This is a genomic window from Arthrobacter ginsengisoli, from assembly GCF_031456935.1.
GTDB lineage: Bacteria > Actinomycetota > Actinomycetes > Actinomycetales > Micrococcaceae > Arthrobacter > Arthrobacter ginsengisoli.
Genome location: NZ_JAVDVQ010000004.1, coordinates 55,761 through 169,840 on the forward strand (window position 1 = coordinate 55,761; position 114,080 = coordinate 169,840).

A 114,080-nucleotide genomic window follows, 5' to 3' on the forward strand; every position below is an offset into this window, starting at 1 on the left:
GCATCGGTTTGTTGTGACTGCCGCACCACTTGATCAGCTCGATGCAGACCCCGGCGCCGGCGGGATTTCCGGGACCCGGCGAGATGAGCACGCCGTCGCGCGCTTCCGCGAGCTCGATCGCCTCGGCCAGGGTGACGTCGTCGTTGCGGACCACCGTGGTCTCGGCGCCGAGTTCCTGGAGGTAACCCACCAGGGTGTACACAAAGCTGTCGTAGTTGTCGACGACGAGGATCTTGGTTGTGCTCATGCCTTGTTGTACCAATCGTTGAATCAGTGAGTGCGGGACACCCCTGCGGCCTGACGTACCGCTAGAATTGGCTCCGAATAAGAACTCAAACGTGACCAGGAGCGCGTTGACCGCCGGTGTATTCCTCCTTGCAGGATATCAAGCCAGGGTCCCGCTTCTGTTCCAGCCGCCTAGGAGGACCCGTGCCCGAGTCAAAGCGCCGCAAAAGGACCACCCCCGCCACGACGCAGACGTCCACCGCGCACGCGAACAAGCCGAACCCGGTCTGGTTCAAGCCGGTGATGTTCGGCCTGATGATCATCGGCCTCCTATGGATCATCACTTTTTACATCAGTGAGGGCGCTCTTCCCGTCGCCGCCTGGGGGTCCGGGAACATCGTGGCAGGTTTTGGCATCGCCATTATCGGATTCCTGATGACAACCCGCTGGCGCTCCTGAGCCACCTTGCGAGCTACAAGAAGGCCGGTCACCCCGTGGGGACCGGTCTTTCGCGTTTAACGCCGGAGCCGCCGGCGGGCCGATAATGCTGGAAGGAAGAAAAGGGCAAGCGAAGGAGTCCCATGGTCCCGGCAGGAACCGGATCGGTGATCGGCGACGACGGACTGGCCCGGCCCCCGTGGGCGGCCGTGGATCCAATGCTGCGCGCCTACTATGACACCGAGTGGGGACTGCCGGTACGGGACGAGCAGGGCCTGTATGAGCGCATCAGCCTCGAGGCTTTCCAGGCGGGGCTGTCGTGGGCCACCATTCTCCGGAAAAGGCCAGCGTTCCGCACTGCCTTCCACGACTTCCATCCTGAGACGGTCGCCGCATTCACCGAGGCGGATGTCGAGCGATTGCTCCTCGACACCGGCATCGTCCGCAACCGGCTCAAGATCCGGGCGGCCATCACCAATGCCCGGGCCACAATTGCCCTGAGGGACGACGGTGGACTGGTCGACTTCGTGTGGGGCTTTCGGCCGGAATCAACGCCGGAGCCGACCACCCACGAGGAGGTCCCCACCACCTCGGCAGAGTCGGTCGCCCTGTCCAAGGCGCTGCGGAAGCGCGGATTCGCTTTTGTCGGGCCGACCACGATGTACGCCTTGATGGAAGCCATCGGCATCGTGGACACCCACCTGGTTGATAGCCACCGCCGAGGCACTTCGGGCATCTGGACCCGCTGAACCTTCCCAGCTGTGCACAACCCGGGTCAAAGTTATCCACACTGTTGATAACTCCTTCGCGGCATAACCCCCATGCACAGTATTGGCCGGGCGCTGGGGCTGGCAGGGGGCCAGTCCGTTCTACAACAACCACCCGGAGCGACAGCGCTCCAAGTTATTAACAGTGTGGATTGCCTGTGGATAAGTTCCCCGGCACGGCCCCGGTCAGAGGCAAGGACGCCCCGGTGCGCGTTTTCCTGGTCATCCGGGGGCCGCCGGGGCGTCCGGACAGGTTATCCACTTAATAACACGCCAGTACCCACAAGTTATCCACAGTTGGGGATAACTCTGTTGGCCGGAGGGACTTGGGGTTCTTCTGGAGCCCGGGGCGGCAGTTTTTCCTCAGATCACTTCGAACGACAAGTTATTAACACTGTGAATAACCCTGTTGAAATCAGGGTTGATCGCGGACTCTGCCTCCTGGTAGCCGCCCCTGCTGAACCGCATCTGGCACCTTCCTGCACTCCAAAGCCACCAGGAAGCCTGCAGCTCGCAGGGTTGTCCACTTAACCACAGGGCAGCCCACAGGGTTTATCCACAATTGTGGAGATCCGGAAGGCCTCAGCGTCAAAATCGCCAGCACTGGCGCTCAGATCCGGGTCGGCATGATGAACTACAGCCATGTAAGTTACCAACAGTGTGGATAACCCCTGTGGAAAACATTCCGCGCGAACATGGGGGCCATCCCGGGACTGACGGCGGCAGCGGAGGTGGCCCAGCCGAAGGGGCACGCCTTTCGGGACCAGCTGTGGAAAAGCGCGGAAACCTGTGGAAAACGTTCCACCGCCGCGGAAGGCACGCCGGTACCCGCAGGGGGCCGCACGGACGTGGTTGCTCGAGGCCGAGCGCCGGCGTCGGCGACGCGGGGGAGGTGCAAGGGCAGGGAAGCGGGGCGCGGGAGGTGCCTGGGGCCGGCAGGGCTTAGGCGCTGGCCGCTTTGAGAGCGGTGGCTGCGATCAGCAGGGCGAGCACCAACACGAGGCCGCCGGCTTGCAGCAGGCCCTGCCGCGGGCCGCGGGGGGTGTACGCGATGACGGCGGCGCAGAGCCCGCCGGTGATCAGGCCGCCGAGGTGGGCCTGCCAGGCGATCAGGGGGACCATAAACCCGACCGCAACGTTGATGGCTATCAGGACCCAAAGCTGCCTGGTGTCGCCCCCGCGGTGCCGCTGGACCACAAGCATCGCCCCGAACAGGCCGAAGATTGCGCCTGACGCACCCACGACGCCGCTCAGCGGCTGGCCGGGAATGTAGCCGGGGGTAAGCAGAAGGTAGCCGACGGAACCGCCAAGGGCGGAGAGCAGGTAAACGGCCAGGAAACGGATGCGGCCCAGCAGGGGTTCCAGCACCTGACCGAAGATCCACAGCGTGTACATGTTCAGCACGATGTGGAGGATAAAGCCCTGTGAATGAAGGAAGGCAGAGGTCAGCATCCGCCACGGTTCGAAGACCCCATACTCCGGGGTGGCGTACACGGTGGCGAACGCCAGGTTACGGTAGATCCCGTCATTGGGGATCAGCCACTGCAGCACGTAAAGCACTGCGCAGACGGCGATGATCCCGTAGGTGACCACGGGTTTGCCGGTGGTCATGGCGCCGCCGTAGACCGTCTTGACGTCCGGCGTCGTGCGTTTGGTTTCGTTGACACAGTCAACGCATTGGAATCCGACGGCGGCCGCCCGCTGGCAGTCGGGGCACGCAGGGCGCCCGCATCGCTGGCAGCGCACATAGGCGGGCCGGTCCGGGTGCCGCGGGCACACCGGGATCTGCGCGGACGGCTCTGCCGCCGGAATTCCATAGCTCATGCGCGGGGCTTAGAGCTTTTCTACATCAATGCTGTTGATGGTGACGTCCTCGACCGGGCGGTCGCCCATCCCGGTGCGGACACCCTCGATGGCGTCAACAACCTTCTTGGAGTCCTCATCCGCCACCTCGCCGAAGATGCTGTGCTTGCCCTGCAGCCAGCCGGTGGGAATGGTGGTGATGAAGAACTGCGAGCCGTTGGTGCCGCGGCCCATCTGGATGCCGGCGTTCGCCATGGCCAGCTTGTACGGCTCATTGAAGGTCAGTTCCGGGTGGATTTCATCATCGAACTTGTAGCCGGGTCCGCCGACGCCGCGGCCCAGCGGGTCGCCGGCCTGGATCATGAAGTCCTTGATGATCCGGTGGAAGATGGTGCCGTCGTACAGCGGCGTTCCGGTCTTGTCCTCGCCGGACTCCGGGTGCGTCCAGGCCTTCTCTCCGGTGGCCAGCCCGACAAAGTTCTCGACCGTCTTGGGGGCGTGGTTGCCGAAGAGGTTGACGACAATGTCGCCCATGCTCGTGTGGATGGTTGCTTTTGCAGTTGCGATGGCAGTCATACGCCCTATTCTTCCATGACGGCCATCTACATACCGGGTCGGTCCGCGAGTTCCGCGCTGGGTGAAATCCGCCCGAATTCGGCCTGGAGAATAGCCGGTGAGGTCTGGGACACGTAGGCTAACAGCAGAACCGCCACATTAATCGGGAGGTAGTTGTGAAGAAATCGGATCGTATTGCCCGCGAGCTGGAGCAGTCAGTCAGCACCGGAGTAGGGAACGCCAAGGAATGGGCCACCCCGCGGGTTGAAGCAGCAGTCAACTGGGCCGTTCCGCGCCTGCAGCAGGGCCTGGATACCGCTTCTCCCAAGATCCAGGAAGGCCTCAAATCGGCGGCCTACAACCTCGCCGACGGTGTTGCGACGGTGACACCGCGCCTCCAGGACGGGCTGGCACAGCTCGCACCGAAGATCAGCGATGCCGCAGAGGGAGCCACTCCGCGCCTGCACGGTGCGGTCGACAAAGCGGCGCCGGTCATCGCAAACGCCCGCGACCGGGTCGTCGTCGAATATCTGCCGAAGCTTTCGGACCAGATCGGCCATGCCTCCGACGCCGTGCACCGCACACTCCAGAACGCGCCGGCCCATGTGGACGCAGTTGCCCAGAGGCTCGGCGAGGCGGGGATCATCCACTCCGTCCAGGAACAGACCAAGACCGCCGGAACGCACGTCAAGGCTGCTGGGAAAAAGGCTGGCAAGGCCGTCAGCCGCGAACTGGGCAAGCCGGGGAAGCCCAAGCACCGCGGATGGCTGGTCTTCGGCATCATCGCCGCGGCCGTGGCCGCCGGTGTCGCCGCCTGGAAGGCTTCCCAGCCGGTCGAGGATCCTTGGAAAACGCCGTCTCCGGTGACGCCGGCCCCCGTACCGGCCACGACCATCAACGAGGTCAAGGATTCCGTCCAGGACGCCGCCGCCACGGCCGGCGCAGCGACCGTGGCGGCCGCGGACACCGCAGCGGAGACTTCGGCTGATGTTGCAGAGTCCGCCGATGACACGGCGGACACCGCCAAGCACGCGGCAACGGACGCCGTCGAGGACATCCAAGAGGCAGCTGGCAAGGTTGCCACCGACGCGAAGACCGCCGTCCGGAACATCGCGGCCAGCCGCAACAACGGCACCGACAAGGGCACCGGCGCCTAAGACAGCTTAGGGGCCCGCGGGCAGCAGGGAGGGATTCCGCCAGAGAGGCGGGGTCCCTCCCTTCTTTGGCCGCTCGATGTTTACCTGTTCGTAGCCGGGGCTCTGCCCACGGCCGGGCAGTAACAAACACCGTTGGTGCTAAATTTGTGGGGATGTCACCCGAAAAATCCGCTGAGGATGCCTTACACGATGCTGTTCAGTCACCGGCTGTGTCCATTGTCATCCCCGCCTTTAACGAGGAAAGCGTCATCCGGCAGTGCCTCATTGCGGCCGTGTACCAGTCCGTCCCTGCCCACGAGATTATCGTCGTGGACAACATGTCAAAGGACCGCACCGCCGACATCGTCCGGCAGATGCAGATGGAATATCCGGAGAGCCCCATCATCCTGCTCAGCCAGGACTGGATCCAAGGCCTGATCCCCACACGCAACTTCGGCCTTGACCAAGCCACGGGTGACATCCTCGGCCGGATCGACGCCGATTCCGTGCTGGAGCCCGACTGGGTCGAACAGGTGCAGAAGGCCTTCCGCGACAAGGCCGTGCACGCCGCGACCGGCCCCGTGGTCTATTACGACATGCCGATGCGGCGCTTCGGCCTGAAGGCCGACGACAAAATGCGCCAGCTGATGCTCAAGCTTGCCAAACACCAGTACCACTTTCTCTTTGGCTCTAACATGGCCCTCCGCCGCTCAGCGTGGGAACTCATCCGGACCGAAGCGTGCCGGGACGAGAAGGACGAGATGCACGAGGACATCGATTTGTCCCTGCACCTGGCCGAGCACGAGCTCCGGATCCAGTACTGGCCGCAGATGGTCTCCGGAATGTCAGCTCGCCGGCTGGAAGACTCACCCCGCGACTACCGCTACTACGTCACGCGCTTTGACCGCACGTATAAAGCGCACAACGTCAAAAAAATGGCGCTCAAGGCCCCCATGGTGGTCTTCTTCTCGGTGTACTTCCCGGCCAAGCTGCTCCGCGCGATCCACACGGTCAACACCGCCCAGCCCGCCCGCCGCGGCGGCCAGTAGCGGCAGCGGCGCCCGCCGCCGCCGTCGTCGTCAGTCAGTCCCCAGCTCGGCCAGCGGGGCCGCGCGGCGCCGCACGCCGCGGGAGCCGCGCTGCCCCAGCACGACGACGGCGAGGCCCACCAGGATCAGCGCCAGGCCGGCGTAGGTGCCGGCAGGCAGGGTCTCGGACAGGAACGCCGCAGCGAGCAGCGCGGCTCCGGGGATCTCCAGCAGGATGATCATGGAAACGAGCAGCGGACTCATTGTGGCGAGCAGGTGGTTGAAGGCGGTGTGCCCGATCAGCTGGGCGCATACAGTAACCGCCAGGATGCCCAGCCAACCAGCGGCTTCGAACCCGGCCAGCGGCTGCCGGGAGAACAGCGCCAGCAGCGCGACGATGGCCGCGCACATCCCGTAGCAGAGCGTGGTGTAGACGCCCGTCCCCATGGTCTGGCGCGCCTTGCCGCCGGCCAGCGTGTAGACGCCCGCAAGGGCACCGCCAGCGACCGCCAGGAGGTCGCCCAGCAGCGCCTCCGGCGAGCTGCCCATGTCGAAGCCGGTGATCACGATGACACCGCCGAAGGCAATACCCAGGCCGACCAGGACCGGCCAGCGGTGTCTGACGCCCCGGAAGAGCTGGAAAATGGCGATCCAGCCGGACTGCAGACAGACCAGTGCAGTGGCCGCCGCGACCGACGTCAACTGCAGTGAGGTGATGAAGCAGGCGAAGTGCAGCGCCAGCGCCACGGCAGCTGCCAGTGACCAGCGAAAATCCCTGCCGCTGACCCGGCCGAACTCGCCGGGGTTCCGGATCAGCACGGGCCCCGCCATAACCACCGAACCGATGGCGTTGCGCCAAAAGGCGATTGCCAGGGCACTGACCGTGGTGGCCCCAAGAGTAGCGGCGATGAGGGGTCCGGACGAGGCCACGCCGAGGACGCCCAGGGCGGCAATGAAGAAGTTCACGATCCCACAGTAGTGGGGGCGGAATGGGACAGCTGACGCATCCACATCCTTGACCGTGCCAGCCGGCGGTGCCAGTCTTAAATCCGGTCTCATCATCATCCACAAAGGAGACCGTCATGGCTTCAACCATCCGCAAAAGCCTGAATAATCCGGAGGAAACCCGCCCCGTCAAAGACGGTATGGGCCAGGTGGAGCTCGTTAATCTCGACGCCGGTGCCGTGTCGCGGGTGACATTCCTGCCCGGCTGGAAGTGGTCGCAGCACGTCAAGCCGATCGCCCGGACGGACAGTTGCATGATCGCCCACAAGGGCTACACCATTTCGGGTCACCTCAAGGTCGTGATGGACGACGGCGAGGAGAACGAGTACGGCCCGGGTGACTTCGGCATCATCCCGCCGGGGCACGATGCCTGGGTTGTCGGAGATGAGCCCTATGTCTACATCGATTGGCAGGGCATGGACGACTACGCGAAGCCCAAGGACTGATGCCGGCAGCCCGGTACCTGAGTCGGACCGGCCTGAACGTTCCAGGGGAATGCAAAAGGCCCCGGACCGCGTCTCCGCGTTCCGGGGCCTTTCCTATGGTGGAGGCACGGGGACTCGAACCCCGAACCCCCTGCTTGCAAAGCAGGTGCGCTACCAATTGCGCCATGCCCCCATAAGAAGCAACCCGACAATCATACCCTAGTTCGATGAGCTGTCTTCCAGCTCCCGATCCGGGAATCCGGGCTAGTCAACCGTGTCGGTTGATTCGCTCCAGACCGTTTTCCGGGCCTCGGATTCCTGCACTTTCTTGTAGAGCAGGACGCCTGCGATCGTGGCTGCAACAACCAGCAACTTCTTCACATGCACCCCGTTCCTGTCCGGAGATAAACAAATACCAACCGAACTTCCACTTGAATCTGTACAGATTCCGTGGGCGTACCAGGACTTGAACCTGGGACCTCTTCGTTATCAGCGAAGCGCTCTAACCGCCTGAGCTATACGCCCCGATGCCTCATCGGGCCGAGATATGACTGTACAGCACATCCCGGCCCGATCTCAAATCGAGGCATTTCCACGGTAAAAATCCGGGAAACTACGGGTTTTTAGTCGTCCGTGAGGGTGACACCGATGCCGCCAACGAGGGTGGCCGAGATGTTGTAGAGCACCGCTGAGAGCATGGACAGCGCTGTCAGCAGTACCACATTGATGACGGCGATGATGGTGGCGAACGATGTCACCTGTCCAAGTGAGGCAACCTTCTTCAATTCGAAGCCCCCGCCTTCTGAGCCGGCCAAGGTTCCCAGCAGGCCATCGACCTGATCGAATATCCCGGTCAGGTCCAGGACCGTCCACAGCACGATCGCGGCCACAACGGTCACGATACCCAGGGCCACGGAGAGCAGGAAGGCCATCTTCAGCACGGACCAGGGCTCAACCTTGCTCACCAGCAGTCGGGCCCGGCGGACCTTGGCCTTGGGTGCCGGCTTGATCAGCCCGGGTGTGCCCTGGCCTGGTGCCACCGGGCGGCCCTGCGCGGGACGCTGGCCGGGTGCCGGCGGCCGCTGGGCCGTGGCATTTACGCTGCCGGGTACGCCGGGGCGCTGCTCGGGGCGGGACGGCGCGCTTACCCGCGGTGCGGCGGCAGGCTGCCGTACTCCGCCGGGAACGCCGCTGTTCGGCTTGGGATATGAGTCGGAATTACTCACTCGTTACCTCCGGTGTTGTCTTCGTCCAGCTCGGCATTGCCTGATGACTCATCTGACTCCGGGGCCGGTGCTGATTCTTCCGCTGCGGACCCCTCATGTGATCCGGTATCTTCAGCCAACGTTACGTCATCCGGCACCGATGACTGGCTTTCGGCAGCATCGCCTGTGTCTTCGCCTGCATCTTCGCCTGCGTCCGCGTCGTCGGCTTCGAGTCCGCGTTCACTGTTCCGCGCCACCTCGATGATGCGGTCGTTCTTGTCCGGCTTGGCAAAAATAACCCCCATGGTGTCCCGTCCCTTGGCCGGCACTCCGCTCACGGAGGAGCGGACCACCTTGCCGCCCTCCATCACCACGAGGACCTCATCCTCTTCCTGGACGATCAGGGCGCCCACGAGGTGGCCGCGCTCCTCCTGGTATTTGCCAACCTTGATGCCCAGTCCGCCACGGCCCTGGAGCCGGTATTCCTCCACGGCGGTCCGCTTGGCGTAGCCGCCCTCGGTGACGACAAAGACGAAGGAACCGTCCGTGACGACGTCGGCCGTCAGCAGCTCGTCGTCCTCGCGGAACTTCATTCCGGTGACACCGGACGTTGCCCGGCCCATCGGCCGCAGGGCCTCATCCGTGGCGGTGAAGCGGATCGACTGTCCCATCCGGGAAACGAGCATCAGGTCATCTGTCTCGGAGACCAGCTGGGCGGAGACCAACTCGTCACCGTCGCGCAGGTTGATCGCGATGACTCCCGCGGAGCGGTTGGTGTCGTAGTCCTCAAGTCGGGTCTTCTTCACGAGGCCGCGCTTGGTGGCCAGGACCAGATACGGCGACTGCTGATAATCCCGCAGGTCCAGCACTTGGGCGATGTGCTCGTCCGGCTGGAACGCGAGCAGGTTCGCCACGTGCTGTCCCTTAGCGTCGCGTCCGGCTTCCACGAGTTCGTACGCCTTCGCCCGGTACACCCGGCCAAGGTTCGTGAAGAACAACAGCCAGTGGTGGGTCGTGGTCACGAAGAAGTGCTCGACGACGTCGTCGCCGCGCAGCTGGGCACCCTTGATTCCCTTGCCGCCGCGCTGCTGCGAGCGGTAGTTGTCGCTGCGGGTGCGCTTGACGTACCCGCCGCGGGTAATCGTGACAACCATTTCCTCTTCGGGAATCAGGTCCTCCATGGACATGTCGCCGTCGAAACCCAACAGGACCTTGGTGCGGCGGTCATCGCCGTGCTTGGCCACAATCTCGGCCAGCTCGGTGCTGATAATCTCCCGCTGGCGTGATTCGGAGGCCAGGATCGCGTTGAACTCGGTGATCATGGCTTCGAGTTCGGAGTGGCGGTCCTGGATCTTCTGGCGTTCCAGGGCCGCAAGCCGGCGCAGCTGCATGTCCAGGATGGCGCGGGCCTGGAGTTCATCGATGTCCAGGAGCTGCATCAGGCCGTCACGGGCGGCCTCGGTGGTGTTCGATGCCCGGATGAGTGCGATGACTTCGTCCAGGGCGTCGAGCGCCTTGAGGAGGGCGCGCAGGATGTGTGCTTCTTCCTCGGCCTTGCGGAGGCGGTAACGGGTCCGGCGTGCGATGACGTCGAGCTGGTGCGTGACCCAGTGGCGGATGAACGCGTCGAGGCTCAGTGTGCGGGGCACACCGTCAACGATCGCCAGCATGTTGGCTGCGAAGTTGTCCTGCAGCTGGGTGTGCTTGTAGAGGTTGTTGAGCACGACCTTGGCAACGGCGTCGCGCTTGAGCACGATCACGAGGCGCTGCCCGGTGCGTCCCGAGGTTTCGTCGCGCAGGTCGGCGATGCCCGAGATCTTGCCGTCCTTCACGAGCTCGGCAATCTTAATCGCCAGGTTGTCCGGGTTGGCCTGGTACGGCAGTTCGGTGACCACAAGGCAGGTGCGGCCCTGGAGTTCCTCTACGTTGACGACGGCGCGCATGGTGATCGAGCCGCGTCCGGTCCGGTAGGCGTCCTCGATTCCCTTGTGGCCCAGGATGGTGGCGCCGGTCGGGAAGTCGGGTCCCTTGATGCGTACGATCAGCTCTTCGAGCAGTTCCTCGCGGCTGGCGGTCGGATTGGCCAGGTACCACTGGACGCCGTCGGCAACTTCACGGAGGTTGTGCGGCGGGATGTTGGTGGCCATGCCGACGGCGATGCCCGAGGAGCCGTTGACCAGGAGGTTCGGGAAACGGGCCGGCAGGATGGTGGGTTCCTGGTTCTTGCCGTCATAGTTGTCCTGGAAATCGACGGTTTCCTCGTCGATGTCGCGGACCATTTCCATGGCCAGCGGGGCCATTTTCGTTTCGGTGTACCGCGGTGCTGCTGCGCCGTCGTTGCCGGGAGAGCCGAAGTTTCCTTGGCCCAGCGCCAGCGGGTAGCGCATGGTCCAGTCCTGAATCAGGCGGACCAGGGCATCGTAGATCGCCGTGTCGCCGTGCGGGTGGTACTGGCCCATGACCTCGCCGACCACACGGGCGCACTTGTTGAAGGACCGCTCCGGACGGTAGCCGCCGTCGAACATCGCATACAGCACGCGGCGGTGGACGGGCTTGAGGCCGTCGCGGACGTCCGGAAGGGCGCGGCCCACTATCACGGCCATCGCATAGTCGAGGTAGGACCGCTGCATTTCCGTCTGCAGGTCCACCTGTTCAACGCGGTCGGTCAGCACATCCGTGTCCAGGACCATGCCCTCGACGACGGGCTCGGCATCGGCCGGTCCGGCCGGAACTTCTGGTGTTTCGTCACTCATAGTCTATATTTTCCGTTTCAGGTATATATCGGTCCAGGAATATTCAGGGACTCTAGGAGACCGCTAGATATCGAGGAACCGAACGTCCTTGGCGTTCTGCTGGATGAAGTTTCGGCGGGATTCGACGTCTTCGCCCATGAGGGTGGAGAAGGTCTGGTCAGCGGCCAGGGCGTCGTCCATGGTGACTTGCAGGAGGGTGCGGTGATCGGGGTCCATGGTGGTGTCCCACAGCTCGGTGTAGTCCATTTCGCCGAGGCCCTTGTAGCGCTGGATGCCGTTGTCCTTGGGGATGCGGCGGCCGGCGGCCTGGCCGGACAGCAGCCGCGCATCCCGCTCCCGGTCGCTGTAGACATAGTCGTGCGGGGCGTTGGACCACTTGATCCGGTAGAGCGGCGGCTGCGCAAGATAGACGTAGCCGTTCTCGATCAGCGGGCGCATGTAGCGAAACAGCAGGGTCATCAGCAGTGTGGTGATGTGCTGGCCATCCACGTCGGCATCGGCCATCAGGACGATCTTGTGATAGCGCAGTTTGCTCAGGTCGAAATCCTCGCCGATTCCGGTGCCGAACGCAGTGATCATGGACTGGACCTCGGCGTTGCCCAGGGCTTTGTCCAGCCGGGCCCGTTCCACGTTCAGGATCTTGCCGCGCAGCGGCAGGATGGCCTGGGTCTCCGGATTGCGGCCGCGCTTGGCGGAACCGCCGGCGGAGTCGCCCTCCACGATGTAGACCTCGCACTTCTCGGGGTTTTTCGACGAGCAGTCGGAGAGCTTGCCGGGCATGCCGAAGGATTCCAGCGGGCTCTTGCGGCGCGCGTTGTCGCGGGCCTTACGCGCTGCCATCCGGGCCTGGGCCGCGGAGATGGCCTTTCGGATGACGTCGCGGGCGGGGCCGGGGTTGCGCTCCAGCCAGTCACCGAGTCCATCCGTGACGACGCGCTGCACAAATCCCTTGACCTCGGAGTTGCCGAGCTTGGTCTTGGTCTGGCCTTCGAACTGAGGTTCGGCGAGTTTGACCGAGATAACGGCGGTCAGGCCTTCGCGGATATCATCACCGGTGAGGTTGTCGTCCTTTTCCTTGATGATGCTCTTCTCCCGCGCATAGCGGTTGATGAGTGAGGTCATCGCGGCGCGGAATCCCTCTTCGTGGGTGCCGCCCTCGTGGGTGTTGATGGTATTGGCGTAGGTGTGGACGCTCTCGGAGTACGCGTTGGTCCACTGCATCGCCATTTCCAGGGCGATGTGCCGTTCGGTGTCCTCGGTTTCGAAGGCGATGACGTCCTCGTGGACCACGTCGACCTTCTTGCCGGAGTTCAGATGCTTCACGTAGTCCAGCAGGCCGTCGTTGTACTGGTACACCACGGTGTGGAACTCTGCCGGGACTTCACCTTCGGTCGGGACGACGTCGAGATCCAGGTCCCCGTCCTCGGAGGGTTCCTCCGCGGCGCGGCGCTCATCGGTCAGCGTGATGCGCAGCCCCTTGTTCAGGAAGGCCATCTGCTGGAAGCGGGCGCGGAGCGTTTCGAAGTCGAAATACGTGGACTCAAAGATGCTGGCGTCCGGATAGAACGTCTGGGTGGTGCCCGTTTCGGTAGTCTCTTCACCCTTGACCAGGCCGCCCTGCGGCTTGCCGCCGTCAGCGAAAGACATCTTCCAGACGTGCCCCTGCCGGCGGACCTCGGTGTTGACCCGGCTCGACAGCGCGTTGACCACGGAGATGCCCACGCCGTGCAGACCGCCGGACACGGCGTAGCCGCCGCCGCCGAATTTGCCACCCGCGTGGAGGATGGTCATCACGACCTCCACGGTGGGCTTGTGCTCCGTCGGGTGCATGTCTACCGGGATGCCGCGGCCATCGTCGACCACCTTGACCCCGCCGTCGGCCTGCAGAACGATTTCGATGTGCGTGCAGTATCCGGCCAGTGCCTCGTCGACCGAGTTGTCCACGACTTCATAGACGAGGTGGTGCAAACCACGCGGTCCGGTGGAGCCGATGTACATGCCGGGACGTTTCCGGACCGCCTCCAGGCCTTCGAGCACCGTGATGTCGCTGGCGCCGTAGCCGTGGGCGATTGCGGTTCCCGACGGGGTGTCAGCCGCTTCGCCCGTTGCTGGTTCCACTGCCGGGATCTCTGCATTGTCGTTAGCCACAGGCGCTTTCGACTCCTCTTTTTCATTGAAGGGCCGGCGGTCGCCCTTTCCCGGAGGAAACGGCTACCGCCAGCGGGCACGTCACTGATCACACCGGATGTGCCGCTGGCCTGAGGATCCGTCTACCGCACGCGGATGTCGCGTCGGAAACGGACTCAGTCAACGTTTCACCGGCGCCCAGTTATCTATCACGATTCTAGCGTGTTATAGAGGCGAAACCCGCATTCCAGGGGCCCAAACGGCAAGGAAAGTGCCACTGGGAGGCCGCCGGCTCCGCCTGCAAGGCCCTGGGGGTACGGGGCTGGGGTGCCTATACGGCTCCCGGGCGGCTAAGCGTCCTACACGCCGTTTGCGGATTATTCAAGAGTTTTGCAAGGAGTGCTTCAGATCCGCTGGCCCGGGGCATGCGAACTATCCGTAGGTGTCGCGCGGGCCGCGGCCGTTGACGGTGCGGCCGCCCTTCCGCCAACTCGGCGCCGCAGGTCCCAGCACCTGGATTTTCGTCACGACGCCGTCGCCGAGTTCGGTGCGGAATTTCTCCAGCAGGCTGATGCTGAGCAGCCGCAGTTGCGTGGCCCAGGCGGTGGAATCACAGCGGACGTGGAGGGTGGTGTCGGTGAAGCTTTCCGGGGTGCAGTGGGCGGAAATCTCCGGGCCGACGAGTGTTGCCCACTCCGCCATCACCGAGCCGACTGCCACGGGAGAGCTCCAGCCGCGCTCCGCGACGAGCCGGCCCACCACCTTGCCGAGCCCCATCGGGTCACGGCCGGTGCCGTGGAATTGTCCGAAACCACGGGTGGAACTGGCACTGCGGCCTGTTTTCTGCGGGGTGCTGCCGGGCCGCGGCGGGGCCTTGCGCCGTATTTCACCACGCGACGCGGCCGCCTCGCGCATCCTGTTCAGGGCCGACTGGGCAGCGTCGATGTCATCCGGATCGCGGCCGGGTTGCAGGCCGCCGTCAGTATCCTTATTCATCGATCTGCCCGCTCATCGATTCCTCCCGGGATTACCTTCACCCGCCGCCCGTCCAGTTCCGCGGGGATATCGTCCTCGACGGCGGCGGTCACGAGCACCTGCTCGGCGCCGGATACTATTGCCGCCAGTTTACGCCGCCGCTGGACGTCCAGTTCGGCAAAAACGTCGTCCAGAATCAGGATGGGGGCGGATCCGCCGGTGCGGGCATCGTCGAGCATGACATAGTACGAGGCCAGCCGGAGGGACAAGCACATGGACCAGGTTTCGCCGTGCGAGGCATAGCCTTTGGCGGGGGCGCTCCCCAGACCGAGTTCGAGTTCGTCGCGGTGCGGGCCGACGAGGGAGATCCCGCGTTCGAGTTCCCTGCGCCGTGACGATGCGAACGCCTGGACGTAGCGATCGGTCAGTTCGTCGACTGACAGGAGGCACAGGTCCTCGGCCGGCCCCGTGGTTTTCGCGCCGTGGGCTCCGAACGGGCCGGCAGCGGAAGCCGGTGCAGCGCCGTCGTCCTCCACAGCGACCTGCAGCGTGGACCGGTAGACGGCCTCCGCGCCCTTGGACCCGTCAGTGAGCTGCGCATAGGCGTTCCTGAGGTGCGGCCGCAGCCGTTCCACCAGTTCAAGCCGGGCATGCAGCAATTCCGCACCCGCCCGGGCCATGTGCTGGTCCCAGACATCCAGGGTGGCCTCATGGCCGCTGCTGAATTTGCCGGCGCGCGCGGATTTCAGCAGGGCATTACGTTGCTTCAGTACCCGGTCGTAGTCGCTGCGGGTGGCAGCGTGCCGCGGGATTAGGCTCACCAGGAGCTCATCCAGAAAGCGGCGGCGGCTGGACGGATCACCTTTGACCAGGGCCAGGTCCTCGGGGGCGAACAGAACTGTCTGGCAGATACCCAGAATGTCCCGGGCCCGGAGCGGATTGCTGCGGTTGATCCGGGCGCGGTTGGCACGGGAGCTGTTGATTTCGAGTTCCAGCACGGTGGACTGCTCACCGCGGACCAGTTTGGCGCGGATCATGGCCCGTTCGCTGCCGAACCGCAGCAGCGGCGCGTCCGAACTGACCCGGTGGGAGCTGAGTGTTGCCAAGTAGCCGATGGCTTCCATCAGGTTCGTTTTGCCGATGCCGTTGGCTCCGACCAGCACCGTGACACCGGGCTCAAAACTCAGGTCCACCTGGGCGTAGCTGCGGAAATCTGTGAGCGAAAGTTGTTCGAGGTACACGCCGGGTTCAGGATTTCAGGGCAGGACTATTTGGCCGGGCGGGTCGCATGTCCGCCGAACTGGTGGCGCAGCGCGGAAACCATCTTCATCGCCGGCGAGTTGTCCTCGCGGGAGGAGAACCGGGCAAAAAGGGCTGCTGTGATGGCCGGGGCCGGCACAGCGTTGGCGATGGCTTCTTCCACCGTCCAGCGGCCTTCACCGGAATCCTCGACATAGTCGTCGATCGATGCCAGGCCGGGGTCCTCGTCGAGGGCTTTGACCATGAGGTCCAGCAGCCAGGACCGCACGACGGTTCCCTTCTGCCAGGCGCGGAAAGTGCCGGGAAGGTCGGTCACGATTTCCTTGGCGGCGAGCAGTTCGTAGCCTTCGGCATAGGCCTGCATCAGCCCGTACTCGATGCCGTTGTGGACCATCTTGGCGTAGTGGCCGGCGCCGACCCCGCCGACGTGGACAAAGCTGTCGGCCCGTTCGCCCTCGGGGCGGAGCACATCAAAGACCGGCATCGCACGGTCAATATCCGCGGCGTCCCCGCCGGCCATCAGGCCATAGCCGTTCTGCAGGCCCCAGACCCCGCCGGACACACCGCAGTCGGCGAAACGGATGTCCTTTTCAGCCAGCGCGGCACCGTGTTTCTGGTCCTCGGTGTAACGGGAGTTCCCGCCGTCGATCACGAGGTCACCGGCATCGAGTTTGTTGCCGAGTTCGGTGATGACGGCGTCGGTGATGTCGCCGGAGGGGACCATCACCCAGATCAGGCGCGGCGCGGGTACAGCGGTGAGGAGTTCGTCCACACTCGCGACGTCGGTGACGTCCGGGTTGCGGTCAAAACCGGTTACTTCGATTCCACCCTTGCGCAGCCGTTCGCGCATGTTGAAACCCATTTTTCCAAGGCCGATCAGTCCGATGTGCACGGTATGAACTCTCTTCTGCGATGGGGGTGGTCCAACTGTTGAAGGCACCCGTTCGGTGGCCGGTTGCTGCGGTCCGCGGGTCCAAACGGTAGCAGCGGTGGCTAGTTGGGCAGCCGGACCGGCATGACCAGGTAACGGTAATCGCCCTGGTCCTCACCGTCTGCGTCGTTCTGGGCCGTGATCATGGCCGGCTTGGGCGCACTGGTGAACGAGAAACGCACAAACTTGGACTCGATAACGCTCAAACCCTCGATCAGGTAGTGCGGGTTGAACGCCACGGTGATGTCCTCGCCGGTGAGCTGGGCTTCGAGCTCTTCCGATGCCTGGGCATCTTCGCCGGTTCCGGCGTCGAGGTGCAGCTGGCCCTGGGTGAAGGCGAGCCGGACAGGCGTGTTGCGTTCGGCCACGAGCGAGACGCGGCGCACTGCTTCGACGAGTTCGGAGGTCTGCACCGTTGCGTGGATCGGCGTGGACTCCGGAAAGAGTGAGCGGATCTTGGGGTAGTCGCCATCCACCAGCAGCGACGTCGTGGTGCGCCCACCGCTTTCGAATCCGATGAGGCGGCTGTCGTCGTCGGCGAGGGCAAGGTTGATGTCGCCGCTGCCGCCAAGGGTCTTGGCAACTTCGTTGAGCGTTTTGGCCTTGACCAGTGCGCTGGTGGAAATGCCCGGTGTGACCGGCTTCCACGGGACTTCACGCATGGCCAGGCGGTAGCGGTCGGTGGCGAGCAGCGTGATCAGGTCATCCTCGATCTCCATCCGCACGCCGGTGAGGATCGGGAGGGTGTCATCTTTGCTCGCCGCGATGATCACCTGGGAGACGGCCTGGGCGAACGCATCGCCCGGGACGGTGCCGCTGATCGGGGGCAGCGCGGGCAGCGGCGGGTACTCGGCTTCCGGCATCGTGGCCAGGTGGAAACTGCTGCGGCGGCAGCTCAGGGTGACTTTGTGGCCGTCGGTTTCAATCTCCACGGGAGCGGAGGGCAGGCTGCGGCAGATGTCAGCCAGCAGCCGGCCCGAGACCAGAATCGTGCCTTCGGTGGTGATGTCGGCAGGGATTTCGAGGCGGGCAGAGGTCTCGTAGTCGAAGCTCGAGAGACTGACGGTACCGGCTTCAGCCTTGAGGAGCAGTCCGGAAAGTACGGGTACTGGCGGCCGCGGAGACAACGACCGGGCGGTCCAGGTGACGGCTTCTGCCAGGACGTCCCGTTCGACTCTGAACTTCACGGAAGGGTGCCGCCTTTCATTGCTGCTGTCATCACTGCTGGCCGGGCCACCGGCCCGGCAGGGAATCACAAAAGATGTCCAGACGGACACACTGCAGACAGCTTAGCCGCAAGAGGTGTGATTCTCCCATCCCCGGCTTACATCCATGTGGTTTGGGCCGGCCGGCCCGGTGCCGTTTTCGGCCAGGGTCCGGAACGGTCCTGGGCGGGGTGCGGGCCCCGGAACGAAGTTGTTATTTGAGGGAATTTCATTTTCTAGGGATTAGTAGTGTTAATAACTGCTGTGGATACTGTGGATAACTCGATTTGGCGGCGGGATTCCGCGGTTAAGCCCTGTTCATGGACTGTGGGTGGAGCAGGTTTTAAACAGGGTGTGGATGGGGATAACATTTTTGGCCGCAGCGCTGATCCACAGGCGCCTTAAGGGTTTTAAGCCCATTAACCGCTGTTGTCCCCTTAACTATCCACAGGTTTGTCCACAGGCGCCTGTTAATAAGGTAGGAGTGCGCGGCCGGCCGGCTCAGGAATTGCGCTGTTGCTGCTTGATCCGGTTGGTCAGCTCGGTCACCTGGTTGTAGATCACTCGACGCTCGGCCATCAGCTCACGGATCTTGCGGTCCGCGTGGATGACGGTGGTGTGGTCGCGGCCGCCGAGCTCCTGCCCGATTTTGGGGAGGGACATGTCCGTGAGTTCGCGGCACAGGTACATGGCAATCTGACGGGCGGTCACCAGGGTCCTGGTCCGTGACTTGCTGCAGAGCTCTTCCATGCTGAGCTTGAAGTAGTCGGCGGTCTGGGTGAGGATCTGCGCGGAGGTGATTTCCTGGGCTCCGTCATCGGTGATGAGGTCTTTGAGCACCATCTCGGCCAGAGCAACGTCGACCGGCTGGCGGTTGAGGCTGGCAAAGGCCGTAACCCGGATCAGGGCCCCTTCGAGTTCCCGGATGTTGCTGGAGATCTTCGAGGCGATGTATTCCAGGGCATCATCCGGGGCGGAGAGACCCTCGCTGAGGGCCTTCTTCCGGAGGATAGCGATCCGGGTTTCGAGTTCGGGCGGCTGGATGTCCGTCAGCAGGCCCCATTCGAACCGCGACTTCATCCGGTCCTCAAATCCGGCGAGCAGCTTGGGCGGCTGATCGGAGGTGATGACCACCTGCTTGTTGTTGTTGTGCAGGGCGTTGAATGTGTGGAAGAACTCCTCCAGCGTCCGGTCCTTGCCGGCCAGGAACTGGATGTCATCGATCAGCAGGACGTCCACGTTGCGGTAGGTCGTCTTGAAGCTGGTGCCTTCGTCATCGCGGATGGAGTTGATGAAGTCGTTGGTGAATTCCTCGGAGTTCACGTAACGGACCCGGATCCCGCTGTAGAGCCGGCGGGCGTAGTGGCCGATTGCGTGGAGCAGATGGGTCTTGCCGAGTCCGGAGTCGCCGTAGATGAAGAGCGGGTTGTAGGCCTTGGCCGGCGCTTCAGCCACCGCGACGGCTGCGGCGTGGGCGAAGCGGTTGGAGGAACCGATCACGAAGGTGTCGAAGACATACTTCGGATTGAGGCGGCCAAATTCGTGGGAGGTGCTTGGCAGCATCGGCTGCGGTTTCAGCTCCACCGAAGGATCAGCCACGAGGGACAGTTCGACGGCGGGTTCCGGCTCCGTGTGCAGCGGCACCAGATCGGTGTCGACGTCGATCGCGCAACGGATTTCGTCGGAGAAGACGTTCCGCAGGGCGTCGTCGAGGGCTTCCTTCACCTGCGTCTGCAGCACTTCGCGGGTGAGCTCATTCGGCACGGCCACCAGAAGGGTAGAGCCGATGAGTCCCTGCGCCTGGGCGAGGATGACGAAGCCGCGCTGCCGGGGTGTGACACGGTGGTCGTTCTCCAGCAGGCTCACGACCCGCCGCCAGGAACTTCCGACAGTGTTGGCTTGGTTGGCTTCGTCTACTGTCATCAATCAGTTCCTCAAACTTGCTTGTATTCATTACGGCAGCCGCACGGGTGGGTCCAGCCAGCTGGACGCGGGTTAATCCACAGGGTTATGCACAGTCCGTGGATAAGGGGCTACTGAGCCACTGTAGGGGATGAAAACGCCAGAAGATAGCTGGGTTCTCTCCTGTGGATAATTACACCGTTGTGGTTCACAACCAGGGTTTGTGAACCGCTTCATCCACAGGCTGTGGCGGCAGTTAGCCACAGCTGGGGAAAGCTTGCGAAGCGACCCCCGGTTTGACTCGGGAGGCCGGCAAGCCCTAACGTTGTGAAGTCCCATGTGTACGCTTTGCGCCTCATTTGAATCTCTCCCGACGTTCCGCGTCGTGCGAGTCGAGGGAAGCGGCACATACAAAACTTAGCGTCGACCAGTTCTTCCCCTTGATCGGGTGGGCGCACCTTTGATCCCACTGGAGTAACTAACGTGAGCAAGCGGACTTTTCAGCCGAATAACCGCCGTCGAGCCAAGAAGCACGGCTTCCGCCTTCGTATGCGTACCCGTGCCGGCCGTGCCATCCTGGCAGCCCGTCGTGGCAAGGGTCGCACCGAGCTGTCGGCCTAAATAACTGACTCGTCGGTCCACATCCCTGTGCGAGTGTAAAGGTGCTGGCCACCCGCAACCGTCTGAGGACATCAACCGATTTTTCAACAACCGTACGTTCCGGTGTCCGCAATGGACGCCGGAACGTAGTGTTATATACGGCAGCCCTCGCTGCCGATGAACCAAGCCGGATCGGATTCATCGTTTCCAAGAGTGTCGGGAACGCTGTGGTTAGGAACCTCGTTAAGAGGAGACTGAGAGAACTCGGCGCCATGTCGTTGCAGCACTACGGCAGCGGGTTCGCGATTGTGGTTCGGGCCCTGCCCGCTGCGGCGGGTGCCAGCTGGGACCAGTTGTGCTCTGATTACGGTGCCGCTTTGGAAAGCAACATGAAACGACTGGGCAGCCGCCTTCCAAAGGCTGCTTCTTCAGTTTCTGACGAGACAACACAGGAAGGGACCCCGCGTGCATAACTCAACTGCCGCCGTCGTCCCGCCTGCAAAATCCGCAGCAGTATGGCTGGGCCGGGCAGTCTGGAACTTGCCCCGCAATATCCTCATCCTGTTGCTTCTGGCGTACCGCAAGGTGATCTCACCGCTGTACGGCCAGGTATGCCGTTTTTTCCCCAGCTGCTCGGCCTATGCCCTTGAGGCGATCACCGTCCACGGTGCGGTGAAAGGGAGCTGGCTGGCGGCCAAGCGCCTGGTGCGCTGCCATCCCTGGAATGCCGGCGGTGTGGACCATGTCCCCGCCGGCAACTGCGAGTGGCCCGCGGACCGCACCCCCACAATTGTTGTGCTGAATAATCCGGACAAGTACCTGGCCGCTCAGACTGATGGAGAAGGCCGCTCCGCGGCCTGACGAATAGGGATATCGTATGGACTTCTTTGAAACAATCATGTTTCCGTTCAAGTGGCTTGTGTCCGCCATCATGGTGGTCTTCCACGATGGACTGAGCTCCATCGGCATGCCCGCCGCCAATGGCTGGACGTGGACGCTGTCCATCATCGGGCTGGTGTTGGTGATCCGTGCCGCCCTGATTCCCGTCTTCGTCAAGCAGATCAAGGCCCAGCGAGGCATGCAGCTGCTGCAGCCGGATCTGAAGAAGCTGCAGGACAAGTACAAGGGCAAGACCGACCAGCTGTCCCGCCAGGCCATGGCCCAGGAACAGATGGCCATGTACAAGAAACACGGCACCAATCCGTTCTCGGCCTGCCTGCCCATGCTGATCCAGATGCCGTTCTTCTTTGCCCTCTTCACGGTCCTGTCCGGCATCACGACGGCGGCCGCGAGCGGCAAGGGCATCGGGGCGATGAGCCACGAACAGGTCGTACAGTTCGACGAGTCGAGCATCTTTGGCGCCCCGCTTTCCGCTACCCTCCTGCATGGTACGCCCGAGGGCGGCAACGTCGTCGCGGTGTGGATCCTTTCGATTGTGATGATCCTGGCCATGACGGCCTCGCAGTTCATCACTCAGAAGCAGATCATGGCCAAGAACATGTCTGAAGAGGCGATGGCCAGCCCGTTCATGAAGCAGCAGAAGATGATGCTCTACATCCTGCCGATCGTCTTCGGCGTGGGCGGCATCAACTTCCCCATCGGCGTCCTGATCTACTGGACCACCACCAACCTCTGGACGATGGGGCAGCAGTTCTTCGTGATCCGCCGCATGCCGACACCGGGATCCCCCGCCGCCAAGGCCCTGGCCGAGCGCCGTGCCGCCAAGGGCATGCCGGCCCTGCCCCTGACGGGCGCCAAGAAAGCCGATGCCGAGGCAGCCGAAGCTGCGGCGGCTGCAGCCCTGGTGGCCAAGAGCCAGCGCGTCCAGCCACAACGTAAGAACAGGAAGAGGAAGTAATGTCCGCCGAGAGCACCGAACACGCTATTTCCGCTGAAGCCATCGAAGAGCAGGACGAGGCGCTGAGTGCAGTCCAGGACGCCGGGCAGGACACTGACTCGGGTACCGAGGGCTCAGAGGACCAGGGCACCTCCGCCAGCCGCCTCGAGGAAGAGGGGGACGTCGCGGCGGACTACCTTGAAGAACTGCTGGACATCGCCGACATTGACGGCGACATCGACATTGAAGTCCGAAACGGCCGCACCTACATCTCGATTGTCGCTGAGGAAGAGTCGGCCGGACTCGAAAACCTGGTGGGCAAGGACGGCGAAGTCCTCGAGGCGCTTCAGGAACTGACCCGCCTCGCGGTGCTGTCCGCAACGGAAAACCGCTCCCGCCTGGTCCTGGACATCAACGGCTACCGCTCCGAGCGTGCCGGCGAACTGCAGAAACTGGCCGAGGACGCCGTCGGGTCTGTCAAAGAGTCCGGTGAAGCCGTGGCGCTGGCGCCCATGAGCGCCTACGAGCGGAAGATTGTGCACGACGCCGTTGCTGACCTTGGTCTCGTCAGCGAGTCCGAAGGCGAAGGCGCAGACCGCCACATCGTCGTTTCCGCAGACTGAAGCCCGCGGATAGCTTGATGGTTGAGATAACCGCTGCCGAATTGCAGGCAGCACAGACGATCTTTGGGGACCGCCTGGACCTGGCGAAACGCTATGTGGAGCACCTGGCCACGTCCGGGACGGAGCGGGGTCTGATTGGCCCCCGTGAAATTCCCCGGTTGTGGAGCCGGCACGTGCTGAATTGCGCTGTGATCGAGAGCCAGATCGCCGAGGGAAGCCATGTGGCCGACGTCGGCAGCGGCGCCGGTCTCCCGGGCCTTTGCCTGGCGATTGCCCGGCCCGATCTGGAATTGACCCTGATCGAACCGCTCGAACGCCGCGTCATTTGGCTGCAGGAAGTTGTTGATGACCTCGGTCTCGACAACGTCACGATCATGCGCACGCGGGCGGAGCTTGCCGTTGGCATGGTGGACGCCGACGTCGTCACGGCGCGCGCCGTGTCCGCACTGTCGAACCTCGCCGGACTGACCATTCCGCTGTTGGCGGGTAAGGGCGAGGTTGTGGCGATCAAGGGTCGCAGCGCCGGCGAGGAAATCGAAAAGGCGGCCAAGGTGATCCGGAAGCTGGGCGGTACCCAGACGTCCGTTGTCGTCGTGGGCGAGGACCTGCTTGAAGAACCCACAACTGTTGTCCGAATCGTTGTGAATAAGCCTCAAAAGTTTGCCTAGCATCAGCCCGGTGCCACTGGAGGCCACGGGTAAGAGGTTAGGCTAGTAACCGGCAGCAAGAGCCGAACGAGAGTGAGTGTGTCACAGTGACCAGTAGCGAAGCCTCCACACAACGGATCCCCCCGTTTGTGTCCCTGGGGTCCGCACGGGCCTTTGTTGCGCCCGCACTCGCTTATGATTACTCGGCGAAACACCCGGGTTTGGTTGCAAAAACCACCGGCATGATGAGCGTTTCACGTGAAACATCGGTCGCCGGCCTACCGAATGTCCTGGACTCGATAGATGATTCCAGCCCCATCGCCCGTGAACTCGCCCATGAGAACAGGCGTCGGGAACGCCTCCTGGGTCGTGAGCTTCCGAAGCCGGAGAAGACGCGAATCTTCACCGTCTCGAACCAAAAGGGCGGCGTCGGCAAGACGACGACCACGGTCAACATCGCGGCCGCCCTGGCCGCCGCAGGCCTGAACGTGCTGGTCATCGACATTGATCCGCAGGGGAATGCCTCGACTGCCCTGGGAATTGAACACCACGCCGACGTTGACAGCATTTACGACGTGCTTATCAACGACATCCCTTTGCAGGACGTTGTGGCGCCGTGCCCGGATATCGCCAAGCTGATCTGTGCGCCCGCAACCATCCACCTCGCCGGCGCCGAGATCGAGCTGGTGAGCCTGGTTGCCCGCGAGCAGCGCCTCCGCCGTGCGATTGATGTGTACTCCAAGCAGCGGGCGAAGAACGGTGAGGAGCGGCTGGACTATATCTTCATCGATTGCCCGCCGAGCCTTGGACTGCTGACGGTCAATGCATTCTGTGCGGCCAACGAGGTGCTCATACCGATTCAGTGCGAGTACTACGCGCTGGAGGGACTGAGCCAGCTGCTGAAAAACATCGAAATGATCCAGAAGCACCTGAATGCCGATCTGGTCGTCTCGACCATCCTTTTGACCATGTATGACGGCCGCACCAACCTTGCGGCGCAGGTGGCGGCCGAGGTGCGCGAACATTTCCCGGAGCAGGTCCTCGGCGCTGTGGTTCCCCGCTCGGTGCGAATTTCGGAAGCCCCCAGCTACCAGCAGACCGTGATGACCTACGATCCCTCATCCAGCGGGGCCCTGTCCTATCTGGAAGCCGCTGCCGAAATCGCGGAACGTTAGAATCTTTTCAAGAATTGCACTAGCTAGAGTCCGGTGATGCGCGGCTCTTCCAATGGAGGGATTTATCCATGAGCGATAAGCGACGCGGCCTGGGCCGTGGACTTGGAGCACTCATTCCAAGTTCCGCTGCAGCTTCCGGCAACGGGTCAGCGCCGTCCCGTCCCGTGGATCTTTTCTTTCCTGAATCCCGAAAGCGGACACCCGCCGCTGAGACAGCGGCAACGGAAGAGACCGTCACGGCTCCCGGCAAGGAAGTGACCGCCGCGCCGCAGGCGACGACCGCTCCCGCGACGAAAAAGGCACCGGCACGGAAGTCTGTCGCCGCCAAGGAAACGGGTCCGGCTGTAGCACCGAATCCGGCCCCGACGGACCCGGATCAGACGGAGCCCGACCAGGGTGACGACGAAGCTTTTCACGATGCGGACGTGAACGGAGTGGAGCTCGTGGAGGTGCCGGGTGTCCGTTTCGCGGAAATTCCGGTCACTGATATCCACCCCAACCGCAAACAGCCGCGGTCGGTCTTCGACGAGGACGACATGGCGGAGCTGGTTCACTCGGTGCGCGAAATCGGCGTCCTCCAGCCAATTGTTGTCCGCACTTCTACTGAAGAAGGTGGAGAACCGTACGAACTCGTCATGGGCGAGCGTCGGTGGCGGGCAGTGCAGGCCGCAGGCCTGCAAACCATCCCTGCGATAGTCCGTGACACCACCGATGATGACCTCCTCCGCGATGCCCTGCTGGAGAACCTGCACCGGAGTCAGCTGAACCCGCTCGAAGAGGCGGCCGCCTACCAGCAATTGCTCGAGGACTTCGGCACCACGCACGAACAGCTCGCCGACCGGATCGGGCGTTCACGTCCCCAGGTGTCCAACACGCTCCGACTGCTCAAACTTCCGCCGCTGGTACAGCGCCGCGTCGCCGCCAGCGTCATCTCTGCAGGCCACGCCCGCGCACTGCTGGCACTCCCCGATGCCGCCGCCATGGAACGCATGGCTCAGAAAATAGTCGCAGAGGGCATGTCCGTTCGTGCCACTGAAGAGGCCGTAACGCTGTATCAGAATCCGACTTCCACGCCCAAAAACAACATTCCACGTCCCGGCGCACGACACGAGCGCCTGGATTATCTTGCATCCTCACTCTCCGACCGGCTTGATACCAACGTCAAGATATCCCTCGGGGCACGCAAAGGACGAGTCAGCATCGAATTCGCAAGCGTGGAAGACCTCAACCGGATAATGGATGTGCTCACGCCAGGAGCGCCCGGCTAGCGAGCCAGCGTCGCTGTCGGGCCGTGGTGGGAGAGAGTTGTTCCCGCCTAACGTTCTGTCTGGTGGTTAGCGGCCGCGCCCAGGCGGATTATGGACGTGCCCGTCTCGGTCGACGCCGGTTGGCCTTGGTGCTGTAGATCCGCCCGAGCCGATCCGCGAACTGCGTGACCTGACCCGAGTCTCCTCCCGGGCCATGCTCGAAGCCCTCATCCTCGCCGGACTTGCCAAGGGAACCCTGCGCTTCAGAATGCCGAGGTCGTCGGCACGCTCACCGGCTGGTTGAGGGGCCACTATGCGCCTATGGCCGCGCTGCATCTGGCCCGGATCGACACCGCCCAGCCCGGCATCTTCGACGCCGACGTGTTGATCGAAGAAACCGGGGCGGACATGTCCCGCACCTAATCCCCGGCCGGCAACCTGCTCGCAGAGAGTGAAATGCTACACACATCCGGGCGTCGACCACTTCATCCCCCTGGATCCAGCCAAAGCGACAGAGCAGCGCTATCGGGAATTTCAACAGCCTCGGCTTGACGTCACCATCGCCCGACCACCGCAGCCTGACCGCGATTACTTTCGTGTTGGTCAAGATCGCTGTCATTGGGGTCTGTTTCACGTGAAACGGACCCCTCCTTTGGCGAAGCCGCGCATCGGCCGGGACCCGTAGTTCATTTCCTGTGGGGCACCCGCTCAGTTTGGGGCACGGGTGTGGCGGCAAGGGTTCGGTATGAATATGGCCAGGAGAATACGGGATCTGTGATTGAGCAGCTCCTCCTGATCCGGCTCCATTGGGAACGTGCTTTGGCTGCTTCACGCCAACAGCCGCCTGAAACCTGCTGCCTTCGTGGCCTGGCCCGACAGCCTTTACCAAGATCGGACGGACTTCTTCTTGCCCGTCCCACCAATCTGGTCATGTAGGGCATGTCCCGTCGCCTCGTACCGGATTGGGATCCGTTCCCTTCCTGCCGGGGTGGGAAGGCTGTCCCAAGGCTGGGAGTCCGGGCTTCGTAGTGCTGAGGCGGGGTGTTTCACGTAGAAGCGTCCATCTCTGCCCCGGCGTCAACTGACCTTGCGACCCTGGATGAATAATTCCAAGGGATGTCAGTGGTCGTAGGCGCCCAGTGAGCGGCGGACGGTCTGTCCTGTCTCGTCGTTGTGCCAGATGGCAGCGGTCATGGCCAGCAGGCGCTGGATGATCCGGGCCGTGACGCCCGCAGGGGTGCGTCCGCCGTGGTGTTCGAGGTCCAGCTGGCCCTTGAGGGTGTCGTTGATCGATTCGATGATCTGCCGCAGGGGCTTGAAGAACCGGGATCCTGCCCGCGGTTTTTCTCCCTTGCGGGCCGGGCGGAGCATATCGATCCCGACCTGGTCGACGGTTTCTTCGAAGCCGGCACCGTAGTAGTTCTTGTCGCCGATGAGGATCTGGCGGTGCCCGTCGGCGCGGACTCTGGCCATGGCCGGGGTGCCGGCGAGGATGTCCAGAAAGGTCTGGCGTTCGTCGGCCTTGGCCCCGGGCAGGGCATACCCGACCGGGAGCCCGTGCAGGGTGCAGACCAGATGAAGGCGCAGGCCCCGGAAGTATCGGCTGTGAGGCGCAGTAGCCGTATTCGGCCCATCCTGCCTTCTCGGAGCGGCGGAAGGCTTCCTTGTACCGGGCGCATTCAACCGGACTCGAATCGACCACCCAGACATCGTCACAGCAGATTTCGTTCCGCTCCGTCAGCACCCTGATGAGCCAGTTCATGGCCGGGAAGAGCCGGCGCAGGCGCTTGTTGTACCCGGCCTGGCCCGGCAGATACGGGGAACATCCTGCCCAGATTCTTCCGGGCATGGCGCAGCCAGCGGGCTTCGCTGGTAAAGCCGAGCAACGCCTGCATGACCGCGGGGTCATCACTTCGACGTCCGTGATCCGCGGACTGATGCCGATCCGGGGCCGGGCCGGGACCCGTTCCGGATGCGCCTTCAGCAGGGCACGACATACCGCCCGGACCCCTTGGAATTTCATCTAGTCCATCAGAGCGACTCCGTGTCCACTGCGAAATTCCGTTCTGACCCTCGCAAGGAGAAGCTGCTCCGTCCAGACCGCGGGGGCGTCTGGTGGCATGGGCGTTCGAGTTTCTGCGGTTGGTTCCGCCGACCACCGGGGCATTCGAGCGAGCTCCTGGGTTTCATCGGGGCCCGGTTTCACGTGAAACATTCCGGGGCGGCCGGGGCACAACGGACGCGGTGCACTATGACCGTCAACTGCAGTGCCCGCCGGCCGGAGTTGCCCTGGTTACCGGTGGCCTGACTGCGGGCAGCGGAGCGCTCCGTCTATAGCCTCATCTTGCCTACATGGTACCGATTCACCTACTCCGACCCAGCGATCCCGCAGAAGCGCCCGGAAGGGCCCTGACGCCAACGGGCATCCATCGGGCCCTACCGGCAGCCAAGCGCGCGGCGGTCATTCTCTTAGGCCACGAGCGGCAGTCAGACGGGATTTAGGCCCGCCCTTCAGTGACTGAATCGACCCGCCAATACGGAGGCAATTGTCAGTCGGATTTCCTTTGTCCCGCTGCGCTACTCCGCTCCCCCTGACGTTGGCCAGGTCGACGCCGTGCGGTGCCTCTGAGTCTTCCTAGTCCAGTTCACCGATGTCCAGGCCGGCGATAGGGAGGGCCACCACGGGTCGGTGGTGATGTGGGCGGACTTAGCTGCGGCTGCGCTAGCCGTCCAACCATGGTGCGTATTACCGGATGCCGTTCTTGACGCATCAGACGACGTCCAAGTCGCTACCGACCCCTGGATCCGTCCCGGGACTGTTCGTGGGCAAAAGTTCTCAACCAGGCACGGCAGTGCAGTCCCCCGTGAAGATGGGCCCGACACTATTAATGAGAACTTTCTCCCCGGGCCGGTGTCCGGACCAGGCCATATGGTCTCCCGCCCCGGCATGCTTGGTCACCCAACCACGACGACGTCCAAGCCAGTGGTCATCGGAACGCTCCGGATTGACGGACGAACGGGGTTGGCCACGGATGGCCAAGCACGCACCTGATGACGATGCTCGTCGGAGATGGTTGCCGGCACGTCCTCGGCACACCGGTATTTCGTTCCCCGGATTCGGTACCATTCGATCGTGCGTGCTGGGTCTTCCGCGTTCGGTACCATTCGATCGTGCGTGCTGGGTCTTCCGCGTTCGGTTCGTGTGAACCGGATTCTTGAGTCCCCCGGTTTGAGTGGCGTGAGTCGGAGTATTGGATCGTTCTGCCGGCACGCCCGAACTGCCGTCCCGGAGTCACCGGCCGGCACGCCCGCCCCGGAGTATCGGATCCCGCGGTCACCTCGCGCGCCGTTTGGGCGGCGCTGGCCAGCCCTTGCCCTGAGAACAGGAGGCCATCTGGAGCATTCCTGCGATGGATGGTTCCTGCATGAAGCGGTGGATATCGCTGTGGATAACTTTGTGGATTACCTCACAGCCGAATTCCCCCACGCGCACTGATCTCAGACGCCACACGGTTCGTGCAAGGGAAGCGTCTGACCCCTTGCTGACGCCGGGCCGTGGCTGTTTCACGTGAAACAATTCGGAGCTCTAAAAGTGACACCCTACACACGCCACCGTGATCTCTAAATCCCCTGTTGCCGGTTAATTTTCCGGGGAATTCTGGGCATTTTTGGACCGACGACGGCGGCGACTCTTGACGTTGAAAAAGTTGCTGTTCGCTGGGCCCGGGGATGGAGACATTGCAAGAGCACAGCCATGCAGGTGGACTGACACCACTCGTGGCCCAGCCTGAGGCTATGTCTCTGTAAGACGCATCACGACGCCTGTGGATAACTATGTGAATAAGTTCTGTGGAGAACTATGTGGAAATCGAAGGCTGGCGACTCGAAGCGAAGGGAGTGACCGAAGTTGTGGCAAGTTCTGCCGGCCCACGAGGAGGCGAAAAGACAGCGAATGCCATCGTGGACGTCTCCGGTGTTGGAGCAATCGGTACTGCCGGTGAGCGGCAATTCTTCCCCGGCTGGTCGAGTGTCTTTGGGTCGGTTAGTCGGGTGTCGCCGCTATGGGTCCAGGGTGGGAGTGCCGCCCGCTCGAACGGACCCCGCCAACACTGTCGGCCGTTCACCCCGTTGTGGAGCGTTTGGGCGTTCGTGGAACCCAGCGTGAGCGCCCGTTCGACCAGGGCGGCTGCGCTCTCTTCCCGAGGAACTTGGGGCGTACAGCCTATCGATTGGTAGGGACAGGCATAGTCGGAAACCGAGAGCGAGTGACCCGGCCGGTCTGCCAAGCGCTCAGCCGAGTGCGCCGTAGACCGTCGGGATTCCGTTTTCCCTGTGAATGGCACTCGGAGTACTGTCTGACCGGGACAGCTCGAACCGGCGGGTCTGGGCCTTCTCAGTCCTGGTCGTTGAGCAACTGGTCCCCCGAACGAACCACCACTGGGACTTCCGGATCGTCCGCTGCCAGGCCTGAACTGCACTTCCGTCCTGACTCCAGCCCTGTTGGTGGCGGGCATTGCGAGAGCGACTGAGGTGCACCGACTGCGGCCAAACGGCCACACAGCAACACTGCCCCAGGCCATCGACAGGAACCTGCCCGCACTGCCAAACAGCCAGGTCCACAAGGCCCCACACTCCCAAGGATCAGTCCCCTGTGGCTCCCCCGACTGAAGGAGGCCCGGCAATGTAGCCGGCGTCGTGAGCTCCCTCTGCAATTCTGGCTGGAAACGATTGAAGACAGGAAGCGGGGCGGTCAATTATGAGGCCCACGCTTTCACTGCTGATGATGGCCTGGGCTTGTGAGAACATTGGCGTTTCACGTGAAACACCGATGCGAAGAACAGGTCAGCCCATGACCTACATGGAGGCCGAGCCTAGCCCTCTCCGCATTCGTCGTGCGTGTCTATCGTTGGACATGGCGACTAGTTCGGAGAAAGGCCAGCCAGCGGCATCCGGTGCATCCGGGGCCAAATTGATTTGTCCGCGATGGCAGACGCCGGGTACCGATCAATCAAGCCGTGGGTTCTGCGGCTGCAAAGCGGCCGCATAACACCTATTTGATAGCGAGATATCGAATATGTGTTGGCGGTCTGAGGATTACGACCCTATGGCAGCCGACCCATAGGGACAGCGGGACGACATCGACAGGAACCAGCCCCCACTGCCCACCGGGCCAGGTTCACAAGGCCCTGCTCTCCCAAGTATCAATCCCCCGCGGCTCCCCCGACTGAAGGACACCAGGCAATGTCGCCCGGCGTCATGGGCACCCTCTGCAATTCTGGCTCGAAACGGTCGAAGACAAGAAGCGGCGCGGCCAATCGTAAGGCCCCCGCCTTCACTGCTGGTGATGGCCTGGCTCATGAGAACGTGGGTGTTTCACGTGAAACACCGACGTGAACAACAGGTCAGTCCCTTGACCCAACTTGGAGGCCGTGCCTAGCCTTCTCAGCGTCCCTGGGGCGTGTCTACCGTTGATTATGATGGTGACTGGTTGCGATGTCGGCTGCTTCTGCCCCTGGGCGCGATCCATCCGGTGCGACCGGGGCCAAATCGATTTGTCTGCGATGGCAGATGCCGGGTAAACCGAGCCATTTGATCTAGGTCTCTTCTGCATCCGGTCGCCGCGATCAACTACTGGATAGTTGGATATCCCACAGCTTAGGGCAGCCTGATGGATTGGAATCCCCATGACAGGTGGATCAATTCCGGCAAGGCTAACCAACCGGCAGCCTGTTTCACATGAAACAGGACCGGCTACAACTATGCTGTGACGGCTGAGACCGCTCGTGACCCTTTACGCAGCAGCTGAGAAAGTGAATCTCCGCGAGTGGTCGGTGCCGAATGATCCGGTTCCGATTCTGGCCAATGCGGACTAATGTTCCCTCGCGGGCCGCACTGCTCCCCACGTGGCGCCTCCCTCGTCAAAGGTGTGGACACACCACATCACTGAGCTACAAGCCCACGTGTTCGTGCTCCACCGTCCCCTACTGGTTTCACGTGAAACATAGTCTGGACATAGTTGTCGCGGTGATTAGGCCATTCGGCTGTAGTCTCGACCGAATTCCGTTCGACGCTAGTCTTTAGGTCGCTAACCCACGATTGACACATACCGGGCGCTCAAAGGACGGCAAGCCGCGACGAGCGCCCAACCGGATCCTTTGCCAGTCTGAAATGTCTAACCTTAGGGAGAAGGAGAAGACTGGAGCACAAGACGACAAGCAGTCACCGAACGTACTCGATCTGCCCCCGGAATGCTCCAGGACTATTGCCTCCGATTCCGCACAGGGCAACCGCCATGACTGGTCCGTAGATTGACCCAGACTTCACGATCATGTTTCATGTGAAACACGATCAAACACCTGACGCCCCCGTCGGAACCGTGCAATAACGAAGTACTCTTCCGCGAGTACGGGCTGGGCGGTGTTTCACGTGAAACCCTTAGCGCCGTTATGTTTCACGTGAAACCATCAAAAGGGCAGGGCTCGGCTGCGGATTTCCGCCACCACATGGCCGGGCTGGTTCGAGCCGGCTCCCCCTGATACCGGCCGGCCCAGACGACATCACATCCCGGGCCCCAGAGGGGAACGGGCCCTGGGCTCCCTAGGGAAAGTTTCACGATCCGGATGGGAGGAGGCTGGCGAAAGCAGTGAGCAAAGGCAGTCGATAACTGCTGATATCGGTGGTTGGCCTCAGCTGTAGCGTTGGCGGTCAGCCAACGACGGCGGTATCAGCCCAACGGGTAAAAAAACAAAGTGGCCCCATTTCCCTGACGGAAGTGGGGCCACTTTGGCGTGGTCCGCGCTGGGCGCTGACCCACACGGAACTAGGACAAAACGTCCGCGAATTCCTTTTCGAAGAACTGCTTGGGACGGGCTCCGATGACAGTGCCCTTCACTTCGCCGCCCTGGAACAGGTAGACAGCGGGGATTGACGTGATGCCGTACTGGGCAGCGATCGCCGGATTGTCATCAACGTTCACCTTGACGACGTCCACCTTCTCGCTGTACTCCACGGAGATCTCGTCGAGGATCGGTCCGAGCTTGCGGCACGGTCCGCACCATTCGGCCCAGAAGTCCACGATGACCGGCTTTTCAGAAGCCAGGACATCGGTGCTGAAACTTGCGTCTGTTACGTCTTTAGCGTTGCTCATTGCCTGTTTCTCTCTGGTTGGTTGCTGCGCCGATTAGGCGTGGAAGTCTGCGAGGTAGTGCTCGACGTCGAGGGCGGCGACGCAGCCGGAACCCGAGGCGGTGATGGCCTGGCGGTAGCTCGGGTCAATTACATCGCCGGCGGCGAACACACCCTTGACGCTGGTCTTTGACGTGCGGCCGTCGACGGCGATCGTGCCTTCGGGGGTAAGGTCCAGCTTGCCCTTGATGAGTTCGGTGCGGGGATCGTTTCCGATCGCCACAAAGACGCCTGTGACCGCGAGTTCTGTTTCGGTACCGTCCACGAGGTTCTTCAGTCGAAGACCCGTGACCTTGTCCCCGCCGATTACATCCTCGACGCCGCTGTTCCAGACGAATGTGATCTTCTCGTGGGCGAGTGCGCGGTCGGCCATGATTTTCGAGGCCCGGAGGCTGTCGCGGCGGTGGACCACGGTGACGGACCTCGCGAACTTGGTGAGGAACAGTGCCTCCTCCATTGCGGAGTCACCACCGCCAATCACTGCGATGTCCTGGTCTTTGAAGAAGAAACCATCACAGGTTGCGCACCAGCTGACGCCGTGGCCCGAGAGCCGCTTCTCGTTGGGTAGGCCGAGTTCACGGTACGCCGAACCGGTCGACAGAATGATGGAGCGCGCCCGGAAGGTCTCCCCGGATCCGATGGTTACGGTCTTGATGTCGCCGTCGAGATCCAGTTCAGTGACGTCTTCAAACTGGATTTCAGTGCCGAACCGCGCGGCCTGCTTCTCGAAGTTCTCCATCAGGTCCGGGCCCATGATGCCATCCGGGAATCCCGGGTAATTCTCGACGTCGGTCGTGTTCATCAGTTCCCCGCCAGCGGTGACTGATCCTGCCAGGAGCAGCGGCTTCAGGTTCGCGCGCGCCGTGTACACCGCGGCGGTGTAGCCCGCGGGGCCGGAGCCTACGATGATGACATCACGTACGTCGGACGCGGTGTTTTCTGCGTTGCTCACTGAACGGTGAACCTCTTCCTTTGTCTATCCGCCCGCCTGGGTGGCCGGCCACATGGCACAACTACTACTTGGTGCTGAATATTCCGGTCAGGGCCGGTGCTGCACGAGCACACGGCCACTCAGGGGCCCTCGTGGCCGAACAACGGCCGGGCCCCATTGGATTTCTAACCCCGCTACTGGATCTTGATCTCAGCCAGACGCAGGCCGAATCCATAACGGGTCTTTGGCGCCGCCAGCTGAGGCAGGGTCTTGATCGAGACGATGACATACTGCGCTTTAGTGGGCGTCTGCAGGGGCATCGTCAGGTCCGAGGACGTGAAGCTGTTGCTGCCGACCTGCTTGGCGCCGTCGAGGGAGGGACGGTCGTTGGTGAAAACGCTGATGCTGCCGCCTGAGGCCCCCAACTGGCTGAGGGTTACCGAGGAAACCTCGGTGGGGTTCTTCAGTTTGACGACGAGCGGAACCTCCGCTGCGAGGCCACCCCAGTTGTCGGTGGCGAACTCCATGTCCGACCAGTAGCTGGCGGCATTGCCGTCGAAGGTCTTGACCAGGTCGCCGTCGTAGGTTCCGGCGAAATCGAAGTTGCCCAGCCGTGTGACGCCCGCAATTGCCGGCGGACCGGCAGCCGGCGCGGGGCTGGCGGTACCGGACGGCTTTGCCGTGCTCGGGGCGGGCGCGCTGGAGGTCGCACCGCCCGCGGCGGGCTGCGGAGTGGTCTTGAAGAGACTGCCGAGATTGGTCACGGCAAGAACCAGACCGACCACGAGGACCGCGGCCAGCAGTCCGCCGACCAACCAGCGCATGGAGCGTGGCTCGCGCCGGGGTTCCTCGTCCTTGCCGTAGTACTCGTCATCCGCCGCGGAGTCGCTACTCCGGGCCGAACCGGGGAAGAACCCGGGAGCGCGGTCCGCCGCGGCACCGCCGAGCGCGGCAGCAAACTCCGGCGCCTGTGCCTGGCGGGACGTCTGGGGGGCCTCGTCAGCGGGCTGATCGTAGTCGTAGTCGTCGTCGGACCACAGCGAAACCTTGGGGGCTTCGGCGGCAGCGGGCGGTGTGGAGTCACGTGCATTGGAGCGCGGCGCACCTCCCTGCACCGGCTGGGGCGCCGTGATCTCAGGGGCGGGTTTCTGGGGTGCTGCCTCGGCGGACGTCGCTATAGGGGAAGCCGCCGTGGCGGCGGCACCCGCTGCGGCACCTGCGGCGAGTCCCGCAGTCCCCGCTGCTCCGGCACCGGGCGACGCCGGCGGACGCGAGGGCACGCGCGCGGGCGAAGCCGGGCTGGCCGGCGTGACACGTGGTGCGGCGGGCGTTACGCGCGGTGCGGGGGGCGTGATGCGCGGTGCCGCGGCGGCAGAACGCTGGTTCTGCGCGTAGTTGATGTACCCGGCGTCTACTTCTTCATCGTCGTAGAGCCCATCATAGGTCTCGGGTTCATGGGAGCGCGGCTGGCCGAAGATTTCACTGCCCAGCGTGTCGGTGAAGAACGGCTCGACGTAGGGCGGGTTGGAAGACACGACCAGGTCCAGCAGGTCAGCCGCCGAAGTGTGGTTGGTAATAAGGTATGTGGTGGCGTCGCTGACCCCCAGGTCGAGGATCTGCACGCTGCCGGGACGCTCGCCGGTGGCGACTTCCCGGGCGCTTTGTGCCACTTGATCCGCATTGCCGGGCCCGGCCACCAGAATGCTCACAGGTCGGTTCAGCACCTGGTCCACGCCGTCCAGCACCAGATCCTGGTCATGCGAGGTCAGTACAGTGGCAGTGACCTTGTAACGGCCACCTAGTACTGATCCGACATCGATCGGGTGGGACACGGTTCCTCCTAGAACTGTCCGGGAGCTGCCGAACTGATCACTTCATCAGTGACCGCAGGTCCCCCGCTAAAGCCGGTGGATCCCTGGTCTGCAACTCCCCTTGTTAGTCTTCGATCCTAGCCGATGCTGTGTCCGCGCCGCGGAAACACGGCACCGCGTAACCTGCTGGTCGCTATTTTTTCTTCTTACCGCCGAACGGGAAATAGGGGTTGTGCCCTGCCGGGCCCTGATACGTCCTGCGCCCGGGCAGCGGGATCTCGCCGCGGCCCAGCCCGCCCTCCGCGGTGGTGGGAACGTCCTCGGCGGGCAGGTAACCGCCCTCCGGACCCGCGCGCCGGGCCCGTTCGTCCTGTTCGTCGAGGTCCGGGCCGGCACGGAAGGATGCCGCGTCGAACTCCCCTGAAATTCTCGGAATGAGTCCGGTGTCCACCGAGACAGTGGCCCGTTCCGGCCGTGCCCGGGGTGCAGCGGCGCCGTCGGGACGGTCAGTGTCCGGCGGCCCCGCCGGGCGGCGGCGCAGCCGGCCCAGCAGCGGCTGCGCCAGGTCGCTTAGCTCGGTTACGCGGAAGAGCTTCAGCAGCAGCAGGTACGCTGCCAGCATGACGGGTCCGACGACGACGATCGTCACGAGCGCGGCGATCGGGGTGCTCCAGGCGAACCCATCCGGGTTGTAGCTTCCCAGCAGCCACAAAGCCACAGCACCTGCCAGCGCGGATCCCAGTGCGGCGTAGCCCATCCGGATGTAGGAGTTGGCGATCCGTGGACCGTCCAGATGCCCCAACAGCCGGCGCAGGAAGACGGCGCTGAGGATCACAGACAGAATATTGCCGCCGGTATAGAGGGTCGCGATGGCGAAGATGATCTGGTCGAACGGGAGGAACTGGATCGCGAATGCGGCCACCACGTTCACGATTGCCAGCACCAGTTGGATGAAGAACGGTGTCCGGGCATCCTCATTGGCGTAGAACACACGCGACATCATGAAGTTGGCGCTCATGAACGGTGTGCTGAGGGCCAGGATGGTCAGCGTCTGGGCCAGCATCACGCCGTCCTGCGGCTCACCGCCGGAGAAGAACATCCCCAGCGGTCCGGCCAGCGCGAACAGGGCCAGGGCCCCAAAGACTGTCGCCACGGCCATGGTCCGAAGTCCATGGGAGAGCGCGTTGCGCAGCGCAGCGCGGTCCCCGTCCTGCGACGCCCGGGTCATCCGGTTAAACAGCACGGTGGCCAGCGAGAGCGCAATGATGGAGTGCGGAAGCAGGTACAACTGGCTCGCCACTTCCAGCACGGCGTTGCCCGGCAGCGTGTCGGCGGCCGGGTTCCCCGCCTGTTCCAGCCGCAGCCGTTCCGCACCGGGGATCGTGGCGATGCGCATGACGTAGAGGAAGGCCAACTGCCCGACGGCGGCCGTCGCCAGGGTCCAGACGCTCAGCCTGGCGGCCTGGCCCAGGCCCACCCCGCGCCAGCCGAAGCGCGGCCGCAGGCCGAGCCGGAGCCGGAACACCGGAATCAGCAGAATGGCCGTCTGGGACACGACACCGATGGTGGAGAATCCAGCGATCAGGAAGGTCTGGGTGGAGTCCCACGTGTCGAGGGTGTGCGGGTTCGCCACGTTCGTTCCGAACGTCCAGATGAACATGCCGAGGCCGGCAATCGCTACGATATTGTTCAGGATCGGGGCCCACATCGCGGGCCCGAACGCGCCGTGGGCATTGAGCACTTGGGTTAACAGGGCGTACAGGCCGTAGAAGAAGATCTGCGGAAGGCACCAAAAAGCGAAGGACACCGCAAGGGCCTTCTGCTGCGGGGAGTAGCCCTGTGTCGTCAGCTCAATCACCCAGGGCGCCAGCAGCGTCACCAGCAGCGTGAGTGCCAGCAACACCAGGACCGCCAGCGTCAGCAGCCGGCTGATGTAGTCCGCTCCCTTATCCGGAGCCTTGCTCGCCCTGATGATCTGGGGCACCAGGACGGCATTGAAGACGCCGCCCGCCACGAGAAGGAAGATCAGGTTCGGCAGGTTGTTGGCGTTGATGAATGTGTCGTTGACCGTGGAGCCGAGGCCCAGGGCGGCGGCCAGCATCCATGTCTTGCCGAAACCCAGGAAACGCGAAACCAGCGTTCCGGCGGCCATGATGGCGCTGGAACGGACTTCTCCGGATTGGACAGCTTTGGAATCGGCAGGGCCGGAGGCAGGGGTGGGTTTGGCAGATGACATTGTCTTCATCGTCTCACCCGGACGAGGCTTTAGGCGCTTTCGGCGCCCAAATCAGCAGGTTTTCCGGGCCCGGGCATGGCGCTAGCGGCGTTCCGGCAGAACTTCCTTGGCGAGGTCGGCGATACGGCGTTCATTCGGGAACGAGAGTTTCCGTGCCAGTTCATGAATCGGAACCCACGCGACGTCCACGGCTTCCTTGTCAGGGTCATTCTCGATCGTCAGGTTCCCGCCCGTGGCCTGCAGCAGGTAGTGGTGGACCGTCTTGTGGACGCGGTGGCCGCTGACCGTGAACCAGTAGTCGATGCTGCCCAGCGGCGCGAGGATCTTTCCCTCGATACCGGTTTCCTCCGCGATCTCACGCACGGCTGCTTCCTCGTTGCTTTCCTTGCCTTCCGGGTGGCCTTTCGGCAGGCACCATTCCAGCCGCCCGCCGCGATTAAGGCGGGCGATGATCGCAACCCGGAGCTCGGCGTCGGACGTGTCCACGACAACGCCGCCGGCGGAGATTTCCTCCACAGTGGGGAGCGAGGCCTGTCCGGAGTGCTGCACCGGCGCGACATGGGCACCGATTGCCGAAGGCAACGGTGCGTTTGTCCTCCTGCCGGGAGCGCTCGGTACGGGATGGGCCATGAAGTCCACTCTAACGACTCTTGTCCGCTCTTGATGACCTAAACATGGCAGGAAAGTGGACGGCCGGGAAAGTGGATCGCCCGGAGCGCCTCCGTGTTTAGCGCCAATGGCCGGACTCCGGGAAGGATTCGGTGTGGTGCTGGCCGGGATTTCTGACAAGCTTAAGAAACTATGGCGCACGCACATCACGAGACTGACCCGCAAACTGTTGATTTCCAGGTAGACCCTGTGGTTCTGGAGCTTGGGCAGCGATTTGTCGACGCCGGCCATGAACTTTCCCTGGTGGGCGGCCCCGTCCGTGACCTCTTCCTGGGCCGGGTATCCCCCGATCTGGACTTCACCACCGACGCCACTCCGGACCAGACGGTCGCCTTGATCAAGAAGTGGGCTGACAACTATTGGGAAATCGGCCGCGCCTTTGGCACCATCGGGATGCGCAAGGCCGGTTTCCAGATCGAAATCACCACCTACCGCGCCGAGGCGTACGATCCCGACTCCCGCAAACCCGTCGTGGCGTTCGGAACGTCGCTGACGGATGACCTCCTGCGCCGCGACTTCACGATCAACGCCATGGCTTTGCGCCTCCCGGCGTTGGAGCTGGTGGATCCGTTCGGCGGTGTCCGGGACCTCCACGCCTCTATCCTCGCCACCCCGGGCGCCCCGGAAACCTCCTTCTCCGACGATCCGCTGCGGATGATGCGCGCCGCCCGTTTTGCCGCCCAGCTGGGCATCACGGTGCACGAGGACGTCCGCGCCGCCATGTCCCGGATGGCGCAACGAATCACCATGATCTCCGCGGAACGCGTCCGCGAGGAACTGGTCAAGCTCATCTGTGCCGCGCAGCCCCGGCCCGGAGTGGACCTGCTCGTGGATACCGGACTGGCCGATTTTGTCCTGCCCGAGGTTTCCGCCCTGCGCCTCGAGTCGGATGAACACCACCGGCACAAGGACGTCTACCAGCACTCGCTCCAGGTCCTGGAGCAGGCCGCCGCGCTCGAAACGGATGCCGACGGAGCCGTGCCGGGGCCGGACTTCGTGCTGCGGTTCGCGGCTTTGATGCACGACGTCGGTAAGCCCGCCACGCGCCGTTTCGAGCCCGGCGGCGCGGTGAGCTTCCGGCACCACGACATGGTCGGCTCCAAACTGACGTCGAAACGGATGAAGGCGCTGCGCTTCGACAATGACACCATCAAGGCCGTGGCCAAGCTGGTGGAGCTCCACATGCGCTTCTATGGCTACGGCGATGCCGGCTGGAGCGATTCCGCCGTCCGCCGCTATGTCACCGACGCAGGCCCGCTCCTGGAGCGGCTGCACCGGCTGACCCGCTCGGATGTCACCACCCGCAACCAGCGCAAGGCCGAGCGCCTCGCCTTCGCCTACGACGATCTCGAGGCCCGGATTGCGGCCCTGCGCGAGCAGGAATCCCTCGAGGCCGTCCGCCCCGACCTGGACGGGGGCCGGATCATGGAACTCCTGGGCCTCAAGCCGGGTCCCGTCGTCGGGCGGGCCTACAAATTCCTGCTGGAGGAACGGATGGAGCACGGGCCGTTGGATCCCGCCGTGGCCGAGGCAAAACTACATGAATGGTGGACTGCCCAGCCCGAGTCCGCCGTCGCACTCTCAACCGAGGAGTCCTAAGTGATTGCACCTTCTAACAGCCCCCGCCCGCAGCTGTGGATCCTGCGGCACGGCGAAACCGAGTGGTCCAAGAGCGGCCAGTACACCGGTCTAACCGACCTCCCGTTGACTGTGGAAGGGGAGCAGCAGTCCGTGGAGGCACGCAAGGTCCTCGACGGCGTCGACTTCGACCTGGTGCTCACGTCCCCGCTGCGCCGTGCCCGCCGGACCGCTGAACTGGCCGGTTTCCCCGACGCCCAGCTGGAACCGCTCGCTGTGGAGTGGGACTACGGCGACTACGAGGGCATCAGCTCGGACCTCATCCGCAAGGACAACCCGGAGTACCTGATCTGGACCCATGGCGTGCCCAACGGCGAAGCCCTCGACGACGTCGCCGCGCGCGCTGACAAGATCGTGGCACGAGTGCTGGAATCCGGCCTGGACAATGTGCTGATCGTGGCGCACGGCCACTTCTCCCGCATCCTCACCGCGCGGTGGCTGGGGCTCGATCCGCACGAGGGCCGGCACTTCATCCTGGGAACCGCGAAAGTCTGCACGCTCGGCTGGGATAAGAAGACTCCGGCAGTGGTCCGCTGGGGCCTGTAAATACGGTTTAGGAAATAACTTCAGGAAAGTTTATGAATTCAGTAGTCAAGTGCTGCATTCATGATGTATTTTTATTTCTGACCCCAGAGCGTCCTGCCGGGGTCGAGGCGCACGTTGCCCGGCCATTGTGCCGGCGCCGCGGCATAACAGAAAAGGAGGTTGGGAGAAATGATTACTTTGACTAGCGGACGGATGTATTTCGGCACCGCCACCCCGGCCTCTGTTGCTGAACCGCGCCAAAATTTCGGCCCGACCGCCTCCTGACCCTCCGCTCCCGCCAGGTTTCTTTCACCTGGCACCGGGAGCCACGGCGGTACGGCACACCCATTCCCGGGTGCGCCGTACCGGCCAGGCGGAACCACGCGGTTGCGCAGCTTCCCTAGAGATCGGAACCCAGCTTCTTGGCGGGGTTGCCGCACGCTCTCGTTCAGGGGCCATCCTTTAGCTTTTGCGAAATCTTTTAGCGCCGGGCAATTCCACGCCTAATTGCGCCCTTTTCTTCCTCAATTCACAGAGGCGTTAATTGGCATGCCCAATTACTCGCACATTGATACCAATGAAGGGGTCCACCGTGACTACTGCCAGCACTAATGCCCGATCGCGCAGCACGAGCCGCCGGCGGGAGGTGACCACCATGAAGCAGAGACTCCAGACGGTCCTGCGCCAGCTCCTCAAGCCGGCCCCCAGGCACACGACGCTGTTCAACGGACAACTCCTGGACCAGAAGCGTGAGGACGTCTACGTCGTTATGCACCAGAACGGCCTCATCCGCTGAAGCAGGTCAGGGTCATCGACGGAGGACCCGATCACGGCCATCGGAACAGATCCGCAAGAAGCCCACGCGGCGACGCGTGGGCTTCCCCTTTAATTCGCTTCCAGGACCCCGCCCGCCAGACGCCCGGCGCGGCCCCGGTAAGCTCGGGGGCATGCAGGAGACAAAGCCGCCGGAGCACCGCCGACGTGTCCGACTGGTCATCCCGAGCCGCAGCGACCCGCTGCTGAGGAATTTCACCGAACTGATAGGCGGACCCATGGGACGCCGCTCGGCTCCCGGCATCGTCTCCCCCGGATTTTTTACCGTCGAACGCGTCCTGATCCTGCTCACCGTTCTGGCAGCCGTGATCGGCATCCTGCTCAAGTCCTTTTGCCGCAGCAATGGTTGGGAAACCCCGGGCCAGTTCTATGCGACCTGCTATTCGGACTTCCCGGAGCTTTTCAGGAACCGCGGACTGGGCGACGGCGCCTTCCCGTTCATCACGGAGGGGACGTTCTTCGAGTACCCCGTCCTGATGGGCCTCATCGCCGGCGCCACGGCCCTGCTGGTGCCGGGCGAGGGCGTCTCGGCCAGCCGCATCCTGGCCTATTTCGACATCAACGCCGCCCTGATCCTGGCCGTGTGGATCGTCACGGTACTCGCCACGGCACGGATGGCACGCCGCCGGCCGTGGGACGCGGCCATGGTGGCGGTGGCCCCCGGCATCATCCTGGCAGGCACCATCAACTGGGACATGTGGGCCGTTGGTCTGTTGGCCCTGGGCATGTATTGCTTCTCCCGGAACAAACTCGTGCTGGCCGGGATCTTCATTGGGCTGGGGACGGCAACCAAGCTCTACCCGGTGCTGATCCTTGGCGCGGTCCTGCTGCTGGCCCTGCGCACCGGGCGTATCCGGGCCCTCGTCGTCACGGCTGGCGCCGCCGCTGCCGCATGGCTGGCCGTCAACGTCCCGGTCGCCCTCGCCAACCCGGAGGGCTGGAGGTACTTCTACGAGTTCACCCAGGACCGGCCCGCCGGCTACAGCTCGCCGTGGTTTGCCTACAACCTCGTCGCCGACCGCCTGGGCTGGTTTCCCTTGCAGCCGGAGGCGATCAACACCCTGGCCATGAACCTCTTTGTGCTGGCCTGTGTGCTGATCGGCCTACTGGCGCTGGCCGCGCCCCGACGGCCCCGCCTCGCGCAGCTGGCCTTCCTGATCGTCGCGGCGTTTATCCTGACCAACAAGGTCTACTCACCGCAGTTCGTCATCTGGCTGATCCCGCTGCTTGCCCTGGCCCGGCCGCGCTGGCGGGACTTTCTCATTTGGCAGACGTTCGAGGTGCTGCACTGGGCCGCCGTCTGGATGTACCTCGGACAGGTGACGAGCGGCGGCGTTTCCCAGCACAATATTGATATGCCCTACTACGTCCTCGCCGTGGTGTTCCATATGACCGCCACCGCCTACCTGATGGCGCGGGTGGCGTGGGAGGTCTGGGACCCCGGCCATGACGTGGTCCGCCGGTACGGGATGGATGATCCGCAGGGCGGGCCGTTCGAAGGCGTTCAGGACCGGTTGCGGGTGGATCTGCAGCGTCCCTCGGCGTCCGTGCTGCCCTGGCAGAAAGCGCCCGCGGATGCCTGATGTCGCCGTCGTTGGATCAGGACCGAACGGCCTCGCGGCGGCGGTGACACTGGCCCGCGCGGGACTGAAGGTGCACGTCTACGAGGCGGCGCCCACCGCGGGAGGAGGGCTGCGGACGGCCGAACTGATGGAGCCCGGCCACTTCCATGATGTGTGCTCTGCGGTGCACCCGATGGCCCTGGCCTCGCCGTTCTTCCGGCAGTTCCAGCTGTCCCGGCGGATCCGGCTTGAGATTCCCGACGTCTCGTACGGCACGCCGCTTGACGGCGGCCGGGCCGCGCTGGCCTACCGCTCACTCGAGCGAACGGTTGCCGGCCTCGGGCGCGACGGCCCCGCGTTCGGGCGGCTGATGGCCCCGCTTGTGCAGCGGGCGGACGGCGTCACGGACCTGACCCTGAACCAGCTCCTGCGGGTACCGCACGACCCGGTGGCGGCCGCCCTGTTCGGCGCCCGGGTCCTCGAGCAGGGCTCACCCTTGTGGGGCGCCAGATTCCGGGAGGAACTGGCGCCGGCGCTGCTGACCGGCGTCGCCGCGCATGCGGTGGCGCAGCTCCCGGCCCCCACTCCCGCCGGAGCGGGTCTCATGCTGGGGACGCTGGCCCACACGGTCGGTTGGCCCGTCCCGGCAGGCGGGTCCGCGGCGATCGCGCAGGCCCTGGTCGCGGACATTGAAGCCCATGGCGGGGCAGTGGAAACCGGGGCACGGATCGGATCCCTGGCGGAGCTGCCTCCGGTTCGGGCCGCACTGCTGGACGTGGCGCCCCCGGGACTGCTCAGACTCGCGGAGGGCAGGCTCCCGGAGCGGTACCGCCGCGCCCTTGAGTCGTTCCGGTTCGGAAACGGGGCCTGCAAGGTCGACTTCATTCTTTCCGGCCCGGTCCCCTGGGCGGCCCCCGGATTGGCCGACGCCGGCACGGTCCATGTCGGTGGCACGCGTGCGGAGATGGCCGAGGCGGAGAAAATTGTCGCCGCCGGCCGGCATCCGGAGCGGCCCTATGTCCTGGTCTCCCAGCCGTCGCGCTTCGATGCTGGACGCGCACCCGAGGGCCGGCACATCCTGTGGAGCTACTGCCATGTGCCCGCCGGTTCCACCGTGGACATGGCCGAGGCCGTGATCAGGCAGCTGGAGCGCTTCGCCCCGGGATTCCGTGACCTGGTGGTCCAGTTCCAGGTGACGACTGCGGCGGGGCTGGGCTTGTACAACGAGAACTACGTCGGGGGGGACTTCAGCGCCGGCCTGATGGACCTTCGGGGCATCATCCGGCGGCCCGTGCTGGGCCCCGTACCCTGGCGGACTCCGCTGCGCGGTGTGTACCTGTGTTCCTCCTCGACGCCTCCGGGCCCCGGGGTGACCGGCATGTCGGGATTCCATGCCGCCAGATATGCCTTGAAGGACATGTTTGGCCTCACCGTGCCGTCCCTCGGGATCTAGGGTCCCAGCGGAGCTCAGCCCGAGGGCCTCAGCCGGACCTCAGGTGAGGGCCGGACTCACGGGCTGCGGGGAGGAGAGCCGGCCGTCGCGCATGCTGGCCACGGTGTCCGTCAGCGGGACGAAGCCGGTGTCGTGGGTGACCATGACGGTCGCCAGCCCGAACTCGTCCGTGACCCGGCGCAGCAGCCGCACAATTGCCTCGCTCCGGTCATGGTCGAGGGCGGCCGTCGGTTCGTCCACCAGCAGAACGGCAGGGTCCCCCATCAGGGCGCGGGCAATATTGACACGTTGACGCTGACCTCCGGAGAGCTGGTGGGGTCTTTTCCCGGCTGCCGGCGCCAGCCCGACCAGGTCCAGGAGCGCGGAGGCGCGGCGGGTGGCGTCCTTCACCGGTTGGCGGCGAAGATGGGCGGCGATCACCAACTGCTCCAGCGCGGTCAGGGACGGCAGCAGGTTCGGCTGCTGGAAGATGATGCCGATTTTGTCCCGGCGCAGCGAGGTACGGTCCGCATCGGTCAGTCCGCCGCTGTCGGCCCCGCCGACCACCACGAGCCCGGCGGTGGGCCGGACCAGGGTGGCGGCGACGGCCAGAAGGGAGGATTTTCCCGATCCGGAGGGGCCAATGAGGGACAGGAACTCCCCCGGGGCGAGTTTCAGGTTGACGCCGTCGAGTGCTTTGAGTGTGCTGTCGCCGTCGGGGTATTCCAGTGTGACGTTGACGAGGTTGAGGGCCGTGTTCATGATGTATGCCTTTCGGTGCATGCTTGGGCTGCGGGGTGCTAGTTTCCGCCGAGGGCCAGGAGCGGGTCCACCCGGATGATGCTCCGGACCGCCAGCGCCGCCCCGGCCAGGCCCAGCACCACGATGCCTGCGACCGGCAGCAGGGTGGTCTGCGGGGACAGCAGGAACGGGGCGGCGCCGGCGGCGAGGGCTCCCCCGGCCACACCGAGCATCCCGCCGGCCGCGGCGCCGGCAAGGAGTATGACCGCGGCCTGGACCATCGCGTCCGTGAGGACATAGCGGGAGGACCCGCCGAGGGCCTTGAGGACGGCGACGTCGCGGGTGCGCTGCACCGTCCACACGGTCAGGAAGGCCACGATGACCAGGGCTGAGATCCCGTACAGAAACGCCTGCATGAGCAGCAGTGAGCCGTTTTCACTTTTGTAGGAGCCCAAGGCCTGGAAGGACCCCTCCCGGGTGGTGCTGACCGTCCCGGCCGCCGCGTTGGCGGCATCGACGCCGAGTTTCCCGCCATGGGTGGTGACGGCGATGACGGTCGCGGCGGCGTCAGTGCCGGAGATGTGCGCGAGCCTCCGCCAGTCGCCCAGGGTGGTCCAGACAACGCCGGTATGGGAGTACCACTGGTCCGGGACAACGGCGGAGACGGTCAGTTCGGTGCCGCCCACAGTGGCGCGGCTGCCGGACTGCAGTTCGAGTTCCTCGGCGAGGCTGCTGCCGATCACAATCGTGCCCTCGGCCACCGGGGCGGGCGCCAGACCGTTGCCCGGGGATCCCTCGGTCCCGAACACAGCCACGCTGGCCGTCCCGGAAGGCGTTCCCGCCGGACCGATCGCCTGGAACCGGCTCTGGCTGATGCCCAGCAGCTCGGCGTGCTTCACGCCCTCCCTGGAGGTCCACTCTGACAATTGTTCGAGCGTCACCTCGGACTCCGTAAACGACGCCTTGGCGCTGTCTCCGGCGGGGGCTCCGAAGACAATCTGGTCAGCGGGCAGTGCGGCGAGGGCCGACGTCGACTGGTTGCCCAGACCGGCGGTCAGCCCGGAGAGCAGCACGAGCAGCAGGGTGATGAGCGCGACGACGCCGCCCATCAGAATAAAGCGTCCTTTGGCGAAGCGGAGGTCGCGGAGAGCGAGATACATGTCAGTCCTTTTCAAGGGGTTTGTGGCCTTATTCCAAGCCTTCCGCGGCGGCGCGTCGCCGGCATCGCCCGCCCGGTGGAGACTGCGGGCCGGAGCGGTTGACCCGCGGGTCAACCAAAAGGTTGATACCGGTCAGCGGGCAGGCATTTACGCCGGAATCGCCCCCCGCTCCGCTATACGCTGAAGGAATGGACGAATTGGCCACCGGCGGGCCGGCAGTGACCGCCACGGCAGGAACAACGCAGACCGCGGTGATTCTGCGCGTCCTGCGGGTGTGCCTTCACTGCGGCTTCGCCGTCCTGCTTTCGGTCGCCCTGGTGCGGCTGCTGGGGGCGGGACTCCAGGGCACTGACTGGCTCACCCTGGGCCTGGCACTGATTCTTGCCGCGGTCTACGTGCTGGGCACCGTCCTGGAGAAACGCCACTCCGCAGATCCGTCCCAGTTCGACCCCCGGCCGTATTCGCACCTGTGGCTGGGTGGTGTCTGCATGCTCTGGCTGCTGTTGATCTGGTCCAGCGCAGACTTCGTGTGGCTGGCCTTTCCACTCTTCTTCCTGCAGCTGCACGTGCTGCCCTTACGGCTGGCACTGCCGGCGATTGCCCTGAGCACTGTTCTGGTCATCGCGGCACTATGGTTCCACAACGCGGGAGTGGAGGGCGGTGCGCTGCAGCTGCCCATGGTGCTGGGGCCGGCCTTCGGGGCAGCCTTCGCCGTGGTCACCGGGCTGGGGTACCGGGCGCTCTATGTGGAGGCGGAAAATCAGCGGTTCGCCGCCGAGGAGCTGCGCCGGACCCGCGCCGAACTGGCGCGCAGCCAGCACAACGCCGGTACGCTTGCCGAGCGGGCCAGGCTGGCCCGCGAAATCCACGACACCCTCGCCCAGGGTTTTTCCAGCATTGTGCTGATGGGCCGCTCGGCGGAAAAATCGCTCGACGACGGGGACACCGCCACGGCCCGGGACCGCCTCCGGACGGTCCAGGAGACGGCCTCAGCCAACCTGGCCGAGGCACGCAACTTTGTCCGCGGCCTGCAGCCTCCGGGCCTCGCGGAAAACCCCGCGGAGACCCCGTCCCCGGCGGATGCCCTGGCGGATCCGCTGGTGACCAGCCTGCGCCGGCTCTGCGAAAAGACTGAAACCGAGGCGGCCGCCCGGGGCGCCCGGCTGCGCTGCCGCTTCGACCTGGAGGGAACTCCGGTGCAACTGCCGAATCCGTACCGCACCACCCTGCTCCGGGCCGCGCAGGCAAGCCTCGCGAACGTGTGGGTGCACGCCAGGGCCGGCACCGCCGTCGTGACGCTGTCCTTCCTGGGCAGTGAAGTGGCGATGGATATCTACGACGACGGCACGGGCTTCGACCCCTCGGCGGTCGCGGACCCCGCCGGGCGTCCCGACGGCTCGGGCTACGGGCTGAAGTCGCTTCAGGAGCGGGTGGCGGCACTGGACGGCAGCCTGGACATCGAATCCGCCCCCGGTGAGGGAACGGTGGTGGCGATCCGGCTGCCGCTCGGTGACGCCCCGGCACGGAACGAACCATGAGCGAGATCCGCGTCCTGCTCGTCGACGACCACCCAGTGGTTAGGGCCGGGCTGAGGGCAATGCTGAGCGATTTCGAGGGCATCGCCGTCGCAGCCGAAGCGGCCGACGGCGGCGCGGCGCTGGCCGAACTCTCCCGGCTCCATACCCTCGGCGAGCCGGTCGACGTCGTCCTCATGGATCTGCAAATGGGCACCGGCATGGACGGTGTCACGGCGACCGGCAGGATCAAGGCGGGCGAGGCCGGCCAGCCGGCACCGCCCGTGCTCATCCTCACCACCTATGACTCCGACGCCGACATTCTCGCCGCCGTGGAAGCCGGTGCGAGCGGCTACATGCTCAAAGACGCGCCGCCGGAACAGATCCGCCAGGCGGTGCTCTCCGCCGCGGCGGGCCAGACCGCCCTGGCCCCCGAGGTGGCCGCCCGGCTGATGGGCCGGATCCGCAATCCCGACCCGGTCCTGTCCGCCCGCGAGATCCAGCTGCTGGAACTGCTCGCCACCGGCCTGGGGAACCGGGCCATCGCCAAGCAGCTGTTCATCTCCGAGGCGACGGTCAAGACCCACCTGGTGCACATCTATGCCAAGCTCGGCGTGGACAACCGCACGGCCGCGATCTCCGTGGCCGCTCAGCGCCGGATCATCCGGCGCTTCTGAGTCCGGGCGCCGCCGGGAAGCATCGTGTGACAGGGGTTTTGCCTGCCGCACGGTGCATAATGGCGCGGTGGGGAACATATCAAAACTTTCAGCTGTCCTTATTGGTCTCATTCTGGGCGCCTCGCTGGTGGCCTGCGACGACGGCAGTGCCGGCGCGCAGGACGCGGCGAAGCAGCTGGCGTCCGCTGTCTCGGCGCTCGACGTGGGCTCCGTCGCCTTCGACGGCAAGGACTCGGGCGCGGCCCATGAGCAGCTTCACGAGGTATTCACGGCGCTGGACCCGGTCAAGCCCGCGGTGGAAAACGGCGAGCTGACGCTTGAAAAGGACACGGCCACGGTCCCGCTGAACTACACCTGGAAGATCGGCTCCGGCGAGTGGAAGTACACCACCTCCGCCGTGCTGAAGAAGTCCGGCGACCGGTGGCTGACGGTCTGGAACCCGGCCACCCTGGTCCCCGGGCTGGCGGCGGGTGAAATCCTCGGCACCTTGTCCCAGTCCCCGGCGCGGGCGGAGATCCTGGGCGCCGGTGACGCCAAGCTGGTCACCTACCGGCCGGTCGTGAACGTCGGCATCGACAAACCCCTGCTGGCATCCGCCGATCCGGCGGCGTCCGCCACCCAGCTCGCCCGGCTGGTGGGAGTGGACCCCGCGGCGTACACCCAGCAGGTCCAGGCGGCCGGACCCGAGGCCTTCGTCGCTGCCATTACCCTGCGCGAGGACGGCCGGACCATCACCGATGACCAGATCAGCGGGATTCCCGGCGCCCGCGCCATCCGCGACTCCCTGCCCCTGGCACCCACGCGCACCTTTGCCCGCGCGCTGCTGGGCTCCGCTGCCGAGGCGAATGCCGAACAGATCGAGAAATCCGGCGGGACGCTCAAAGCCGGCGACACCACGGGCACCGGTGGTCTGCAGCAGCAATACGACGCGCAGCTGCGCGGCAGCAACGGAACCCAGGTTTATGCCGAAAAGGCCGGCCTCACCGCCGAGGAACGGCAAACCTTGCTCAACGGTGGCCGCCGGGTCCTCTTCCAGACCGACATGAAGGTGGGAACGCTGCTCAGAACGACCCTGGATCCCAACCTCCAGCAGCTGGCCGAGGATATCCTGGCGAAGGTGGGCCCGGCGTCCGCCATTGTGGCGCTCCGGCCCTCGAGCGGCGCCGTCCTGGCCGCCGCCTCCGGACCGGGCAGCAACGGCTACGACACCGCACTGCTGGGTCAGTACGCCCCCGGGTCGATTTTCAAGATCGTGGACTCCCTGGCCATGATCCGCAACGGCATAACCCCGGATTCCAGCGTGGAATGCCCCGCGACCCTGACAGTGGACGGCCGGACGTTCAAGAACGCCGAAGGCTACCCGGCCTCCTCGCTGGGTTCCGTGACCTTGCGCGATGCCTTCGCGCACTCGTGCAACACCGCGTTCATCAACGCCCGCGAAAGTGTCAGCCAGGCCCAGCTGGAAGCTGCTGCCACCTCCCTCGGCGTCGCCGTGGAAGCCCCGACACTGGGGGCGGGCGCGTTCCTGGGCTCGGTTCCGGGCGACGCCACGGGGACCGAGCATGCCGCCTCGATGATCGGCCAGGGGAAGGTGCTGATGTCCCCGCTGGCCGCCGCCATCATGGCCGGCTCGGTCGCCAAGGGTTCGCCCGTGTCGCCGCAGCTCGTCGTGAACCCCGGAGCCGGCGAGGCAGCAGCGGACGCCGCAGCCTCCCCGTCCGCCGGCCCCACGGCGTCAGGCATCGCGCCGGCGTCGTCCGCCCCGGCCCCGGCGAAAACCTCCGGTACACCGGTCACCGCAGCGGAGGCCGCCGCCCTGGCGGACATGATGCGCGCAGTGGTCACCTCCGGCCACACCGGCTTCCTCGCGTCCGTTCCCGGCGCCCCGGTGGCGGCGAAGACCGGAACCGCCGAATTCGGTTCCGAGAACCCGCCCCAGACCCACGCCTGGATCGTGGCCGTGCATGGGGACCTCGCGGTCGCCGTGTTTGTTGAGGAGGGCGGGCTCGGTGCCACCGTCTCGGGTCCGCTCCTGAAGGAATTCCTCACCGCTGCCGGCTGAGTGCCGCCGCCGACGGGCGGCAACCGACGCCGTGGGAGAATTGACGGGTGGCTCATATTGACGTTTCCAGCATCGATTACTTCCTCTCCGACGGCACCCAGCTGCTCAACGGTGTGACCTTTAAAGTCCCGGACGGGTCCAAGACGGCGCTGATCGGGCCCAACGGAACCGGCAAGACGACCCTGTTCCGGATCATCTCCGGCGACCTGATCGCCGACGAAGGCGTGATCGGCCGCTCCGGCAACATGGGCATCATGCGCCAGTTCGTGGGCCAGGTCCGGGACGACTCCACCGTCCGCGACCTGCTCGTCTCCGCCGCGCCGCCGCCGCTGGCGGCCGCCGCCCGCACCGTGGACGAGGCGGAACTGGCGATGCTGGAGCACGACGACGAGCCCACCCAGATGGCCTACGCGCAGGCCATCGTGGACTGGGGCGATGCCGGCGGCTACGACGTCGAGACCGTCTGGGATGAGGTCTGCATGGCCGCGCTCGGCCTGCCTTTTGACCGCGCACAGCACCGCCCGGCGTCGAGCCTCTCCGGCGGCGAGCAGAAACGCCTGGTGCTGGAGGCGCTCTTCGCCGGCCCCGACGAGCTGCTGCTCCTCGACGAGCCGGACAACTACCTTGACGTCCCGGGCAAGCGCTGGCTGGAAGCCAAGCTCAACGAGTCGAAGAAGACCGTATTTTTCATCAGCCACGACCGCGAGCTGCTGAACAACGCCGCGGGCCGCATCGTGACCCTCGAACCGGGCATCAACGGCGCCGGGGCCTGGATCCACGGCGGCGGCTTCGGCTCCTACGTGGACGCCCGCGCGGACCGGAACGCCCGCTTCGAGGAGCTCCGGAAACGCTGGGACGAGGAGCACGTGAAGCTCAAGGAACTCGTCAACATGTACAAGAACAAGGCCGCGTTCCGCTCGGACATGGCGAACCGGTACCACGCCGCGCAGACCCGGCTGGCGAAGTTCCTCGAGGCCGGCCCGCCCGAGGCACTGCCGATCGAGCAGAACGTGCAGATGCGGCTCAAGGGCGGCCGGACCGCCAAGCGCGCCGTCGTCGCCGAAAAGCTGGAACTCACCGGGCTGATGAAGCCGTTTTCCACCGAGGTCTGGTTCGGCGACCGTGTCGGCGTGCTCGGCTCCAACGGCTCCGGCAAGAGCCACTTCCTGCGGTTGCTCGCCACCGGCGGCACCGATCCGGAACGGGAGCACCTGCCCGTGTCCGACGTCGACATTGCCGAGGTTCCACACGACGGTACGGTGAAACTCGGCGCCCGGATCCGGCCCGGTTTCTTCGCCCAGACGCACGTCCGGCCCGATCTGTTGGGCAAGACCCTGCTGGAGATCCTGCACCGCGGCGACGAACACCGCTCGGGGCTGGGCCGCGAGGCAGCGGCCGGCGCGCTGGACGGGTACGGGCTGGCCTCGCAATCGGAGCAGAAGTACGAATCGCTGTCCGGCGGGCAGCAGGCCCGGTTCCAGATCCTGCTGCTCCAGCTCTCCGGCGCCACGCTGCTGCTGCTTGACGAGCCCACCGACAACCTGGACCTGCACTCGGCCGAGGCGCTGGAACGGGCCATCGACCACTTCGAGGGAACCGTCCTTGCCGTGACGCACGACCGCTGGTTCGCCCGGACCTTCGACCGCTTCCTGGTCTTCGGCTCCGACGGCAAGGTCTACGAATCGGAAGAGCCGGTCTGGGACGAAAAGCGCGTCGAGCGCGCCCGCTAAGCCAACAAGCGACGCGGGGTCACCTAACGCCCATCCCGAGGGGGCGGGTTTTATGGGCGCTAAGTGATCCCGCGTTGCTCTTTGGTGCGCGCAGGAAATGTTTAAATGATCACGCTGGACTATCATTTGTGCATGAGTACTGACGATCGCCACCGCCGGATCGGTGAACTGCTGCGCCACCGGGAACATGTGACGGTCGAGGAACTTGCAAGCGAATGCGGCGCCTCGGGCGCCACGATCCGGCGCGACCTGGACGTACTGGAACGCAACGGCGTTCTCCGCAGGGTCCACGGCGGTGCCACCAGCCTCGTGCTGCGCGGCGAGAACCCCGAATACGGGCAGCGCGAACTCGAGGACCACGCCGTCAAAGTTCGGATTGCGGCCGGTGTAGCCGCGCTGCTCAAGGACCGCGGACACGTCTGGCTGGACAGCGGAACCACGGCCACCGAGGTGGCCCGCCAGCTGCGGCAGCGTGAGATGACCCTGATGCCGATGTCGTTGCGGGCAGTCAACGCCCTGGCCGACATCCGCCCGGGGGCCGGCCGGCGACCCGAACTGCTGTTGCCGGGCGGGAGACTGACCGCCGGGGAACTGTCCTTCCGCGGGCCCATGACCGAATCCAACATCCGATCTCTGCGGTTTGACGCGGCCGTTGTCACGCCCTGCGCGCTGAACCTCCGGGACGGACTCTTGGCCCACGACCTCGATGACGCGGCCGTAAAACGCGCCGGACTCGAGTCCGCGGGCAGGGTGATCGTCGCCTGCTCCAGCACCAAATGGAACGCCAGCGCCGTCGCGCTCGTCGCGTCCCTCGACGCCGTGGACGTTCTGGTGACGGACCGGCAACTGGGTTCCGACGAACTTTCCCAGCTCGCCCAACACTCGGTGGAAGTAGTGAACGTATGACCAAGACAGCAACCCGGCCGCAACTCAATGCCGCTGCCGCGGCGACCTTCCTGATTTTTGGCATCAACGGGCTCGTGTTCGCCAGCTGGGCCGCGAGGATCCCCGCGGTGACGGACATCCTGCACATTTCCTCCGGTCAGATGGGAACCCTGCTGTTGTGCGTGGCGGCGGGTTCCCTGGTCGCACTTCCAACCGCCGGCGCCGTTGTGGGCCGGATCGGGACGGCCAGTGCCGTGCGGGGCGCCGGCCTTCTCGCCGCCCTTGCCGGCGTCGGTGTGGCGCTGGCACTGCTGGCGGAGTCCTTCCCGGGGACCGGCCTTGCACTGTTTTTCTTTGGCATGGGCATCGGGCTCTGGGACGTGTCGCAGAACATCGAGGGCGCTGACGTCGAACACCAGCTCGGCCGGACCATCATGCCGCAGTTCCATGCCGCCTTCAGCGGCGGTGCGTTCCTGGGCGCCCTGATCGGCGCGGGTCTGGCGGGCCTTGGCGTCGGGCTGCCGGCGCACCTGCTGGTGATCGCCGCCATCGTTGCCGTGGCCACGCTGTCTGCGCCGCGCTATTTCCTCCCGCACGCGCCGGCTCCCGCGCCGGTATCCGGGGAAACGAGGGAGGCCCGGGGCCGCTCGGCCTGGCGCGACCGACGGACGCTGCTGATCGGTGTTGTGGTGCTGGGGGCGACCCTCACCGAAGGGGCCGGCAATGACTGGATCGCGAAGGCCGCCGTCGACGGACTGGAGGCCACGGAATCCACCGGTGCGCTGCTGTTTGCGGCCTTCGTCCTGGCAATGACTGCGGTGCGCTTCTTCGGCGGCCGCGCAATCGACGTCTACGGCCGCGTGGCGGTGCTCCGAGCCAGCATGGCCGCCGCCGCCGCCGGGCTGGGGCTCTTCGTGCTGGCCGGCGAACTCTGGCTGGCCACGGCCGGGGCGGTGCTCTGGGGTGCCGGGGCCGCCCTGGCGTTCCCGATGGGGATGTCGGCCGCGGCTGACGATCCCAAATACGCCGCCGCCCGCGTGTCGGTGGTGTCCACGATCGGGTACATCGCGTTCCTTGCCGGACCGCCGCTGCTGGGCTACCTCGGTGACCTGATCGGAATCCGGCCGGCGCTGCTGACAATCATGATTCCGATTCTGGGTGCGCTGCTGCTCGCCGGCGCCGCGAGGCCCTTGCGCGCCAGCTGAGCATCCGGCCCTCCCGCGCAGTACAGTGGTCGGATGCGGAGCATGCTGAGGAAGGCGCCGGGACGGCTGGGGAAATTCGACCGTAAACTCGTGCGCGCCGTCTCCGACTTCCCCGGTGGCCACCATGACGAGTTCTTCCGGCGGCTGTCCGCCGCGGCGAACAAGGGCAAGCTCTGGTTCGGCATCGCCGCCGTGATGGCCCTTTTCCCGGGGCGGACCCGACGCGCCGCCCTCCACGGTTTGTTGGCACAGGCCGTGGCTTCCACGGTCACGAATCTCGGGTTCAAGACGCTGTTGCCCCGTGCCCGCCCGCTCCCGGAGCACCTGCCGGCCTTCAGATTTGTCCACCCCCAGCCCAAGAGCTCCTCCATGCCCTCGGGCCACTCCGCCTCGGCCGTGGCGTTCGTCCTCGGCGCCGGCCTCGTGCGGCCGGCGCTGGGCGCCGCGCTGGCGCCGCTTGCGGCAGGTGTCGCCTACTCCCGCGTGCACACCGGCGCCCACTGGCCCTCGGATGTCTTCTTCGGATCGGCAATCGGGGCCGGAGCGGCCCTGGCCACGCGAAAATGGTGGCCGGTCCGGCCGCCGGTCCCCGCAATCCGGCGGACCGCCGTGAAGGCTGCAGAGCTCCCGGACGGCACGGGCCTGGGCATCGTGGTCAACACCCTGGGTGGCTCCTATGCGGAGCAGACAGCGGCTGCGCTTCAAAAGGTATTCCCCAAAGCGTATATACGGGAGGTTGCCCGGCATGAGGACCTGGCGGAGAAGATCGGCCGGTTGGCGAGCCGGCCCGGGATCGTGGCCCTGGGTGTCTGGGGCGGGGACGGGACTGTCGGCACGGCGGCCGCGGCCGCCGTCGAGCATGACCTCCCGCTCCTGGTTCTGCCGGGCGGGACGCTGAACCATTTCGCCCGCGACGCCGGAACGCCCCACCTCACGGCCGCTCTTGAGGCCGCGACCCGCGGCGAAGCTGCCCGGGCGGATCTGGGCCTGGTGGAAGTTCAGCGCGGCCTGCCGGACAGCCCCGAGCTGCTCCGGCTGACCATGCTCAACACCGCGAGTGTCGGCCTCTACCCAAACCTTGTCCGCAGGCGGGAACTGCTCCAGCCGGCCCTGGGCAAACCCGTGGCCGGCGTCGTCGCCATGCTCCGCACGTTCGCCGCCGGGACGCCGACCACCCTGATTGTCGACGGCGTGCGGCACAAACTTTGGATCCTGTACATCGGCCGCGGACGCTACTATCCCCGTGACCACGCGCCCCTGCTCCGCCCGGTCCTCGACGACGGTGTATTCGACCTCAGGATGATCACCGCCGACGAATCCTTCGCCCGGCTTAGGCTGCTGTGGTCCGTGCTGACCGGCACCGTCGCCACATCCCGCATCACCCACCTCAGCGAAGCACGCAGCATCCGGGTGGAACCGGGGGACACGACCATGGTCCTCGCGGTGGACGGAGAAGTCATGCCGGGAGTTCGCGCAGTTGAATTCTCGGTCCTGCCCAGCGCCCTGACGTACTACTCGCCGGCGTCCTGAAGCCTGGAAGCCCGGACTGTCATCCTCCCGGACTACCCTGATTTGACCCTGAATCATCCCTGAGACCGGCGAAATCGGCGCTCCGCCTCGGTAGCGTGGTGGGGACACCACCCCACAGCTAGCCAAAGGAACGCTTCCATGATCGAAGCAAGAGCACTGACCAAGGTCTACGGCGACAAGACCGCCGTCGCGGGAGTCAACTTCACCGTCGAGGCCGGCCGGGTCACCGGTTTCCTGGGCCCGAACGGAGCCGGCAAGTCTACGACCATGCGCATGATCATGGGACTGGACCGGCCGACGTCGGGCACCGTCACCGTCAATGGCGCGCCGTTCGCCCGGCACGCCGCGCCGCTGCGCGACGTCGGCGCCCTGCTGGACGCCAAGGCCGTCCACACCAGCCGCTCCGCATACAACCACCTCCTGGCGATGGCCGCCACGCACAGCATCCCCAAGACGCGGGTGCACGAAGTCATCGAAATGACGGGACTGGCCGACGTGGCCAGGAAGAAGGTGGGCGGTTTCTCGCTCGGCATGGGACAACGGCTGGGCATCGCCGCGGCGCTGCTCGGCGATCCGCAGACCGTCATCCTGGACGAGCCCGTCAACGGCCTGGACCCGGAGGGTGTGGTCTGGGTCCGCAATCTCGTCAAGTACCTGGCGTCCGAGGGGCGCACCGTGTTCCTCTCCAGCCACCTGATGAGCGAAATGGCCGTTACCGCGGACCATTTGATCGTGATCGGCCGCGGCAGGATCATCGCCGACGCGCCAATCCAGGACATCATCAACGGCAAGGGACGGATCCGCACGCGCGTCCGCACCGACCAGCCGGACCAGCTGATGCGCCTGCTCGCCGGTGACGGCGTTTCCGTGGAACTGCAGGACAACGAACTGCTTGAGGTCACGGGCCTGGATCCGCGCCAGATAGCCCGCGCGGCCCTTGACCGCCACGTCATGATCTACGAACTCACCCCGCTGCAGGCCAGCCTTGAGGAGGCCTACATGGAACTGACCAAGGATGAAGTCGAATACCACTCGCTGATCACCACGGGCGCTGCCGCCCCCGTCCAGTCCGGAGGCAACTAAGCCATGAGCTCCACCACCCTTGATCCCTCCCGCAATGCGCCCGCCGGCGCCGGAAACGCCCCTGCCGGACAGTTGGCCGGTACCAGCACGGGTCCGGGCCCCAGTTTCCTTCGGGTGCTGAACTCCGAATTCATCAAGTTCCGCACCCTCCTGTCCACCCTGATCCTGCTCGGCTGCACCGTCCTGGTGGTCGTGGGCTTCGGCGCTCTCTCCGCCTGGGGAACGGGACAGTTCGCCCAGGCCGCGGCCACCGATCCGGAGGCCGCCGCTGCCTTCGCTGCCCAGGGCGGGGACCTCGCCGTCGGTGTCCCCACTTCCGGCATCGCTTTCGCCCAGCTCATCCTGGGCTCACTCGGGGTGCTGCTGATGAGTTCCGAGTTCACCACGGGCATGGCCCGCTCCACGTTCGCGGCCGTCCCGAAGCGGATCCCGGCCTTCGCCGCCAAACTGCTCGTGGTTATGGTGACGGCGTTCGTTCTCACCGGGGTTTCCGTGTTTCTGGCCGGCCTGGTGTCGCTGCCGATCCTGGACAACTATGACCTCAAGCTGGACCTCAGCAGCTCGCAGTCGGTGAAAATGCTGCTCGTCAACAGCCTTTACGTTGCCGCTGTCGCCGCCATCGGCATGGCCCTGGGTTCGCTCATCCGCAACTCTGCCGGCGGCATCATGAGCCTGGTTGGACTGTTCTTTGTGGCACCCATCGCGTTCCAGCTGATCCCGGGTGATTTCTTCGTCGAGGCCCGGAAGTACCTGCCCGGCAACACGGTCGAACCGATGACGGCCGTGCAGCATGTCCCGGACACCCTGGAAGCCTGGCAGGCCGCCCTGGTGCTGGGCGGCTGGGTTGTCGTCCCGGTGGTCCTGGCCGCCGTGCTGCTGAAGAAGCGGGACGTCTAGGGCCTTCCGGGTCACCGTCTAGGCTCAGTGCATGATCGATGAAGTTCCAGTGAAGGACGCGCCGGCCGACCGGGCTGACGCGTCCTTCGCTGAAATCAGTGCGCGGCGGCGGGGCCGGATCCGCCGGTACCTGTTCCAGCATCCGCGGGCCATGGACGCCGTCGTGGTGGCCTGCTACCTGCTGCTGGTTACCCCCACGGCGGTGGAATCGGTGCTCGACGGCGCCTGGCCGGCCGCCGTGCTGCTCGCGGGGGCCGCGGCGGCGCTGCTGTTCCGGCGGAGCCATCCGGTACCGGTGGTCGCCGTGGTGGCAGTGCTGGAAGTGGGCGTGACCCTGTTGCACCCCTGGGGGTCCAACATCTCCGCCGGGCTGTGGTTCGCGCTCTACTCCGTGGCGGTGGTGCGCAGCCGCCGTTTCGCGCTGGCCTGCCTGGCGGCGGCCACGGCGCCGCTGGTATTCCTGTACTTCCTGCTGGCAGTCGGGCCGCTGGATGGCAGGCTGCCGGACATGGGGGTTAACACCCCGGAGAACTTTCAGCTGATCAGCAGCATTGCCGCCGTCGTCAGCATTGTGCTCTCCAACGTCATCGCCACCGGGATTGGCGTCTCGGTTCGGCAGGGCCGCGAGCACCAGCAGGAGATGGCCGCCTGGGCCGCGGGGGCCACGCGGCTAGGCTCGGTCACGGAACGCAACCGCATCGCCCGAGAAATGCACGACGTCGTCGCTCATTCGCTCACGGTGATGATCAGCCTTTCGGACGGGGCCGCCGTCGTGGGCCGGACGGACCCGGCGCGGGCGGCAGAGGTGCTCGGGGAACTCTCCCGCACCGGCCGCACCGCGCTGGCGGACATGCGCCGCGTCCTGGGCGTCCTTCGCGACGATGCGGCACCGGGGCAGGCCCCGCGCGAACCGCTCGGGGCAGGGGACAGCCTGAGCAAACTGATGCAGGGCTTCCGCACCGCGGGCCTCCCGCTGCACTATTCGCACACCGGACCGGCACTGCCGGACGATGCCGCGTTCCAGCTGACGGTGTACCGGATCGTGCAGGAGTCGCTGACGAACGTGCTGCGCTACGGCCGCTCGCTGGGCCGGGTGGATGTGGCGATTGTCCGGGACGGACCAATGGTCACCATCGACGTCGACGACGACGGCAAGGGCTCCGTCGGTTCCGTCCGCTCGGCCGCGGCGCCGGGGGCACGGGATTCCCCCGGCTCGGTGGGCACCGGCCAGGGGCTCGCCGGGATGCTGGAACGCGCCCGAATCTACGCGGGCACCGTGGCGGCAGGACGCAGCACCGATCACGGCTGGCGCGTGCACGCCGTGCTGTACTGGAACGGCGACAACCGGAAGTGAGGGCGCATGAGTGAGGCGCAGACGATGAGCGGAAGCGGACCGATCCGCATCCTGCTGGCCGACGACCAGCCGCTCCTGAGGATGGGCTTCCGGCTGATCCTGGAGGGCGAGGAAGGTCTGAGCATCGTGGGCGAGGCGTCCGACGGCGCCGAGGCCGTGGACCAGGTCCTTGATCTCGCCCCTGATGTCGTGCTGATGGACGTGCGGATGCCGGTGCTGGACGGAATCGGGGCCACGCGGGCCATCACCGCGTCCGGGGCCCACGCCAAAGTCATCATCCTCACCACCTTCGACCTCGATGAATACGCCTTCGCGGGGCTCCAGGCCGGGGCCTCGGCCTTCCTGCTCAAGGACGTGGCGCCCGCCGAACTGGTCAGCGCCGTCCGGGTGGTGGCGAGCGGGGACGCGGTGGTGGCGCCACGCATCACCCGGCGGCTGCTGGAAACGTATGTCCGGGACAACGGGGCCGCTGGTGCCGCCGCGGGCACGCCTGCCGCGTCGGCGCCGTCCGGGTTCCTGCCCGGCGGTGCCTTGACTGGCGGCTCCACGGGCGCCGCGTCCGGCCGGGGGACCCGCGCCGGGGTCCGCCCGGACCGGGACCCGCTGCTCGAAGACCTGACACCACGCGAAACCGAGATGCTGGGCGCGATGGCCGAGGGGCTTTCCAACGCCGAGATCGCGCACCGGTACTTCCTCTCCGAGGCAACCGTCAAAACCCACGTGCGCCGGATCCTCAACAAGCTGCACCTGCGGGACCGGGTCCAGGCGGTCGTCTACGCGTACGAGACCGGACTGGTCGTGCCGAGCAACCCGGACTACTGACACCCCGGCTCGCCAGCGCGGGGACATGCCCAGCCCACGGCTCGTCCGCACCCGGGGACATGCCCAGTGCTGGCGGGGAACATTGGACATATTGGCACCATGTCCACTCGCCGCCACTCGCGGAGGGCATGTCCAGCGGGTGTAGGGGACATGCCCAGCGCTGGGCGCGCGGGGAGGGCATGTCCCGCCGCGCGGAGGGCATGTCCCGCCGCGCGGAGGGCATGTCCAACGGTCGCCCGGGCCGCTCCGGCGCAAACCACAGCGGGTTCACAGGGAGGGCCTAGTCAGTGCATAGTGCCCCGGGGTTCCATGGACGCATGACTTCTTCTCCGCAGCCACCGCACGAGCCGCACCCCAACCACGACCGCGGCCTGGAATTCGACCTCTCCACCCTCATCAGTCGCCGCTCGCTGGGCATGTTCCTTGGGGCCGGCACGGCCGCCGCCCTCGCTGCCTGCACGCCGGGCGGCTCCTCCACGGCTGCCGAGTCCTCCACAGCCTTAGCGGCGTCGACGCCGACGCCGGCCGCCTCCAGCACAGCGGCCACCAGCACGCCCTCCGCCTCACCCACCCTGACGCGGGCCATCGCCGAGTGCGGAGTTGAAATTCCCCAGGAAACCGCCGGCCCGTACCCGGGTGACGGATCCAACGGCCCCAATGTGCTGGCCGCCTCGGGCGTGGTCCGGCAGGACATCACCTCCAGCTTCGGGACCTCCAGCACCACGGCCGACGGCGTCCCGCTCACCGTCACGCTGACCTTGCTCGACAACGCCAACGGCTGCGCGCCCCTGTCCGGGGCCGCCGTCTACGCCTGGCACTGCGACAAGGCCGGCAAGTACTCCATGTACGACGCAGGGCTCAAGAACGAGAACTACCTCCGCGGCGTGCAGGCGGCAGACGCCAACGGCCAGGTGATTTTCCAAACCATCTTCCCCGGCGCGTACAGCGGCCGCTGGCCCCACATCCACTTCGAAGTGTTCGAGTCCATGGATAACGCGACGGCCGCGGGGCAGGTCCTCGCGGTGTCCCAGATCGCGTTGACGGACGCCGCTTGCAAGGAGGTGTACGCCTCTGCCGGCTACGAATCCAGCGCCCGGAACTTCCCGAGGACCACGCTGAAGTCGGACAATGTCTTCGGCAACGACGGCGGCATCTACCAGCTCGCCACGATGACCGGATCGGTGTCCGGCGGGTACACGGCCGGACTCAACGTCACAGTATAGGAACCGTCCGGCCCGACGGCACGGCGCTAGACTCGAAGCCATGCCTTCACAGCCCACCGCCGCAGCCCACATCCAGGACCTCGGCACGTACGTCACCGCGTCGCCGTCGAGCTTCCACGCCGTCCACGAGGCCGCCCGCCGGCTGAACGGGGCAGGATTCACCGCCCTCGACGAACTGCAGCCCTGGGACGCGGCCTCCAAGGCCGACGGTACAGGGAAGTTCTACGTGATCCGCGACGGCGCGATCATCGCCTGGGTGACGCCGGAGACGGCCGGTCCGACCACCGGCTTCAACATCCTGGGCGCGCACACCGATTCGCCGTCGTTCAAGCTCAAACCCAAGCCCACGACCGGCAGGTTCGGCTGGCTGCAGGCCGGCGTCGAGGTCTACGGCGGCCCGCTGCTGAACTCCTGGCTGGACCGCGAACTGCAGCTCGCCGGACGCCTGGTGATGCGGGACGGCACCCAGCACCTCACCGCCACCGGGCCGCTGCTGCGCTTCCCTCAGCTGGCCATCCACCTGGACCGCGCCGTGAACGAGGGGCTCGCCCTGGACAAGCAGCAGCACATGAACCCGGTCTACGGGCTGGGCGACCCGGCCGGGGAGGACCTGCTGGGCCTGCTGGCCGACCGGGTTGCCGGCGCGGACGTGGACGGTGCCCTGATCGGCGGCTACGACGTCGTCATCGCGGACACCCAGGCCCCCGCCGTGTTCGGCGCGAAGGGCGAGTTCTTCGCCTCCGGCCGGCTGGACAACCTGTCGGCCACCCACGCCGGGCTCACGGCGCTGATCAACCACGCCGCCGCGCCCCTGCCGGCCGGGACACCGATTGCCGTGCTGGCCGCGTTCGACCATGAGGAGATCGGTTCGGCCTCCCGGTCAGGCGCGAGCGGCCCCATCCTCGAGGATGTGCTGGTGCGGATTTCCGACGGACTGGGGGCCTCGGTGAGCCAGCGGCGGCAGGCTTTCGCGGCGTCGTTCTGTGTGTCCGCCGACGCTGGGCACGCCGTCCACCCCAACTATGCCGAACGGCACGATCCGGCCAACCGGCCGGCCTTGAACGGGGGCCCGCTGCTGAAGATCAACGCCAACCAGCGCTACGCCACGGACGCCACCGGCGCCGCCCTCTGGGCGCGACTGTGCTCGGACGCCGGCATCCCGTACCAGGAGTTCGTCTCCAACAACGTGATGCCCTGCGGCTCCACGATCGGGCCACTGACCGCCACCCGCCTTGGCATCCGGACGGTCGACGTCGGCGTGCCGCTGCTGTCGATGCACTCCGCCCGCGAGCTCTGCGGCGTCCAGGACCCCTACCGGCTTGCGATGGTGACGGAGCTGTTCTTCCGCACGGCGGCGGCGTAGGGGCCCTGGGATTAGGCTGTGGCCGGGCTAGGGCGCGCAGGCAGCGGCGGCCCCGTCGATCCGGTAGAGATGGACCGCATTGCCGTCCTCGAAGGTGTCCCTGAAGGTGCCGTTGCTGATAGCCACCGTGCGGTCCTCGTCCAGGACTGTTGCGGTCACGGCCGAGGCCGGCAGGCACCCCAGAGTGAATTCGGCTGCTTGCCGGTTCGCCTGCGCCGAACCGGCGAGAACGTAGAGAGCGTCCCCGTGCACTTTCACGGCTGCGTCAACCCCCGCGGCGTGGGCCAAGGCCCCGTCCAGGAACGGCGCGTTAAGGACGGGGGCGAGGCCGGTAATTTGCCGGTTGACGGCGGTCACCCAGGGCCGAATCTCGTCACCACAGGGTTCCCGCAGGATGTGGAAGGACTGGCACGGGCCACCGAAACTGTGGTTGAAATAGACAATTCCCCGTGCACCGTGGATCAAACTGCTCCAGACAGCGCCTCTTAGCTGCGGGCCAGTGATCGTGGGGGCTTCGGCCTCGCCGGCCGGATGCCCAACCTCGACAAAAGCCCACACCGGTTTGTTGCCGGCCGGCCGGATCAGGGATCGGACCCGGTCAACTGTCCAGCCATAGTTGGCGGCCAGCCGGCACTCCTGGTCCGTCAGGTTCCGCCCCCCGCCCAGCCGCCCGCCACCCTCGCCCTGGCCGCAGATGTTGGGGTCGGTGAACCAGTAGTTGTCGACCGAAACCACGTCCTGAAACTCATTGACGAAGACAGATGCCTGTTCGTCACTCTCCCAGAAGCTGACACCCTTGCCGTAGTTGGCATATTTCAGGGTTCCGTCGGCAATGGCTGCTGACAGCGTCCGTTGAACGGAATAGCCACAAGGTGTCCCCGCGGGGTTGCAGACTTCCCCTTGCCCGGGCCACTTACCGGTCCATACTGAGGACCCGGGGCCCGCCCACATGTCCGGCTCATCGGCAAGGACAAGGCCCGAGCTCCATGCAGAGGGTTCGCTGGTCACTGCATGGACACCGGCGGGCCGCAGCAGCGCGGTATTGGAGTTCGCCGTCAGGTTCACGTAGGTGTTCAGCCCGACACGTTTGTCCATTTCGATGTCGCCCGGCTCTAGAACGCTTTCCAGCCACACACCAAGAGGGAAATACTCCGGCGCGGCGGGCAATGAGTTCGCGAATGTCCCATAGAAACCGGGGCCTCCATCCACATTGCGAAGAACGGTGGCTGCCGCACTTTCTGCAGGTGCCGGTTCGCTTCCGGCATTCCTGACAAAAGCTTGCCCTGGTGGCGCCCCGCTTCCGCTGAACAACAGCGCTGCCGCTAAACAAACGACGGCTGACATGACGGCTTGAGAGTGTTCTGGTCTGCGTTTCACGAGCTATACCCCTCGAATGAGTTGTGCCAGGATTCCTGCACCGCGGGTGCTGTCAAACCGGTTGGCCACGCGGCGCCGACCTTCCGTGCCCAGCTGGCCCGCCAAGTCTGGTGTGTTCAGCACGCGGGCGAGGGCAGCCGCCAAGTGGGCGGGATTGTTGGTGCGGACCAGAAGGCCGCTGTGCTGGTCCTGCACCAACTCCGGGACGCCCCCGGCGCCGGTAACCACCACGGGGACGGACAACGACATAGCCTCCATGATGGCGACGCCGAGGGGCTCGGCATGGCTCGCCAGAGCAAAAACGTGTGCATCTTCCAGCCCGGTTCGGATCACACCTTCGGAGACGGCACCGAGGAGCGAGACCCTGCCGGCCAAGTCCAACTCGGCGATGAGCCGCTCAAGCTCAAGGCGGTATCCGGTTCCGCCCAGCTCGTCCTCGCCCGCGATGACGAGCCGTGCGTCTATTCCTGAATCCGTCAGCAGGCGGACCGCGGCAAGTAGGTCTTTGTGGCCTTTGCTGGGGTTGAGCCTGCCACAACTGAATATTTTGGCCGGTCCCTCGCCTGTCCAGGGTTCATATGGGAAGTTCCTCGTGAAGTTTGTTGTGTCGACCCCCATGGGCGCCACTGCAATTCTGCCCGGAAGTGCCCCGCCCAGCTGTGCCTCGATGTCCCCGAGGAGCCTTTTCGTGATGACCACGCCAAAAGCGGCGTTCCGCCATTTGTCCGCTTGATTCGGGCCGTAGTCGGCCAGGGGACCGTGAAGCGTCAGGCTGTACGGGAGGCCAGAGAGCCGATGGGCAAAGAGTGCGACCTGGGCGGAGTCGGCACAGGAGTGGACGTGGACGTGCGTCCACCCCCTGCGACGGGCAACCCTTACCAGGTCCGCAGCGGCAAGCAGAAGCGAGGCAAGACGGAGAGCCCCAATGACACGTGGCCGCAGGCCGCCAGCCTGTGCCTGCCCGGCGCTGTACCCCCTGGCCGACCCAAGCAAGACGGCCGCCCGACCGGAAAAGAGTCCCTGGAGGAGGATTGCTGACGCAACGATAAGGTTCGCGGGCGCAGCGGGCACGAGGTAGTGCGTCTCGGTTTCCGCGGCGCTCGCCCACCCATGGGACACCTTCCCCGCTTTGGGGCGGCGGGTAGAGATAAGTTCCGGTTCCATTCCCAGGGTCCTTAGTGCGGCCAGTTCACGCCAGAAGAAGCCGTGGGTCTGCCCTGGAAACTCAGGGATCAAATATCCGAATCGAGCCATGTAAACCCCTTCAAAGTTTGAAGGTCTTCGGGGGACGGTCCGGCACGCGGGCCTTGGGCCATCCTACTCAGATAGCGCCTCCCGTAAAGCCACCATCGAAAATGACGTTTTCAGAAAAATACTGTTTCCAGCAGGCGCCAGCGGCTACTGTCAGAAAAGACGGGCACCTGCGTAGCGGTGACTCCGAGGTCGTCTAGGTAGGTTGGGGAAATGCATGCCCGGTACTGTCGGAATCACGGAGCATCGATTCAATGCGTCACAACCGCGCTGCTCCGAATTTGCCGACTTTGAAATAACGCAGGCGAGGAAGGGCCATCCGCCGCTGCTTCTTCGAATTATCGCGTTTGGGATCTTCTTCTTCCCTTCCAGCATGGTGCTGGGCGGCTTGGGGGCGGCCGGAACAGTGCCGCTGCTGCTCTCGGCCGGGCTCTTCCTGCTCTGGGCGGTGTCTTTACTTCTGGGTTTGCACGATCCGATTGGCTACAGGCACCCGGGCAGGCTCGCCCTCGTCGCCCTGATCCTGGCATCGTGCCTGTCTTATATTGGGCTTGTATCTGGCTGGACAGGGGGCAGCACCCCTGTTGTCCGGGCGTCCGCCGACCGATGGCTGATTCTTCTGGCGGCCAGCGCGGGAATAGTTTTGGTAATTGCGGAACGTATCAAAACAATGACAGATGCATTGGTGCTGGTGAGAGCCCTGTTAGCAGGCGGCGTCTTCTGTTGCCTGGTGGCGGTGGTCCAGTTCTACTTCCGGGTCAACCCTATGGAATGGGTCCAGGCGGCCATGCCGGGCTTCACCTATAACGGCGGTGATACAGCCTTCCAAGACCGCGGCGCCCTCGTCCGGGTGTCCGGCAGTACGTTCCACTCCATAGAGCTCGCCGTCGTCGCGGCGATGCTGCTGCCGCTGTCCATCTGGCGGGGTCTCTACGATCCCGTTGGCCGCAAGTGGGTGCACTGGTGCGGAACGGCGCTCTTGGTGTTCGCGGTGGCGTCCACAGTGTCCCGTTCCGGCGTGCTCGGCCTCGCAGTGGGCATGCTGACGTGCCTGCCCTTCCTGCCACAAGGCGCCAGGCGTTGGCTGGGCATGGTCTTTCCGGTCGTGCTGGCGGCACTGTTCCTGACTGTTCCGGGTCTCGTCAGCACGATCAGCGCCAGTGTCACCGCCGATGAGAGCGACCCCTCGATCAGCAACCGAACGAATAACTATCCCCGAGTGGCCGCCATGTTCGAGGAACGTCCCGTCTTTGGAACGGGCCCGGGCAACTACATACCGCAAAACGCGGTCTTCATCCTGGACAACCAGTACCTGAACACGGCCGTGACCCTTGGGATTGTTGGACTGCTCGCGGTGATTCTCTATCTGCTGCTCCCCGGACTGGCTGCTGTCCAGGCGGCCCGGGTGGCCCGGACTGAATCCTTGAAATGCCTGGCGGGTGCCATCGCGGCAGCCGGCCTCGTTGCCGGTGTCTGCTCCCTAGGGTTCGACTCCCTCTCTTTCCCAGTCTTTGCCCTGGTCTACCCCTTGTTCGTTGGTCTCGGCGGAGCCGTCTGGATCCTCGTCAAACGCGAAGCGAAGCTCCTGGCTGTCACGGACGCGGCCGCCCAGCGGAATGATTTGCCGAAAACCGACTCAACTCCGCGAAATGGAGATATCTAATGGATCCTCTGGCCGTGCTCAAGACTTTGTGGCACCACAAGTTCTTCGTTCTTCCGGTCGTGCTGCTCACGCTTCTCGCCGCCGGGTACGTTTACCAGTTCGGTCCGCGGTCGTACGAGGCCAGCACGAGTTACGCGGTGGTGAACCCGATCGTGCCAACGTCCGAAGACATCGAGAAGAAACCGGAATTGGGCCTTTTGAACAAGGACAATCCATATCTGCGGTCAGCAGACCCTGCGCTGGTCATCGATGTGCTCATTACCCGGCTGAACGCACTTGCCACGGCTGACAAGCTGCAAGCGGAAGGGCTGGGAAACGAATATGCGGTGAGCCGTGGTGTCGGGGGCAATGGCTTTGTCATCGACATTCGTGGGGTCGGTGACTCGGAGGAGCAGGCCATAGCAACCGCCACAGCCCTGGGCAAGACCCTCGAATCCGACCTCCTGGAAATGCAGAGCGTCAACGGGGCGGACAGGACGTACCTCTTCACCTCCATGACGGTTTCGACGCCGGACCGTGCCACTGAGCTGTATTCCAACCGCCTGCGGGCAGCGATCATCGTGTTTCTGGTGGGCACGATTCTGGTCTTCGGGGCCGTCTCTTTGGCCCGGGTGGTCGAGGCAGGGAGGACGCGGCGGGCAGCCCGGAGGACAACGTCCCCGACGGGCGGGGACACGGCAACCGGGCAGCCGCCCACCTCCGGTCCCCGGTCCGCGCCTTTCAAGCCTGGCCCGTCTTCCGCCGGTTGGAAGGCCGCCAAGGGCTCGGAGGGCGCACCTGCCCCAGTGCCAGGATCACGGCTGGCGCCAGGCACGCGCGGAGGTCTGCGACGCTCGGCCGGGAGCCCCGAAGAGCGACCTGAACCGTTCGCGCCTTCCACAGACGAGGAACCGAGCCGGGTGGGCGCGGACAAAGGCGCCCTCTAGACCCCCGTCGTGGCCCTGACGGCGCTTCGGGCCGGGTTATCAGCGGCTCAGGACCCCTTTGCACGCCGATTCGATCAGGTCCGCCACCATGGCCTGGGTTTGGGTCCAGCCCGGCCTGACCCGAAATGGCGCGGCGGAAGCGGCTGCACGCTGCTGATCGTCGACCACTGAAGAAAGCGCGGAGGCCAGAACGGCGGGGGTCGGCCGGGCCCAGACGGCGTTCTCCCCGGGAAGATCGGCGCGGGCCATCACCGAGTCATTCAGGACCGGCACGCAGCCGGCAGCTAAAAGCTCCTCGGCAGCCAAGGAGATGTTCGTGAACGACATCACCAGACCGGCCCTGGTGCGGTTGTAGAGTTCGTTCAGTTCGGCCGGCGGAAGGCTTCCGTGATTCGTGACAGGGATACGCCAGTTGTCCACGCGGTCGCCGTAGACATGGATCTCCTCGTCCGGATGCATCTCGTGGAAGTGTTCCAGCGCGAGCTTGGCCAGCATGTACCCCCTGCGGTCAGTGCTCCGCTTGGCGTAGAAGACGATGCCGCTGCGCGGCCCGGGCATGCGGGACTCATCCAGGATCCGGTAGACCTCCGTGTCGCAGCCAAACGGGACGGTCGTAGCGGGCGCGACGCCTGATTCCCGCTGAAGTTGCGTCGCCACCATGTCGCCGAGAGCAATTATTCCCAGCCCCAAGTGATAGGACAGTTCCGCAATCGTGTATAGGGAACCGCGCGGATAGAAATATGGTTCGTAATCCTGGACAAAGTAGAAGCAGCGGACGGGGCCCGCAATCCGTGACGCCACCACATGGGCCGTCTGCCAGGAGCTGGCCACAACAGCATCAATACCTTGAATGCTGGGCGTCGCTGACTTGATGGTCGCCTTCATCCCCGGCCAGCACCGCCGGATTACTTCCTCATGGCAAGTGACATCGTCGGAATTAACGTCGTAGAGGAACAGCGTGCACCTGTGCCCGCGCCGCTCCAGGCCCTCGACCATGCGGAAGAGCGTCGTATGCCCTCCGGACCCGGCCCCAGGCGGCGTGCAGACCCAGCCGATATGCAGGCCGCCGTCCCGCACCGGATGGTCCGTCGGGAGGCGGACCGTCCCTGGATCTGCAATGTCCTCCGGCCGCAGGGGTAAATCTAGGTCGGTCCAGCTCAACCGGTCCCCGACCCTCTGCGCGATCTTCCTTGTACCCCGCCGAAAGACGTCGCTGGCACCGTCCCGTCTCAGCCGCGATGCTATGTCCGCCAGTCGCCGTGTAGTCCCCATTGTCAGCCCCTTTCCTTGTCGTCGGCCAGGGTTCCCCGAACGTCGGCCAGGGCCTGCCGGCGATGGTGGAGTCCGGTTCCCGACTTTGCCGAAATCATGATGGCAAGTTCTTCGGACGTGACCCCGGACATCAACGCGGACAGTTCAGCAAGGCCTAACGGGCGTTCCTCCGAGTAGACGACGCTCTTCATGCGGGAGGTCGTTGATTCCGCACCACCGAGTACTTCGTCAACGTACACGCCGTATAGAATCATTTCCGAGAAGTGGAGTTGGCTGCCGATGGCTGTGGCCCAGGTCCGGCCCGTGTGTGCTTCGACCGCGGACAGCAGGCTGCGCACAATTCCGGGTTCCCAGAGGCACGGCCAGCTTATGTAGTCGGGGAGGTTTTCCGCCGGTGGCGGCGCCAATCCCAGCAGCGACCGCGAGGTTTCGTGCCATTTGCGGTGCAAGGGCAGCCCTGCATGGACCGCCCCGGGATTTCGGTAGAACGCTGGTCTCCCGCTCAGCATGAAGGAGTCCAGGGAAGTCCTGCGGATCAGCACCATGTCGGAGTCCATCAACAGCACGCCCCGGGACTGGAAGGATGCCGCTGCAGACAGCTTTACGAGCTGCTGGGCGATCCAGCCGCGCACGGGGGGCCACGGGCGACGTGTGTTCAGCCAGACGTTTGCGCCCGGTGCTTTCACCAGATGGCGGGGCAGGAACTCGCCAACATCGTGGACGAAAGTTCGTGTCCCCTCCATTTCGCTGAAGTACTTCCGGTCACTGCGCGGGACAACGATGTGGTGCTCGACGTCGTCGGTCATCTCCATCACCGAACGATTCAGGTCAGCGCACAACTCGGCGTCGGGTCCGTAACTCGGGGTCAGGACCGTCAGCCCGGAGCCGCATGGTACCTCAGCATTCATCAGTACACTCCATTCCTGTGCCAGCGCCACCACTGGAGCTCGGATCGTACCCGGGCCGTCAGACGCCGGGCCGATGCGCCACCCCTGAGATGCGGGAACCGGGCCGCCTGGTCCGTCCGCCGCGCTAGTCGATCCCATGCGGTGCTGTGCACCACCCCGGGGTCCAGTTCCCGCGCCAACTCAAGGCTACATCCGTACAGCACAGACGTCCCGGCGCCGCGGTCCAGTTCGTTGCGGGCCGTCTTCAGGGCTTCGTTGACCAGTGTCCGGGTTGCCCGCCGTCGCAGGTCACCCGCTTCCGCGACCGTGCCGGCGGGGCCGTCAAAGAGAACGTCGAACGCTTCTCGGCGTTCCCTAAGATCAACGAGCACATCGACTTCGCGTGCAGAAAGGCTGTCGCTGTGTTCGCGGTGCCAGGCCTGGTCGGCACCATGAATGTATGCAACGTCGGCGAATGCCGAGAAGCGGAACCAGAGCTCCATGTCATGCGTGTGCTTGAGCGGAGCCTGATAGCCGATTCTTTCCAGCACAGACCTTCGCATCAGGACCTCGGGCGAAGTGATAACGTTGCTGCCGCTGCGGCAGCGGTCGAGCAGCCACTCCCGCCCCGGCCAGATGGTCCACGCTGAGGGACTCAGCCGCGGACGGGGGAGCACACCGTCAGAGAAGTGCAGGGGATGCCCATAAACGAGCCCCACCGAGGGGTGGGCTCGCGCCACCGGGACGGCGCGGCCAAGAGAGCCGGGGGTCAGCAGGTCATCGGCGTCGAGGCGCACAAGGAACTCGCCCTTTGCTAATTTGGCGCCGTCGTTAAATGTTTCCACGACGCCCCGGTTGGTTTCGTGGGCCAACACCCTGACGTTCGCGTGTGCGGAGGACAGTTCCCTTGCCACTTCGAGGCTGCCATCCGTCGAGGCGTCATCCACTACGACAACGTCGACGGTCACGCCGTCCTGGTTGACGGCGCTGAGCACTGCCCCGGGGAGGTAGCGACCATAGTTGTAGCAGGAAATGACGACCGTGACTGTGGCCGGCTCACCAGCGACATTCCGCGGGCGGGTTCTGATCTTCTTGCCGGTCGTCGGTGTCACGGTGTTCCCCCTGCGGTAGTGGCCTCCCGCGCCACGATCGGATCGGATGCCGCGGTGCCTTCTGCCGCCAGCCACCGCTTGAATTCAAGAATCTGGCGCCAAAACCACCGGCCCAGCAGGAGCGTGTAAGTGGCCGTGCCGGCCAGGCCGCCGGCGAGCAGTCCCACGACCGACGACGGCGCCCAGTCGACGGCGGCGACGGCCGCTGCGGCGGCCGGAACCGCAGCGACGAGGGGCGGCCAAAGGCGCGCGGCCACGGACCGGAGATCGGCTCCGCTGCGGTGAAGGGCCACCGCATAGGCCGGGCAGACGATGACGGCGGCCGTGGCCAGATGCGCCATCGCAACACCGGTGGTTCCACCGGCCCGGATGCCGAGCAGGACAGCGGGGATCAGCGCGGCGATCCAGAGGATCTGCACCACCAGCGTCGGTGCGGAGGCACCTCTAGCCAATAGATACGAGGCGGCGAGGTCGAACAGGGTACGGAGCGCACCGAAGAGTCCCAGCCAGGCGAGGATCGCGACGGCGGGCAGCCATATGGTTCCGTAAACCAAGTCAATGACCGGGTGCGCCAGTACGGCCAGCATGAGCCCGGCCAGGAGGGACACAGCCCAGGTTGGACCCAGGACGGCTGCGAAACTCTTGTCCGCGCTTCCTTTGGCCAGCCGGGCAAAGGCAGGTATCGCGAGGGACCGGACCACCTGCCCCAGCGCACTCATCGGCCAGTTGGCCACATTGAACGCCAGGAAATAGAAGCCCAGGGCTACCGGTCCGGCCATCCGGGAAATGGCCACGTTGTCGACGTTTAGCAGGACCCAGGAGAGCATATTGGCGCCGGCGACGGGAAGGCCGAACGACAGCACCTCGGGTGCCACGGACCGGTCGAACCCGTACCGCGCTCTTTCCCCGGAGAGGACGAACTGAAGCACGAGGGCGACGGCCTGGGAGACGAGCCGCCCGACGGCAAGGCCCATGACGCCCCAGCCGGCCAGAATGAGGGCAACCGTCAGTACGGTGCCGATGACGAAGTCGGCGGCCGCAATGCTGAACAACTCTTTCTGCGCGAAACGGCGTTGGAGTGAAGCGTACGGCACGACTCCGGCCCCTGCCAGCAACAACGAAAATGCCATGATGGATATCACCGGACCGGAGGCAGGACTGCCGAGCAATTCCGCGACGCCCTGGCCCGAGAGGGCCATAGTGATTGCCAGCAGGGCACCTGAGGCCAGCCCGAGGCTCGCCACCGTGGGCGCTTTTCGCTCCGGTTCCGCCGATCTGATCAAATCCGCGCTCATGCCCAGATCCGCAAGAGTCATTAGAACGGCCTGAACGGTCAGTGCGATGGCGAACACGCCGAACTGTTCGGGTGCCAGCAGCCTGGCGAGGGCGATTCCAACCGCGAAGCTGCCCAGTCTCAAAACGAGGCTGTTGACGCTGCTCCACGCAAGTCCGTGGCCAATCTTCCGGCCGAGCCCGGGCTGGGAAGGGCTCATAACACTGACTTCCGTAGACGGCGGAGTGGTTCCGACTTCCGGAGATTCATCACAGCGCGGAATTTCGCGACCTCGTAGCCGGTCCGGAACAGGGAGCTGTTGAGCCGACGTGCCTGCTGCGTCAGCAGCAGGGAACGGTAGGTGGCTTCGAGCCTCAGCGCCGCTGCGTCCAGGGCGTATCTGTCCTCAACCAGCTTCCGGCCGAAGGCACCGAGGCCCGATCGCAACTCCTCGTTGTCCAGCAGGCCAGTGAGGATTTGCTGCAGTTCGCCCGCACCGCCACCGCCGTGTCCAAACCACCCTTCCTGGAGGAACTGGGGTGCCGTCTCCGGACTGGCGAGCTTCCAGAAACCGGCCGTTCCCTGCACGATGAGCGGCTTGGCGTACGCCATTCCGCGCAACGCTGAGCTTCCCATTCCCAGAACTACATCCGCCGCTTCATAAAGCGGCCGGGGATCACTGACGTTGCCATGGACCCGGACCACATCGCGCCCGTGCCGGCGGTTCACCGCCAGCGCGGCCGCGTGCACGGTAGGGAGGCCGTCGCCGCCGCCGGCGATCAGCAGCACCACCGGCCTTCGTGCGGACAAGCTGTCAACCACCCGGACGGCCGCCTCAACGCCCAGGATCTTCTCCAGATCCGTGGTCAACCGGCCCACAACGCTGATGACCAGGTGCCCCGGCGGGATCTTGAGTTTCCGTCGCGCCGCAGACACGGCGGACGGCTTGTTGTGCTCCGTGTCGACCGGCGGCTCCATCACCTGGATTTGAGTCCGTCTGAGGGCCTCCTCGGCGGCGAGGGCATGCGTGCCGACAATGAGTGGGAAATGCCGGGGCAGGAAATCCGGTACGTCCATCGAAAGCACAGTCATGACCGCTGGTGTTCCGTAGCGCAGCCCGGGTCCGAAGGCCGTATCAACGCTCGGGGCCCATTCATAAGGATGAACAACGTCAATATCCCGGGCCCGGACGGTCGACGTCAGCTTGCGGATCGTCGCGGGATCCACGCCGTGTTTCCGGGCAGGTGCCTCGACGAACTCCAAGTCGAGCCGCCGGACCTTGTCGATCAGAACGCCGGATGTCGCGAAGACGACCACCTCATGGCCCAGATCGCGGACGGCGCCGGCAAGCTCGAGCGCGTTGATCTGGCTGCCGCCGGTGGCCAGTTCATGGGGATAGACGAGAACTCGCATGGCGTCATCGAGACGTTTATCGCTCCAGCGCTCTTCAGGCATGCGGTCCCCGTCCTTAGAAGAGAGGCCGTTGACTTTGGTTCAAGTGCGGTGCTCCCCATACGGTCGTCACCAGGGTTCCCCGCGGCAAGCGCGGCGAAGCAGCCCGCGGACTTGTCGCGGAAGGATCGTCCGCTGGTGACATTGACAGCAAATATATCCGGGGGTCTGCCCGGGAACTAGGCCGCACGGATAGTCGAGTAGGGCATTGGCGGAAGTCGAGTAGTTTTCAAGGCCAATACTTGTTTTTCGTCCGGGACATCCTCCGGAGGCAGTCCCGGAAGGGCTGTCGGGTCCCCAGGTCAGAAGGCCAGACTGATCACAAGGCTGATCGTCGTAGCAAGGATGACAGTGCCAAAGAGGTAGGACAGCAGGCTGTGTTTGAGAGCTTCCGCCCGGATCCCGTGGGTCTGCAGCGCAGTGTCTGAGACCTGGTACGTCATGCCGAGGCTCGTGGCGAGGTACGCGAAATCTGTGTACTGCGGCGGTCGCTCCTGGTTGAAGTCGATGCCGCCCACCACGGCGCCGGCCCTCCCCCCTGTGCTGTAGTAGAGCTCGGCGTACCGCAGCGTGAACAGCGTCTGCACCAGCAGCCAGGACAGCGCCACCGACGCCAGCGCCAGCAGCCCTCCGCCGAGGCCGGACCTGCCGTTGCCGCCGTGGGAATCAACGACGACGGCGGCTACCGCGCCCAGGCTGGCGACGTTGGCCGCCAGGATCAGCAGGTCGGTGATGCTTCGTGACGGGTCCTCTGCCGTGGCATGAGCCCGGGTTTCGGTAGGGTTGAATCGGCCGATCGCAAACCAGACCCACGCCACGTACGTCAGCGCTGCGACACTCCAGCCCACTGCGGGCGCCTGCACCCAGTGCCCGGCCAGCCCCGTGGCCGCCGCCGCGGCGGCCCCTGCGAGCAGCATGATCGTGAAACGCAGCCGGCTCCGGCGGACAGGGCCGGACGGTGGGGAGCCGGTGGTCATGCCCCGATCATGGCACACAGTTGTCCACATGGAGCCCAGACATGCTGTCGGGACCCTGCCCGCACCGCCTACGCTGGACTGGCATGGAATCGCGGAATCCGGCCCCGATGCACTAAGCTATTGAAGTCTGTGCTGCGCCCTGCCCCCGTTCCCGGGGGCAGGGCGGGCACATGGCACCGCAAATGAACCTCCTGTTACGGAAATGCCGTAACCGCTTAGCCCAAAGGAGGTGGGTTCACATATGCGTCCTTACGAATTGATGGTAATCATCGACCCCGAGGTCGAAGAGCGTACCGTTGAGCCAACGCTTCAGAAGTTCCTGAACGTCATCACGACCGATGGTGGAACCATCGAAAAGGTTGACATCTGGGGCCGTCGTCGCCTGGCTTACGAAATCCAGAAGAAGTCTGAAGGTATCTACGCCGTGGTGAACTTCACCGCTGAGCCGGCTACCGCCAAGGAACTTGATCGCCAGTTGAGCCTCAATGAGACCATCATGCGCACCAAGATCACTCGCCCCGAAGTGCAGAAGGTCGTTGCTGAGTAACTTCAGCTCCCGATTTTCATTCTTCACCCCGCAGGAACGAACAAGGAGGCAGTAGATGGCAGGCGAAACCACTATTACGGTCATCGGTAATCTCACCAGTGACCCCGAGCTGAGGTTCACACCGTCAGGTTCGGCAGTAGCGAATTTCACCATCGCTTCTACTCCCCGCACCTTCGACCGCCAGTCCAATGAGTGGAAGGACGGGGAAACCCTGTTCCTCCGCGCATCGGTATGGCGCGAAGCAGCCGAAAACGTCGCCGAATCCCTGACCAAGGGCATGCGTGTGATCGTTTCCGGCCGGCTGAAGAGCCGTTCCTACGAAACCAAAGAAGGCGAGAAGCGCACCGTTATCGAGCTTGAGGTCGATGAAATCGGCCCCAGCCTGCGCTACGCCAACGCCAAGGTCAACCGCACCCAGCGCTCCGGCGGTGGGGGCGCCGGCAACGGTGCCCAGGGTGGCTTCGGCGGCGGCAGCGGTGGTGGCTTCGGTGGCGGCTCTGGTGGAAACCAGGGCGGCAACTCGGGTGGAACCTGGGGCGGCAACCAGCCCGCACAGCAGCAGGATGACCCTTGGGCTACGCCCGGCGTCAGCAATGCAGGCGGCGGCTGGGGCAACGGCCCGGATTCCGAACCTCCCTTCTAAACAACATCTAAGGTTCGACGACGGAACCGGCCGGGACGCTGCAAGGCGGACGGCACTGACCGGCGTCGGGTCACCACCATCCCGTGGATCAATATCCACGGGCTCCATCGAATAGGAGCTCCACGATGGCTAAGGCTGAACTCCGTAAGCCCAAACCAAAGTCCAACCCCTTGAAGGCCGCTGACATCACTGTCATCGACTACAAGGACGTAGCATTGCTGCGCAAGTTCATCTCCGACCGCGGAAAGATCCGCGCCCGTCGCGTCACCGGCGTCACGGTGCAGGAACAGCGCAAGATCGCCCAGGCAATCAAGAACGCCCGCGAAGTTGCTCTGCTGCCTTACTCCGGCGCTGGCCGCGGCTAGGGAAGGGATAACTAACATGGCAAAGCTCATTCTGACCCACGAAGTAACCGGTCTCGGTGCTGCAGGCGATGTTGTCGAGGTCAAGGACGGTTACGCACGTAACTACCTGCTGCCCCGTAACTTCGCCCTGACCTGGTCCAAGGGTGGCGAGAAGCAGGTTGAGTCCATCAAGACTGCCCGCGCCGCCCGCGAGCACGCTTCCCTGGAAGACGCTCAGAAGCAGGCCGCTGCACTCTCCGCCAAGCCGGTCAAGCTCGTTGTCAAGGCTGGCGAGACCGGACGCCTGTTCGGCACCGTCAAGCAGGGCGACGTGGCCGACGCTGTTGAGGCCGCTGGCCTTGGCAAGATCGACAAGCGCAAGGTTGAACTGCCGACGCACATTAAGTCGGTTGGTTCCTACCAGGCCAACGTGCGCCTCCACGCTGACGTTGCCGCTGTGATCGAACTCGACGTAGTCGCAGGCAAGTAGCCTTTACCGGCTCCGCAGTCCTGAACTGCTGGAAGGCCCCCGCCTTCGGATTCCTTTTCGGAACCGGACGCGGGGGCCTTCTGCCTTGAGTCCGGCGAGCCTAGGCGTGGTGCAGGACCGTTGTCACATGCCGGTAGCCGTTCCGGATCAGCTCGGTGAGCACCGCCTCGTCGACGTCGTCGAGCTTGTTGACATAGAGGCACCCGGCGCCGGTCTTGTGCTTCCCCAGCCGTGCCAACAGGGCGGCCGACTCCGGCCCGTAAGTTAGCCCGTAGAGAGACAGATTGGCTTTCCGCGGCGAGAACCCGACGGCTGGCGCGTCTCCCTCACGGCCGCTCGCGTATTTGTAGTGGTAGCGGCCGAATCCGACAATTGTTGGGCCCCACATCACCGCTGGCTGCCCGGTGAACTCGGCCATGAGCGCCAGCAGCCGGAGCCCGTCCCTGTGCCGGACGGGATGCTCGACGGCGGCGAGGAAATCCTCGACGGACGCACCGGTTGCCGTGGTTTTGTTCTCGGTTTTGTTCAGGGTCTTGTTCACAGCCATGCGGGAAGTCTCGCAGACCCCGGCATGCTTGTCAGCCGCACCACGGCCGGTGATAGCCTGCGGCAGTGACCTCGAATGCCGCACCCGCGCCCCTCCTCCGCCCCTTCGCCCAAGTCGACGTTTTCTCGGCCGAGCCCTACCGGGGTAATCCCCTGGCTGTTGTCGTCGATGCCGCGGGCCTTGCATCCGGCGTGATGCAACGGTTCGCCAACTGGACCAATCTCGCGGAGACCGCCTTCCTGCTGCCTCCCAGCGATCCCGGGGCGGACTACCGGGTCAGGATCTTCACAGGCAGCGAAGAATTCCCCTTTGCCGGCCACCCCACCCTCGGCTCTGCGCATGCCTGGCTCGAGGCCGGCGGCATACCCCGCCAGGACGGGATGCTGGTCCAAGAGTGCGGGGCCGGACTCGTCAGGGTTAAGCGCGACGGCGGCCGGCTGGCGTTCGCAGCCCCGCCCCTGACCCGCTCGGGGCCGGTGGCAGAGGCGGACCTCGCGCGCATCGCCGCCGGCCTCAGGATGCCGCGGGAGGCCCTGCTGGATGCGTCCTGGCTGGTCAACGGCCCGGAATGGATTGGTGTGCTGCTGGAGTCGGCGGAAGTGGTGCTCGCCATCAGGCCTGATTTCGCAGCCATGGCGGGACTTAAGGTCGGCGTGATCGGCCCCCACGCCGCCGGATCGGAAGTCGGCTTCGAGGTGCGCGCGTTCATCCCGGGCGACGCCGCGGCGGAGGACCCGGTCACCGGCAGCTTCAACGCCGGCGCGGCCCAGTGGCTGATCCGCAGCGGCCGGGCCCCGGAGTCCTATGTTGCGGCGCAGGGAACGGTGCTGGGGCGTTCCGGCCGTATCCATGTCGACACGGCGGGGGATGACATCTGGGTTGGCGGGAGCTCGGCGAGCTGCATCGAGGGGTTCGTCCTGCTCTGAGTGGCCGGCCCGCGGCGCCGGCGTCAGTGCCTCCCGGCCACGTTGTGCTCTCAGTTTTGGTTGCCATTCCGTCGGTTTGGGGACCAAAAGTGATAGCGCAACGGGGCCGGGAATAAACCGCACCAACCCACGCTTCTCTAATTAGATGCAAACGCATGTATAAGCGTTTGTGGCCTGAATCAACTTGAGGAGCATCACCGTGGAATTCCGCCGCATCACCGTTCTTTCCGCCGGCCTCGGCGTCCCCTCGTCGAGCCGCCTGCTCGCCGACCAGCTGGCCGCCTCCGCGGAACGTCAACTGGCTGCTGCCGGCTACGCAGTCGACATCGACGTCGTGGAACTGCGCGACCTCGCCGTGGAGATTGCGAACAACTTCGTGACCGGCTATGCGGCACCGAAGCTGGCCGAGGTGATTGCCGGAGTTGAAGCCTCGGACGGCATCATCGCTGTCAGCCCGGTCTTCAGCGCTTCCTACAGCGGGCTCTTCAAGTCCTTTATCGACGTCCTGGACCCCAAATCGCTCGAGGGCAAGGCTGTCCTGCTGGGCGCCACCGCCGGAACGGACCGGCACCAGATGGTTTTGGACTTTGCCATGCGGCCCCTGTTCAATTACCTCCGGACCCGGACCGCCAACACTGCAGTCTTTGCCGGCCCCCAGGACTGGGGCAATAACGACGACGGCGGCTCACCCCTCTCGACGAGGATCGACAGGGCGGCGGCCGAGTTCACCGCTTTGCTGCAGGGCACGCAGCCGAAGCACAAGCAGGCCGCGCTGGAGTCGCTGCCGTTCGCAGAATTGCTCGCCGGTATTTCCGTCCGGCGCTGACCCGCTCAGTCCTCCAGGAGGGCGATGAATTCACGCGCCTGCTTGATGGAGATGTCCGAGTGGCGGGTGAGGGCCTCAGCGGCGGCTTCGGTGTCGCCGCTTCTGGCCAGGGTGCGGATCCTGCCGTAGATCTCGTCGTTGAGCATATTGCTGCTGACCTCACGAGTGACATCGCCCTTGCTGGCGATGGCGCGGTAGCGGTAGGGGAAGCGCTGCGGAGTGTCGTCGTCGTCCTCGCTGGGCGCCTCATCCGGGGCTTCGGGCCGGAAGGGCTGCGGGTGGGCGGCCAGGGCGCCCACGGCGTCCCGGGAGGCCCGCAGGCCGTCTCCAGTGGCCTCGAGGTACAGCTTGATGGCGGCCATGGCCTGCCCCTGCGCGATCAGCGCGTAAAGGCGGCGGTGCTGCTCCTGGCTGAGTTTCGCCGCGGCCGCACGCGCAAACTCGACCGGGTCGCGCTCAGGCTGGGGGGCCGCCTTGGGCCGGGACCTGGGGCCACGGCGGCCAAGGGCGCGTGCGCCCAGCAAAACGCCGGCACCAACGAACGCCAGAATCAGGAGGGGGATGAGCAGGGTTTCCATGAAGCTACAGCCGATCTACATATTTCTTGGCGGTCAAAAGATCTGAGTGGGTGGCCTGCCGCAGCAACTTGATGGCCTGGATCTTCTTGCCATCCCTGGCCAGCGACTGGAGTTGCAGCGCGAACTGCGGGTTCAATTGGCCGCCGGGCAACAAGGGCCCCTGGTAGCCGGGCTGCCCGACGGCGGGTGCCAAACCCGTCTGGGCGCGCAGTGCGCTACGGGCGTGATCGGCCTGCTGCGACTGCTGCTGTTCGTTCTGGCTGGGACGCGTGACTGCGTCCACGCGGGCGCGGGCGGCAGTGGCGGCCTGAACCTGCGCGGCATAGTGGGCCTGTGAACGCACCGCCAGCTCCTGTTGGTAGCGTTCCGCGTCGGAGATGCCGAAATCGCGTGGTTTCAGGGCTGTGGCGAACGCCCAGAGGACTGCTGCCAGGATGAGGGCAGGCAGTATGACTAGCAGTACATCGCCCATGTGACGAGCTTATGCCAGATCGCAGTTATCCACAGCACATTCCGCTATTGGCATGCCTTGCGCCGGTGGAGGCGGCCCGGCCGCTATCGGAATGAGGAACATCACGAAATGTGCACATTTGCAGCTCTTTGTGGCCTCATATGCCGCGACTATCCCCAGCCGCCCTCCACTGGCTGTGGATGAAGGGCGGCGAAAATTCTTTTATGTCCACAAGGTAAACCCAGTGTTTCCGCAGGTCAGCGCCTGATTACGCGAGCAACTATTTTTCTATCCACAGCTGTTCCCACAGGCTGTGCACAAGCAGGGGGTAGTAGTGCACAGCTTATCCACAGGGGCGGCGCCGGGCCGGGTTGGTGCCCGCCCGATCGGCGGCTAACGTTGCTGGATATCGAGCCGTGGATCCGGAAACCGCTGCTTCCGCACAACGCCTCTTGCTGTCATCCCGGTCACCGCATCGACGGGCCCGGCTGTGGACAACGTGGCGTGCGCGGTGGCAGCCAAAGTGTCGCAGCCGGCTGATAGTACTTAACCCGTCGGACCTACGCCGGCGTCGACGCCAGCGGGCACCATGGCCCGCGGCAACGCGTCGCCGGCGCACGGACGTACGTCGCGGCACACAATGGAGGACGGCAGTTTTGTCAGTTACGCATCTGGACTCAGTCGAGGGGACTCGTGGAGCCGAAGGCAGCCGCAAGCCGCCGCAGGACATTCCCGCCGAGCAGTCCGTCCTGGGCGGCATGATGCTGTCCAAGGACGCCATTGCCGACGTCGTCGAGATCCTGCGGGGCGTGGACTTCTACCGCCCCGCTCACGAGACGATCTACGAAGCCATCATCGATCTGTACGGCCGGGGCGAACCCGCCGACGCCGTCACTGTCTCCGACGAACTGACCAAGCGCGGCGAAATCAACCGGATCGGCGGCCCCGCCTACCTTCACGAACTCATCCAGACGGTTCCCACCGCCGCCAACGCCGGCTACTACGCCGAAATCGTGGGCGAACGCGCGGTGTTGCGCCGCCTGGTCAATGCCGGCACCAAGATCGTCCAGCTCGGCTACGGCCAGGACGGCGAGGTCGAAGACCTGGTAAACCAGGCGCAGGCCGAGATCTACGCCGTGGCGGAGCGCCGCACGGCCGAGGACTACGTTGTCCTCAAGGACGTGATGGAGTCCACCGTGGACGAGATCGAAGCGTCCGGCCACCGTGAGGAGGGAATGACGGGCGTTCCCACCGGCTTCTACGAGCTCGATGAGCTCACGCATGGCCTGCACCCCGGCCAGATGATCGTCATCGCGGCCCGCCCCGCCGTCGGCAAGTCAACCTTTGCTTTGGACTTCGCCCGGTCTGCGGCCATCAAGAACAACCTCGCCACCGTGATGTTCTCCCTGGAAATGGGCCGGAACGAGATCGCCATGCGTTTGCTGTCCGCCGAGGCCACGATCGGCCTCCAGGATCTGCGCAAGGGCACGATCAAGGACGAGCAGTGGTCCAAGATCGCGACGACGATGGGCCGGATGAATGACGCCCCGCTCTTTATCGACGACAGCCCCAACATGTCGCTGATGGAAATCCGGGCCAAGTGCCGCCGCCTGAAGCAGCAGCACGATCTCAAGCTCGTGATCCTCGACTACCTCCAGCTGATGAGCTCCGGCAAGAAGGTGGAGTCCCGCCAGCAGGAAGTCTCCGAGTTCTCCCGTGCGCTGAAGCTGCTGGCCAAGGAACTGCAGGTCCCGGTCATTGCCCTGTCGCAGCTGAACCGTGGTTCCGAGCAACGCCAGGACAAGCGCCCGATGGTCTCGGACCTGCGTGAGTCCGGCTCCATCGAGCAGGATGCCGACATGGTTATCCTGCTGCACCGCGAAGACGTCTATGACAAGGAATCGCCGCGCGCCGGCGAAGCGGACATCCTCATCGCCAAGCACCGTAACGGCCCTACCAAGGACATCGTGGTCGCCTTCCAGGGCCACTACTCGCGGTTCGCCAACATGGCGGCCGACGCCGGGGGCGGCGGCTTCTAGCAGCTACTCGCCAGCGGCCCGCAGCAGGTGGTTGGGCAGTCGGTTACCCGGTGCCCGGCCCCGGATTTCCAGCAGCTCGCGGGCATGCGCGTGCAGCCGCTTGTCCTCCTCGGACACCGGAACCCACTGCGGAACCGGGACGGACGTGCCGTGCTCGTCGCGTGCCACCATCACGGTCAGGCAGTAGGTGGTGAGGTGCAGCTCCCGACCCTTGGGGTCCCCCGAGCGGACATGGACCGCGATGTGCATGCCCTTGGTTCCGGTGTAGACCAGCCGGGCCTCAACTTCCACAACGTGGCCAATCAGCAGCGGCCGGTAGAAGCGCACGCCGCCGGAGAAGACGGCCACCGTGTCCATCCCGCAGTACCGCGAGGCGCAGACGTAGGCCGCTTCGTCGATCCATTTCATGACGATGCCGCCGTGCACCTTGCCGCCCCAGTTCACATCCGTGGGTGCGGCCATAAAGCGGAGCACCACATTTTCTGCGGTTCCGGCGTCCGTATATTCCTGCCCGCTCATGGCCTGGACGATGTCCTCGCGGACCTTGATCCGGGCCAGCGCGTGGTCGCGCAGTTCGATTTCTTCCGGGGTCACCGGCTCAAACTGCGGAACCGGGATGGGTTTCCCGTCGTCTCCAACGGCCACGAAGATCACCAGGCACTGACTGCGCATGGTGGCCGGGCCGCCCTTCGGGTCGCCCGAGGACACCACGGTGCGGATGTGCATGGAGGACCGGCCCGTGTAGACGATTGTTGCCTCGACTTCGACCATGTCGCCGCTGTTGACCGGGTCCGCGAAGTGGATGTTGCCCACGTACGCCGTTACACAGTACGATTTCGCCCAGCCGACCGCGGCCGCATAGGCGGCCTTGTCGACCCACTCAAGGACCGTGCCGGCGTCGACCGAACCGCTGTGGCCGACATCGGTGGGCGCCGCAAGGAAGCGCAGGGTCACGGCATTGGCGGCAGTCTCACTCATGGTGCGAGTTTACTGACCCGCGGGGGAAGCGTCGTGGCCCCCGACACAAACGCGGACCGGGGCGCCACACACGCGGCGGCCCGGACGGCCACCGGTGTTAATCCGCTGAGGGGCAGTCCGTTAAATGCGCGAGGGCGGGCGGTCACCGACAAGGTGACCTCCCGCCCTCGCCGTGTCGGCGGGCCTGGGACTAGGCCAGGACGCTGAGCTTGGAGCCGGTGCGGCCGAAGAGGACCTTGTCCACGGACACCTTGCCGGCGCCCACGAGGGCCACGGCCAGGGCGGCGGCGGCGAGGATCAGCACGAGTTCGTAGCCGCCCGTTTCGACATAGATTCCCGCCGGGGCATGGACCAGGAACAGGGCGCCGACCATGTTCACCGCGAGGAGCGCTGCGAACACGCGGGTGAGTACACCGAGGATCAGCGCGACGCCGCCGACAAGTTCCAGCGTGGCGACGACAGGCGCGACCATGTTGGCGGCCGGGACACCCATCTGGGTGAAGGCGGCCTGAGTGCCTGCAATGGTGAACTCGTTGAATTTCTGCCAGCCGTGGGCGGCGAAGAGGAATCCGGTGACGATGCGCAGGATTGTGCGGGCCGAAGTGGTGAGTGTGGGCTGGTTCATGAGGATACCGTTCTGACGTTGGGACCGGGGCGGGCAGGCCGCCGCGCGGATTTGGTTGAAGATTCAAGTTATATTCTCCCGTCACATACTTGAAAAGTCAACTAAGGCGACGCGGTGCGACGCCGCGAGTGCCGCTAGGGTGGTTCCGTGCCAGCCTCCGCCCCGACTCCCACCGCGCTCCCGTCCCCGGCAGGCCGCCGTCGGGAGATCCGGCGCCTGGCGGTCCCGGCCTTCGCTGCGCTGATCGCCGAACCACTATTCCTCCTCGCGGACGCCGCAATCGTCGGACACCTCGGCGTCGCCCAGCTTGCCGGCGTCGGGCTGGCCTCGGCCGTGTTGCATACAGCCGTGGGCCTGATGGTGTTCCTCGCCTATTCCACGACTCCGGCCGTGGCCCGGGCGGTCGGCAACGGCCAGCTGCGGAAGGCCCTAGCCGCAGGACGCGACGGCGTCTGGCTGGCCCTGCTACTCGGCGTCGCCCTTGCCGCAGCCGGTTTCCTGGCCGCCGATCCGCTCCTGGACTTGATGGGCGCCCGCGGTGAGGTGCGGATGTTTGCCGCGGACTACCTGCGCTGGTCGATGCCCGGTCTCGTGGCGATGCTGCTCATCTTTGCCGGCACCGGCGTGCTGCGGGGCCTGCAGGACACACGCACTCCGCTGTTGGTCGCGGCCGCCGGATTCACGCTGAACATCGTGCTCAACCTCTTCCTGGTCTACGGGCTGCAGCTGTCCGTCGCCGGCTCGGCAATCGGCACCAGCATCGCCCAATGGGCCATGGCCCTGGTCTACGTGGCGATGGTGCAGCGCAACGCCCGCAGCCATGGCGTGCCCCTGCTGCCGGACTGGCACGGCATCCGGCGGCTGACTAAAGTGGGTTCGTGGCTGATGCTGCGGACGCTCAGCCTGCGCATCGCGATCCTCGCCACCGTTGTGGTGGTCACAGCCCAGGGACCGGTCAACCTGGCCGCCCACCAGCTCGCGATGACCATCTTCACCTTCCTTGCCTTCGCGCTCGATGCCCTTGCGATTGCCGCGCAGGCCCTGATCGGCAAGGAACTTGGCGCTTCCCGCCCCGCCGCAGCGCGGGAGCTCACCGCAACCATGGTCCACTGGGGTATTGGCTTCGGCGTGCTGACCGGAATCCTGCTCGCTGTCGCGGCACCGTGGGCGGGATCGCTCTTCACGTCCGACGCCGAGGTCCAGGGTGCGCTGGCCCTGGCGCTGTGGGTGCTCGCCGCCGGACAGCCGATCGCCGGCTATGTATTTGTCCTCGACGGTGTGCTGATCGGCGCGGGGGATGCGAAGTACCTGGCGATTGCCGGCGTCGTGAATCTCGCAGTGTATCTGCCGCTGCTGCTGGCGGTCCGGCAATCCGGGGTCGACGGCGGCGCTGGTCTGCTCTGGCTGTGGGCGGCGTTCTCGCTGGGCTATATGGCGGCCAGGGCCGTGACCCTGGGCCTGCGGGCGCGTACGGACCGGTGGATGGTGCTCGGCTCGCACTGAGTCGGCCCGGCCCGGCCCGCCCTGCCCCGCCGGGACCCCGGCGCGCACGGGTGCGGCTTCGAACTAAACTGGACGGGTGACTCTTCCCGAAGCCCCTGACGCCTCCACTGCCCTGCCCGCCGCAGCGGATCTCTGGAAACCCGTGCTGGTCCGGGCCGCCGTCGCGCTGGCATTCGGTGCACTGACCGTGTTCTGGGGTTCGCCGCCGCCGGCAGCCATGGGCTGGGCCGGCGGCCTCTACCTGCTGGCCACCGGCGTGGTGCTGCTCTGGAGCGTCGACAAAACCGGGCTCCGGCCCGCGTCACCTGCCGGCAAAATCCTTTCTGCCGCCGGCGCAGTGCTGACCGGAACGGGGGCCGCGGTCGGCCTCATCTCCGGAAGCCTGGTCTTTGGCGTGCTGGCAGCCGTGGGCTTGGGCCTCGCCGGCGCCGCAGAGCTCTACCTCGGCGTCACCAGCCGTGGCCGGTCGGTGCTCGCAGGCGATTGGATGGCCTCCGGCGCCGTCGGGCTGGGCACGGCAGGTCTGCTGCCCTTCTTCATCGACCTCGGTCCGCACGCCCTGCTCGGCGTCGCCGGCGGCGGAGCCATCATCAGCGGAGTGCTCTGGGTGCTCGCCGGACTGACCCTGCGCCATGATGCACAGGCCGTTTCCGCGAAGGCCGTAAACTAGTAGCGACAGGTTCTACCTTGCGTAGAACGATTGCGGCACCACAACTGCCACGCCGGGCGGCGTCGGCTGCAGGAGGAATGCACCTTGGCACAGCAGAAATCTGGAGAACCGCGCAAGCCGCGGACCTCGGTCAAGGGACCGCTCATGTTCTCCGCGTTCTGGGCGGTGCTGGCCTTCGTTGCCACCCTCATTTTCGCCTCCGGCGGCACCGCCAAGGCGCCCCGCTTTGACCTGGCCTTCACTGCCGCAGGCATCGCGTTCATCGTGATCCTGGTCGTGATTGCCATGCTTTCCATGGGCCATAAGCCCAACGACGAACACCTGGGCAAGGGTTCCGGCATTAACTTGAGCTCCAAGGACGCCGGCCACGGCAGCACCACCGCCCGGACGCGTTCGGACACCGGCGCCCCGGATGCGGGTTCCGGCGAGGACAGCGGCGACTCGCCCCGCTGACGCTGCCGTTCAGGACGCCGCCTTCCGGGCCCGATACGCCGCCACATGCGCTCGGTTCGCGCAGTTCCCGGTGTCGCAGTAGCGTTTGGAACGGTTCCGGCTGAGGTCCAGCACCACAGCGTTGCAGTCCTCGGCGGCGCACACCAGCAGGCGGTCCATTTCCTTGCTGCGGATCACATCCACCAAGGCCATGGCGGCCTCTGTGCTCATCCGCTGCGCCAGCGGCGCGTCCGGAGTGGTGGCGTGCAGGTGCCAGTCCCATTCATCGTGCTTGACCAGCTGGGGGAGTGCCCGCGCCTCCCGCAGCAGCCGGTTCACGGTCTTCACGGCGGCGGATTCGTCCTCCAGCCAGAGCGCCGCGAGCTCCCCGCGGAGACGATGCACGCTCTCCAGTTCAGCCGCGTCCCGGGTCCGTGAGCCGCTGAATCCCTCGGCTGTCAGGAACCGATCCAGGTCCTGGGTCGTGGCCAGTTGCTCTTCCCCATTGGCCACCGAGTTGATCAGGTTGACCACGGACCGGAGGGCAACTTCTGTGTCAGGGGCAAAAACCATCTTGACTCCTTACGTTGGCGTGGCGTACTGTCATGAGCATAACCCTATTTTACTCCTGACAGGAGGCAGCCTATGTCTGCCGCACGCCGCTCCGCCGAAGCACTGGCCGCGAACGATTCCGGAATGCCCGCCCCCGGAGCACTGGGTGTCAAAAAGACCGGCGCGGCGTCAGGATTCATGGCCTCGGGTTTGGGCGTGGCCTTGTTTTCGTCGGCGGTGTTCGGTCTCTCTGGCTCTTTTGCCAAGGCCTTGCTGGAGACTGGCTGGACCCCCGGGGCGGCTGTTACCGCCCGTCTCACAGCGGCTGCGCTGATCCTGGCAATTCCGGCCGCCTGGGCGCTGCATGGGCGCTGGCACCAGCTCAGGGACAATTGGCTCACGGTGCTGCTCTTCGGCCTGATCGGCGTCGCCGCCTGCCAGCTGTTCTACTTCAACGCGGTGGCCAGGCTTTCGGTGGGGGTTGCGCTGCTGCTGGAATACCTGGCTCCCGTGATCATCGTATTGTGGCTCTGGGCCGCCAGCCGGAGGCGTCCGCGGCCGCTGACGGTCGCCGGTACCCTGCTGTCCCTGGGCGGGCTGGTCCTGGTCCTGGACCTGACCGGAGCCGTCAGGATCGACGTCATCGGCGTGCTGTGGGGGCTTGCGGCTGCGGTCTGCCTTGCCATCTATTTCTTTATCACAGCCAAGCAGAACGACACCCTCCCGCCGATTGTCCTGGCCTCGGGCGGACTTGTGGTCGGCGCCGCCACCATGTGGCTTGCCGCGGGAACGGGCCTGCTGCCGATGGCATTCAGCATCGCCGACGTCCGCCTTGGCCCCTGGGTCACCCCCTGGTGGGTGGCGCTGGGCGGACTCGTGGTCCTGGCCACCGTCCTCGCCTACGTCGCCGGCATTGTGGCGGCGCGGGCACTCGGCTCGAAGGTGGCCTCCTTTGTCTCGCTGACCGAGGTGCTGTTCGCTGTCATCTGGGCGTGGCTGCTCCTCGGTGAACTGCCGGGCTCCATCCAGCTCGTGGGTGGGCTGTTGATTGTCGGCGGGGTCGTGCTGGTTCGGCTGGACGAGCTCCGGTCCCCTTCCGGTGCCGGGGCGCCCATGCCGGCAGCGCTGGAGCACGCGAACGACGTCGAACCCGTGCCCTAGGCAGGGTGCGAGCAAAACGGCCCGGACGCAATGCGTCCGGGCCGTTCGCGGAAAGCCCGGCCTCAGCTGGACGCGCTTTCCCAAGGGCTACCCAGACCCGAAAAAGTGTCGATGCGCACTCCTCCCGTCCGCCACCGCACGTTTCTGGCCCCTCGGTCCCGGGGCCGAAGGCACCTAGCATGGAGGTATGTGCCGAAACATCCGGACCCTCCACAATTTTGAACCCCATGCAACCACCGCGGAAGTGGAAGCAGCCGCGCTGCAGTACGTTCGCAAGATCAGCGGCAGCACCAAGCCGTCCAAGGCCAACGAAGAGGCCTTCAACCGGGCGGTGCATGAGATTGCCCATGCCACGCAGCATCTGCTCGACTCCCTGGTGACCCACGCCCCGGCAAAGGACCGCGGGGAGGAAGCTGCCAAGGCCAAAGCCAGGGCTGCCGTCCGCTTTGGTGCGGCCTGAGTGGCAGGCGCCAGCGGCGAGGTGCGGACTACTTGCCGAAGCTGCGCAGCCGCAGCGAGTTGGCCACCACCAGCACGGAACTGGCGGCCATGGCGGCGCCGGCGATCATCGGGTTGAGCAGCCCCAGGGCCGCCACCGGGATGCCGACGGCGTTGTAGAAGAAGGCCCAAAAGAGGTTCGTCTTAATGGTCGCCAAAGTCCGGCGCGACAGCTCGATGGCCTGGGCGACCTGGCCCAGTTCGTTGCCCATCACGGTCAGGTCGGCGGCCTCGATCGCAACATCGGCGCCGGAGCCCATCGCGATGCCCAGGTCCGCCTGGGCCAGCGCCGCGGCATCATTGATGCCGTCACCGGCCATGGCGACAGTGGCGCCGGCGGCCTGCAGCTTCCGCACCGCCTCGACCTTGCCCTCCGGCAGCACCCCCGCAAACACATCCTCCGCAGCGATGCCGACGGCGGCTGCCACCTGCGCGGCGACGGCGGCGTTGTCCCCGGTCAGGAGGATCGGCCGGAGACCGAGTCCGCGGAGCCGCGTGATCGCGGCTGCGGAGCCTGGCTTGAGCGTATCCCTCAGGCTGATGATGCCGGCTGGCTCACCGTCCACGGCGAGCCAGACCGCGGTTGCACCCGCGGCTTCGGCGGCGCTGAGGGCCTCCACTTGCGCGGCGGCGGTAGCAATGCCGTTCTGCTCCAGCCAGCCGGTACGCCCGGCCGTCACGAGCCGGCCCTCGACGGTGCCCTGGACTCCGCCGCCGGGCACGGAGCGGAAGCCGACGACGCCGGGAAGGGCGCCCGGGCCACCGCTGCTCCGCTCAGCCAACAGGGCCGAAGCAGCGATGGCGCGGGCGGCCGGGTGTTCAGATGCGGCCTCCACGGCCCCGGCCAGACGCAGCACGTCCGCCGGGTGGAACGGTCCGAACACGGCTGTGCCGTCGACGGCGAGGCGGCCGGTGGTTACGGTGCCGGTCTTGTCCAGCAGGATGGTATCAACGGTCCGCGTGTCCTCGAGAACCTGTGGGCCCCTGATCAGGATGCCCAGCTGTGCGCCCCGGCCTGTCCCGGCGAGCAGTCCCACCGGGGTGGCAAGGCCCAGGGCGCAAGGGCAAGCGATGACCAGCACAGCGACCGCGGCAGTGAACGCAGCGCGGAGTTCCGCACCGCTGATCGCCGGGCCGGCCGCGAGCAGCCACGCGCCAAAGGTCATCACGGCGATCGCCAGGACCACCGGCACGAACACGGCGCTGATCCGGTCAGCCAGTCGCGCGATCGGCGCCTTGCCGGACTGCGCCTGGGAGACCAGCCGACCCATCTGGGCCAGGGTCGTTTCGGCGCCAACGCGCGTGGCGCGGACGAGCAGCCGGCCGGACGTGTTGATAGTGGCGCCCGTCACCGGGCTGTCCGGTCCCACTTCCACCGGCACCGATTCGCCCGTCACCAGCGACGCGTCCACCGCGGAGGACCCGTCGACGACGACGCCGTCAGTCGCAATCTTCTCGCCCGGGCGAACCACGATGAGGTCGCCCGGCGCCAGCTGGTCGGCCGGGATCTGCAGCTCCTGGCCGTCGCGGAGGACGGTGGCATCCTTGGCGCCCAGGTTCAGCAGGGCCTTGAGGGCGTCTCCGGCCTTCTGCCTGGCATTGGCCTCCAGATAGCGGCCAAGCAGCAGGAAGGTGGTGACGACCGAGGCCACCTCGAAATAGAGTCCGCCCGAGCCCATCTCCATACTCTCCATTCCCGGCGGGGGAGCGGTCATCCACGGGTCCGCGAAGAGCTGCCAGGCCGAGAATACGTAGGCCGCAGCCACGCCGATGGAGACGAGTGTGTCCATTGTGGAGGACAGATGCCGGGCGTTGACGGCGGCGGCCCGGTGGAACGGCCACGCCGCCCAGGTCACCACCGGCAGGGCCAGGGCGCCTGCTACCCAGCCCCAGTGGGCGAATTGGAAGGCCGGGGACATCGACAGCAGGAACACCGGGATGGTGAGGATCGCCGCGAGGATCAGGCGGGGGCGGAGCCTGGCTGCCGGATGGGCTGCCGCGTCGTCGCCGCTGCGCACCGCGGGTTCGTCATGCCCGGGATACGGGGACAACGCACCTCCACGGACCCTCGCCTTATAGCCTGCCGCATCGACTGTGGCGGTGATCTGGGCGTCGGTGACGGCTGCGGGGACGCTCACGCGGGCCGAGTCCAGGGGCAGGTTGACGGTGGCCTCGACGCCGTCGAGCTTTCCGAGCTTGCGTTCGACGCGGCTGACGCAGGAAGCGCAGGTCATGCCCTCGATATCGAGCTCGATCACCCGCGTTCCCGGCTGGTCCAGCAGTTGCTCTCGACTCACGGTGTCCTGGTGGTGGTGTGCGGGGTGATGCTCAGGCCTGGTTGGCCACGACCAGGTAGCCGGCCTCGGCAACGGCCTCGCCGATCTCGGAGGCGGACAGGTCCCCGGCGGAGGTGATGGTGACCGTGGAGATGCCGCCTGAGTTGAGGTCGACATCGACCTGCTCGACGCCGGCCAGTGCCTCGAGTTCTTCGCTGACGGAGGAAATGCAGTGGGCGCAGGTCATGCCGGAGACGTTGACGGTAGTGGAAACGGTGCTCATGGCTTGCTCCTTGGGTTGGACTGGTTCTCAGCCCGACCGGTGGTGGGTGGTGGTGTCGCTACCGTAGCAGGCGGCCGATGGCCTCGGTGGCCTCTTTGACTTTGAGGTCGATCGCTTCGCCCCGCAGCTTGGCATCCGGTTCGGAGGCGGCGCCGACGACACAGTGGCCGATGTGCTCCTCGACCAGCCCGAGGCTGACCGCGTGCAGGGCTTTGGTGACGGCCGCGACCTGGGTGAGGATATCGATGCAGTACTTGTCCTCATCGACCATCCGGGCGATGCCGCGCACCTGGCCCTCGATCCGTTTGAGCCGCAGCAGGTAGGCGTCCTTGTTGGGGGAATAGCCGTGCTGCTGATGCGGCGCAGCGTCCGCGGGCGCCAGGACGGGAACTTCAGGCTCGTTCATGAGCCCAAGCTATACCCCATAGGGGTATAGCGCAAGTACCCCTGCGGGGTATCGGCTGCGGGTGCCGGGGTAAGAAGGTCCGGACACAAAAGAGCTCCGGAGTGCGTTATTGGGGGATACGCACTCCGGAGCGGTCTTTGGGCGGGCCAGTCGATGTCCCGCTTACGGAATTAAGCTTACTTGGCGGTCGGCGGAGAAAGCCAGCACCCCGAATAACTACTTTCGCTTTACTTTTTAAGGGCCGGTTGAGGTCCCCGGTGTGGCGTCGAGGGAGAGTTGGGCGGCGTGAAAATCGAAGTGCGCCACGGGGTAGGCATAGACGTCGGCCAGCGTCATGCTCTCTTTGAAGAACGGGTCCCAGCGGCTCGGGAAGTTCATCCGGCGGGCCAGGCCGGGTTCGGTTTCCCGCCGCAGCCGCCGTTCCAGCGCCGCAGTGACCCGGCGCAGCTTGGCGGCCATCCGCCGCCGGTTGAAGACGCGGGCGCCTGCTTTGGAGCCCCAGTAGTTGACGACGTCGAACGGTCCCGTTCCGGCGTTCAGGAGCCTGGCGAAACCGCGGTTGACCGGTAACGGCAGCCGGCCGAAAATCCGCACGAGCGGCAACAGGGCCAGCACCACAATGTAGCCGAACACCATGTGGTAGAGCAGTTCCTCGTTGCTCCAGCGGGTGCCGGCGCTGCGGCGACGAAGGGCAGCGGGTGACGCGCCCGCCAGCGTCGTGTCCAGTTCCGCGCAATTGCGCCGGTATCCGGCGATGACGGCGTCGCGGTCAAGCGCCATAGCGGCACCGGACACGGTCGGGGTCAGGAACCATGCTGTGTCCGGTGGTGAAGTGCGGCCCGGACCGGCACGATCAGGATCGGATGATCCTGATGGTGGCTAAGCCACGCGGCGATCGACCCGTTGAGGGCAGCGGAAATCCGGTGGCCCAGGCCGGGTTCCGGGGTGCCCACGATGATCATCGCGGCACCTGCCTCGGCGGCCAGCCGGCCCAGCGCCCGGGCCGGATCCCCTGCCAGCGTCCGCAGCGTCCAGTGGACGCCAAGGCCGTCGCAGGCCGAGCCGATGCTGTTCCGCAATTCCTGGGTCACGGCCCGGATTTCGGCGTTGTCAGTGTCCGGATGCAGCGAGAGCCGGTGCGCGGACCGCGCCGGATCCCACTCCACGAGGTAACTTGCCTCGTCCACATGGGCGCAGATCAGCGGCGCGGCGAGTTTCGAAGCCAGCGCCGCCGCCGTCTGCAGCACTTCGGGGCTCTGCCCTGGGAGCACGCCGACCACGAGGGGCGGCGGACCACTGGTGCTCTCGGCGGACATACTCCATTGTGGCGCCGGCCCGGCGGCCAGAACAGGGGCTTCTTCCCGGCTTGGAGCCGCCGGACCCGACCGCGGATGTGCCCTCTGCCCTGACGGCGGCGCTGAATGCGGCCAGAGCCAAGCGGCCCTTGAACGCCCCCCGCGCCGGGCCTAACGTTGAGGAACTGAGGAAAGGGTTACTGCTGTGGAAATCTTCATGTGGTGGTTGGATCTGGATCTGGCGAGTAAGGAGTGGCTGCGGGAAAACCTGCGCGCCACCGAGCTGCCGCTGCCCGTGCTGCAGGGCATTGCGGAAGCCGGAGGCCCCCGTCCGGATGCTGTTTCCGGGGTGCTCACAGACGCCGACTGGGACTTCATCGAGACGCAGTCCGAATTCGTGGACTGACATCGGAACAGCCAGCCCGTGGCATTTTTCATTGCGACCATCTGGCATGAGTGGTTCGATAAGGGGCATGGCTACCGCAGAGAGTTATGTCCTGGCGATCGGCACGAAAAAAGGTCTGTGGCTGGCGACCAGCCCGGACCGCAAAGACTGGTCGCTGTCCGGCCCGCATTTCCTCATGAGCGAGGTCCCCAGCATCGGCATCGACACCCGGGACGGACGGACCCGCATTCTGGTTGGCGTCCGTTCCGAGCACTGGGGTCCCACCGTGTTCCACTCCGACGACCTGGGCGAAACGTGGAATGAGCCCGAGGAGGGCGCCATCCGGTTTCCCGAGGGCACAGATGCCGCCCTGGAACGCGTTTGGCAGATCCACCCTGACGCCGCGTCACGTCCCGGCGTCGTCTGGGCCGGCTGCGAGCCGATCTCGGTCTGGAAATCCACCGACGGCGGCGAACACTTCGAACTCAACCGCGGACTCTGGGACCACCCGCACCGGGGCGAATGGGGAGCGGGCTACGGCGGCGCCGCGGCGCACTCCATCGTCATCGACGACACAGGCCAGAAGGTGCACGTCGCCATGAGCACCGGCGGGGTCTACCGCTCGCTCGACGGCGGAAGCTCCTGGGAGCCGCGCAACAAGGGAATTTCGGCCTACTTCATGCCTGACCCCAACCCTGAGTTTGGTCAGTGCGTGCACAAGATCGCGGCGGATGCCGCCATCGACGGCCGCCTCTACGCACAGAACCACCACGGGGTCTACCGCAGCGACGACGACGCCGAGAACTGGGAATCAATCGCGGAAGGCCTGCCGGCGGATTTCGGGTTCGTGATGCTTACCCACCCCCGCCGGGCCGGCACCGCCTGGGTGGTCCCGCTCAAGGCGGACGGCGAAAGGATCCCGCCGGAGGGCAAACTCGCCGTCCACCGGACCGACGACGCGGGTGCGAGCTGGAAGCGGCTGGACAACGGACTGCCCGGAGCGGAATTCAACTCCGTGCTGCGGGACGCCGCCTGCGTCGACGCGGCCGACCCGGCCGGCGTGTACTTCGGCACGCGCGGCGGCAGCGTCTATGCCAGCGCAGACGAGGGGGAGCACTTCGCCGAGGTGGCGTCGCACCTGCCGGACGTGCTCTGCGTGCGGGCCGCGGCCGTCTCCCCGGCTTTCGCTTCCGGTTCCGCGGGGCCCCGCGCCGTTACGAACGCCTGAGGCCCCGTGGCCGGGATCAGTGTGGTGTTGCCCAGTGTGCTCCAGCCGCTGGCCGGCGGGCAGTCCTTCCTGACTGCGCCCGCAGACACGGCGGTGACGGTGGAGGGTGTGCTGGACCTGGTGGCCGGGGAGTACCCGGCCCTGTCGAGGCGGTTGCGGGATGAGACCGGGGCGGTCAGACGTTACGTGAATATCTACGTCAACGGGAATGAGATCCGCCGCTTGCAGGGCCTGTCGACCGAGGTATCCCCGGGCGAGGAGGTCCTGATCATCCAGTCCGTCGCGGGGGGCTAGCAGTCTCAGGCAACCCGCCAGAGGCTGCATTCGTCGGTGTTGATGGCCTTCCGGGTGCCGGACTGCCGGTCCATGATCCAGACGACGCCGATCCCGGGCGCGGTTTCCTGGACACTGCCGCGCCGGATCACGACGTCGTCGTAATTCGGCCCGACCTTCAGGCGCGCCTCGATTTCGTCACCGCGGTGCAGCTGATCCAGGGCGCGGATGCGGCTTACTACATGGGCTTTGGCTTCCTTCAACATGGCGGGGGGCCTCCTGGACTGGAGAGTGGTGCCTGCTCTTGCCGGCACTTCCAGTGTCCAGCGCCAATGTTGCGGCTGCGTTTCGGCCCGGTAAGACGTGGGTAAGCGTTCGACGCCGGCGCTGTTACCCAGCGTCGAACCTCCGGCGCGGCCCGGCCTTACGGGATGTGTCGTTCACCCGGTCGCTGGATCCGGAACCAGCGGTAGCCGTAGCGGTCCAGCTCCAGCTCGAAGCCGCCGTCGTCCGCGAGTTCGATGTCGTGACCAGCCAGTAGGTCCCGCAGATAGGCGCCCCCGAAGCCTGTCTGCGCGTCCCCGGCAGAAGCCACGTTCGCGGCCACCGAGGCAGGTTCGGCCCCGAAGTTGTGCGCCAAGACGACGGTTGAGCCGTCCCAGGAACAGCGGTGCAGCAGCACCTTCGCCGCGTCGTGTTTGATGAGCTCGAAGTCGCCCCATCCCAGTTCCGGACTTTCCCGGTAGCGCTGGATCAGGGTGGCGATAAAGTTCCAGAGCGACTCCGGGTCCCGCTTCGCCGCGGCGGCGTTGATGTTCTTCGGCCCGAAATATCCATCCACCACGTGGGCCACGAGATCCTCCGCGGGGGCGGTCGAAAAGCCGCCGTTCCGGGTGTCGTTCCATTGCATGGGGGACCGCACAGCGGAGCGGCCCTTCGCCGAGAGGTCCTCGCCCATGCCGATCTCCTCGCCGTAGAAAAGCACCGGGGTCCCGGGCAGTGCGAACATCAGGGAGTAAACCATGCGGATCCGGGCCGGGTCGCCGTTGAGCATGGTGGGCAGCCGGCGGCGCAGGCCGCGGCCGTACATCTGCATGTCCTCTTCAGGCCCGAACGCGGCAAAAACTTCCTCACGTTCGGCGTCGCTGAGTTTGTCCAAGGTCAGCTCGTCGTGGTTGCGGACAAACACGGCCCACTGGTTGTCCGGATGGATCTTCGGGCGGGAACTGAGTGACTTTTCCAGCGGCCGGGCATCCTCGCGGGCGAGGGACAGGTAGATGTTCTGCATGGACAGGAAGTCGAACTGCATGTTCAGCTCGTTGCCGGCCGCGCCGCCGAAGTACTTCAACTGGTCTTTGTAGGGCAGGTTGACCTCGCCCAGCAGCAGGCCGCTGCCGTTGCGACGGTTGAGGAAGCTGCGGAGCGCGCTGAGGTAGTCGTGCGGATCGACCTGTGCCGCGTCTTCTTTGGACGTGCCCTGCAGCTCGAGAAAGAACGGGACCGCGTCCAGCCGGAAGCCGTCCAGCCCCAGCTGCAGCCAGAACCCCATCGACTTGGCGATCTCGTCCCGCACCAACGGGTTCGCCACATTCAGGTCCGGCTGGTGCTTGGCGAACATGTGCAGGTACCACTCACCGGTGGCCTTGTCGCGGGTCCAGATGGACGTTTCCTCGCCGGGGAACACCACCTGCTCCGATGTGTCCGGCGGGGGGTCCTTGCGCCAGACGTAGTAATCGCGAAACGGGTTGTCCACCGACTTGCGGGCCTGAACGAACCAGGGGTGCTTGTCCGAGGTGTGGTTGAGGACGAAGTCCGCGATCACCCGCATTCCCCGGTCCTTCGCGGTCCGGATGAACTCCACCACGTCGCCCAGGTTGCCCAGCCGCCGGTCGACGCCGTACAAATCCGTGACGTCGTAGCCGTCGTCCTTGTCCGGGGTGGGGTAGAACGGCATCAGCCAGATGCACGTCACTCCCAGGGCCGCGAGGTAGTCCACGCGCTGGATCAGGCCGCCGAAATCCCCGGTGCCGTCGCCGTCGCCGTCGAAGAATGTCTCTGGATCCAGGCAGTAGATGACGGCGTTCTTCCACCAGAGGTCCGAGGTCTGGGCAATTCTCACAGCAGCACCTCCCGGTCCTGCCGCGGGCTGCCGGACCCTCGAAGTTGCGGCAGCACGTGTTCCGCGAAGGCATCGATGAACGGCGCCTGGTCCTGCCCGACGAAATGCAGGTACAGCTCGTCAAAACCGAGGGCAACGTAGTCGGCGAGCCACTGCGCGTGCTGCCCGGTGTCCGCGGAGATATTCACGACATTCCGGACCTGGTCCTCGCTGACGTCGGCGCTGACGCCGTCGAAGTGGGCCGCCGTCGGGAGATCCCAGGGGATCGGCGGGGCGAATACGTTGCCGCGCCACTGGTCCATGGCAACCGCGACGGCTTCCTGCGCCGTCGGCGCCCAGGACAAGTGCACCTGCAGCACCGCTTTGCCGCGGCCGCCGGCGTCGCGGTAGGCGGTGAGCATGTCCTTCAGTTTCGCGTGCGGCTGGTTCACCGTGACCAGCCCATCCGCCCAGGCCGCACCGCGGCGCGCTGTTTCCACGCTAACGGCCGGAGCGATCAATGGTGGTTTGATCTCCGGCACATCCCAGATCCTGGCCTGCCGGACAGTGACTAGACCGTCCCGGGTCACTTCCTTTCCGGCGTGGAGTTCGCGGATGATCTGCACGGCTTCCTCGAGGCGCCGCTGCCGCGTCGCCTTGTCCGGCCAGGCCTCCCCGGTGACGTGCTCGTTCATGTACTCGCCGCTGCCCGGCGCCAGCCAGAACCGGCCCGGAAACATGTCCGCCAGCGTGGCCGAAGCGTGCGCGATAATGGCCGGGTGGTAGCGCTGGCCCGGCGCCGTCACGACGCCCAGGCGCAGCTTGGTGGTGGCAAGGGCGGCCCCCAGCCAGGACCAGGCGAAGCCGGAATGGCCCTGCCGGGCGGACCAAGGCTCGATGTGGTCCGAGCACATGGCGGCGTCAAAGCCCGCCTGCTCCGCCAGCTGAACGTCCCTGAGGAGCTGGCCGGGACTGATCTGTTCGTGCGAAGCGTGGAAGCCGATGGTAGCCATCGTTCATGTCTACCGCCGGCCCGGCCGGTTGTCGAGGAAAGCCCTGGCCGGTGCGCTCTGCCCGCGCTCTGGCGGTCAGCCGGATGCCGGACCAGAATGGGGCCTATGCAACTGCCGCTGATGCCCCCGATCGCGCCGATGCTGGCGAAGTCCGTGACTGCCCTGCCCGAGGGCCCGGTGATGTTCGAGCCGAAGTGGGACGGGTTCCGGTCCATCATCTTCCGCGACGGCGGGGAGGTGGAGATCGGCAGCCGCAACGGCAAGCCCCTGACCCGCTACTTCCCTGAACTCGTCGAAGCGCTGAAGGCCAACCTCCCGCCGCGCTGCGTGCTCGACGGCGAGATCATCATGGTCGGCGCCTCCGGCGACCGGCTCGACTTCGACACCCTGCAGCAACGGATCCATCCGGCCGCGAGCCGGGTCCGGCTGCTGGCCGAACAGACCCCGGCGAGGTTTGTCGCATTCGACCTGTTGGCCCTCGACGACGAGGACCTCACGGCGCGTCCCTTTGCCGAGCGGCGCCAGGCGTTGGAGCGGGTGCTTGCCGGGAGTGCGGCCCCGATCCACCTGACGGCCGCGACGCGGGACAGGGCAACCGCGGAGGACTGGTTCCACCAGTTCGAGGGGGCCGGGCTGGACGGGATCGTGGCCAAACCGCTGGACGGGCCGTATCTGCCGGACAAACGCACCATGTTCAAGCTCAAGCACGAACGCACCGCCGACTGCGTCCTCGCCGGGTACCGCGTGCACACCTCCGGGCCGGACCGGATCGGCTCACTGCTGCTGGGGCTCTACGGCGACGACGGCGCACTCGCCAATGTGGGTGTGGTGGGGGCCTTTCCGATGCAGCGCCGGAAGGAACTCTTCGAGGAACTCCAGCCGCTCGTGACCAGCCTCGAGGAACACCCCTGGGACTGGGCCCGGCAGGCGGACGGAACCCGGACGCCGCGCAATGCCGAGGGCAGCCGGTGGAGCGGAGGAAAGGACCTCTCGTTCACCCCGCTCCGTCCGGACCGTGTGGTCGAAGTGAAATACGACCACATGGAAGGCGAACGGTTCCGGCACACGACGCAGTTTGTCCGCTGGCGCCCGGACCGTGACCCGCGGTCGTGCACCTACGAACAGCTGGAGGAACCGGTCAGGTTCGATCTGGCTGCAGTGCTGGGGACGGGCAGGGAATAGCCGAGACGCGGAAAGCCCGGCGTGTCCTGTGAACACGCCGGGCTTCCGGTGGTGCGGCCCGGAGCAACCGGGCGGGAGCGCTGGGGCCGGGTTACTTGACGCCGAGCTGCTTGGTGGGAATCTTGAAGGATTCTTTGGCGGTCAGGGCCGAGACGGCCGAGATGAGGCAGATGACGGCAGTGAAGATGCTGATCTGGACCCAGCCGCCGGGCTTGGTGCCGCCCATGGCTGCGACAATCGCCGGGGCGAAGCCTGCCATCAGGAAGCCGAGCTGGGTGCCGATGGCCAGGCCGGAGAAGCGGACCTTGGTGCTGAACATTTCGGCGTAGAAGGCGGGCCAGACAGAGTTGGCGGCTGCGTAGCCGAAGGAGAAGAAACCGATCGCGGTCAGGAACATCAGCGGCACGCTGCCGGACTCAAGGCTGAGCAGGAACACGGGTGTCAGGACCGCGCTTGCCAGGGCGCCGTAGATGAAGACCGGTTTGCGGCCGATCCGGTCCGCGAGCTTGCCAAAGAGCGGCTGCGTGCCGAGAGCCATCACGTTGGCCCCGACGACGAGCCAGAGGGTGGTGGTGCCGTCCACGCCGGCGACGTTCTTGGCATAGGCGATGGCCAGGGTGCCGAACACGGTCGAGACGGCGGCGATGAATGCGCAGGCGACGACGCGGAGAACATCGCGCCAATGGTCCTTGAGCAGGTCCGCGACCGGGAGCTTGGAGATCTGGGCCGTCTTCTGGGCTTCCTCGAACGCCGGCGGCTCGTGCAGGGTGCGGCGGATGAAGAACGCAACCATCACCACAACGGCGCTGAGCCAGAACGGGATGCGCCAGCCGATCCCGTACTTGATCTCATCCGGCAGGGCCAGGACGGGGATGAAGACGAGGGCCGCGAGAATCTGGCCGCCCTGGGTGCCGGTCAGCGTCCAGGAGGTAAAGAAGGCACGGCGGTTGTCCGGGGCGTGCTCCAGGGTCATGGACGAGGCGCCCGCCTGCTCGCCGGCCGCGGAAAGGCCCTGGCAGAGCCGCGCCAGCACCAGCAGGGCCGGAGCCCACCAGCCGATCGTGTTGAAGTCCGGCAGGCAGCCGATCATGAACGTGGAGCCACCCATCAGCAGGAGTGTGAACATGAGGACCTTGCGGCGGCCCACCCGGTCACCGAAGTGGCCAAGGATGACGGCGCCGACCGGCCGGGCGATGTAGGCGAAGCCGAAGGTTGCAAAAGACATGATGGCCGCGTTGGCGCCAGCATCCGGGAAGAACACTGTGGGGAAGATCAGGGCGGCGGCGGATCCGAAGATAAAGAAGTCGTAGTACTCGACGGCGCTGCCCAGGAAGCTGGCGAGGGCTGCCTTCTTCGGCGTCCCGGCCGGCGCGTCGGTGCCGGGCGTCGTAGACGGGAGTGTCTTACTCATGGGATTCCTTTTGTGTGACGACATTGTCGCGGATGGATCAGGAAGGTCTCTGCAGGCGCTGGCTTTAAGTCTGCGGCAGCAGAAGGTTCGTGGAAAGACCCGGACGAGTAGCCACATTGTGGGAGCTACTTGTGCGATGTAGCAATCATGACTGTGAGGGTGGTCACTTGTCAACAAAAATAATCACCATCTAGAAATAGCTCTCACGATGTGGGAGCATAGAGCCATGAGTGTGAATCAGGACACAGAAATGTCAGATGTTGCCGCCACCCCTACGACCCTTGCCGGCAAAGGCGCGACGGCGGGCTCCAGGGCCACCAGGGAGGATGGCCGGACCGATATGGTCGGCAAGGCCCTGGGCCTGCTGGTCCTGCTGGGCGACGAGCCGAGGGGGGCCAGCGCCGCGGACCTGTCGCGCCGGGCGGAGCTGCCCTTCAGCACGACGTACCGCCTGCTGGGTTCCCTGACCCGCGACGGCTTCGTCGACTATGAGCCGGACGGGCGCCGCTACCACCTGGGCCTGCGGATCTTCCAGCTCGGCCAGCGAGTGTCCAACCATCACGGATTCGCCGGCACGGCCCTGCCCATCCTCCGGCGTGTTACGGAAGAGACCGGTGAAGCCACCATCCTGTCCGTGCGCGACGGACACCACCATCTGACCGTCAACAAAGTGGACGGACCCCAGACCTTCCGGGTTACGAGCGACCCGGGACATCTGGGCGCCCTGCATACCACTTCGGTGGGCAAGGCGCTCGTGGCCTTCGCCGACGACGCCACCCGCAGCCGGCTGATCGAGGAGCTTGAACTGGAGCCGCTGACCGAATTTTCCATCACGGACCGCGAGGCCTTCCGGTCCGAGATCAAACTCGTCCGCACGCGCGGCTACGCCGTAATGGACCAGGAAAACGAGCTGGGCATGCGGGCTGTCGCCGTCCCCGTGTTCAACTCCCAGGGCCACGCCTTTGCCTCGCTGGCCACCGCGGTTCCGGTCTTTCGGATGAGTGTGGAGGCCCTGGTGGCCCTGGTTCCGCTGCTGCAGTCGGCGGCGGCAGAACTGTCGGCCCGGCTGCCCCAGCAGTGAGTCCGGTCTCCGGCTCCATGGCGGGCTGTCCTCGTTTGTTCGCTAGTAGAACAAGCGTGCATCATGTGAACATATGCGCTAATGTAATCCCCATCACCCGGCCCGCGGCCGGCGCCCAGCGCGCCCCCGCCTGCCGAGTGCCGTTGTCAAAGGAGCTATACGGATGAGCAATCGAGCAGAGTCCTTTCTCGTGGGCCTGATAGGCGATGGTGTGATGCCGTCCCTGACTCCCCTGATGCACGAACGCGAAGGCGACGTGCAGGGCCTCCGGTACCTATACCGCCCGATCGACCTCACAGAGCTGGGACTTCCCGGCCAGAGCGTCGGCGAACTCCTGACCGGCGCCTACCGCCTCGGATTCAACGGGTTGAACATCACCCACCCGTGCAAGCAGCTGGTCCTGGAGCACCTGGACGAGGTCACTCCCGACGCCCGGCGCCTCGGCGCGGTCAACACCGTCACCATCCGGGACGGCCGCTTCATCGGCCACAACACCGACTTCTCCGGGTTCGCCGCAGCCCTGGCCACCGGTCTGCCGGGAGCCAGGCTGAACCGCGTGGTGCAGCTCGGGGCCGGGGGTGCCGGCTCCGCCGTCGCCTACGCGCTGCTCACCGCCGGCGTCCAGGCGCTGGACCTTGTCGACACGGATCCCGCCCGCTGCGCGGCACGCGCCGCCGAACTTTCCGGTTTCTTCCCGGACCAGCTGGTCAGCGCGCGGACGACGGCGGAACTGCCGCAGCTGATGCCGCTCGCCGACGGTCTGGTGCACTGCACCCCGGTGGGCATGGCCGCCCACCCCGGGGTACCGCTGGACCTGTCCCTCGTGGACCCGCGGCACTGGGTCGCGGACATTGTCTACCGGCCGATCGAGACCGAGCTGGTCCGCCAGGCCCGGGCCAGGGGCTGCGACGTGCTCGACGGCGGCCGGATGGCGGTCGGACAGGCGGCTGACGCCTTCCGGATCTTCACCGGTCTCGAGGCCGACGCGGAACGGATGCGCAGCCACTTCCTGGAGCTCGTCGCGGCGGAAGAGGTGCCCGCCTGATGCGCACCGGAATCGCCACCGTCTGCCTCTCCGGCACCCTGCGGGAAAAAATGCAGGCCTGCGCCATCGCAGGTTTCGACGGGATCGAAATCTTCGAACAGGACCTTGTCACCTCCCCGCTCAGCCCGGAGGACGTCCGGAAGATGGCCGCCGACCTGGGCCTGACGCTGGATCTGTACCAGCCGTTCCGCGACTTCGACAGCGTGCCCAACGAGCTGCTTGCCGCCAACCTGCGCCGGGCGGAGGCCAAGTTCCGCCTGATGTCCCGGCTCGGCACGGACACCATGCTGGTCTGCTCCAACGTCGCCACCGCCAGTATTGATGACGACGGACTCCGGGCGGAACAACTCGCCGCCCTCGCCGCACGCGCCGGCGACCACAGCGTCAAGGTGGCCTACGAGGCCCTGGCCTGGGGAAAATACGTCAACGACTACGAGCACGCCCACCGCCTCGTGGAAACCGTGGACCACCCCAACCTGGGGACCTGCCTCGACTCGTTCCACATCCTCTCCCGCGACTGGGACACCGCCCCGATCGAATCCTTCAACCCCGGGAAGATCTTCTTCGTCCAGGTTGCCGATGCCCCCAAACTGTCCATGGACGTGCTGTCCTGGAGCCGGCACTACCGGGTGTTCCCGGGGGAGGGGCAGTTCGAGCTCGCCAAGTTCCTCGGCCACGTGGTCCGGGCCGGATACACGGGACCGGTTTCCCTGGAGGTCTTCAACGACGTCTTCCGCCAGTCCGACGTCGAACGCACCGCCGTGGACGCGATGCGGTCGCTGATCTGGCTTGAGGAGCAGAGCGCGAAGTGGCTGGACGCGCATCCGTCCGCTGAATACGGCGCCGGCAGCGCTGCACCCGGACGCCGCCGGTACCCGATGGAACTGGCCACTCTTCCGCAGGTGGCCGAACCGGCCGGCTTCAACTTCGCCGAGGTCAGGGCCGCGGATACCGCCGGGCTGGAAACCCTGCTGGGCCAGCTGGGGTTCACGTCCAACGGCCGCCACCGGACCAAGAATGTGCAATTGTGGACCATGGGCCACGCCCGCGTGATCATCAACGAGGACTCCACCCAGGAATCCCGCGACGCCGGGGCCGGCGCCGCACCCGCAATTTCCGCCCTGGGCTTCGACGTGGAATCCCCCGTGATTGCCGCGGCCCGTGCCCAGCAGCTCAAGGCCCCGGCCGTGCCCCGCAAAAGCCAGGCCGACGAGGAAATCTTCCAGGGCTTCGCCGCCCCGGATTCCACCGAAATCTTCCTGTGCCAGGGCCGCCCCGACGGCACGGCCGCCTGGACCCGCGAGTTCGGCGAGGGACTGGAAGCCCCCGCCGCCGGCCGGACCGGGGAGCAAGGCACCGTGATTGACCACGTTAACCTCGCCCAGCCCTGGCAGCACTTCGATGAGGCCGTGCTCTTCTATACCAGCGCCCTGGCCTTGGAACCGCAGCCGTATGCCGAAGTCGCCAGCCCCACCGGACTGGTCCGGTCCCAGGTGATGCTCACCCGTGACCGCGGGGTCCGCCTGGTGCTGAACCTTGCTCCGCTGATCCAGCGCGGAGGCGCCGCCTCCGGCACGGACGCGCCCGCCGCCACCGGCCAGCGCCCGGGCTACCAGGAACATATCGCCTTCGCAGTCGATGACCTCGTGGCAACGGCACGGGCAGCGAAGGCACGCGGCCTCGATTTCCTTCAGATCCCGGCGAACTACTACGAGGACCTCGATGCGCGGTTCGGCCTGGACCCGGACTTCCTGGCCACTCTCCGGGAGCTCAATCTGCTCTACGACCGCGACGCCGACGGCGAGTTCCTGCACTTCTACACCGCCACCGTCGGCAGCGTGTTCTTCGAAATGGTGGAACGCCGCGGCGCCTACGACGGCTACGGCGCTCCGAACGCGCCGGTGCGGCATGCCGTCCAGTACGACCACCTGCACCAGCGCAACCCCACCACCTGACCCACCAAACAACACCAACACCCAACGAAAGGAGGCTGCTGTGCCTGAAGAAATCAACCTTGAGATCTACAACGCGGATCCGCTCACCGAGGACGTGTCCGACGAAACCACGGAGGCCGCACCGAAAACGTACGCGCCGCTTGATGCCGCCGCAGAGTCGCAGGCGGACCTCAGCGCCGAGATGAAGGCGCTGGGCGACGCCTACGCCCAGGCCCTCAACAACGGTGCCCCGGCGGAGATCCAGCCGCGGCTGGACTATGCCCCGTACCGGAGCAGCGTCCTGCGCCACCCCACCAAGGACCTGCACCACGCGGACCCGGAAACCATCGAGCTGTACTCTCCCGCGTTCGGGCACATGGACGTGCACGCGCTGGAGGCAGACCTCACCATCGCGCACAACGGTGAACCGCTGGGCGAACGCATCATCGTCTCCGGCCGAGTGCTCGACGGTGACGGCCGCCCCGTCGCCGGCCAGCTCGTGGAGATCTGGCAGGCCAACTCCGCCGGCCGCTACATCCACAAGCGGGACCAGCACCCGGCACCGCTGGACCCCAACTTCACCGGCGTCGGCCGCTGCATCACCGGCGCCGACGGCTCCTACAGCTTCACCACGATCAAGCCCGGCGCCTACCCGTGGAAGAACCACCTGAACGCCTGGCGCCCGGCCCACATCCACTTCTCCCTGTTCGGCCAGGAATTCACCCAGCGGATCGTCACCCAGATGTACTTCCCCGGCGACCAGCTGTTCCCGCTGGACCCGATCTACCAGTCGATCGTGGACCTGGACGCCCGGGACCGGCTCGTCGCGAGCTACAACCACGAGCAGACCAAGCCGGAATGGGCCCTCGCCTACAACTGGGACATTGTCCTGACCGGGTCGAAGCGGACCTGGACCGAGAACGAGGCATTAGGCGCAGCAGGAGACGAGAATGAATAGGGCCAGCATGAGTAAACTCACCCCCACCCCCGGCCAGACCGTGGGACCGTTCTACGGCTACGCGCTGCCCTACAGCAAGGACCGCGAGCTGCTGGCTCCCGGCTCCCCGGGCTCCATCCGGCTCCAGGGCACCGTGTACGACGGCGCCGGCCATCCGATTCCGGATGCGATCCTGGAGATCTGGCAGGCCGACGCCGAGGGCAGCATCCCGCGCCACACGGGTTCGCTGGTGCGCGACGGTTACACCTTCACCGGTTTCGGCCGCAGCGCCGTGGGCAACACCGGCGTCTACACCTTCACGACAGTGAATCCCGGCCCCACCGAGGAAGGCGCGGCCCCATTCATTTCCGTCGCGGTCTTTGCCCGCGGCCTGATGAACCGGCTCTTCACCCGGATCTACCTGCCGGAGAACGACGAGGCCCTGGCCGCGGATCCGCTGCTGGCCTCGCTGGATCCGGAGCGCCGCAAGACGCTGATCGCACGCCGCGACCCCGACGGCGGGCTGACCTGGGACGTCCGGCTTCAGGGCGAGGGCGAGACCGTGTTCCTCGACTTCGAGGGCTCCTCGAAGTGACCTCCTTCGGTGCCGGGGGCGACGTAGGCCTCCTGAGTCCCGTGTCGGCGTCGCCCCGTGTGGCGGCGCTGACCGGGGACCGGGCGGTGCTGGCCGCCATCCTCCGGGTCGAGGCCGCCTGGGCCACGGTTCTGGAGACTGCGTCCCTGGCGCCAGCCGGGTCGGCCGCGCTGGTCGCCGCGGCCGCCGAGGCGGACCGTTATGACCTTGCGGGCCTTGCCGTGCGCGCCCAGGGCGGCGCCAACCCGGTGATTCCCCTGCTGGCGGATCTCCGCGAGCAGGTCAAGGCCCTTGACACGGCGGGGATCGGCGCCGGAAAAGCCGTCCACACCTCGCTGACCAGCCAGGATGTGCTCGATTCAGCCCTGATCCTGCTGGCCCGGGACGCCGTCCGCGGACTGCTCACCGAGCTCCGGGCCACCACCGCTGCGCTTGCCACGCTTGCCGGACAGCATGCGGACACACTGTGTGTGGGCCGCAGCCTCACCCAGCACTCCCTGCCGTTCAGCTTCGGGCTCAAGGCGGCACAATGGTTCCACGGGCTCGCCGCCGCCGCGCGCCGGCTGGAGGCCCTCGAATTCCCGGTGCAGACCGGGGGAGCGGCCGGAACCCTCGCGGCCGGCACCGTGCTGACAGCGGGCACGGCGCTGGGCGACCGTTCCCGGTTGTCACCGTTTGATCTCTCCGACCGGCTGGCCACGGAACTCGGCCTCGCTGCCGTTCCGGCGCCGTGGCACACGAACCGGCTGGCGGTGACGTCCCTGGGCGACGCGCTGGCCGCCGTGACCGACGCGGCCGGCAAGATTGCCGCTGACGTGCTCTTCCTGAGCCGCCCTGAGGTCGCCGAACTCGCCGAACCCCGCGCCGCCGGACGGGGGGGATCCTCAGCCATGCCGCAGAAGCAGAACCCGGTGCTGTCCGTGCTGGTCCGCAGCGCCGCCCTGCAGGCGCCCGGCCTGGCCGCCCAGTTGCACCTGGCCGCCGCCAACTTCAACGACGAACGCCCCGACGGTGCCTGGCACAGCGAATGGCCGGCCCTGCGCCAGCTCCTCCGCCTGGGCCTCGGCGCCGCCGGGCAGCTCCGCGAACTCACCGAGGGCCTGCAGGTCTTCCCCGCGGCCATGCGCCGCAACCTGGAACTCTCCGGACCGCTGCTGCTCAGCGAGGCCGTTACGGCCGCCGTCGCACCGCTCCTCGCGGCAGAGCACGGCGCCGACGGCAAGCAGCGGCTGCAGTCCGTCGTGGACCAGACGCTCCGCGCCCCGGCCGCCGAACAGGCCGCCACCTACCGGCGGTTGCTCCGCGCCGCCGTCCCGGCGGAGCTGCTCCCCGACGCCCGGCTGGAGGAGCTGCTCGACCCGGGCAACTATCTCGGCCAGGCCGCCGAAATCTCCCGCCGCATCCTCGCGGCCTACCCGGAGTTCGGCGCCACCGGTACCCACGCCTCCTCACCGATCCCCGACCTGAACGGAGCCTCTCATGGCTAGACCAACAGTCAAGGCAGTACTGCTTTCGCCCCACCGGCCGCTGGGGGACAAGCCCCTCCTCGTGGTGGGGCCGTCCCTGGGCACGTCCACGCTGCTGTGGAGCCAGGCCGGCGCCCTGCTCGGGGACGCCGTCGACGTCGTCGCCTGGGACCTGCCCGGCCACGGGACCTCACCAGCCGCGAAGGAAACGTTCACGGTCGCCGAACTGGCAGACGCGGTCGTCGAGCTGGTCGATTCGATCGCGCCCGGAGCCCGGTTCCACTACGCCGGGGTATCCCTGGGAGGCGCCACCGGGCTGCAGCTGGGCATCAAACACGGCGAACGGCTCAAGAGCCTGTCCGTGCAGTGCACCGGCGCTAAGATCGGCACGCCCGAGGGTTGGCTGGAACGCGCGGAGACCGTCCGCAGCCAGGGTACACCGGTGATGATCCAGGGCTCGGCGCAGCGCTGGTTCGGGCCCGGGTTCATGGAGCGCGAACCGGAACTCAGCGGCCGCCTGCTGCACAGCCTGCGCGACGCCGACCGGTTCAGCTACGCCTTCTGCTGCGAGGCTCTCGCCGGCTATGACGTCCGGGACGAACTCGGCAGCATCCGGGTCCCCACCCAGGCCCTCGCGGGTGCGGAGGACACTGTTGCCACGCCGTCGCTCGTCGAGGCGATCGCCGATGGAATCACCGCGGGCGGCGGCACGGCGAATGCCGTGACCCTCGAGGGTGTGGCCCACCTGGCCCCGTTCGAGGCTCCGGGGCACGTCGCCGGGCTGCTGCGGACGTTGATCACCTGGGCCGAATCCCGCGGAGCCGGCGAGTGACCGGGCCGGAGCGGGCCGGCCTGGAACGGCATGGAGTCGTGCAGCCGGACGCCACCAGCCAGGAAATCTACGACGGCGGCATGGTGGTCCGCCGGGAAGTGCTCGGCGCCGCGCACGTGGACCGCGCCAACGCCAACAAGGATTCCTTCACCGAGGACTTCCAGGACATGATCACGCGGATCGCCTGGGGCGGGATCTGGACCCGTCCGGGCCTGACCCGGCAGATGCGCTCCGCCGTCACGATCACCGCGATGGTCGCGCACGGGCACTGGGAGGAACTCGCCATGCACGTCCGTGCCGCCCTCACGAACGGCCTGAGCCGGGACGAGATCAAGGAAATCCTGCTGCAAACCGCCATCTACTGCGGCGTCCCCTCCGCCAACACCGCCTTCAAAACCGCCCAGCAGGTCTTCCACTCAATGGACAACACAGAATCAATGGACAACTCAGAAATGGACACTACGCCGTGAACCAGGCCTACATTTACGATGCCGTCAGGACCCCGTTTGGGAAGTTCGGTGGCGGGCTCGCGGGGGTCCGTCCGGATGACCTCGCCGCGCATGTGATCGGCGCGGCCGTGAAGCGCGCTCCGAAGCTGGATGTCGAGCGGATCGACGAGGTGGTGTTCGGCAACGCCAACGGTGCCGGTGAGGAGAACCGGAACGTCGCCCGGATGGGCACGCTGCTGGCCGGTTTGCCGGTCTCGGTCCCGGGTACGACCGTCAACCGGCTCTGCGGGTCCTCGCTGGACGCGGCGATCATCGCGTCCCGGCAGATCAACACCGGCGACGCGGAGCTGATGCTGGTCGGCGGCGCCGAATCGATGTCCCGCGCGCCCTGGGTGCTGCCCAAGACCGAGAAGCCGTACCCGGCCGGTGACATGACCCTGGTCTCCACCACGCTGGGCTGGCGGCTGGTGAACGCGGCGATGCGCCCGGACTGGACCGTGTCGCTGGGTGAGGCGACCGAACGGCTGCGCGAGAAATACGGGATCACCCGTCAGGCGCAGGATGAGTTCTCCGCGAACTCGCACAACCTGGCCGCGGCCGCCTGGGACGAGGGCTTCTATGACAACCTCGTGGCCCCGGTTCCCGGCACGGACGTGGTCCGCGACGAGGGCATCCGCGCCGGCTCCTCGGCGGAGAAGCTCGCCGGGCTCAAGACCGTGTTCCGGACCGAAAACGGCACGGTCACGGCCGGGAACGCGTCCCCGCTCTCCGACGGCGCCTCCGCGGCGTGGCTGGGATCCGAGAACGCCGCCGGGCTGCTCGGGATGGAACCGCTGGCGCGGATCGCCGGGCGCGGCGCGCACGCCAACGATCCGCAGTTCTTTGGCTACGCCCCGGTGGAGGCCGCGAACAAGGCCCTCGCCAAGGCCGGTATCGGCTGGGACCAGGTCGGCGCCGTCGAACTGAACGAGGCGTTCGCCGCGCAGTCGCTGGCCTGCATCAGCGGCTGGGGCATCGACCCGGCCATCGTGAACCGGCACGGCGGCGCGATTGCCATGGGCCACCCGCTGGGTGCCTCCGGCGCCCGGATCCTCGGCACCCTGGCCCGGTCCCTGCAGGCCTCCGGGCAGCGCTGGGGCGTCGCCGCGATCTGCATCGGCGTCGGCCAGGGCCTCGCCGTCGTCCTCGAAAACGTCACGGCGTCCGCCGTGCCGCCGGCAAAAACAGTGACAGTAAAGGGCTAGGACATGCTGAACTTCTTAGAGAGCGTCAACGAGGCCGTCGCCGGCATCAAGGACGGCTCCACCGTGATGATCGGCGGGTTCGGCAACGCCGGGCAGCCGTTCGAACTGATCGACGCCCTGATGGACTGCGGCGCCACCGACCTCACGGTCGTCAACAACAACGCCGGCCAGGGCGACCAGGGCCTCGCGCTGCTGATCAAGGAAGGCCGGGTGCGGAAGATGATCTGCTCGTTCCCGCGGCAGTCCGATTCCTGGCACTTCGACGCGAAGTTCCACGCCGGGGAGATTGAGCTGGAACTGGTGCCGCAGGGCAACCTGGCCGAACGGATCCGCGCCGCGGGCGCCGGAATCGGCGGTTTCTTCACCCCCACGGGGTACGGCACCATGCTGGCCGAGGGCAAGGAAACCCGCATCCTCGACGGCCGCGGCCAGGTCTTCGAGACTCCCATCCACGCCGACGTCGCGCTGATCAAGGCCTTCCAGGCCGACGGCAAGGGCAACCTCGTCTACCGCAAGACGGCCCGCAACTTCGGCCCGATCATGGCCGCAGCGGCCAAGCACACGGTGGTCCAGGTCTCGGAAATTGTCCCGACCGGAGGCCTCGACCCCGAGGTCATCGTGACCCCCGGAATCTACGTCAACAGCATTGTGAAGGTGGCCTGAAATGAGCGTCCAATCCAACGACCAGGCGGGTGGCCTGACCGGCATTCAGACGTCCGACCAGCCGCTGGGCCGCGATGACCTGGCCCGCCTCGTGGCCCGCGACATCAAGCCCGGCTCCTTTGTGAACCTCGGCATTGGCCAGCCCACGCTGGTTTCCAACTACCTCGAGCCGGAGCAGAACATCACGCTCCACACCGAGAACGGCATGCTGGGCATGGGTCCGGTTGCCACCGGGGACCAGATCGACGGCGACCTCATCAACGCCGGCAAGATCCCGGTGACCGAGCTGCCGGGGGCGTCCTACTTCCACCACGCCGACTCGTTCGCGATCATGCGCGGCGGCCACCTCGACATCTGCGTGCTGGGGGCCTTCCAGGTTTCCGCGACGGGCGACCTCGCCAACTGGCACACCGGCGCGCCGGACGCGATCCCGGCTGTCGGCGGGGCCATGGACCTCGCGACCGGCGCCAAGGACGTCTTCGTGATGATGACCCTCCTGACGCGTGAGGGTGTGTCCAAGCTGGTCGAGGCGTGCACCTACCCCCTGACCGGCATCGGCTGCGTCACCCGGGTCTACACGGACAAGGCCGTCTTCCTGACCGGACCCGGCGGCGTGCAGGTCCGCGAAACGTTCGGCTGCACGCTCGAGGAGCTGCAGAAAATGGTTCCGGTGCCGCTCCAGGCCGCGTCCGCCGTCGCAAGCTGAGGATCAGCCCGCACCGATACAGTGGTGCGGGACCGGGAGGCATGGAAATGATTGACGCAGCAAAACGCGCCAGGGCCGATGGCGCGCCCGCCGCCAGTGACCAGTACGTACAGTCACTGGCGCGCGGGCTGGCGGTGATCCGCGCCTTCGACACGGACCATCCGAAGATGACGCTGACCGAGGTGGCGGCCCGGACGGACCTCACCCGCGCCACGGCGCGGCGGTTCCTGTACACGCTCGTGGAGCTGGGCTACGTCCGTACCGACGGCAAGATCTTCGCCCTGACGGCCAAGGTGCTGCAACTCGGCTATGCCTACCTGTCGGGCCTGTCGCTGCCGCAGCTCGCCCAGCCGCACCTCGAGGAGCTGTCCCTCCAGCTGGGGGAGTCGACGTCGGCCGCCGTACTGGAGGGGACGGACATCGCTTACATCGCCCGGGTGGCGACGCGCCGGATCATGACGGTCGGCATCACCGTCGGAACCCGATTCCCGGCGTACGCCACCTCGATGGGGAGGGTGCTGCTGGCGGCGCTGCCGCCCGCCCAGCTGGAGGACTGCCTGGCCGGGACGCAGATCCGGCCCCTGACGCCGCTGGCCATCGGAACGCGGGCGGGCCTGCTGGCGGAACTGGCCCGCGTCCGGGCCCAGGGCTGGTGCCTGCTGAACCAGGAGCTGGAGCTTGGGCTGATGTCCCTCGCCGCGCCGGTCCATGACGGACCCAAGGTGGTCGCCGCCATCAACGTGTCATTGCAGGCCCAGTCGGTCGCGAGCCAGCCGGACCCGGAGGCCTACCTGGACTCAGTGCGGGCGGCAACCGTGGCGACCGCCGAACTTATCTCCACGGACCTGTCCTCCGGACGCTAGCGGCCGTCAGCTGGAAGGGCCCGACGCCGACGCGGTCGAAACCGTGATGATGACCCCTGCGGAGTCATCACGGATCTTGAGGCGCAGGTCCTTGCCCACCAGCGCGGCATGGATGTCCTCGCTGTCCGCGGGGGCGATCTGCTCTGCCAGCCGCGTGACCGCCAGCGCCATGGCCCGGCCCCAGTCGTGGGGGTCCGTGCTGGACGCCTCGGCCTCGGCCGAGTAGTTCTCCTGTGGTTCGGACATATGCTCCCGCTTCCCGCCCCTGGAGCGCATCCTGCCAGGCTGATCCGGACAGGCGGCCTGCCCGGCAGATCTCACGCGCCGGCAGGCTCCAGTACTTGAGCATGGCCAGTCTAGTGACCGCGGCGCGCGGACGTCCACGGTTCGTGCCCCGGCTGCGGATGTTACGCGCGGAACCCCGCTAGGATTTCAATCCGGGACACCCGACGCCCCTTGCGATCGAAGGACGCCATGCCAGAGAACGATCCCGCGCCTGAGCGCCAACCGCAGGCCAGACGCGCAGCCGTAGTCATCAACCCCGCCAAATCCGGTGGTCCGGCGCTTCAGGAGGCGATTAACAGGCTCTGCGAAACGCAGGGCTGGGCAGAGCCGCTCTGGCTGGAAACCACCGTTGAAGACCCGGGCACCGGCCAGGCTCGCCAGGCGCTGGACGCGGGGGTCGACGTCGTGATCGCCGCCGGCGGCGACGGAACCGTGCGCTGCGTCGCCGAGGTGCTGGCCGGCACCGGAACCCCCATGGGACTGGTCCCGCTGGGAACCGGAAACCTGCTGGCCCGCAACCTGGGCGTGGACATCAGCGACCCGGTCTCCGCCTGCTACGACGTGTTCAACGGAAGCGAACAAGCGGTCGACGTCGTCAAGGCCCGGCTTGACCACTCGGACGACGAACAGGTGTTCCTGGTCATGGCCGGTCTCGGATACGACGCCGCCATCATGGCGGACACCGTCGACGCGCTGAAGGACCGCATGGGCTGGCTCGCGTACGTCGAGGCCGGCATCCGCAAGCTCCCCGGAAAACCGGTCAAGGCGCGGATCAGCATCGACGGCGGGGAACCCGTCCGGCGCAGGATCCGCAGCGTCATGATCGGCAATTGCGGCCGGATCATGGGCGGAGTCGAGATCTTCCCCGACGCCAAAATCGACGACGGTGTGCTGGACCTGCTGATCCTCGCCCCCCGCGGGCGGCTCGGCTGGCTGGGCGTCGTAGCCGGAATCTTCGGCCGGAACAAACGCGAGACTGAGTCGGTCGAGTACTTCCAGGGCAAATCTGCCGAAATCACCCTGGAACGTGAACAGGAGTTCCAGCTTGACGGCGACCACCTCGGCGCCGGAACGCATCTGGCCGTGACCGTCGAGCCGGATGCCTTGAAAATTCGAATGTCCGCCTAAACACCCGCCGCCGGCCTGCGGGGATACTTGTCCACCGATTACCGGCGCCAGCATTGGGGGGCAG

Annotated in this window: 106 protein-coding genes, 2 tRNA genes and 1 pseudogene (1 of these 109 only partly in view); 62 read left to right on the forward strand and 47 right to left on the reverse strand. The window is 65.8% G+C overall.

All coding sequences use genetic code 11. From position 1 onward, the window contains the following. Positions 1 to 247, reverse strand: partial view of an anthranilate synthase component II gene (locus J2X01_RS06105; protein WP_310051827.1) — the 5' end (the start) only. Its footprint begins 395 nt before the window's first position; 247 of the gene's 642 nt are visible here — the first part of the coding sequence; the start codon lies at positions 245 to 247; the stop codon falls past the left edge of the window. Positions 248 to 429: 182 nt separating this feature from the next. On the opposite strand from J2X01_RS06105, the gene J2X01_RS06110 reads away from it, so the two are divergent. Beyond that, positions 430 to 684, forward strand: coding sequence for a cell division protein CrgA (locus tag J2X01_RS06110; RefSeq protein ID WP_310051830.1), 255 nt, complete (start codon positions 430 to 432; stop codon positions 682 to 684). A 122-nt stretch (positions 685 to 806) separates the two neighbouring features. Further along, entirely contained in the window at positions 807 to 1,412 is a 606-nt protein-coding gene (locus J2X01_RS06115; RefSeq protein WP_310051832.1) for a DNA-3-methyladenine glycosylase I, read from the forward strand. Between the two features lie 960 nt (positions 1,413 to 2,372). Here the strand turns inward: J2X01_RS06115 and J2X01_RS06120 are convergent. Further along, on the reverse strand, positions 2,373 to 3,254 hold the full coding sequence (locus tag J2X01_RS06120; protein WP_310051834.1) for a rhomboid family intramembrane serine protease: 882 nt from the start codon (positions 3,252 to 3,254) through the stop codon (positions 2,373 to 2,375). Between the two features lie 9 nt (positions 3,255 to 3,263). Next, entirely contained in the window at positions 3,264 to 3,809 is a 546-nt protein-coding gene (locus tag J2X01_RS06125) for a peptidylprolyl isomerase (RefSeq protein WP_310051838.1), read from the reverse strand. A gap of 155 nt (positions 3,810 to 3,964) precedes the next feature. Here J2X01_RS06125 and J2X01_RS06130 point away from each other — a divergent pair, with 155 nt between their 5' ends. Further along, positions 3,965 to 4,945: a hypothetical protein gene (locus J2X01_RS06130; protein WP_310051841.1), complete on the forward strand. Its 981-nt coding sequence runs from the start codon at positions 3,965 to 3,967 to the stop codon at positions 4,943 to 4,945. A 152-nt stretch (positions 4,946 to 5,097) separates the two neighbouring features. Further along, positions 5,098 to 5,973, forward strand: a complete 876-nt coding sequence (locus tag J2X01_RS06135) for a glycosyltransferase family 2 protein (protein WP_310051843.1) — start codon at positions 5,098 to 5,100, stop codon at positions 5,971 to 5,973. Positions 5,974 to 6,003: 30 nt separating this feature from the next. Here J2X01_RS06135 and J2X01_RS06140 read toward each other — a convergent pair whose 3' ends face one another. Then, complete coding sequence (locus J2X01_RS06140; RefSeq protein ID WP_310051847.1) at positions 6,004 to 6,918, reverse strand: DMT family transporter; 915 nt, start codon at positions 6,916 to 6,918, stop codon at positions 6,004 to 6,006. Between the two features lie 116 nt (positions 6,919 to 7,034). Between J2X01_RS06140 and J2X01_RS06145 the strand changes: the two genes are divergently transcribed. Next, positions 7,035 to 7,403 (forward strand): cupin domain-containing protein, encoded by a 369-nt coding sequence (locus tag J2X01_RS06145; protein WP_310051850.1) that lies wholly within the window; start codon positions 7,035 to 7,037, stop codon positions 7,401 to 7,403. Between the two features lie 96 nt (positions 7,404 to 7,499). Here the strand turns inward: J2X01_RS06145 and J2X01_RS06150 are convergent. From J2X01_RS06150 to dnaA, 11 genes are all read right to left on the reverse strand, one after another. After that, positions 7,500 to 7,575 (reverse strand) — tRNA-Ala (locus J2X01_RS06150). Positions 7,576 to 7,646: 71 nt separating this feature from the next. Then, positions 7,647 to 7,763, reverse strand: coding sequence for a DLW-39 family protein (locus J2X01_RS06155; RefSeq protein WP_224048067.1), 117 nt, complete (start codon positions 7,761 to 7,763; stop codon positions 7,647 to 7,649). 70 nt (positions 7,764 to 7,833) lie between these two features. Further along, positions 7,834 to 7,907: transfer RNA gene (locus J2X01_RS06160), tRNA-Ile, on the reverse strand. 98 nt (positions 7,908 to 8,005) lie between these two features. Then, entirely contained in the window at positions 8,006 to 8,608 is a 603-nt protein-coding gene (locus J2X01_RS06165) for a DUF3566 domain-containing protein (protein WP_310051854.1), read from the reverse strand. Further along, entirely contained in the window at positions 8,605 to 11,340 is a 2,736-nt protein-coding gene (gyrA, locus tag J2X01_RS06170) for a DNA gyrase subunit A (protein WP_310051856.1), read from the reverse strand. Before gyrA ends, J2X01_RS06165 begins: the two co-directional genes overlap by 4 nt. Positions 11,341 to 11,403: 63 nt before the next feature. Continuing rightward, positions 11,404 to 13,488, reverse strand: coding sequence for a DNA topoisomerase (ATP-hydrolyzing) subunit B (gene gyrB, locus J2X01_RS06175; protein WP_310051857.1), 2,085 nt, complete (start codon positions 13,486 to 13,488; stop codon positions 11,404 to 11,406). A 411-nt stretch (positions 13,489 to 13,899) separates the two neighbouring features. After that, positions 13,900 to 14,463 carry a DciA family protein gene (locus J2X01_RS06180; protein ID WP_310051859.1) on the reverse strand — a complete coding sequence of 188 codons (564 nt, stop codon included), beginning with the start codon at positions 14,461 to 14,463 and terminating at the stop codon, positions 13,900 to 13,902. Beyond that, positions 14,460 to 15,683: a DNA replication/repair protein RecF gene (recF, locus tag J2X01_RS06185; protein ID WP_310051861.1), complete on the reverse strand. Its 1,224-nt coding sequence runs from the start codon at positions 15,681 to 15,683 to the stop codon at positions 14,460 to 14,462. The genes J2X01_RS06180 and recF overlap by 4 nt, the downstream gene beginning before the upstream one ends. 26 nt (positions 15,684 to 15,709) lie before the next feature. After that, complete coding sequence (gnd, locus tag J2X01_RS06190; protein WP_310051863.1) at positions 15,710 to 16,594, reverse strand: phosphogluconate dehydrogenase (NAD(+)-dependent, decarboxylating); 885 nt, start codon at positions 16,592 to 16,594, stop codon at positions 15,710 to 15,712. A gap of 101 nt (positions 16,595 to 16,695) precedes the next feature. After that, positions 16,696 to 17,820 carry a DNA polymerase III subunit beta gene (dnaN, locus tag J2X01_RS06195; RefSeq protein ID WP_310051865.1) on the reverse strand — a complete coding sequence of 375 codons (1,125 nt, stop codon included), beginning with the start codon at positions 17,818 to 17,820 and terminating at the stop codon, positions 16,696 to 16,698. A 519-nt stretch (positions 17,821 to 18,339) separates the two neighbouring features. Next, positions 18,340 to 19,761 carry a chromosomal replication initiator protein DnaA gene (gene dnaA / locus J2X01_RS06200; protein ID WP_310051867.1) on the reverse strand — a complete coding sequence of 474 codons (1,422 nt, stop codon included), beginning with the start codon at positions 19,759 to 19,761 and terminating at the stop codon, positions 18,340 to 18,342. Positions 19,762 to 20,223: 462 nt separating this feature from the next. Here dnaA and rpmH point away from each other — a divergent pair, with 462 nt between their 5' ends. The 8 genes from rpmH to J2X01_RS06240 all read left to right on the forward strand — a co-directional run bounded on the left by rpmH (position 20,224) and on the right by J2X01_RS06240 (position 25,890). Further along, positions 20,224 to 20,361: a 50S ribosomal protein L34 gene (gene rpmH / locus J2X01_RS06205; RefSeq protein ID WP_003800212.1), complete on the forward strand. Its 138-nt coding sequence runs from the start codon at positions 20,224 to 20,226 to the stop codon at positions 20,359 to 20,361. A gap of 41 nt (positions 20,362 to 20,402) precedes the next feature. Next, on the forward strand, positions 20,403 to 20,813 hold the full coding sequence (gene rnpA / locus J2X01_RS06210; protein WP_310051870.1) for a ribonuclease P protein component: 411 nt from the start codon (positions 20,403 to 20,405) through the stop codon (positions 20,811 to 20,813). Beyond that, entirely contained in the window at positions 20,806 to 21,201 is a 396-nt protein-coding gene (yidD, locus tag J2X01_RS06215) for a membrane protein insertion efficiency factor YidD (protein ID WP_310051872.1), read from the forward strand. Before rnpA ends, yidD begins: the two co-directional genes overlap by 8 nt. A gap of 16 nt (positions 21,202 to 21,217) precedes the next feature. Then, complete coding sequence (gene yidC, locus J2X01_RS06220) at positions 21,218 to 22,198, forward strand: membrane protein insertase YidC (protein WP_310051875.1); 981 nt, start codon at positions 21,218 to 21,220, stop codon at positions 22,196 to 22,198. Next, entirely contained in the window at positions 22,198 to 22,800 is a 603-nt protein-coding gene (locus J2X01_RS06225; protein WP_310051877.1) for a Jag family protein, read from the forward strand. Before yidC ends, J2X01_RS06225 begins: the two co-directional genes overlap by 1 nt. A gap of 17 nt (positions 22,801 to 22,817) precedes the next feature. After that, entirely contained in the window at positions 22,818 to 23,468 is a 651-nt protein-coding gene (rsmG, locus tag J2X01_RS06230) for a 16S rRNA (guanine(527)-N(7))-methyltransferase RsmG (RefSeq protein ID WP_310051879.1), read from the forward strand. A gap of 86 nt (positions 23,469 to 23,554) precedes the next feature. Then, positions 23,555 to 24,622 carry a ParA family protein gene (locus tag J2X01_RS06235; RefSeq protein WP_310051882.1) on the forward strand — a complete coding sequence of 356 codons (1,068 nt, stop codon included), beginning with the start codon at positions 23,555 to 23,557 and terminating at the stop codon, positions 24,620 to 24,622. 68 nt (positions 24,623 to 24,690) lie between these two features. After that, the gene (locus J2X01_RS06240) at positions 24,691 to 25,890 is read left to right on the forward strand and encodes a ParB/RepB/Spo0J family partition protein (RefSeq protein WP_310051887.1); all 1,200 of its coding nucleotides are present in this window, start codon (positions 24,691 to 24,693) and stop codon (positions 25,888 to 25,890) included. A gap of 1,098 nt (positions 25,891 to 26,988) precedes the next feature. Here the strand turns inward: J2X01_RS06240 and J2X01_RS06245 are convergent. The 6 genes and pseudogenes from J2X01_RS06245 to J2X01_RS06270 form a co-directional block, all read right to left on the reverse strand. Further along, positions 26,989 to 27,892 (reverse strand): annotated as a pseudogene (locus tag J2X01_RS06245) (IS982 family transposase). Positions 27,893 to 32,689: 4,797 nt separating this feature from the next. Then, complete coding sequence (gene trxA / locus J2X01_RS06250; protein WP_310051892.1) at positions 32,690 to 33,016, reverse strand: thioredoxin; 327 nt, start codon at positions 33,014 to 33,016, stop codon at positions 32,690 to 32,692. Between the two features lie 33 nt (positions 33,017 to 33,049). Then, on the reverse strand, positions 33,050 to 34,006 hold the full coding sequence (trxB, locus tag J2X01_RS06255; RefSeq protein WP_310051894.1) for a thioredoxin-disulfide reductase: 957 nt from the start codon (positions 34,004 to 34,006) through the stop codon (positions 33,050 to 33,052). A gap of 173 nt (positions 34,007 to 34,179) precedes the next feature. Beyond that, positions 34,180 to 35,817, reverse strand: a complete 1,638-nt coding sequence (locus tag J2X01_RS06260) for an ABC transporter substrate-binding protein (RefSeq protein ID WP_310051896.1) — start codon at positions 35,815 to 35,817, stop codon at positions 34,180 to 34,182. Between the two features lie 172 nt (positions 35,818 to 35,989). Next, positions 35,990 to 38,032 (reverse strand): murein biosynthesis integral membrane protein MurJ, encoded by a 2,043-nt coding sequence (gene murJ, locus J2X01_RS06265; protein WP_374724938.1) that lies wholly within the window; start codon positions 38,030 to 38,032, stop codon positions 35,990 to 35,992. Positions 38,033 to 38,113: 81 nt separating this feature from the next. Next, the gene (locus tag J2X01_RS06270; protein WP_374724939.1) at positions 38,114 to 38,662 is read right to left on the reverse strand and encodes an NUDIX hydrolase; all 549 of its coding nucleotides are present in this window, start codon (positions 38,660 to 38,662) and stop codon (positions 38,114 to 38,116) included. Between the two features lie 171 nt (positions 38,663 to 38,833). On the opposite strand from J2X01_RS06270, the gene J2X01_RS06275 reads away from it, so the two are divergent. The 5 genes from J2X01_RS06275 to J2X01_RS06295 all read left to right on the forward strand — a co-directional run bounded on the left by J2X01_RS06275 (position 38,834) and on the right by J2X01_RS06295 (position 44,713). Then, positions 38,834 to 40,300, forward strand: a complete 1,467-nt coding sequence (locus J2X01_RS06275; protein WP_310051901.1) for a CCA tRNA nucleotidyltransferase — start codon at positions 38,834 to 38,836, stop codon at positions 40,298 to 40,300. Next, positions 40,301 to 40,885, forward strand: a complete 585-nt coding sequence (locus tag J2X01_RS06280) for a histidine phosphatase family protein (RefSeq protein WP_310051902.1) — start codon at positions 40,301 to 40,303, stop codon at positions 40,883 to 40,885. It begins immediately after the preceding gene. A 634-nt stretch (positions 40,886 to 41,519) separates the two neighbouring features. After that, positions 41,520 to 41,660 carry a hypothetical protein gene (locus J2X01_RS06285; protein ID WP_310051904.1) on the forward strand — a complete coding sequence of 47 codons (141 nt, stop codon included), beginning with the start codon at positions 41,520 to 41,522 and terminating at the stop codon, positions 41,658 to 41,660. 151 nt (positions 41,661 to 41,811) lie between these two features. Further along, positions 41,812 to 43,281 carry a glycosyltransferase family 87 protein gene (locus J2X01_RS06290; protein WP_310051907.1) on the forward strand — a complete coding sequence of 490 codons (1,470 nt, stop codon included), beginning with the start codon at positions 41,812 to 41,814 and terminating at the stop codon, positions 43,279 to 43,281. Beyond that, on the forward strand, positions 43,274 to 44,713 hold the full coding sequence (locus tag J2X01_RS06295; RefSeq protein ID WP_310051909.1) for a phytoene desaturase family protein: 1,440 nt from the start codon (positions 43,274 to 43,276) through the stop codon (positions 44,711 to 44,713). Before J2X01_RS06290 ends, J2X01_RS06295 begins: the two co-directional genes overlap by 8 nt. Before the next feature lie 39 nt (positions 44,714 to 44,752). Here the strand turns inward: J2X01_RS06295 and J2X01_RS06300 are convergent, their stop codons facing one another. Together J2X01_RS06300 and J2X01_RS06305 are read right to left on the reverse strand one after the other, a co-directional pair. After that, the gene (locus J2X01_RS06300; protein ID WP_310051912.1) at positions 44,753 to 45,454 is read right to left on the reverse strand and encodes an ABC transporter ATP-binding protein; all 702 of its coding nucleotides are present in this window, start codon (positions 45,452 to 45,454) and stop codon (positions 44,753 to 44,755) included. Between the two features lie 38 nt (positions 45,455 to 45,492). Continuing rightward, positions 45,493 to 46,593: an ABC transporter permease gene (locus tag J2X01_RS06305; RefSeq protein WP_310051914.1), complete on the reverse strand. Its 1,101-nt coding sequence runs from the start codon at positions 46,591 to 46,593 to the stop codon at positions 45,493 to 45,495. 188 nt (positions 46,594 to 46,781) lie between these two features. Here J2X01_RS06305 and J2X01_RS06310 point away from each other — a divergent pair, with 188 nt between their 5' ends. The 13 genes from J2X01_RS06310 to J2X01_RS06370 all read left to right on the forward strand — a co-directional run bounded on the left by J2X01_RS06310 (position 46,782) and on the right by J2X01_RS06370 (position 62,938). Then, a complete protein-coding gene (locus J2X01_RS06310) occupies positions 46,782 to 48,131 on the forward strand; it encodes a sensor histidine kinase (protein WP_310051916.1) in 1,350 nt (449 codons plus the stop codon). After that, entirely contained in the window at positions 48,128 to 48,784 is a 657-nt protein-coding gene (locus J2X01_RS06315) for a response regulator (RefSeq protein WP_310051918.1), read from the forward strand. The genes J2X01_RS06310 and J2X01_RS06315 overlap by 4 nt, the downstream gene beginning before the upstream one ends. A gap of 67 nt (positions 48,785 to 48,851) precedes the next feature. Further along, a complete protein-coding gene (locus J2X01_RS06320) occupies positions 48,852 to 50,846 on the forward strand; it encodes a penicillin-binding transpeptidase domain-containing protein (RefSeq protein ID WP_310051920.1) in 1,995 nt (664 codons plus the stop codon). 47 nt (positions 50,847 to 50,893) lie between these two features. After that, entirely contained in the window at positions 50,894 to 52,576 is a 1,683-nt protein-coding gene (locus J2X01_RS06325; protein ID WP_310051925.1) for an ABC-F family ATP-binding cassette domain-containing protein, read from the forward strand. A gap of 132 nt (positions 52,577 to 52,708) precedes the next feature. Continuing rightward, on the forward strand, positions 52,709 to 53,482 hold the full coding sequence (locus J2X01_RS06330) for a DeoR/GlpR family DNA-binding transcription regulator (RefSeq protein WP_310051928.1): 774 nt from the start codon (positions 52,709 to 52,711) through the stop codon (positions 53,480 to 53,482). Further along, positions 53,479 to 54,666: an MFS transporter gene (locus J2X01_RS06335; protein WP_310051930.1), complete on the forward strand. Its 1,188-nt coding sequence runs from the start codon at positions 53,479 to 53,481 to the stop codon at positions 54,664 to 54,666. The genes J2X01_RS06330 and J2X01_RS06335 overlap by 4 nt, the downstream gene beginning before the upstream one ends. A 33-nt stretch (positions 54,667 to 54,699) precedes the next feature. Further along, complete coding sequence (locus J2X01_RS06340; protein ID WP_310051933.1) at positions 54,700 to 56,196, forward strand: bifunctional phosphatase PAP2/diacylglycerol kinase family protein; 1,497 nt, start codon at positions 54,700 to 54,702, stop codon at positions 56,194 to 56,196. Between the two features lie 138 nt (positions 56,197 to 56,334). Beyond that, positions 56,335 to 57,279, forward strand: coding sequence for an ABC transporter ATP-binding protein (locus tag J2X01_RS06345; RefSeq protein ID WP_310051937.1), 945 nt, complete (start codon positions 56,335 to 56,337; stop codon positions 57,277 to 57,279). Positions 57,280 to 57,282: 3 nt separating this feature from the next. Continuing rightward, a complete protein-coding gene (locus J2X01_RS06350; RefSeq protein WP_310051940.1) occupies positions 57,283 to 58,176 on the forward strand; it encodes an ABC transporter permease in 894 nt (297 codons plus the stop codon). 31 nt (positions 58,177 to 58,207) lie between these two features. Then, a complete protein-coding gene (locus J2X01_RS06355; protein ID WP_310051941.1) occupies positions 58,208 to 59,530 on the forward strand; it encodes a sensor histidine kinase in 1,323 nt (440 codons plus the stop codon). A gap of 24 nt (positions 59,531 to 59,554) precedes the next feature. Next, a complete protein-coding gene (locus tag J2X01_RS06360) occupies positions 59,555 to 60,352 on the forward strand; it encodes a response regulator (RefSeq protein WP_310052343.1) in 798 nt (265 codons plus the stop codon). 317 nt (positions 60,353 to 60,669) lie between these two features. Next, positions 60,670 to 61,575, forward strand: coding sequence for an intradiol ring-cleavage dioxygenase (locus tag J2X01_RS06365; protein ID WP_310051944.1), 906 nt, complete (start codon positions 60,670 to 60,672; stop codon positions 61,573 to 61,575). 40 nt (positions 61,576 to 61,615) lie between these two features. Beyond that, positions 61,616 to 62,938 carry a M18 family aminopeptidase gene (locus J2X01_RS06370; RefSeq protein ID WP_310051946.1) on the forward strand — a complete coding sequence of 441 codons (1,323 nt, stop codon included), beginning with the start codon at positions 61,616 to 61,618 and terminating at the stop codon, positions 62,936 to 62,938. Positions 62,939 to 62,965: 27 nt separating this feature from the next. Here J2X01_RS06370 and J2X01_RS06375 read toward each other — a convergent pair whose 3' ends face one another. Further along, positions 62,966 to 64,072, reverse strand: coding sequence for a hypothetical protein (locus J2X01_RS06375; protein WP_310051949.1), 1,107 nt, complete (start codon positions 64,070 to 64,072; stop codon positions 62,966 to 62,968). A gap of 246 nt (positions 64,073 to 64,318) precedes the next feature. Next, positions 64,319 to 65,569 (reverse strand): exopolysaccharide biosynthesis GT4 family glycosyltransferase EpsE, encoded by a 1,251-nt coding sequence (gene epsE / locus J2X01_RS06380; RefSeq protein ID WP_310051951.1) that lies wholly within the window; start codon positions 65,567 to 65,569, stop codon positions 64,319 to 64,321. A gap of 667 nt (positions 65,570 to 66,236) precedes the next feature. Here epsE and J2X01_RS06385 point away from each other — a divergent pair. Both J2X01_RS06385 and J2X01_RS06390 read left to right on the forward strand, forming a co-directional pair. After that, entirely contained in the window at positions 66,237 to 67,229 is a 993-nt protein-coding gene (locus J2X01_RS06385; RefSeq protein ID WP_310051954.1) for an O-antigen ligase family protein, read from the forward strand. Next, positions 67,229 to 68,155, forward strand: a complete 927-nt coding sequence (locus J2X01_RS06390; protein ID WP_310051956.1) for a chain-length determining protein — start codon at positions 67,229 to 67,231, stop codon at positions 68,153 to 68,155. Before J2X01_RS06385 ends, J2X01_RS06390 begins: the two co-directional genes overlap by 1 nt. A gap of 39 nt (positions 68,156 to 68,194) precedes the next feature. Here J2X01_RS06390 and J2X01_RS06395 read toward each other — a convergent pair whose 3' ends face one another. From J2X01_RS06395 to J2X01_RS06420, 6 genes are all read right to left on the reverse strand, one after another. Beyond that, a complete protein-coding gene (locus J2X01_RS06395) occupies positions 68,195 to 69,151 on the reverse strand; it encodes a rhamnosyltransferase WsaF family glycosyltransferase (RefSeq protein ID WP_310051958.1) in 957 nt (318 codons plus the stop codon). A gap of 278 nt (positions 69,152 to 69,429) precedes the next feature. Continuing rightward, complete coding sequence (locus J2X01_RS06400; protein WP_310051961.1) at positions 69,430 to 70,335, reverse strand: DUF6492 family protein; 906 nt, start codon at positions 70,333 to 70,335, stop codon at positions 69,430 to 69,432. Further along, entirely contained in the window at positions 70,335 to 71,426 is a 1,092-nt protein-coding gene (locus tag J2X01_RS06405) for a glycosyltransferase family 2 protein (RefSeq protein ID WP_310051963.1), read from the reverse strand. Before J2X01_RS06405 ends, J2X01_RS06400 begins: the two co-directional genes overlap by 1 nt. After that, entirely contained in the window at positions 71,423 to 72,919 is a 1,497-nt protein-coding gene (locus tag J2X01_RS06410; protein ID WP_310051966.1) for a lipopolysaccharide biosynthesis protein, read from the reverse strand. The genes J2X01_RS06405 and J2X01_RS06410 overlap by 4 nt, the downstream gene beginning before the upstream one ends. Further along, positions 72,916 to 74,154 carry a glycosyltransferase family 4 protein gene (locus J2X01_RS06415; RefSeq protein WP_310051968.1) on the reverse strand — a complete coding sequence of 413 codons (1,239 nt, stop codon included), beginning with the start codon at positions 74,152 to 74,154 and terminating at the stop codon, positions 72,916 to 72,918. Before J2X01_RS06415 ends, J2X01_RS06410 begins: the two co-directional genes overlap by 4 nt. Before the next feature lie 299 nt (positions 74,155 to 74,453). After that, the gene (locus J2X01_RS06420) at positions 74,454 to 75,128 is read right to left on the reverse strand and encodes a DUF1345 domain-containing protein (protein WP_310051970.1); all 675 of its coding nucleotides are present in this window, start codon (positions 75,126 to 75,128) and stop codon (positions 74,454 to 74,456) included. 241 nt (positions 75,129 to 75,369) lie between these two features. On the opposite strand from J2X01_RS06420, the gene rpsF reads away from it, so the two are divergent. The 4 genes from rpsF to rplI all read left to right on the forward strand — a co-directional run bounded on the left by rpsF (position 75,370) and on the right by rplI (position 77,152). Beyond that, positions 75,370 to 75,675, forward strand: a complete 306-nt coding sequence (gene rpsF, locus J2X01_RS06425) for a 30S ribosomal protein S6 (RefSeq protein ID WP_024366241.1) — start codon at positions 75,370 to 75,372, stop codon at positions 75,673 to 75,675. A gap of 55 nt (positions 75,676 to 75,730) precedes the next feature. Further along, positions 75,731 to 76,318 carry a single-stranded DNA-binding protein gene (locus J2X01_RS06430; protein ID WP_310051975.1) on the forward strand — a complete coding sequence of 196 codons (588 nt, stop codon included), beginning with the start codon at positions 75,731 to 75,733 and terminating at the stop codon, positions 76,316 to 76,318. Positions 76,319 to 76,443: 125 nt separating this feature from the next. Further along, positions 76,444 to 76,683, forward strand: a complete 240-nt coding sequence (gene rpsR / locus J2X01_RS06435; RefSeq protein ID WP_003800144.1) for a 30S ribosomal protein S18 — start codon at positions 76,444 to 76,446, stop codon at positions 76,681 to 76,683. Between the two features lie 16 nt (positions 76,684 to 76,699). Beyond that, entirely contained in the window at positions 76,700 to 77,152 is a 453-nt protein-coding gene (gene rplI / locus J2X01_RS06440; RefSeq protein WP_310051981.1) for a 50S ribosomal protein L9, read from the forward strand. A 100-nt stretch (positions 77,153 to 77,252) separates the two neighbouring features. Here the strand turns inward: rplI and J2X01_RS06445 are convergent, their stop codons facing one another. Further along, positions 77,253 to 77,699 carry a DUF1801 domain-containing protein gene (locus J2X01_RS06445; RefSeq protein WP_310051986.1) on the reverse strand — a complete coding sequence of 149 codons (447 nt, stop codon included), beginning with the start codon at positions 77,697 to 77,699 and terminating at the stop codon, positions 77,253 to 77,255. A 65-nt stretch (positions 77,700 to 77,764) separates the two neighbouring features. On the opposite strand from J2X01_RS06445, the gene J2X01_RS06450 reads away from it, so the two are divergent. After that, a complete protein-coding gene (locus J2X01_RS06450) occupies positions 77,765 to 78,625 on the forward strand; it encodes a PhzF family protein (protein ID WP_310051990.1) in 861 nt (286 codons plus the stop codon). Between the two features lie 199 nt (positions 78,626 to 78,824). Then, entirely contained in the window at positions 78,825 to 79,451 is a 627-nt protein-coding gene (locus J2X01_RS06455; protein ID WP_310051994.1) for an FMN reductase, read from the forward strand. Between the two features lie 5 nt (positions 79,452 to 79,456). On the opposite strand, the gene J2X01_RS06460 is transcribed toward J2X01_RS06455, so the two are convergent. Together J2X01_RS06460 and J2X01_RS06465 are read right to left on the reverse strand one after the other, a co-directional pair. Beyond that, on the reverse strand, positions 79,457 to 80,029 hold the full coding sequence (locus J2X01_RS06460; RefSeq protein WP_310051997.1) for a hypothetical protein: 573 nt from the start codon (positions 80,027 to 80,029) through the stop codon (positions 79,457 to 79,459). Positions 80,030 to 80,033: 4 nt separating this feature from the next. Further along, positions 80,034 to 80,501, reverse strand: coding sequence for a hypothetical protein (locus J2X01_RS06465; protein ID WP_310052000.1), 468 nt, complete (start codon positions 80,499 to 80,501; stop codon positions 80,034 to 80,036). 635 nt (positions 80,502 to 81,136) lie between these two features. Between J2X01_RS06465 and dnaB the strand changes: the two genes are divergently transcribed. After that, on the forward strand, positions 81,137 to 82,519 hold the full coding sequence (dnaB, locus tag J2X01_RS06470; RefSeq protein ID WP_024367946.1) for a replicative DNA helicase: 1,383 nt from the start codon (positions 81,137 to 81,139) through the stop codon (positions 82,517 to 82,519). A 3-nt stretch (positions 82,520 to 82,522) separates the two neighbouring features. On the opposite strand, the gene J2X01_RS06475 is transcribed toward dnaB, so the two are convergent. Together J2X01_RS06475 and J2X01_RS06480 are read right to left on the reverse strand one after the other, a co-directional pair. After that, positions 82,523 to 83,497: an acyl-CoA thioesterase gene (locus tag J2X01_RS06475; protein ID WP_310052005.1), complete on the reverse strand. Its 975-nt coding sequence runs from the start codon at positions 83,495 to 83,497 to the stop codon at positions 82,523 to 82,525. Positions 83,498 to 83,687: 190 nt separating this feature from the next. Next, positions 83,688 to 84,122, reverse strand: a complete 435-nt coding sequence (locus tag J2X01_RS06480; RefSeq protein WP_310052007.1) for a DoxX family protein — start codon at positions 84,120 to 84,122, stop codon at positions 83,688 to 83,690. Positions 84,123 to 84,269: 147 nt separating this feature from the next. Between J2X01_RS06480 and J2X01_RS06485 the strand changes: the two genes are divergently transcribed. From J2X01_RS06485 to J2X01_RS06495, 3 genes are all read left to right on the forward strand, one after another. Next, positions 84,270 to 85,625, forward strand: a complete 1,356-nt coding sequence (locus J2X01_RS06485; protein ID WP_310052009.1) for an MATE family efflux transporter — start codon at positions 84,270 to 84,272, stop codon at positions 85,623 to 85,625. Between the two features lie 76 nt (positions 85,626 to 85,701). Further along, positions 85,702 to 86,295, forward strand: a complete 594-nt coding sequence (locus J2X01_RS06490) for a hypothetical protein (RefSeq protein ID WP_310052011.1) — start codon at positions 85,702 to 85,704, stop codon at positions 86,293 to 86,295. An 84-nt stretch (positions 86,296 to 86,379) separates the two neighbouring features. Continuing rightward, positions 86,380 to 86,748: a hypothetical protein gene (locus J2X01_RS06495; RefSeq protein WP_310052013.1), complete on the forward strand. Its 369-nt coding sequence runs from the start codon at positions 86,380 to 86,382 to the stop codon at positions 86,746 to 86,748. Between the two features lie 9 nt (positions 86,749 to 86,757). On the opposite strand, the gene J2X01_RS06500 is transcribed toward J2X01_RS06495, so the two are convergent. After that, a complete protein-coding gene (locus J2X01_RS06500; protein WP_310052016.1) occupies positions 86,758 to 87,300 on the reverse strand; it encodes a CGNR zinc finger domain-containing protein in 543 nt (180 codons plus the stop codon). A gap of 123 nt (positions 87,301 to 87,423) precedes the next feature. On the opposite strand from J2X01_RS06500, the gene J2X01_RS06505 reads away from it, so the two are divergent. Together J2X01_RS06505 and J2X01_RS06510 are read left to right on the forward strand one after the other, a co-directional pair. Then, positions 87,424 to 88,440, forward strand: coding sequence for an EamA family transporter (locus J2X01_RS06505; protein WP_310052345.1), 1,017 nt, complete (start codon positions 87,424 to 87,426; stop codon positions 88,438 to 88,440). Between the two features lie 187 nt (positions 88,441 to 88,627). Next, positions 88,628 to 88,900, forward strand: coding sequence for a DUF2277 domain-containing protein (locus J2X01_RS06510; protein ID WP_310052018.1), 273 nt, complete (start codon positions 88,628 to 88,630; stop codon positions 88,898 to 88,900). Between the two features lie 28 nt (positions 88,901 to 88,928). Here J2X01_RS06510 and J2X01_RS06515 read toward each other — a convergent pair whose 3' ends face one another. The 5 genes from J2X01_RS06515 to J2X01_RS06535 all read right to left on the reverse strand — a co-directional run bounded on the left by J2X01_RS06515 (position 88,929) and on the right by J2X01_RS06535 (position 93,219). Then, positions 88,929 to 91,235, reverse strand: a complete 2,307-nt coding sequence (locus tag J2X01_RS06515) for a heavy metal translocating P-type ATPase (protein WP_310052020.1) — start codon at positions 91,233 to 91,235, stop codon at positions 88,929 to 88,931. Positions 91,236 to 91,266: 31 nt separating this feature from the next. Beyond that, positions 91,267 to 91,497: a heavy-metal-associated domain-containing protein gene (locus J2X01_RS06520; protein ID WP_310052022.1), complete on the reverse strand. Its 231-nt coding sequence runs from the start codon at positions 91,495 to 91,497 to the stop codon at positions 91,267 to 91,269. Positions 91,498 to 91,555: 58 nt separating this feature from the next. After that, positions 91,556 to 91,903 carry a metal-sensitive transcriptional regulator gene (locus J2X01_RS06525; protein ID WP_310052027.1) on the reverse strand — a complete coding sequence of 116 codons (348 nt, stop codon included), beginning with the start codon at positions 91,901 to 91,903 and terminating at the stop codon, positions 91,556 to 91,558. Positions 91,904 to 92,137: 234 nt separating this feature from the next. Next, positions 92,138 to 92,683, reverse strand: coding sequence for a DinB family protein (locus tag J2X01_RS06530; RefSeq protein ID WP_310052030.1), 546 nt, complete (start codon positions 92,681 to 92,683; stop codon positions 92,138 to 92,140). A 23-nt stretch (positions 92,684 to 92,706) separates the two neighbouring features. Next, entirely contained in the window at positions 92,707 to 93,219 is a 513-nt protein-coding gene (locus J2X01_RS06535) for a universal stress protein (protein WP_310052032.1), read from the reverse strand. A gap of 184 nt (positions 93,220 to 93,403) precedes the next feature. Between J2X01_RS06535 and J2X01_RS06540 the strand changes: the two genes are divergently transcribed. From J2X01_RS06540 to J2X01_RS06550, 3 genes are all read left to right on the forward strand, one after another. Next, positions 93,404 to 93,604, forward strand: a complete 201-nt coding sequence (locus J2X01_RS06540; RefSeq protein WP_310052034.1) for a hypothetical protein — start codon at positions 93,404 to 93,406, stop codon at positions 93,602 to 93,604. A 67-nt stretch (positions 93,605 to 93,671) separates the two neighbouring features. Then, entirely contained in the window at positions 93,672 to 94,811 is a 1,140-nt protein-coding gene (locus J2X01_RS06545; protein ID WP_374724940.1) for a WD40/YVTN/BNR-like repeat-containing protein, read from the forward strand. Between the two features lie 6 nt (positions 94,812 to 94,817). Continuing rightward, on the forward strand, positions 94,818 to 95,105 hold the full coding sequence (locus tag J2X01_RS06550) for a MoaD/ThiS family protein (RefSeq protein ID WP_310052036.1): 288 nt from the start codon (positions 94,818 to 94,820) through the stop codon (positions 95,103 to 95,105). Between the two features lie 5 nt (positions 95,106 to 95,110). On the opposite strand, the gene J2X01_RS06555 is transcribed toward J2X01_RS06550, so the two are convergent. The 3 genes from J2X01_RS06555 to J2X01_RS06565 all read right to left on the reverse strand — a co-directional run bounded on the left by J2X01_RS06555 (position 95,111) and on the right by J2X01_RS06565 (position 98,195). Further along, positions 95,111 to 95,350, reverse strand: coding sequence for a hypothetical protein (locus J2X01_RS06555; protein ID WP_310052038.1), 240 nt, complete (start codon positions 95,348 to 95,350; stop codon positions 95,111 to 95,113). A gap of 158 nt (positions 95,351 to 95,508) precedes the next feature. Continuing rightward, positions 95,509 to 97,203, reverse strand: coding sequence for an alpha-amylase family protein (locus J2X01_RS06560; RefSeq protein ID WP_310052040.1), 1,695 nt, complete (start codon positions 97,201 to 97,203; stop codon positions 95,509 to 95,511). Further along, positions 97,200 to 98,195, reverse strand: a complete 996-nt coding sequence (locus tag J2X01_RS06565; protein ID WP_310052042.1) for a TIGR03885 family FMN-dependent LLM class oxidoreductase — start codon at positions 98,193 to 98,195, stop codon at positions 97,200 to 97,202. Before J2X01_RS06565 ends, J2X01_RS06560 begins: the two co-directional genes overlap by 4 nt. A gap of 105 nt (positions 98,196 to 98,300) precedes the next feature. On the opposite strand from J2X01_RS06565, the gene J2X01_RS06570 reads away from it, so the two are divergent. Further along, entirely contained in the window at positions 98,301 to 99,377 is a 1,077-nt protein-coding gene (locus J2X01_RS06570) for an ATP-dependent DNA ligase (protein ID WP_310052044.1), read from the forward strand. A gap of 91 nt (positions 99,378 to 99,468) precedes the next feature. Here J2X01_RS06570 and J2X01_RS06575 read toward each other — a convergent pair whose 3' ends face one another. Beyond that, entirely contained in the window at positions 99,469 to 100,788 is a 1,320-nt protein-coding gene (locus tag J2X01_RS06575; protein WP_310052047.1) for an MFS transporter, read from the reverse strand. A gap of 340 nt (positions 100,789 to 101,128) precedes the next feature. Between J2X01_RS06575 and J2X01_RS06580 the strand changes: the two genes are divergently transcribed. From J2X01_RS06580 to J2X01_RS06635, 12 genes are all read left to right on the forward strand, one after another. Continuing rightward, positions 101,129 to 101,869, forward strand: coding sequence for an IclR family transcriptional regulator (locus J2X01_RS06580; protein ID WP_310052352.1), 741 nt, complete (start codon positions 101,129 to 101,131; stop codon positions 101,867 to 101,869). A 163-nt stretch (positions 101,870 to 102,032) separates the two neighbouring features. Then, a complete protein-coding gene (locus J2X01_RS06585) occupies positions 102,033 to 102,914 on the forward strand; it encodes a shikimate dehydrogenase (protein ID WP_310052049.1) in 882 nt (293 codons plus the stop codon). Next, complete coding sequence (locus tag J2X01_RS06590) at positions 102,914 to 104,869, forward strand: bifunctional sugar phosphate isomerase/epimerase/4-hydroxyphenylpyruvate dioxygenase family protein (RefSeq protein WP_310052052.1); 1,956 nt, start codon at positions 102,914 to 102,916, stop codon at positions 104,867 to 104,869. The genes J2X01_RS06585 and J2X01_RS06590 overlap by 1 nt, the downstream gene beginning before the upstream one ends. A gap of 40 nt (positions 104,870 to 104,909) precedes the next feature. Beyond that, positions 104,910 to 105,806: a protocatechuate 3,4-dioxygenase subunit beta gene (gene pcaH / locus J2X01_RS06595; RefSeq protein WP_374724941.1), complete on the forward strand. Its 897-nt coding sequence runs from the start codon at positions 104,910 to 104,912 to the stop codon at positions 105,804 to 105,806. A gap of 7 nt (positions 105,807 to 105,813) precedes the next feature. Continuing rightward, positions 105,814 to 106,380, forward strand: coding sequence for a protocatechuate 3,4-dioxygenase subunit alpha (gene pcaG / locus J2X01_RS06600; RefSeq protein ID WP_310052054.1), 567 nt, complete (start codon positions 105,814 to 105,816; stop codon positions 106,378 to 106,380). Continuing rightward, the gene (locus J2X01_RS06605) at positions 106,377 to 107,867 is read left to right on the forward strand and encodes a lyase family protein (protein ID WP_310052057.1); all 1,491 of its coding nucleotides are present in this window, start codon (positions 106,377 to 106,379) and stop codon (positions 107,865 to 107,867) included. Before pcaG ends, J2X01_RS06605 begins: the two co-directional genes overlap by 4 nt. Then, on the forward strand, positions 107,860 to 108,678 hold the full coding sequence (locus J2X01_RS06610) for an alpha/beta fold hydrolase (RefSeq protein ID WP_310052060.1): 819 nt from the start codon (positions 107,860 to 107,862) through the stop codon (positions 108,676 to 108,678). Before J2X01_RS06605 ends, J2X01_RS06610 begins: the two co-directional genes overlap by 8 nt. After that, positions 108,675 to 109,148: a 4-carboxymuconolactone decarboxylase gene (gene pcaC / locus J2X01_RS06615; protein ID WP_310052062.1), complete on the forward strand. Its 474-nt coding sequence runs from the start codon at positions 108,675 to 108,677 to the stop codon at positions 109,146 to 109,148. The genes J2X01_RS06610 and pcaC overlap by 4 nt, the downstream gene beginning before the upstream one ends. Beyond that, positions 109,145 to 110,371: a thiolase family protein gene (locus tag J2X01_RS06620; RefSeq protein ID WP_310052064.1), complete on the forward strand. Its 1,227-nt coding sequence runs from the start codon at positions 109,145 to 109,147 to the stop codon at positions 110,369 to 110,371. Before pcaC ends, J2X01_RS06620 begins: the two co-directional genes overlap by 4 nt. A gap of 3 nt (positions 110,372 to 110,374) precedes the next feature. Then, entirely contained in the window at positions 110,375 to 111,034 is a 660-nt protein-coding gene (locus J2X01_RS06625; protein WP_310052066.1) for a 3-oxoacid CoA-transferase subunit A, read from the forward strand. Between the two features lies 1 nt (position 111,035). Then, positions 111,036 to 111,740: a 3-oxoacid CoA-transferase subunit B gene (locus tag J2X01_RS06630; RefSeq protein WP_310052068.1), complete on the forward strand. Its 705-nt coding sequence runs from the start codon at positions 111,036 to 111,038 to the stop codon at positions 111,738 to 111,740. A 47-nt stretch (positions 111,741 to 111,787) separates the two neighbouring features. Further along, complete coding sequence (locus tag J2X01_RS06635; RefSeq protein ID WP_310052071.1) at positions 111,788 to 112,603, forward strand: IclR family transcriptional regulator domain-containing protein; 816 nt, start codon at positions 111,788 to 111,790, stop codon at positions 112,601 to 112,603. Positions 112,604 to 112,609: 6 nt separating this feature from the next. Here the strand turns inward: J2X01_RS06635 and J2X01_RS06640 are convergent, their stop codons facing one another. Continuing rightward, entirely contained in the window at positions 112,610 to 112,849 is a 240-nt protein-coding gene (locus J2X01_RS06640; protein WP_310052074.1) for a hypothetical protein, read from the reverse strand. A 228-nt stretch (positions 112,850 to 113,077) separates the two neighbouring features. On the opposite strand from J2X01_RS06640, the gene J2X01_RS06645 reads away from it, so the two are divergent. Further along, positions 113,078 to 114,016: a diacylglycerol/lipid kinase family protein gene (locus J2X01_RS06645; RefSeq protein WP_310052077.1), complete on the forward strand. Its 939-nt coding sequence runs from the start codon at positions 113,078 to 113,080 to the stop codon at positions 114,014 to 114,016. Positions 114,017 to 114,080: the final 64 nt, after the last annotated feature.

What these genes read in the sequence shown, in the direction of transcription:
- J2X01_RS06630 (WP_310052068.1), top strand. Translation starts at nt 111,036, where the DNA reads ATGAGCGTCCAATCCAACGACCAGGCGGGTGGCCTGACCGGCATTCAG.
- rpsR (WP_003800144.1), top strand. Translation starts at nt 76,444, where the DNA reads ATGGCTAAGGCTGAACTCCGTAAGCCCAAACCAAAGTCCAACCCCTTG.
- J2X01_RS06145 (WP_310051850.1), top strand. Translation starts at nt 7,035, where the DNA reads ATGGCTTCAACCATCCGCAAAAGCCTGAATAATCCGGAGGAAACCCGC.
- J2X01_RS06520 (WP_310052022.1), bottom strand. Translation starts at nt 91,497, where the DNA reads ATGAGCACCGTTTCCACTACCGTCAACGTCTCCGGCATGACCTGCGCC.
- yidC (WP_310051875.1), top strand. Translation starts at nt 21,218, where the DNA reads ATGGACTTCTTTGAAACAATCATGTTTCCGTTCAAGTGGCTTGTGTCC.
- J2X01_RS06370 (WP_310051946.1), top strand. Translation starts at nt 61,616, where the DNA reads ATGCCTTCACAGCCCACCGCCGCAGCCCACATCCAGGACCTCGGCACG.
- J2X01_RS06275 (WP_310051901.1), top strand. Translation starts at nt 38,834, where the DNA reads ATGGCGCACGCACATCACGAGACTGACCCGCAAACTGTTGATTTCCAG.
- J2X01_RS06135 (WP_310051843.1), top strand. Translation starts at nt 5,098, where the DNA reads ATGTCACCCGAAAAATCCGCTGAGGATGCCTTACACGATGCTGTTCAG.
- J2X01_RS06270 (WP_374724939.1), bottom strand. Translation starts at nt 38,662, where the DNA reads ATGGCCCATCCCGTACCGAGCGCTCCCGGCAGGAGGACAAACGCACCG.
- J2X01_RS06635 (WP_310052071.1), top strand. Translation starts at nt 111,788, where the DNA reads ATGATTGACGCAGCAAAACGCGCCAGGGCCGATGGCGCGCCCGCCGCC.
- J2X01_RS06530 (WP_310052030.1), bottom strand. Translation starts at nt 92,683, where the DNA reads ATGGCGCTTGACCGCGACGCCGTCATCGCCGGATACCGGCGCAATTGC.
- J2X01_RS06645 (WP_310052077.1), top strand. Translation starts at nt 113,078, where the DNA reads ATGCCAGAGAACGATCCCGCGCCTGAGCGCCAACCGCAGGCCAGACGC.
- J2X01_RS06590 (WP_310052052.1), top strand. Translation starts at nt 102,914, where the DNA reads ATGCGCACCGGAATCGCCACCGTCTGCCTCTCCGGCACCCTGCGGGAA.
- rplI (WP_310051981.1), top strand. Translation starts at nt 76,700, where the DNA reads ATGGCAAAGCTCATTCTGACCCACGAAGTAACCGGTCTCGGTGCTGCA.
- J2X01_RS06330 (WP_310051928.1), top strand. Translation starts at nt 52,709, where the DNA reads ATGAGTACTGACGATCGCCACCGCCGGATCGGTGAACTGCTGCGCCAC.
- J2X01_RS06460 (WP_310051997.1), bottom strand. Translation starts at nt 80,029, where the DNA reads ATGGAAACCCTGCTCATCCCCCTCCTGATTCTGGCGTTCGTTGGTGCC.
- J2X01_RS06625 (WP_310052066.1), top strand. Translation starts at nt 110,375, where the DNA reads ATGCTGAACTTCTTAGAGAGCGTCAACGAGGCCGTCGCCGGCATCAAG.
- J2X01_RS06475 (WP_310052005.1), bottom strand. Translation starts at nt 83,497, where the DNA reads ATGAGTGAGACTGCCGCCAATGCCGTGACCCTGCGCTTCCTTGCGGCG.
- J2X01_RS06395 (WP_310051958.1), bottom strand. Translation starts at nt 69,151, where the DNA reads ATGGTCGAGGGCCTGGAGCGGCGCGGGCACAGGTGCACGCTGTTCCTC.
- J2X01_RS06115 (WP_310051832.1), top strand. Translation starts at nt 807, where the DNA reads ATGGTCCCGGCAGGAACCGGATCGGTGATCGGCGACGACGGACTGGCC.
- J2X01_RS06430 (WP_310051975.1), top strand. Translation starts at nt 75,731, where the DNA reads ATGGCAGGCGAAACCACTATTACGGTCATCGGTAATCTCACCAGTGAC.
- J2X01_RS06295 (WP_310051909.1), top strand. Translation starts at nt 43,274, where the DNA reads ATGCCTGATGTCGCCGTCGTTGGATCAGGACCGAACGGCCTCGCGGCG.
- J2X01_RS06575 (WP_310052047.1), bottom strand. Translation starts at nt 100,788, where the DNA reads ATGAGTAAGACACTCCCGTCTACGACGCCCGGCACCGACGCGCCGGCC.
- trxA (WP_310051892.1), bottom strand. Translation starts at nt 33,016, where the DNA reads ATGAGCAACGCTAAAGACGTAACAGACGCAAGTTTCAGCACCGATGTC.
- J2X01_RS06565 (WP_310052042.1), bottom strand. Translation starts at nt 98,195, where the DNA reads ATGGCTACCATCGGCTTCCACGCTTCGCACGAACAGATCAGTCCCGGC.
- J2X01_RS06390 (WP_310051956.1), top strand. Translation starts at nt 67,229, where the DNA reads ATGGATCCTCTGGCCGTGCTCAAGACTTTGTGGCACCACAAGTTCTTC.
- J2X01_RS06570 (WP_310052044.1), top strand. Translation starts at nt 98,301, where the DNA reads ATGCAACTGCCGCTGATGCCCCCGATCGCGCCGATGCTGGCGAAGTCC.
- J2X01_RS06445 (WP_310051986.1), bottom strand. Translation starts at nt 77,699, where the DNA reads ATGGCTGTGAACAAGACCCTGAACAAAACCGAGAACAAAACCACGGCA.
- rpsF (WP_024366241.1), top strand. Translation starts at nt 75,370, where the DNA reads ATGCGTCCTTACGAATTGATGGTAATCATCGACCCCGAGGTCGAAGAG.
- J2X01_RS06585 (WP_310052049.1), top strand. Translation starts at nt 102,033, where the DNA reads ATGAGCAATCGAGCAGAGTCCTTTCTCGTGGGCCTGATAGGCGATGGT.
- J2X01_RS06285 (WP_310051904.1), top strand. Translation starts at nt 41,520, where the DNA reads ATGAAGCAGAGACTCCAGACGGTCCTGCGCCAGCTCCTCAAGCCGGCC.
- J2X01_RS06610 (WP_310052060.1), top strand. Translation starts at nt 107,860, where the DNA reads ATGGCTAGACCAACAGTCAAGGCAGTACTGCTTTCGCCCCACCGGCCG.
- epsE (WP_310051951.1), bottom strand. Translation starts at nt 65,569, where the DNA reads ATGGCTCGATTCGGATATTTGATCCCTGAGTTTCCAGGGCAGACCCAC.
- J2X01_RS06525 (WP_310052027.1), bottom strand. Translation starts at nt 91,903, where the DNA reads ATGAACGAGCCTGAAGTTCCCGTCCTGGCGCCCGCGGACGCTGCGCCG.
- J2X01_RS06415 (WP_310051968.1), bottom strand. Translation starts at nt 74,154, where the DNA reads ATGCCTGAAGAGCGCTGGAGCGATAAACGTCTCGATGACGCCATGCGA.
- J2X01_RS06385 (WP_310051954.1), top strand. Translation starts at nt 66,237, where the DNA reads ATGACAGATGCATTGGTGCTGGTGAGAGCCCTGTTAGCAGGCGGCGTC.
- murJ (WP_374724938.1), bottom strand. Translation starts at nt 38,032, where the DNA reads ATGTCATCTGCCAAACCCACCCCTGCCTCCGGCCCTGCCGATTCCAAA.
- J2X01_RS06500 (WP_310052016.1), bottom strand. Translation starts at nt 87,300, where the DNA reads ATGGTTTTTGCCCCTGACACAGAAGTTGCCCTCCGGTCCGTGGTCAAC.
- J2X01_RS06340 (WP_310051933.1), top strand. Translation starts at nt 54,700, where the DNA reads ATGCGGAGCATGCTGAGGAAGGCGCCGGGACGGCTGGGGAAATTCGAC.
- J2X01_RS06345 (WP_310051937.1), top strand. Translation starts at nt 56,335, where the DNA reads ATGATCGAAGCAAGAGCACTGACCAAGGTCTACGGCGACAAGACCGCC.
- J2X01_RS06310 (WP_310051916.1), top strand. Translation starts at nt 46,782, where the DNA reads ATGGACGAATTGGCCACCGGCGGGCCGGCAGTGACCGCCACGGCAGGA.
- J2X01_RS06355 (WP_310051941.1), top strand. Translation starts at nt 58,208, where the DNA reads ATGATCGATGAAGTTCCAGTGAAGGACGCGCCGGCCGACCGGGCTGAC.
- J2X01_RS06180 (WP_310051859.1), bottom strand. Translation starts at nt 14,463, where the DNA reads ATGAATAAGGATACTGACGGCGGCCTGCAACCCGGCCGCGATCCGGAT.
- J2X01_RS06300 (WP_310051912.1), bottom strand. Translation starts at nt 45,454, where the DNA reads ATGAACACGGCCCTCAACCTCGTCAACGTCACACTGGAATACCCCGAC.
- J2X01_RS06360 (WP_310052343.1), top strand. Translation starts at nt 59,555, where the DNA reads ATGAGCGGAAGCGGACCGATCCGCATCCTGCTGGCCGACGACCAGCCG.
- J2X01_RS06240 (WP_310051887.1), top strand. Translation starts at nt 24,691, where the DNA reads ATGAGCGATAAGCGACGCGGCCTGGGCCGTGGACTTGGAGCACTCATT.
- J2X01_RS06335 (WP_310051930.1), top strand. Translation starts at nt 53,479, where the DNA reads ATGACCAAGACAGCAACCCGGCCGCAACTCAATGCCGCTGCCGCGGCG.
- dnaA (WP_310051867.1), bottom strand. Translation starts at nt 19,761, where the DNA reads ATGACAGTAGACGAAGCCAACCAAGCCAACACTGTCGGAAGTTCCTGG.
- J2X01_RS06480 (WP_310052007.1), bottom strand. Translation starts at nt 84,122, where the DNA reads ATGAACCAGCCCACACTCACCACTTCGGCCCGCACAATCCTGCGCATC.
- gyrA (WP_310051856.1), bottom strand. Translation starts at nt 11,340, where the DNA reads ATGAGTGACGAAACACCAGAAGTTCCGGCCGGACCGGCCGATGCCGAG.
- J2X01_RS06510 (WP_310052018.1), top strand. Translation starts at nt 88,628, where the DNA reads ATGTGCCGAAACATCCGGACCCTCCACAATTTTGAACCCCATGCAACC.
- J2X01_RS06305 (WP_310051914.1), bottom strand. Translation starts at nt 46,593, where the DNA reads ATGTATCTCGCTCTCCGCGACCTCCGCTTCGCCAAAGGACGCTTTATT.
- J2X01_RS06555 (WP_310052038.1), bottom strand. Translation starts at nt 95,350, where the DNA reads ATGTTGAAGGAAGCCAAAGCCCATGTAGTAAGCCGCATCCGCGCCCTG.
- J2X01_RS06225 (WP_310051877.1), top strand. Translation starts at nt 22,198, where the DNA reads ATGTCCGCCGAGAGCACCGAACACGCTATTTCCGCTGAAGCCATCGAA.
- J2X01_RS06465 (WP_310052000.1), bottom strand. Translation starts at nt 80,501, where the DNA reads ATGGGCGATGTACTGCTAGTCATACTGCCTGCCCTCATCCTGGCAGCA.
- J2X01_RS06505 (WP_310052345.1), top strand. Translation starts at nt 87,424, where the DNA reads ATGCCCGCCCCCGGAGCACTGGGTGTCAAAAAGACCGGCGCGGCGTCA.
- J2X01_RS06315 (WP_310051918.1), top strand. Translation starts at nt 48,128, where the DNA reads ATGAGCGAGATCCGCGTCCTGCTCGTCGACGACCACCCAGTGGTTAGG.
- J2X01_RS06365 (WP_310051944.1), top strand. Translation starts at nt 60,670, where the DNA reads ATGACTTCTTCTCCGCAGCCACCGCACGAGCCGCACCCCAACCACGAC.
- J2X01_RS06420 (WP_310051970.1), bottom strand. Translation starts at nt 75,128, where the DNA reads ATGACCACCGGCTCCCCACCGTCCGGCCCTGTCCGCCGGAGCCGGCTG.
- J2X01_RS06120 (WP_310051834.1), bottom strand. Translation starts at nt 3,254, where the DNA reads ATGAGCTATGGAATTCCGGCGGCAGAGCCGTCCGCGCAGATCCCGGTG.
- J2X01_RS06350 (WP_310051940.1), top strand. Translation starts at nt 57,283, where the DNA reads ATGAGCTCCACCACCCTTGATCCCTCCCGCAATGCGCCCGCCGGCGCC.
- rsmG (WP_310051879.1), top strand. Translation starts at nt 22,818, where the DNA reads ATGGTTGAGATAACCGCTGCCGAATTGCAGGCAGCACAGACGATCTTT.
- J2X01_RS06580 (WP_310052352.1), top strand. Translation starts at nt 101,129, where the DNA reads ATGGTCGGCAAGGCCCTGGGCCTGCTGGTCCTGCTGGGCGACGAGCCG.
- J2X01_RS06545 (WP_374724940.1), top strand. Translation starts at nt 93,672, where the DNA reads ATGGCTACCGCAGAGAGTTATGTCCTGGCGATCGGCACGAAAAAAGGT.
- J2X01_RS06290 (WP_310051907.1), top strand. Translation starts at nt 41,812, where the DNA reads ATGCAGGAGACAAAGCCGCCGGAGCACCGCCGACGTGTCCGACTGGTC.
- J2X01_RS06410 (WP_310051966.1), bottom strand. Translation starts at nt 72,919, where the DNA reads ATGAGCCCTTCCCAGCCCGGGCTCGGCCGGAAGATTGGCCACGGACTT.
- J2X01_RS06535 (WP_310052032.1), bottom strand. Translation starts at nt 93,219, where the DNA reads ATGTCCGCCGAGAGCACCAGTGGTCCGCCGCCCCTCGTGGTCGGCGTG.
- J2X01_RS06640 (WP_310052074.1), bottom strand. Translation starts at nt 112,849, where the DNA reads ATGTCCGAACCACAGGAGAACTACTCGGCCGAGGCCGAGGCGTCCAGC.
- pcaG (WP_310052054.1), top strand. Translation starts at nt 105,814, where the DNA reads ATGAGTAAACTCACCCCCACCCCCGGCCAGACCGTGGGACCGTTCTAC.
- J2X01_RS06400 (WP_310051961.1), bottom strand. Translation starts at nt 70,335, where the DNA reads ATGAATGCTGAGGTACCATGCGGCTCCGGGCTGACGGTCCTGACCCCG.
- J2X01_RS06125 (WP_310051838.1), bottom strand. Translation starts at nt 3,809, where the DNA reads ATGACTGCCATCGCAACTGCAAAAGCAACCATCCACACGAGCATGGGC.